The sequence below is a fragment of the Bacillus sp. MUM 116 genome (assembly GCF_001866655.1).
Taxonomy (GTDB): domain Bacteria; phylum Bacillota; class Bacilli; order Bacillales; family Cytobacillaceae; genus Neobacillus.
This window is the reverse complement of sequence record NZ_MLYR01000005.1, coordinates 1-115,343: the sequence shown is the minus strand read 5'-3', so window position 1 is coordinate 115,343 and position 115,343 is coordinate 1. Positions and strand designations below refer to the sequence as shown.

Genomic DNA, 115,343 nt, shown 5'->3' with positions numbered 1-115,343 from the left:
CGTGCAGTCATATGGTTACTTAACGTACAACGCCCGGAATAGGCAATACACATGGCACCATGGATAAAGGTTTCAATTTCAATATCAACTTTTTCTTTCATTTCCCGGATTTCTTCAGCACTTGTTTCACGTGCCAATACAACTCGTTCCAGCCCTTCTTCCTTCCAAAATTGGACAGCTTTCCAGTTGGAAAGAGATTGCTGGGTACTAAGGTGAATTTCGATACCTGGCGCCACCCGTTTGCATGTTTCAATAATCAGCGGGTCTGCTACGATAATTCCGGCAACACCAGCTTCTTTTAATCCCATTAAATATTCTTCTAATCCATCTATATTTTCATTGTGAGCGAAAATATTAGTGGTAACATAGATTTTTGCGCCAAATTTTTTAGCGAATTCTACGCCCTCTTTCATTTCCTCAAATGTAAAGTTATCAGCATTCGAGCGGAGACCGTATTCCTGACCACCTATAAATACAGCGTCAGCACCATATTGAACAGCAATTTTTAATTTTTCAAGATTTCCTGCAGGAGCAAGCAGTTCCGGCTTTTTAACAATGACACGCTTCCCATCGATAATCTCTGATATTTTATCTTTAACAATACTCATGTTCTATTTCCCTCCTTTTAATAAACCGTTTCTTTGAAAAAGAACCCTGTATCTAAAGGACGATCTGAAGGTTGAATTTCTTCAATAGCCGCTAATAATTCTTCTTTTTTATCTTCATAAAGCTCTTCATCTTCAAAATATAAATCAATGGCTTCACGATATGCTTTTGTTATAGCAAGAATATATTCAGAAGTTTTAAGAATCCCGTCAATTTTAAAAGAATCTACACCGGCCTCCAGCATATCCTGCAATTCATCAATGATACAAATATCATTTGGACTCATAATGTGTGTACCGTTCTCATCTTCAAAAATTGGATATTTATTTCCTCGTTCTTTGTCATGTAAGAACATGTTCTCTGACATTTTACGATTTTCAACTTCCATTACTTTTCCTTGGTACTCATAATAGTTACCAAGTAAAGAACGCTTTGATTGGAACATGCAACTCATTCCATGAACTAGAACTTCAATTTCCACTTCCGCTTTCTCTTTGATTTCAACAATTGCATCCAAATTAATTTCACGTGCGAGAACAGCCCGTTTGGCGCCCTTTCTCCCCCAGTAATTGCAAGTATACCAGTTCGTTCCGGTAGTCTCAGTGCTCCAATGTAATTTCATGTCCGGAGCAGTTTCCTTAGCTGCCATTAATACAGCGGGATCTCCGAAAATAATCGCATCAGCATTTGCTTCTGCAGCAAAGCGGATATAATCATTTAATTCATCCACTTTTTCATTATGGAAAATGGCGTTCATGGCCACATAAACTTTCTTTCCTTGTGAATGGGCAACTTCAATTGCTTTTATAACTTGTTCCCGGTTAAATTCACCTGCTAGCCGCAAACCATATCGTTGTTCTCCAATGACAAACGCATCTGCACCGGCTTCAGCAAGCGGGAGAATATCCTCAACAGACAAGGGAGTCACTAAAATTTCTGGTTTTTTCATTCTTTTTCACCTCTTCTTTTGCTTATGGCCACACCGTCACCAACTGGGAGAATTACCGTATCATAATCAGGATGGGACATGAGCCAGCGATTAAAATCATCTATTTTCTTAACAAGATTTCTTGTTCGTTTTGATTCGATTTCCTGCTCACATACAAGGCCTTTAAAAAGGACATTATCGGTCACAATCATTCCACTAGAAGTTAGGAATTTCGAATACATTTCAAAAAATCTCTTATATTGACCTTTTGCCGCATCAATAAAAATCGCATCAAAAGGTGCATGTCTAGCCACATTGTCTCCCACTTCAAGCGCATCTCCTTTAATGAGTACGATTTGCTCATTTCTTCCGGAGCGGCTAATATAAGCTTCCGCTAATGAATAACGCACCTCATCACGTTCAATTGTGACAATTTGGGCTTCGGGGAGGGCAAAAGCCATTCGCAATGCTGAATAGCCAATTGCTGTTCCGACCTCGAGGATTTTTTTTGTATTCTGTATTCTTAGAATTTGAAGCATTGCTTCGATTCCTGCAAGTTCCATAATCGGTACTTGGTGTTCTTTTGCAAATTCCTCCATTTCCTGAAGCAATGGATTACGAACCGATATTAAATTTTCTATATAAGAATGTAGCTTTTCATTATCCAAGCTACTCACCTCTATTTCTTATCAAGCATGATGCTTACTTTAGACATGAAAAAATAGCGTTCACAGAAAACGACCTCATCACCTAAAAATTTTATTTTGGTGATGTGTTAAAGCAAAGGGTGGCCAGAACACAATTCTGTGAGTCACGCTATAAGATGCTTATTAAAACACTTGAATTATTTTAACATAAAAAAAAGGGGAATGCTAATTTTCCCCCAAAATTATACCTATTTTTTATTGGAAATATGCTTAGCCTTTTCCTGATTATGCTCGGCAAGCGTTTTTGTAAAAATAACCGAACCATCTGCTGTGGCAAGAAAATAGTAATAATCGGTTTTTTCCGGGCGCAATGCTGCCTCAATTGAGATTTTCCCTGCATTAGAGATCGGTCCTGGAGGTAAACCTGTATTTTTATACGTATTATAAGGAGAACTCACTTCTAAATCAGCATAATAGACTTTCTTCTTATGTTTCCCTTGTGCATAAAGGATGGTAGGGTCTGTTTGCAGCGGCATTCCCTTTTTTAACCGATTATAAAAAACACTAGAAATCTTTTTACGGTCGGCCTTTTCAGTTGCCTCTTCCTCAATTAAAGATGCCATTGTTAAAAGTTGATGAACCGATAGGTGTTTCTTATCACTTTCGGCTGTATATTGAGATAAAACTGTCTTCGTTTTATCTAGCATCAACGATACGATTTCATCAATGGATGGATCTTTCTTATAAAAGGAATAGGTCGCCGGATATAAGTATCCTTCCAGTGGATATTTAATATTGTTATTAAGAATTTCATTTGTTAAAAGCGTTGGGTATTTTTCCATCATTGCTTTAACAAAGGTTTTATCATTTAATTGATTCAACACATCTTGATCCTTTTTATGAACTGCCTTTGCGATGAGATGGGCAATTTCTTTTAATTGCTTTCCTTCTGGTATGGTCAGTTTAATGGCAGCCTGCTGCAGAACCCTTCCTGTTTTCAGTCGGCTTACAATCTCTGGAATATCCATCGAAGGGCTCAATTCGTATTTACCAGCCATAAATCCGCCTTCATTTTTTAATTTCACATAATACTTAAAAACTTTTGCATTTTTAATAATGCCGTTTGACTCTAATCTTTCAGCGATTCCTGTGACAGTTGATCCAATTGGGATATCGACTTTTTTATACAGTTTACTCTTTGGATCAACAGGTTTAAGTGCTGATTGTATGTAAAGATAACCGCCTCCACCAATGACAACAATCAATAAACCAATGATGATCGAGATGGTTAAGACAATGCGTCTGACAATTTTTGCTTCACTTTGATGTTCTAACATTTTTTTTCTGATTTCCTCTTTTTTTGTCCCTTTTTCTCCAGTTGCCAAATAGACTTCCCCCTTGCTGCAGTCAAGCGTTCACAAATCAACCAAAAATAGAAAAAATATTATAAATGACATCGTAGTAATTTCATCATATACTGCGAAAAATGTCAATTTTTCAGTTATTTTGGCTAAAAAGGGCTATTTTTTAAATAAAAAAAATCGGCCAATTTACCCGGCCGACTTTTCTAATTATTATTCTTCTTCGTCTTGTTCTTCTAGGAAGGTATTTAGCATTTCTTCAATCATATCCCATTCTTCATCGGTTTCGATTGGCATTAATTCGCCATCTTCTCCGTCCTCGGTCGGGGAAAATGCAGAAGCGTGAATTTCGATATCCTCTTCCTCATCTTCTTCACCTACCGGGTAATATAAAACATAAGATTTACCGAACTCTTCAGAATCGAAGGTAAATAAAACTTCACATAATTGTTCATTACCGTTATCATCTACAACTGTAATATGGTTTTCTCCGTGATCCATGTTTTCACCTCATTTAATTTTTGCTATCAAGATAGCCTTGTAAGATCATTACTGCAGCCATTTTATCAATTACTTTTTTCCGTTTTTTTCGGCTAACATCCGCTTCCAAAAGCACCCGTTCAGCGGCCATGGTGGAAAGGCGCTCGTCCCATAAAACGGTCGGTACCGAAAAGAGACTTTCAAGCTCCGATGCATATTTTTGACTCGCTTCGCCACGCGGACCAATTGTGCCATTCATATTCTTCGGAAAACCGATGACAACCTGGCTGACCTGATACTCTTTTATTAATTGACCAATTTCCTCAAAACCAAACTGGTTCTTTTCTTCATTGATTTTGAGTGTTTTTAAGCCCTGTGCAGTCCAGCCCAGTTCATCACTTAAGGCAACCCCGACTGTTTTCGAGCCTACATCTAATCCCATGATGCGCATTCATCAACCCTCACGCTGTTTTTTTAAATATGATTTAACCAATTCTTCAATGATTTCATCCCGTTCAAGTTTGCGAATAATGTTGCGGGCATCCCGATGTCGTGGAATATACGCAGGATCTCCGGATAAAAGGTAGCCGACAATTTGATTGATTGGATTGTACCCCTTTTCCTGCAAGGCTTCATATACTTGAAAAAGAACATCGTTTACATCATGTTCGAAAGGCTCTTCAGGAAAACTGAACCTCATCGTTTTGTCAAATGAGCTCATTTTATTGCACCTCGCATTTCTGAATAAAGGAGAAAATTTTCTTGTCTAGCTCCAGCGCCTAGGAAAGGCGCTTCCGCTTTCTAGGTCAGTTACCTACATTTTACACTACTTTGTCCTATTATCAAATGGATTTTACCCATTCCACGACAAATTGTAGGGCAGAATCAAGTTTTTCCGGATCCTTGCCTCCTGCCTGCGCCATATCCGGACGGCCGCCTCCGCCACCGCCGCATCTTGTTGCTACTTCTTTTATCAGTTTCCCGGCATGGTAGCCTTTTTCATTTAAATCTTTTGTTACTGCGGAAATTAAATTTACTTTCCCTTCATGCACACTGCCTAAGACAATGACTGCTGTTCCAAGTTTTTGTTTTAGGTCATCAGCCATATTTCTTAAGTTATTCATATCAGCTGCTTGAACCTTTGCAGTTAATACGTTGACACCATCAATTTCTTTTACGTTGCTAACAAGATTTCCAGCTTCAATGTTGCCAAGCTTCGCTGCTAATGATTCATTTTCACGATGTAACTGTCGGATTTCTGCAGAAAGACCTTCGATACGAGTTACGATATCCTTAGGATTTGTTTTTAATTTTTCAGCTGCTTCCTTTAACAACCCAACCTGTTCATTTAGAAGAAGGTATGCTGCTTCGCCGGTAACGGCTTCAATTCTTCTTGTGCCGGCACCAATACCGCCTTCTGAAACAATTTTAAATAAGCCAATGACAGATGTATTCGGAACATGGCAGCCACCGCAAAGTTCAAGGCTGTAATCGCCAACTTTTACGACGCGGACAATGTCACCATATTTTTCACCAAAAAGGGCCATAGCACCCATTTTCTTTGCTTCAGCGATTGGTTTTAACGTGATATCCACTTCAATGTTTCGCCAAATTTTTTCATTCACGATTTGCTCAACCTGTTCCAGTTCTTCTGGCTTTACTTGACCAAAATGGGAGAAGTCAAATCGAAGACGGTCTGGTTCAACTAAAGATCCCGCTTGGTTAACATGCGTTCCAAGTACATCCTTTAGTGCTTGATGAAGCAAGTGGGTAGCCGTATGGTTCTTTGTGATTTTCACGCGGTTTTCTTGGTTAACCACAGCGGTAACGGTCTGCCCCGTTTTTAAGGTTCCTGCTTCAACAACTGCCCTATGAAGGTTTTGTCCGTTTGGCGCTTTTTGAACATCTTTAATTTTTACAGAAACACCATCCGCTTGAAGAACACCAAGGTCAGCAATCTGTCCGCCGCTTTCTGCATAGAACGGGGTAGCATCCAAAATAAACTGAATTTCGTCACCGCTCGCAGCTTCGTCAACTAATTCACCATCTTTAATAATGGCTGCAACTTTAGCATTTGTGTTTAGATTTCCATAACCAATAAATTGGCTTTCGACCTTAAAGTTTCCAAGCACACTGCCTTGAACCTGCATGGAATCAACATCTTGACGGGCTGCGCGGGCACGTTCACGCTGTTGCTCCATTTCCTCTTCAAATCCATTATGGTCAATTTTCATTCCGTCTTCTAGAGCGTATTCCTCTGTTAATTCAACAGGGAATCCATATGTGTCATAAAGTCGGAAAACATCAACACCAGGAATCGTGTCGCTGCCCTTTTCTTTCTCTTTTTTAATCACACTTGATAAAATCGCTAGTCCTTCATGAAGTGTTTCATGGAAACGCTCTTCCTCATTTTTAATAACCTTTTGAATAAAGTCTGACTTCTCTTTTACTTGTGGGTAAAAGTCGTGCATTACTTCCCCAACAACAGGAACTAGCTCAAACATGAACGGCCGGTTAATATTAATTTGTTTTGCATAGCGAACTGCACGGCGGAGCAGGCGGCGTAATACGTATCCGCGCCCTTCGTTTGAAGGCAGTGCACCGTCACCAACCGCGAAAGCGACCGTCCGAATATGGTCGGCAATGACCTTAAATGCAACATCTTTCTCATTAGCTGAACCATATTTTACGCCTGAAATTTCTTCGGTTGCACGAATAATCGGCATAAATAAATCGGTATCAAAGTTTGTTGGGACATTTTGAACAACAGATGCCATTCTTTCCAAGCCCATGCCAGTATCAATATTTTTCTTTGGCAGCGGGGTGTAGGTACCGTCTGGATTATGGTTAAATTGTGAAAATACTAAATTCCAAACTTCAAGATAGCGTTCATTTTCTCCGCCTGGATAAAGTTCCGGATCTGTCGGGTCATCCCCATACTCTGGACCGCGGTCATAGAAAATCTCCGAGTTTGGACCGCTTGGACCTTCCCCGATATCCCAAAAGTTTCCTTCAAGGCGGATAATCCGTTCCTCAGGAACCCCGATTTTTTTATTCCAAATTTCATATGCTTCATCGTCTTCCGGATGAACGGTAACTGAAAGCAATTCCGGCTCAAAACCAATCCATTTTTTATCGGTTAAAAATTCCCATGCCCATTCAATGGCTTCTTCTTTAAAATAATCACCAATGGAGAAATTTCCAAGCATTTCAAAAAATGTATGGTGGCGGGCTGTTTTTCCGACATTTTCAATATCATTGGTACGAATCGATTTTTGTGCATTCGTAATTCTGGGATTTTCCGGAATGACACGGCCATCGAAATATTTCTTCAATGTTGCAACACCGCTGTTAATCCACAACAGGGATGGATCATCAATCGGTACAAGCGGAGCACTTGGTTCAACTGAGTGACCTTTTTCTTGAAAAAAGTCTAAAAACATTTTTCGAATTTGAGAACCTGTTAAACTTTTCATGCTAAATTAGACCTCCTATGTATTTTTAATACAAAAAAAGCCCTCATCCCTATAGCAGGGACGAGGACTTGACTCGCGGTACCACCCTGATTATGAATACAAAAGCTATATTCATCTCTCAGCTGCCTTAACGCGGCAATACGGCAGGGATTAGCTGCACTCTGGATTAGCTTTCTGTCATCCTTCATTTAGAGCTCCTTTCAGCCTGGGAAGCTCCTCTCTTCACGCACAAAAGCGTTACAAATGGTCTACAACATACTCGATCCTTCAACATATTACACACATATATCATACTCTATGACGAATTATAGCCACTCTAAAATTGTTTGTCAATTAGGATAGGGAATCCTTTGTATTTTTTTGCATAAAATGATTTTTTGCATGAATGGCCCCAACCTTTAAAACGACCAATACCGGGACCGCCAATATGAGCCCAATTACCCCGCCAATCTCCCCTCCTGCTGTGATAGCCAGCATAATCAAGAGCGGATGCATATGAAGACTTCTCCCGACAATATAAGGTGATAGAATATTCCCCTCAAGAAACTGAAGGACAAGGATAATCACAATCGTAATAATCACCAGTTTTACTGAAACCGTGGCAGCTATGATAATAGCGGGAACCGCCCCTAATATAGGCCCAAAATAAGGAATGACATCGGTAATCCCCACAATAAATCCCAAAAGCAGTGGGTATCGCAAATGAAATATCCAAAATAACAAGGATGCGGCACTGCCGATAATCACACAAACAAGGAGCTGCCCTCTTATATAACTCCCAAGTGATTCGTCGACATCCCTTAAAAAACGCTTCCCTTGCCTACGCCATTTTTTCGGAGATAAATACCAGACTACCCGTTTGATTAGAGGAAAATCCTTTAACATATAAAAAGCAATAAACGGAATAATCATGACGATTAAGGCTGAATTAAGAAAGTTTAGGAGAATTTCAACCATAATCGTTAACAAGGAATTTAACTTGGCTTCAAACGCATCTATTCCATCATTCATTTTCCCTTGCAGCCCATCCGGCCATTCCCTGGTATGGGATTGAAGAGTATGAATCCAGCCACGGTATTGCTCTGCTAAAATCGGAGCGCTCTCGGACAAGTCTTTTAACTGATGAATAAAGGCCGGAATCCCTTTGTATAGGGCAAAGCCAAGACCCCCAAAAAATAAACAATAAATTAAAAATATTGAAAGGCCGCGGTGAAGCCCTTTTTCATGAAGCTTTTCGATAATGGGATGGAGCAGATACGTAATAAAACCAGCAATCAAAAACGGTAATAAAATATAAAATACTACCTTAAGTATTGGCAGCCAAACAAAGCGGATTTTAAAAAATAGATAAATAGCAATTAATAAAAGGAGCAAGAATCCTATTCGATAATACCATTTCACGTGAATATCCAACCTCTCGTTCCTCCTTTTTCCATTAGTGTTGGAGAAGTAGGGGGGAATTATGCATGAAAATGCCCCCTCCGCTCAAAGAAGGGGGCTGTAAGTTAAAAAATCGCTCGTTTTACATTTCTTTGCATTTTTTTTAGATTGCGGGCTGACATCATATTGTTTCGCTGCGCCCAATTATAGGCTGCCATTCCTGCACCGAAAGCAACAACACTCGTCATCATTTTATTCATATGATTCACCTCTTCTTTAGAATGGGGAAGCTATGAACAGGTGCTTTCTGAGTAAATTAAATGGTGTAACGACGCTCTTCTTCCTCAAACAAATCGTCTAAGGAACTTAGCGTACCGTCTTCTTCGACTTGATGGGTATTAATAACGCCATTAGAAAGGGACAATTCTATAAAACAGTTCCAGCAATAGTATTGGTTGATACCAATTTTTCCGATATCCTTACTCTGGCAATTGGGACACTTTAACATGAAAAAGACACCTCACGTCTGGTTTACATCTACGATGATGGCATCCTTTCCAATCGCCGGGGGCTTTTCGGATTGTATAACTTGTTTCCCTTCAGTAATGTCTGAAAAGAAGCCATCCGTAATTTCATACCCTACGATTGTGCCCAATTCTTCCAGAAAATATACATCCTTTAATAGACCGATTGAATCGCCGCTCTTTGATACAATCATTTGGCCATTTAAGGGATGTTGATGTGAAAATGTATATTCCGGAGGTGTTTTAAGCTTTTCTAAAAGATCGACATTTTCGATCATAATCCCATCGGTGCCAAATGAAGCAATATTCTGGATGTCCAAAAATGCAGTTTTTTTAAAGAAAATGTCTTTTTTAACCAATATACCTTTTACGACTCCGTCGCTTGTGATAAATAAATCACTTACTTCACCGATTTTCATACCGGATTGCATGTCAAACACCGGCTGATTTTTCAATATAGAAAATGTCCGCAAAAAGTGTCCCACCTTTCCGAACATTTATAGTTTCAGCCATTTACCATAAAATCATAAGGTGAAACGTTTTCCATTCCAATCATCGGATCGACTTGCATCAAAGCTTCTTCTAACGTCAGGCCTTCGGGAATTATTTCGGTCTCTGTTTCCCTTTCCTTTACTGGAATTGATTCTTGAAGCTTTTGACATAAGGTGGTTTGCCTGCTTAATTCGTCAGCTCTTTCAACGCCCATCCTTAAAGCATCCTCTTCCCCGCAAAGAATTAACGATTGTTTACTGCGCGTAATGGCTGTATAAATTAAATTCCTTCGCAGCATTCTATAATAGCTTTTCGTAATCGGGAGAATCACAATTGGAAACTCGCTTCCCTGTGATTTATGGACGGAGCAGCAATAAGCATGAGTGATTTGGGTTAAGTCCTGCTTTGTATATTCTGCTTCATTACCTTCAAAAGAAATATAAATCATATCTTGTTTTTCAGTATTTTCTTTGGCATAAATAATCGAAATAATTTCGCCAATATCACCGTTAAAAACATTATTTTCCGGCTGGTTAATAAGCTGGAGAACTTTGTCGCCGATACGGTATTTTACATCACCAAAAGTAATTTCTTTACGCTTTCCATCCGGGTTGGGATTAAAAATTTCCTGAAGCAAAACATTTAAACGGTCAATCCCAGCTGGCCCGCGGTACATTGGTGCCAACACTTGAATATCCTTTGCTGAATAACCTTTGTTTTTTGCGTTTAATGCCACCTTTTCAACCACCTGCGCCACTTGGGCAGTGGAACAGCGAATAAAGGACCGGTCTGCTTGCTTTGCTGTTACATTTGCCGGTACATATCCTTTTTTAATATCATGAGCCAGTTCAATGATAGAAGATCCTTCTGCCTGACGATAAATATCGGTTAATCTAACTGTCGGAATTCGTTGTGAATTCAACAGGTCTTTTAACACCTGCCCTGGACCGACAGATGGTAATTGATCTTCATCGCCGACCAAAATGACTTGGATATTATCCGGAAGTGCTTTGAACAATTGATTGGCGAGCCAAATATCAAGCATGGACGTTTCGTCTACGATTAAAATTTTTCCTTCAAGCGGGGTTGTTTCATCACGATCAAAACCTTCCATTCCATTAAATCCTAGTAAACGGTGAATCGTCACGGCAGGCAGCCCTGTCGATTCACTCATCCGCTTGGCGGCTCTGCCTGTCGGTGCGGCAAGTAAAAATGGAAAAGGTTCATCTTTTTTATGGTAATCCTTTATTTCTAATGAACAGCCGTGAAGTTCGGCATATAGTTCAACAATTCCTTTAATGACAGTTGTTTTACCAGTACCGGGACCTCCTGTTAAAATAAGCATCGGAGCCATTAATGCTGTTTGAATGGCCTCTCTTTGAGAGGGGGCATATTCAACGCCAAGTCTCTCTTCTAGGTTTCCAAGGGAAAGCAAAAACTCTGATTCTGGAAATTGATCTTTGTACTCTGTCTGCCCTAGGATTCGATTAATACTCGTTACAAGGCCCTTTTCGGCGAAATATAGTGAGGGGAGATAAATGCGCTGTTCTTCGCCAATTATTTTCCCCTCTTCCTCAAGCTTAATAGCTTCATTGGAAATATCCGAAAATTCGATTTGATCCCGTTTATTTTCTTCAAGGAGGGATTTAACTGTCTCCAATAAGTCTTTCGCATGTATGTATACATGACCCGTTTGCATGCTTTCATTTTCAAGCGTATACAAACAGGCCGCTTTAATTCGGTCCGGATGATTTCCGGAGATGCCATTCTGATACCCGAGCTCGTCCGCCCGGCCAAAGCCGATTCCTTCAATATCTTCTACCAATTTATATGGATTTTTTTGGATGATATCAAGGGTTGTTTCCTTATAAGCTTGATAGATGCGCATGGAAAGCTGCGGACCAAAGCCATATTGATTCAAGGCAACCATGACTTGCTCAAGCCCTTGATGTTCCATTAACGTGTCGTAAAGCAGTTTCGCCTTATCAGGAGGCAGTTTCGGAATAGAATCAAGTAATGACGGCTGATTAAGAATTTTTGAAATTGCATTTTCCCCTAATGTTTTTACAATATTCTCTGCCGTTTTTTTACCAATCCCTTTAAACATTTCACTTGATAAATAAGCAATAACACCCTGTTCTGTTTGAGGAATATCTTTTCTGAAATGATTTGTATGGAATTGCAGACCAAATTTCGGATGCTCCTTAAATTCACCGTAAAAAATATACGTTTCCTGTTCGTGAATTTTCGGGAAATAACCGGTAATGACCGCTTCTTTATCCTCATATTGATCATTGGTTTCTTCCACACGAATTCTTAGGACGGTGTAGAGATTTTGTTCATTATGAAAAATCGTTACAAGATGCTTTCCTTTGACAAACTTCCCTTGTTCTGCAAATAAATCAAGTGAGACCTGCTTTTCCATTTTGCTCCCTCCTTTCCACGGCAAAAAATGAACTAATTTTTTATTTGATCAATTATCGATCTTGCTTGCCCGGCCAACATATGGTCTGGATCTAATTCAAGGGCTTTTTCTAACATACTTATTGATTTTTCAGTACTTCCCTTATATGCAAGGGATGTACCTGTAAAGTAATAGGCATTCGCATAATTCGAATCTATTTCAATACACTTTTCAAACTGTTCTATAGCATGATCAATTAATTCTGCTTGTAAGAGACATAAGCCAAATTGAAAATGTGCTTCCACATCTGACTCATTTAATTCTACACTTCGTTGTAAATAAGGGGTGGCGAGCCTTCCTTGTCCAAGTTGTACGAGACACATCCCAAGTAAAAAATAGTTATCACTTGATTGAAGGCCCTTTTGCATTGCTTTTTCGAACATATTTTTAGCTGCATCATATCTTTGCTGACTATAATGTACATTACCTGCACTATAATAAGCTGCCGCAGCATTCTCATCAAGCTCAATTGCTTTTTCATAAAACTTTAACGCCTTCTCATCATCCCCTACAGCCGAAAGCACATTGCCAAAATTGATATAGGCAACCGGATCCTGCGGACTCTCCGCAATCGCCTCATTAAACGCCTTCGCCGCATCCTCCCAATTACCTTCCTGCATATATTTCACACCCAATTGGTTCTTATCCAAACTTGTCCACTCCATTCTAATGAGAGTATACCATATTTTTTTCTTTGATTCGGTCGAAAAAATCCCCGATTCCGGAGTGGAATCAGGGATTTTTTTACCCAACGTATGTCAGGCGTTCATTATTTTTGTAGACTTCGTCGATGGTCCCGCCGCCGAGGCATTCGTCGCCGTTGTAGAAGACGACGGCTTGTCCTGGTGTGATGGCGCGGATTGGTTCATGAAAGACTACTTTTGCCTTGTTGCCTTCGAGAAGATGGACGGTTACTTTGTGATCTTCTTGACGGTAACGGAATTTTGCGGTGCATTCAAATTCAGCAGGTTTTGCGCAATCAGAAACCCAGCTCACAGCATCCGCGATAATTGAGTCAGAGTACAAGTTTTCGTTATGAAAGCCTTGTCCAACATAAAGGACATTTCGCTTTAAATCTTTTCCGATGGCAAACCACGGCTCACCTGAGCCGCCAATTCCAAGCCCATGGCGCTGGCCAATCGTGTGATACATGAGACCCTCATGTTTACCCATCACTTTGCCATCAAATGTTTCCATATTCCCAGGCTGTGCAGGAAGATATTGGCCAAGAAATTCTTTAAAATTCCTTTCCCCAATAAAGCAAATTCCGGTACTATCCTTTTTCGTTGCCGTCGCAAGACCCGCTTCCTTCGCGATTCCCCTTACTTTTGATTTCTCAAGATTTCCAATCGGGAACATGACCTTGCTTAGCTGTTCCTGGGTCAATTGGTTTAAGAAATAAGTTTGATCCTTATTTTCGTCCAACCCGCGAAGCATTTTGTATTCTCCATCCCGGTACTCCACACGAGCATAATGGCCTGTTGCCAGATAATCAGCACCAAGGTTCACCGCATGCTCAAGAAAGGCTTTAAATTTAATTTCCTTATTGCACATCACATCCGGATTCGGTGTTCGGCCTGCCTTATATTCTTCTAAAAAGTAGGTAAACACTTTATCCCAATATTGTTTTTCAAAATTAACCGCATAATACGGAATGCCAATCTGATTACAAACACGGATTACATCATCATAATCCTCTGTTGCGGTACAAACGCCGAATTCATTCGTATCATCCCAGTTTTTCATAAAAATCCCGATGACATCATACCCCTGCTGTTTAAGAAGCAAAGCGGCAACCGAGGAATCGACCCCGCCAGACATACCGACAACAACCCGGATATCCTTTGGTTCTCTTTTCTCCATCAAATTTCACCTCTCTTTTCAATCAAATCCTTCTTGCATCTATTTTTTCAAGCGCGTTACAATTCTCGCTGTATCTTCAGCCGCCCTGACAATTTCCTCTGTTGTCGTATTATAGCCAAAGCTAAAGCGAATCGAATTAATTAACCGCTCGGATCCTTTTCCAAACATGGCAACCAGCACATGGGAAGGTTCAATGGAACCTGCTGTACATGCGGAACCACTTGAGACAGCTATTCCCGCTAAATCGAGATTCACAAGCATTTGCTCAACATTTGTCCCGGGAAAGCTTAAGTTTAATACATGTGGCAGCGATTGTTCAAGTGTTCCGTTCAAAGCAAATTCAATTTGCTGCTCCCGAAGTGTTTGAATAAATGTCTCTTTAAACCCGATATATCTGTTTCTTTTTTCTGCCAGCTCTCCCGCCGAAACCAAAACAGCTTCGTGAAAACCGGCAATCGATGTAACATTTTCTGTCCCTGCCCGCCTTTTTCGTTCCTGCTCCCCGCCAAATTGACGCGGCACGAGCTTAACATTCTCGCGAGCATATAAAAAACCGATGCCTTTCGGTCCATTGATTTTATGAGCGGTAACGGACAATAAATCTATATTGGTTTGGTTCACATCAATTTTTTCAATCCCATAAGCTTGTACTGCATCGGTATGAAATTTTGCTTGATGGTCTTTTAAAAGCTCACCAATTTCCGCTATCGGCTGGAGGGTTCCTACTTCATTATTTCCATACATGATGGAGACGAGAATGGTATCATCCCTTAAAGCGGCCTTTAGTTCAGCAACAGACACCCTACCTGTTTCATCTACAGGCAAATAGGTGACCTCATACCCCATCTTTTCTAATTTATGACAGGCATGAAGCACAGCATGATGCTCAATTTGCGAGGTAATGATATGCTTACCCTTCGCTTGTTCACTTTCAACCACCCCAAAAAGGGCCATATTATCTGCTTCCGTCCCGCCGCTTGTAAAAATTATCTCTGATTCTTTGGCTCCGATACTTTTCGCCAAGCTTTCACGCGCCAAATCAATTTTGTGCCGTGCTTCCCTACCGAAAGAATGAATACTTGAGGGATTCCCGAATGTTTCATTCATCGTCTCCAGCATTTTCTCCATTACTCTCGGATGCATCGGTGTTGTAGCGGCATGGTCGAGGTAAATTCGTTCCATCATTTCACCTTCATTCAAATGAAATCCATACAATTACTGTTGACATTAAATATAAAACATATAAGCATCCGTTTGGCCATCCTCGCTGTGGCTCGCCAGATCTTCAAGAGTTGTATTGTCCAGTACACCCTTAATTGCATCGCGAATGCGGATCCAAAGCTCACGTTTAGCAGGTTCCTCATCCTCAATCCCTTCTACCGGTGTAATCGGTCCTTCTAGAACACGAATGACATCACCGGAAGTAATTTGGGAAGGAAGATCGGCAAGAATATAGCCGCCATATGCTCCTCTGACACTTTTGACCAATCCGGCATTTCGGAGCGGAGATATTAATTGTTCCAAATAATGTTCTGATAAATCATTCGCTTGGGCAATTGTTTTTAAAGAAATCGGACCTTCCCCATATTTTTTTGCCAATTCAATCATGATGGTCAGACCATATCTGCCCTTCGTCGATATTTTCATCTAATCGCACCTCAATTCAACATTTTTCTATTTTAAAATTATTTTTTATTATGTCAATAGGATTTAAATCCATAGTAACTTGATAGGCATTTATTTATTATATCACATTGTTCTTTAATATGCTTTTTGCAGAAAAAATGATATCGTTATAAGAAAAGCGGAAGCGCCTTGATCAGCCCCGACAAGCGCTGGAAGGCCTGACGGTGAAGTCGTTTTTTGACTTCATCGGCTGGACCGAAGCGACCTCGAGGGGCAGGACGCTTGCGCTAGACAATTTTCAAGGAAAACCCAGAATATAGTTGGAGAGATGATTATGCAGCAAAAACCTCTAGCATTTCGGATGCGTCCAAGAACCATTGAAGAGGTTGTCGGCCAGCAGCATCTTGTGGCTGATGGAAAAATTATTGCCAGAATGGTAAAAGCAAAACAGCTGACCTCAATGATTTTATATGGGCCGCCTGGAATTGGCAAAACCTCAATTGCCAGTGCGATTGCCGGAAGTACAAAATATGCCTTTCGCACCCTTAATGCCGTAACCAATAACAAAAAAGACATGGAAATCGTCGTCGCTGAAGCAAAAATGTCCGGAAAAGTAATACTTCTATTAGATGAGGTCCACCGTCTTGATAAGGGGAAGCAGGATTTCCTTTTACCTTATTTAGAAAATGGACTAATTACCCTAATCGGTGCGACAACGAGCAATCCCTATCATGCGATTAATCCGGCCATCCGCAGCCGATGCCAAATTTTCGAACTGAAACCGCCTGAGACTGAAGAAGTAAAAATAGCCTTGAACAGGGCTTTAGAAGACCAAGAACGAGGACTTGGAAATGTAAAGGTTGTCGTGTCCGATGAAGCATTGAGTCATTTTGCAAACGGCTCAAATGGAGATGTCAGAAGCTCGTTAAATGCTCTAGAATTAGCTGTTCTTTCCAGCGACAAGGACGAGCACGGTGTCATTCACATTGACCTCGCAACAGCGGAAGAATGCCTGCAAAAGAAAAGCTTTGCGGCCGACAAGGATGGGGACGGCCATTATGATGTTTTGTCCGCCTTTCAAAAATCAATTCGTGGTAGTGATGTAGACGCAGCGCTCCATTATCTTGGCCGGTTAATTGAAGCGGGTGACCTTGTAAGTATCAGCAGACGGCTTTTGGTCATTGCCTATGAAGATATCGGTTTAGCCAGTCCACAGGCTGGTGCACGAACCCTTGCTGCGATTGAAACAGCAGAACGAATCGGGTTTCCGGAAGCTAGAATCCCGCTTGCCAATGCGGTCATAGAATTATGTTTGTCGCCAAAATCCAACTCGGCAGTATTGGCGATTCAATCCGCACTTGAGGATATCCAAAAAGGTGTAATCGGCGAAGTACCCGACCATCTGCGTGACGCCCATTATAAAGGAGCAAAAGAGCTTGGCAGAGGGATTGACTATAAATACCCACACGATTACGACAATGGCTGGGTTCCGCAGCAATATTTGCCGAATCGTTTAAAAAATAAGCAATACTATGTACCAAAAAGGACAGGAAAATTTGAACAGGCATTAGCAACGGTCTATGAAAAACTAACAAATAGGAAAAAATAGCCTTCGACTTGGCGAAGGCTATTTCTTTTGATGTGATATCAACACATTTTTAGAGGATATCGACACATTTTCAGCATATATCAACAATATTATGCCGCTACATCCCGCTTTTTAAAAATAAAAAATGCAAGAAATTGGAAAATAACAAAATAAACAATCAGCATAGCAATGGAAAACGACAAAGTCATTCCTGCGACCATCGGCGCTCCCTCAAAATATTGCATTAAATCGGTATTGGCAAACAAAATATATTTTGCCCAATCAAATTTCAACGCTAATAATTGAGTAATGTTTCCTCCGGAGAACATCAAAAAGATGGCAATCCCAATTGCAAGTGAGCTATTCCGAAACACCGACGAAATCATGAACGCCATCGTTGTCAGCATGATCATTCCAATCGAGCTCAAACCATAATAAATCATTAAATGGACCATCATATTCTGCTCGGTAACAGTACCATTATTATAGTTCAAATATGGTACAGCCTGATCCGGCATCCCAAACAGAACAGCACCAATAACCGTTGAGTAGACAAAAAGGACAGCCAGCAGGAATAAAGCGAAAAGTAATACCGTTAAATATTTAGAAAGTAAGATTTTCGTTCGATTAATCGGCCTGATTAACAGGAGCTTAATGGTCCCCCAATTAAATTCGCTCGCAACGATTCCTGCCGAAATAATGATTGTAAACAGCCCGGCTAATGAAATTAGTTGGGAGGCATCCTTCACAAATGTCCAGACATCGTAGCTTTCCTGCGGGGGAATATGATGCTGAATCCGGTAATCATTGGTAACAATCTCCTTTTTAAGAAATTGTTTTTCTATTTTAGAACCGCTTCGCTCATATTGCTTTTTTAATGCATCATTCTCCTGCTTTAAGTTTTGCTCCCACTTTTGATTAACGGCAGCTTTACTCCCTGACTGCTGGTATTTAAAAAACCCGGCCACAATCGACGCCGCGACAAGGAGAATTGCAATCATGACGAACGTTCCCGGGCGCTTAAATATTTTCATCCATTCATTTTTAATTAAATTAATCATGCTTTAACCTCCTCCTTTTCACCTGTTACTTCAAGGAAGCGGTCCTCCAATGTTTTTGCCACTTCTTTTACTCCGAACACTTGAACGTCACCCTCAACCAATAATTTTATCAGGTTCGGTATTTCTTCTTTTGCCAATTCTACGGATAAACCATTTCTTGAATGAGATATTTTCACATTTGCATAATGGTTTTGAATGATGGAACGGGCCGTTTCACTTGGAATGACCTCCAGATCATACATAACTTCGTTTCCTTGAACAAATTCCTGGACATGCTGAACATCAATCAACCGGCCGTTTTGAATAATTCCAATGCGGTCACACATCATTTCCATTTCGGATAAAAGATGGCTTGAAACAATTACAGCCATATTTTTTTCCCTGGCAAGCAGACGCAAATAATCACGAATTTCTCTGATCCCCGCCGGGTCCAACCCGTTTGTCGGTTCATCGAGAATTAATACCTCAGGGTCATGTAAAAGGCATTGTGCCAATCCTAATCTTTGGCGCATTCCTAAAGAATAGGTTTTTACCTTGTCGTGAATTCTGTCCGTTAACCCGACCAGCTTCACCACATCATCAATTTTTTCTTTTGTAATACTCTTTGACATCCTTGCATAATGGACAAGGTTTTTGTATCCGCTTAAGAATTTATACATCTCCGGGTTTTCAACAATTGCCCCGATATGACCTACTGCCTCTTCAAAATTACTTTTAATGCTTGCCCCGCCAATCGTAATATCACCGGATGTTATGCCCATTAGGCCCACAATCATTCGGATGGTTGTTGTTTTTCCGGCTCCATTCGGCCCTAAAAAGCCAAAAACCTCACCCTTATTCACTTGGAAACTAATCTGATCGATGATGGTTCTTCCTTTAATCACTTTTGTTACATTCTTTAATTCAACAATGGATTCCAATTCATCTTCTCCTCTCTATCTATGTTGAAAAATGTCACCATCCCATCTTAACCTATATTTGGGAATTTTTCCTGTGTTTTGATGTCATTCTTTCCAATTTTTATTATAATTTGCCCCTTTTCTCGAATAAAACGGCTCAAGAATGAGTTATTTCTAGGACTTGAGACGTATGAAAACTTATCCTATTCTATGTAGAATACATAAGCAGCTGAAAATAATGGAGGTACAATTGCTGTGAAATAATCCAAAGATATACCATAACAATTCCTTCAGAAAAGTAGTCTTATCTGAAAAAGAAGAGTGTGCCCAAAAGTCAATTGGCACCCTCTTCCTTTTATTAGCTAATAGATTCTACCTTGTCGAATCCAATTCGTGGCCACCCATTTTTCTCCCTCTAATACCGGAATACTGGTATGTAACGACATTCGGTCTACTTGTCCTTTACTATTTCCATAATGGAAATAAACGGCCGTACCTTTTCTTGGCACAATGGATACTCCTGCTTTTGGAAAAACGGTTTCGCCGCCTGATGGCACATCATTTAAATAGATTAATAATGTACCAATCCGTTGACCCCCTCTATGGGTACTAATACTGGCAGGAGGGAAATAGTCAAAATGCGGCTTATACTCCTCTCCAACCTGATAATTCAAAACCTGGAGTCCCTCACCATTTTCAATCGGAATATTGGTTAATTCAGAGATTCTATTTTCAATGGTTTCGATCAGACGATTTTCTCCAAGTTTAAAATACATACCTTTGCTGGTTCTTCCAGGTACAGATTTTACTAACCCTGTCTTTGAATATATGATTTGTGAAGGCAGCAATCTGCCCTTAGAAAGGTGTATAAGCTCATCACATTCATCAAAGCTTAATAAATTTTCAAACTGTAAAATAAATGGTTGATTGATTCTGGAGAGTAAATGAATTATGCGGTCATTTGTTTGAATTTCATTTCCCTTCCGCCCAATTTCGGGAATCTCATAAATATAGGGGCTCTCGCTAAGAGTAGAAGTTTTTATCGTTTGATTTCCAACAATTCGTAGAATGGTACGGTAAGAAAAAGTTGGATCAAATCCTTTTTTAATCATTGCATCAACGATTGATTCTGGATTTACACCACTTCTTAATGTTTGAACAATCCAATCCCGCAAGTCACTGGAGATATGCATGATTTTTTCCATTCAATCCTTCTCCCTATAAATGCCAATATTAGACTTTCTTTAAGAATAAACTATTTTTATTAATAATTCCTAAGATTTTATTAGAGATTTTGAAAAAAAATACCCTGAACCAAAAGTTCAGGGCTTCAAATTATTTTTCATCCGCAACGCGTTGAATTTTGATGTCTTTTAATAGTTCTCTAACGACATAGCTCGCCATAATCAAACCGCAGGCAGATGGGACAAAGGCATTGGAAGCTGGAGGCATTTTCGCTTTACGAATCTCCGCTTTGTCATTTCCAACAATCTGGCGCACATCTTCACGAATAACGATTGGACTCTCATCGGAAAAAACGACAGGAATCCCCTTGCGAATACCTTCCTTACGAAGTTTAGTCCGAATAACCTTGGCAATTGGGTCGGTGTGTGTTTTAGAAATATCAGCAATTTGGAAACGTGTTGGGTCCATTTTATTTGCTGCACCCATACTTGAAATGATTGGGATGTTCCGTTTTAAACATTCCTTCATTAAATGGATTTTATAGATAATCGTATCAGAGGCATCCACAAAAAAGTCAATATTGTGGTTGAAAATTTCTTCATAGGTTTCTTCTGTGTAGAATATTTTTAATGAAATTACTTCACAATCCGGATTAATATCCTTAATCCTCTCTTCCATGATTTCCACCTTTGGACGGCCAATCGTTGATAACAAAGCAACTAGCTGACGATTGACATTGGTGATATCCACATCGTCTTTATCGATTAAAATTAAACGGCCGACTCCGGAACGTGCAAGCGCTTCGGCGGCAAATGAACCAACACCGCCAATTCCCAAAACAGCAACCGTGCTGTTTTTCATGATATCCATTCCTTCTTTACCAACCGCAAGCTCATTACGAGAAAATTGATGCAGCATGTATTTCACTCCAATATATTAATTTCATCCTTATGTATCTTTTTCCCGAATAAGAATATATCATACCAGTGTATAAAAACAAGTATTCAGATAAGATTTATTAAAATACGGGAAAATAAAAACCTCCTGCATAGGAGGTTAATGACAACAAATGGAAAAGAGTCCCAATCGTGCCGTCACTTTTGGGTTCCTTCATATTGATCCCGCATTTAGCAGGTGGGTGTCCTGCTTCCAGATTTGTAAGTCCCCTTACCGCTCGGGCCGGGGCATTTACGCTGCCAGAAAACTCCAGACTCCCGAAGAAATAATGTTCGGTCAATATTTAGGTAATGTAACGTACACTTCAGGACTCTTTTGATTGGTTTTATAATAGCATATATCAAAACCGCATTCAAGGGTTCGTGAAAGCGTTTTATTTCTTTTTATTTACCATTGTTGATAAATAAAGCTCTTTTAATTGCGCCTCGGAAACCTCGCCTGGTGCATCGGTTAACAAGTCGCTTGCACTTGCCGTTTTCGGGAAAGCAATCGTGTCACGCAAATTCGTGCTGCCTGCCAAAAGCATGACTAAACGGTCTAACCCAAGGGCAATTCCACCATGCGGCGGTGTTCCATATTCAAAGGCATTTAAAAGGAACCCGAATTGCTCATTCGCCTGTTCAGCGGTAAAACCAAGCACCTTGAACATTTTTTCTTGGATTGGGCGTTCGAAAATTCTTAAAGAACCTCCGCCAAGTTCATATCCATTAAGAACAATGTCATACGCTTGGGCACGCACTCTTCCTGGGTCAGTATCTAAATATTCAAGGTCTTCCCTGAATGGCATTGTGAATGGATGATGAGCAGCAAAGTAACGGCCTTCCTCTTCGTCATACTCAAGTAATGGCCAGTCTGTTACCCATAGGAAATTAAACTTGCTTTGATCAATCAAATCTAATTCCTTGCCAAGCTTGATTCTAAGCGCACCTAGTGCATCCGCGACAACGCTCTTTTTATCAGCAACAAACAGAATTAAATCTCCCTCGCTTGCTTCAAGCGTCGCCTTCATCGCATTAACTTCCTCTTCAGAGAAGAATTTTGCAATTGGACCATTTATTCCCTCTGCTTCAACCTTAAACCAGGCAAGGCCTTTAGCCCCGTAAATGGCAACAAATTCTGTAAGTGCATCAATATCTTTACGCGAATATTTTTCCGCAGCACCTTTTACATTTATGGCTTTTACTTGACCGCCATTTGCCACAGCAGCGGAGAAGACTTTGAAACCGGAACCCTTGACAATTTCGGAAAGTTCGACAAGCTCTAAACCAAAACGGGTATCCGGTTTATCAGACCCAAAGCGGCTCATCGCTTCATCATAGGTCATACGCGGGAAAGGAGCAGGAATCTCAATTCCTTTAACTTCTTCCATGATCTGCGTCATCATTTTTTCCATTAAGCCCATGATATCTTCTTGGCTTAAAAAGCTTGTTTCGATATCGACCTGAGTAAATTCAGGCTGACGATCTGCACGAAGGTCTTCGTCACGGAAGCAGCGGGCAATTTGATAATAACGCTCAATTCCGCCAACCATTAACAATTGCTTAAACAACTGTGGTGATTGTGGAAGTGCGTAGAATTCACCAGGATGTACCCGGCTTGGCACTAAATAATCACGAGCCCCTTCAGGTGTGCTTTTTGTTAATATCGGTGTTTCAATATCTAAAAACCCTTCAGAATCCAAGAAGTTTCTAATTTGTTTAGTCACCTGATGGCGCATTTTTAATGTTTCGAAAATAACCGGACGGCGGAAATCTAAATAGCGATATTTCAATCGGATATCTTCTGAGACATCTATATTATCAGTAATCATAAATGGAGGTGTTTTTGCCTCATTAATGATGGTAACTTTTTCAGCTTGAACTTCAATTTTCCCCGTTTTAATTTTTTCATTAATAGTCGAAGATTCACGCGAAACAACTGTTCCTTGAATAGCTAAAACATATTCACTACGGATTTTTTCTGCGACTTCAAGAGCTTCTTTTGATAAATCCGGGTTAAACACAACCTGTACTATTCCTGAACGGTCACGAAGATCGATAAAAATGACACCGCCCAAATCACGGCGTGTTTGCACCCATCCTTTTAACGTTACTTTTTCTCCTACTGCTATTTCCGGAACTTCTCCACAAAAATACGATCTGCCAAACATTGTTTTTCCCCCTTATTGATGCAACTCTTGAAAGTGTTGAATAAATGAATCTAAACCAATCTCTGTTTGTTCACCAGTTGCCATATTTTTCACTGTAATTTTGTTATTTTTTAACTCATCGTCACCCAGTATGGCAACAAAACGGGCATTTAAGCGGTCAGCTGCCTTAAATTGCGCTTTGATTTTTCGATCCAAGTAATCTCTTTCAGCCGAAAAACCAGCTAGTCTCAATTGTTGTAAGAGTCCGACCGTATAGTCTTTAGCCTCTTCACCAAGTGCTGCAATATAACAGTCAATGCCTTGATTAATTTCAAGGTCGACACCTTCTGCATTTAATGCAGCGATGAATCGTTCAATACTTAGAGCAAAACCGATTCCTGGTGTTTCCGGTCCGCCAATTTCCTCAGCCAAACCGTTGTATCGTCCGCCGCCGCACAATGTGGTAATCGCTCCAAAGCCCTCGGCATTGCTCATAATTTCAAAAGCAGTGTGATTGTAATAATCCAAACCGCGAACAAGGTTTGCATCCACCTCAAACGGAATATCCAATTGAGTAAGATATTGCTGCAGCTTTTCAAAGTATGTTTTTGAATAATCATTTAAATAATCAAGGATGGATGGAGCTGTTTTCATTAATTCATGATCGCGGTCTTGCTTACAGTCAAGAATCCGTAATGGGTTTTTTTCAAGACGGTTTTGACAGTCATGACAAAACTCGCCAATTCTTGGCTTGAAGTGATTCACTAAAGCATTCCGGTGTGCAATCCGGCTTTCTTTATCACCAAGACTGTTAATTATAAGCTTTAGTTTCTTTAAGCCCAACTCTTTATATAAGTTCATGGCCAACGAAATCACTTCCGCATCAATCGCTGGGTCATTACTTCCCAAGGCTTCGATGCCAAATTGTACAAATTGACGGAAACGTCCGGCTTGCGGGCGTTCATAGCGGAACATAGGGCCCATGTAATAAAGCTTTACCGGCTGATGTGCATAACCGAACATTTTTTTCTCAACAAAAGATCTAACAACTGCAGCAGTTCCTTCCGGTCTAAGAGTGATGCTGCGCCCGCCCCGGTCTTCAAATGTGTACATTTCTTTTTGAACGATATCGGTCGTATCACCTACACCTCTCGAAAAAAGATCGGTATGTTCAAAAATTGGTGTGCGAATTTCATGGTATTGGTATTTCTCACAAAGCTCGCGGGCTTTGGCTTCAATGATTTGCCACTTTTCAATTTCGCCTGGCAAAATATCCTGCGTTCCCCTTGGAATGCTAATCGACATTTCTATTTCCTCCCAGCAAATATGTATAAATAAAAAACTCCCATCCCTTGTATAAAATACAAGGGACGAGAGTTGTAGTTCCCGTGGTGCCACCCTAGTTGAAAAGCCCAATTATTAGACTCTTCCGCTCTTACAGTTAACGCCTGTTAACGTTCTTCTCCTACTAGAGTTTACCTTTTTCAGAGAGAAACCTACGGAGTGTTCCTTCATTAAGTGTCATGCAGAAATGCTTTCAGCCCAGGGCATTTCTTCTCTTTTCATGCTTTATGCTTAATTACTGTGCTCCATCATAAGTTATGACCAAATATGACATTTTATTTATATAATAATACGGAGCATCAGGAAGATTGTCAAGTGAGTTTTAGGACCTTCCAAGATGTTTTTTTAACCTTCTGACATCTCTCATATTCAATCCAAATTCGGAAGCAAGTTCAATTGTATTGGTATGCTGTTCTTTTTGAATATTATCATGAAAATCAACGCCAAAAATCCTGCCATCCATTGATTGGATATTCATTCCTTTTTCACTTGCTCTCATAAACCAATCACCTCATATCATTCTTCTATAATCTCTATTATTTCCAACCAATAGAAAAAATTGCAGGAATAAAGAAAGAATTTTCGGCTTTCAATAAAAGGATATTGGTCTTTTTTTACAAGAAAGGAATGATTTTCACATATCTTTACGATAAAATAATAGAAAAGTGCATAAATGAGAGAGGAGACAGGATGACTCAAAAATTAATCATACTCGTATTCTGTTTGACTTTACTGGCAGGTTTTCTACCTGGTGGAAATAGTATTGCTGCAAGCGGAACCATTACCATTTCCACTAAAGTAGCAAACATTAGGGAAGGACCAGGTTTAAGCTATCCTTTGGTGAAAGAGGCTAGTAAAGGGGAACAATTTACATTTATTCAGGAAAAGAGCGATTGGATTGAAATCAAAATAGCGGCCGGTCAATCCGGCTGGGTGGCAAATTGGGTAGTTTCCAAAAATGATAACGGCACTGACGTTACAACCTTAAATACAAATATCGGTGTTGTCACCGTACCGTCCTTATACGTTCGTACCTCCCCTTCATCAGTAAGTTCGTCTGTCGGGAAGCTTTCAAATGGAATGACGGTAACGGTCTACGGCACCAAAAATAATTGGGCGCAAATTCAATTTAATGGACAAATTGCCTGGGTTAGCAGTCAATATCTTGATATGCAAAATTCTTCCCAAAAGACCCATGAGGAGACCACAAACACGGAGGGGACAATGGGAACGGTAACAGCAGGAAATCTTAGTGTTCGAAGTCGGGCAACGTTAAATGCAACCATTGTCGGTTCCGTTCACAGCGGCCAGCGCTTTTCCCTTTTAGAGGAGAAAAATGATTGGGTAAAAATCGAATATGAGCCAAATCAATATGGATGGATTGCCGGCTGGTATCTTGATATCACGACACCCAATGTCAGTTCCGGGCTAAAAGTGAAAGCAAACACGGTGACAATTGTAAACAGTGGAACCAATATCCGCAAGGGACCGAATGTCCAATCAGATGTTCTTCAGCGGGCAAATAAAGGGGATTCATTTGCTGTAAAAAGGGTAGAAAATGATTGGTATGCGATTAAGCTTACAAACGGCTCGATCGGATATGTAGCAGGATGGCTCGTCTCGATTAACGGCTCTTCTCCTTCGGTTGAGAAAAAAGGGGCTGGATCGTATTTAAATAATAAAACAATTGTTATTGACCCAGGGCATGGTGGTGTAGACACAGGTACAACCGGACCTGGTGGAACGCTTGAAAAGAACTTAACCATTCGAACTGCAAGACTTTTATATGATAAATTAAGAGCAAGCGGTGCGAATGTCATCCTAACAAGAAACAGTGATACATATATCTCCCTTCCTGAAAGAGTCAGTATTGCCCGTTCCTATCAGGCTGAAGCTTTTGTCAGTATTCATTATGATGCAAATGGAAATCGAAGTATCCGGGGCATGACTGGATATTATTATCATTCCTATCAAAAATCACTTGCCCAGTATTTGGACTCTTCTACCCTTCATCAAACAAACCTGAGGAATCGGGGAGTTCGATTTGGTAACTATCATGTGATTCGTGAAAATAATCAAAATGCCGCATTAATGGAGCTGGGTTACTTAAGCAATCCGGAAGAAGAAATGACCTTAGACTCGGAACAATATCAGGAAATGGCTGCAACAGGCCTCTATAACGGGCTCGCAAGATATTTTAAAGATAACTAATTAGAAAAGCGCAAGCGCCTTGGTCAGCCTCAGGCATAGCATAAGACAAGCCGGCGAGAACGTTGCTCTTTAACCTTCTTGACGGATTGGCTGTAGACCATCGAGGGGCAGGACGCTTGCGCTGGACAATTCTCAAAGACAAAAATTTTATACTTTCTTTACTAATAAAAAAACTTGGCAGGTGGCTGCCAAGTTTTTTTATGCCTTTTTATCCTTGCTATCGATAATTAAGGTGACAGGGCCATCATTCGTTAGTGCGACATCCATCATGGCCCCAAAACGGCCGGTTTCTACTTGAATTCCTTTCTCCCGCAAAAAACGATTAAAGGTTTCATATAGCTCAATCGCCTGTTCAGGCCGGGCAGCATCAATGAAGCTTGGCCTTCTTCCATTTCGGCAATCCCCATATAATGTAAACTGGGAAACAGAGAGAATTTGTCCACCGACATCTAATAAAGATAAATTCATTTTTCCGGCCGCATCCTCAAAAATACGCAAGTTCGCGATTTTATCGGATAGATAAGCCGCATCCGCTTCTTTGTCATCATGGGTAACACCCACAAGTATTACAAGTCCACTGTTAATTTGGCCCGTAATTTCCCCGTCAACTGTCACACTAGCTTTCTTACTGCGCTGTACAACTACTCGCATCACATTTGCTCCTTAATTCATCATCCTGCGAACGGAATAAATATCAGGAATTTGTTTGATCCGCTCAACCACTTTATGCAGATGGGCCACATTGTGAATCGCAATCGACATATTAATCGTCGCCATTTTATTGCGGTCAGTCCTGCCGGAAACAGCGGAAATATTTGTTTTCGTTTCATTTACTGCCTGCAATACCTCGTTTAAGAGGCCACGGCGGTCGTAGCCGTTTATTTCGATATCGACATTATACTCTTTGCGGTCATTCAAAGACGATTCCCATTCAACCGGAATCAATCTTGATTGGGCATCAGTCGAGTCAATGTTCGTACAATCTGAACGATGGACGGAAACCCCGCGCCCTTTTGTGATAAATCCGACAATTTCATCGCCAGGAACAGGATTACAGCATCTGGATAAGCGGATTAACAGATTATCAATCCCTTGAACCCTTACACCGGACTCGCGCTTTTTAGAAGAAGGGAACGATTTCAAATCGGAAATCGCATTGGCGACGCTCGCTGATTGCTCTTGATCACGTTTCTTCCGCCATTTTTCCGTTAAACGGTTGGCAACCTGAAGGGCAGTAACCCCATTATAGCCTACAGCTGCATACATATCATCTTCATTCATGAAGTTGAACTTTTCGGCAACCTTTTTTAGGTTCTCGGGAGTTAAGATTTCCTTTGTATCAAAGTCCATCGATCGAATTTCTTTTTCAACAAGCTCTTTTCCTTTGTCGACATTCTCATCACGGCGTTGTTTCTTAAAGAATGCACGAATTTTATTTTTAGCCTGTGAGGTTTGCGCAAGCTTTAACCAATCCTGGCTTGGTCCATAAGAATGCTTTGATGTTAATATTTCGACAATATCGCCTGTCTTAAGGGTATAATCGAGCGTCACCATTTTGCCGTTTACTTTTGCACCAATCGTCTTATTACCGATTTCCGAATGAATTCGGTAAGCAAAATCAATCGGGACGGAGCCCGATGGCAGCTCAATCACATCGCCTTTTGGTGTAAATATGAAAACCATATCCGAGAAAAGATCAATTTTTAACGATTCCATAAATTCTTCCGCATTCGCGGTATCATTTTGAAATTCGAGAATTTCCCTGAACCAAGTTAACTTTTGTTCAAATGAAGCACTATCAATTAACGTCTTACCTTCTTTATATGCCCAGTGGGCCGCAATCCCAAATTCTGCAATACGATGCATTTCCGTCGTTCGAATTTGCACCTCAAGCGGGTCCCCTTTTGGTCCAATTACCGTTGTATGAAGGGACTGATACATATTCGGCTTAGGCATGGCAATATAGTCCTTGAAACGGCCAGGCATCGGTTTCCAGCATGTATGAATGATTCCTAATACGGCATAACAGTCTTTAATGCTGTTTACCACAATCCGTACAGCCAGTAAATCATAAATTTCACTGAACTGTTTATTTTGGAGCACCATTTTACGATAGATGCTGTAAATATGCTTTGGCCTTCCTGAAAGGTCTGCTTTAATGGATACTTCGTCCAAACGCCCTTTGACTTCCTCAATGACATCTTCGAGATATTGCTCGCGTTCGGCTCGCTTCTTTTTCATTAAGTTAACAATCCGGTAATACTGTTGCGGATTTAAATATCGTAATGCCGTATCCTCAAGCTCCCACTTAATCTTGGAGATCCCAAGACGATGTGCCAGAGGGGCAAAAATTTCTAATGTTTCATTTGAAATCCGGCGCTGCTTTTCAGCAGGAAGATGTTTTAACGTCCTCATATTATGCAAACGGTCTGCAAGCTTGATTAAAATCACCCGGATATCCTGAGCCATGGCCACAAACATTTTTCGATGATTTTCAGCCTGCTGCTCTTCATGCGATTTATATTTAATTTTCCCCAACTTTGTTACACCATCGACAAGCATGGCCACTTCTTCATTGAATTCCTGCTCCAAATCTTTTAATGTTACAGGAGTATCTTCAACAACATCGTGGAGAAAACCAGCAGCGACCGTTGCAGGGTCCATCTCAAGGTCAGCTAAAATGCCAGCCACCTGTATGGGATGAATAATGTATGGTTCGCCAGATTTTCGATATTGATCACGATGAGCATGTTTGGCATATTCATATGCCCTTTTGACTAAATCCACATTCTCATCATTTAAATATGCCCTTGTTTTGTCGATGACTTGTTCGGCGGTCAACACTTGATCATTCGCCATGAAATCACCTTTTTTTTCTTCTCATTTATTATAAAAATGTCATTCATAGATTGGTTCCTAAATTAGAATGATTGTTACTATTATCGAAAAAAAACACGAAGATGTAAAGAGATTGACGTAATTTTTACGTAAAAGTCGAAACATTTTGGTAAACAGGTTCCAAAGTCCTTTTAAAATTATGAGAAAAAGCACTCATTTTACTGAGTGCCCTTTATACCAATTAATACACAAGTAACGTTAAAACGTCGTATCCATCAAGCTTTTTACGACCATCCAGATAAGTTAATTCAACTAAAAAGGCAATTCCTGCCACAACACCGCCAAGCTGCTCCACTAATTTAATGGTTGCATCAATGGTTCCGCCTGTTGCTAATAAATCATCGGTAATCAGTACGCGCTGTCCCGGTTTAATCGCATCTTTATGAATGGTTAGAACATCTTTTCCATATTCCAATCCATAGCTTACCTTAATGGTTTCCCGTGGAAGTTTCCCATCCTTACGAACAGGTGCAAAACCTACTCCAAGCGAATAAGCTACCGGGCAGCCAATAATAAACCCACGCGCCTCAGGTCCTACAATCAAATCTATTTCTCTGTCTTTTGCATATGCAACAATTTGGTTGGTTGCATATCTATAGGCTTCTCCATTATTCATTAAAGGAGTGATATCTTTAAATTTAATTCCTGGTTTTGGATAATCTTGGACAATACTAATAAATGGTTTTAAATCCATTCTTTAATTCCTCCTCAGTTTAATCCGACTCCTGCATGACCTTGTCGAACCAGTCCTTCAATTCCTGAAAAGATGAAAATAATAAATCTCTTTCTAGTGAAAGTTGTGCCTGTTTCATTTGATAGGTAGTGGAGTCAGTTAAATCACGCTTTTGCGCTTGTTTATTCAATGTAATCAATCCATCTTTTATTGTAACAAAATCCAAATCGGAAAACACCTTTGCCATAAAAGTGACCGTTTGCTGTGACCATCCACGATGTTTCGCGATTTCATCACCATAGCGTCTCAAATCAATCGGTGCTTTTTTTAACAGAAAGGCATAAAACCACTTAAAGTGATCCCTGGTTGGAATCGTACTTAAAAAATCGCTGGATTCTTTATAAAGATAGGCATATATCCTTGACGGATGTTTTCCCTTAAATAAATCATAGAGAATATCTTTTGAAGTCGGGAAATCAACTAAAACCGTATCGGTTTCGGAAAGATCTAAATCCTTTGCTGCATCGGAATTATCTATAATGACAACATCGTCAATTAGTTGAGATTCGATTTTTTCATAGAGATCCTTCTTAAATAAAATAAACTTTCTATTTTCCTTCGGTACATGATCGACAAGATGGCTAAACCGCTTTCCACCGCGATGGTCAAATAGCTGCCATGTACGGACGGTGATATCCTGGATAAAAATTTGTGGTTTTCGTATATTGTTCCACTCATTAATGGATAATTCACCAATTAATGAAATTTTGGAAGAAGGGGAAATATGATCCGCTAAAGTTCCTAATCCAAATCCAACCCCATCAAGATTTGCTCCATTTTCATTCACAAGAATCTTCAAATGGTTTTGATTGCTGCCGATTTTTCGCATCGTCGATACTTGTACTTCGTTAATTAACACCTTTGGCTTTGGATTGTCCATTCCGAAAGGGGATAATAAGTTTAATTCATCTAAAGCCGATAGATTGATGTCCTCCAACCTGACTTCATGATCTAGGTAAGTAACCGGAATAAAATCTTCATCAGAAAGCTGCTCCTTCGCCAGTGAATTAAGCCTTGTGCGAAGTTCTGCCACGTCCTCAATTGAAAGTGTCATCCCTGCTGCCATTGGATGTCCGCCGAAATGGGGCAAAATTTCACGGCAGGTCGAAAGATTTTTAAATAAATCAAATCCGGCAATACTCCGTGCTGAGCCCTTTGCCAGTCCCTTTTCTAGATCAAAACTTAAAACAATCGTCGGACGGTAATATTTTTCGACCAGTCTGGATGCAACAATTCCGATTACTCCGGCATTCCATCCTTCTTTGCCAATGACAAGAACATGGTTAGAATCAATGGGGTAATTTTTCTCAACTTCCTCAATGGCTTCTGCTGTAATTTCATTGACAATAGACTGTCTGGATTTATTTAAGGCATCCATTTCTTCTGCTAATAATTCTGCTTCTTCTGGATTTTGTGAAAGCAAAAGTTCAACGGCCAAATCGGCATTTTCTAAGCGCCCGACCGCGTTAATTCTGGGGGCAAGGGTAAAACCAATGGTTTCCTCGTTAATCGATTTAGGATCAACCCCCGCTAATTTAAAAATTGCTTTTAAACCTAAATTATTTGTCACTTTCAGTTTTTCTAAACCTTTTTTGGCAATAAGGCGATTTTCATCCTTAAGTGATACTAAGTCAGCAATCGTTCCGATTACAGCAATTTCAAATAAATGTTCAGGAAGCTTACCATAAAGAGCGTGGGCCAGTTTAAAAGCCACCCCAACACCCGCGAGCTCACGGAAAGGATAAATGCTATCAGGCAGCTTGGGGTGGATTATTGCAAGCGCCTCCGGCAGTACTGGACCTGGTTCATGGTGATCGGTGATGATGAGGTCAAGTCCAAGCTCTTTCGCTATGTTTGCTTCATGTATCGCAGAGATTCCTGTATCGACGGTTATAATTAATTTAATGCCATTTTCAGCTGCATGTCGGAAGGCATTTTCGTTAGGACCATAGCCTTCGGAAAAACGATTAGGAATATAAAATTGAACATTGGCCCCTAATTCACGAAGGGTAATCATTAATACTGTCGTACTGCTTACACCATCCGCATCATAATCCCCAAAAATCAGAATAGGTTCCTGCTTTTCAATAGACTCATTAATTCTTTTTACAGCAAGGTCCATACCTTTTAAAAGATATGGGTCATGAAACTGTTCCTTGCCAAATAAAAAAAACCGTGCAGAATCGACGGTATCTAATCCGCGGTTAACAAGCATTGATGCTACAAGAGGTGTAACTTTCAATTCAGCTGCAATTTCTTGTGTTTTAGCGTGATCGGATTGACGGACAACCCATCTCGTTTTTGACTTTAACATGCTTTATCGTCACCTCTCAGACTATAATATTATACAAGAGCATCGAATAGCTTTCAATCAGAAATGCACAAGCGCACTTACCAGGTATCCATTAAACAACAAAAAATAAAAAACCGCAGGATTCCTGCGGTTTTTTCACAATTATTACACTTGTGGTTGATCAGAGTACTTTTTCTTTTCTTTTTCTGTTTTAATAACACCCTTTTTCTTTAGCTCTCTACATTTCATTACAAACCATAGTGAACTAGCAATAAAAAGCGAAGAGTATACCCCAACAATTAGGCCAACGAACAATGCGATTGAGAAATTTCGGATCGATTGGCTACCAAAAACCATTAAACTGGCTGTAGTAATTAATACAGTTAAAACAGTGTTAATGGAACGTGTTAATGTTTGTCGAATACTTACGTTCACTACTTCCGCAATCTCCTGAACGGTTTTGAGACGCTTTTTCTTATGGAGGTTTTCACGAATCCGGTCGAAGGTTACAATTGTATCGTGATTTGAATAACCAACAATCGTCAAGACTGCAGCAATAAAGGTTAAATCGACTTCAAGTCTAGCGATACTAAAGAATGCAACCATTATGAACGCATCGTGAAGCAAGGAAATAACGGCCGCAATTGCCATGTACATTTCAAATCGGATTGTAACATATAGAATAATTCCGATGGATGCAATCAAAACGGAGATAAAGGCGTTTTTCGCCAGCTCTTTTCCAATTATTGAAGAAACGGTGCTGACATTTGGCTCAGAGCCAAATTCCTTTTTAAACTCGTCTTTTAATTTGGCAATTTCATTTTTCGATAAAACACCTACCAATCGTACCCCAGCAATTTGTTTTTTATCGCCAGAAATGACAACATCATCTGTTTTTAAATGAAGTTTACTAAAGGCATTTTCAACCTGTTGAGTTGTCAAAGGCGTATTTGATCGAATATCAACACGGGTACCGCTAGTAAAGTCAATACCTAGGTTCAATCTAAAAACAGCAAGAAAGATTATACCTGCAACAATTACTATTCCTGATAAAATGAAGAATTTCTTTCTCATTTTTACGAAATCTAATTTATCAAATCTAGTTGGGAGATCTACTGTATCATAGTTTTCAGCAATATTCTTAATTTTAGATGGATGTACACCAAACCAGCTTGTTTTCTTTTTAAGTACTCCACTATGGACCCAAAGAGCTAATAATAGACGAGATCCATATACTGCAGTTAAGAAGCTCATAAAAATACTCACGAGTAACATCGTAGCAAACCCTTTTACTGAGCTTGTCCCATAGAAAAATAAAACACCTGCTGTCAACATCGTTGTCAAGTTGGCATCAAGAATGGTCCTAAATGCATGATTTTCACCAGCCTTAAATGCTGATTTAATGGATTTACCAACTTTAAGCTCATCCTTTATCCGTTCATAGGTAATGATATTTGCATCAACGGCCATACCAACCCCGAGTATCATTGCAGCAATTCCCGGCAGCGTCAGAACCCCATTCATCCAATTAAAAATTAAAAGGACTAGGTATATATAGATGCTGAGTGAAAGGATAGCAATAAAGCCTGGGAACCGATAATATACAAGCATAAATAAGTAGATCAGAGCGACACCAATGATACCCGCTAAAATTGTATCATGTAATGCCTGTTCTCCGAATTTGGCTCCTACTGAAGTGGAATAGACTTCTTTCAATTTAACCGGAAGTGCCCCGGCATTTAAAAGTTTTGCGAGTGTTTGCGCTTCCTCTACTTTAAAATTACCTACAATCGAAACCGTATCTTGGTTAAATACCTGACTTACCCTTGGTGCAGATAAGTAGGCAGGATTTTTCTTTGTCACTTCATTTTTAAAGGAATCTCCTTTTTGATAATCAAGCCAAATGACTAGAAAATTATTCGGTGCCATATCGAGGACTTCTTTAGTAACCTTTGCAAACTTAGAAGCACTCTTTAATGTTAAGGAAACACTCGGATTTCCATTTTCATCAAAGGTTTGTTTCGCACCGCCCTGTTTCAGGTCCGTTCCATCCATCATTAAGCGATCATTGGCATCACGGAAGGATAAATTAGCCTGTGTGGATAAAATTTCACGAGCCTTATTTTGGTCGGTTACACCGGCAAGCTGGACGCGAATCCGATCCGTTCCCTCAGTTTGAATACTCGGTTCACTGACACCGAGGACATTGATGCGCCGATCAAGTGCTTCAGCTGTATCTGCGAGAACCTTTTTGTCAATTTTTTGTCCTGGCTTAGCAGGCTCAACCTGATACAAAACCTCAAAACCGCCCTGAAGGTCCAGGCCAAGCTTAATTTTGTTTAAAATATTTTTCGTGGTGACTCCCATTGTGCTTCCCAACAGAACAATTATGAGCAGGAAAGCGAGGATTCTACTGCGTTTTACCATTATGTATTTCTTCCTCCTTAGGCATAAGACAAAGCACTATAACGTACAAGCCTAAAACATTAATGAAAAATCCATTGCCTTCATTATGAGATAATATGGAAGGACTGTCAATTTACAATAATATGAAGACTTTGTAAAGATGGAGCTCTATTTCAGCAGTTCCTTCCACGCATTTTCATCCTCTAAAGAGAAATCAGCTGACTTATAGGCTTCGATTGTTGCAAAACTCATGTAATCACTTACTTTAACAGCGAGAATATCCTGAATGATTTCATGTAAATAGATTTCATCCTTTACCTTTTTCCATTTTTTCTTTTGCAAAAATTCCCACAATCCGTTTTCCGTAACCGAATTATAGCCGAGTATTTGAAATTCGGTAAGTTTGCTTGTTAATGCCGGCTTCACCTGAGAACGAAAATGATCGTATGCATGGCGATTCTCCATCCCAACTTGCCCCCCATATATGTCATCCTATCTGTTTTTCTAAAAAACACATCAGCTTGTCATGCTTTGTCCACCATGGTGCATATAGTTAATTGTATATGAATTCTTCTTTTTTGAGAAGGTGGGAAGTTGAATGTCGAAGTTTTTAAAAGGGACTTTTATCCTATTAATCGCAGGCCTGATTACAAGAGTTTTAGGCTTCATTAATCGGATCGTAATAGCTAGAAGTATAGGGGAAGAAGGCGTTGGCCTCTATATGATGGCCTTTCCGACTTTCATCCTGGTTGTTACCATCACGCAATTCGGACTCCCTGTTGCTATTTCGAAAAATATTGCGGAAGCGGAAGCAAGGGGTGACCATAAGGAAATTAAAAAAATACTGGTTGTTTCATTGGCGACAACCCTTTCATTATCACTCATTTTTACTCCAGCATTAATTTTATTGGCGCCGATTCTTTCAACTACCCTTTTCACTGATCCGAGGACCTACTATCCTCTTGTTGCGATAGCTCCAGTGGTACCGGTCATTGCCGTCTCTTCCGTTTTACGAGGATATTTCCAAGGTAGACAAAACATGCGCCCATCTGCAAACTCACAAATATTAGAACAACTTGTGAGAATTACATTGATTGCAGTGATGACAAAAGCGTTTATCCCTTATGGAGTTGAATATGCTGCAGCAGCCGCAATGGTTTCAGCAGTCATCGGTGAACTTTTCTCCCTTGTCTATTTAATGACCTCATTTAAGCTTAAAAAACGATTCCGCCTTCGGAAAAACTTTTTTAAATTTGCTTATACCGGAAAAAAAACCTTCAAAGATTTAATGGAGATTGCTGTTCCGACGATGGGAAGCAGGATGATTGGTTCGGTTGCATGGTTTTTTGAACCAATTGTTGTTGCCAATAGCTTAGCAATCGCGGGAGTGGCAGCAGTGGAAGCGACCAAGCAATATGGTGCCTTAACGGGATATGCATTGCCATTGTTAATGCTCCCATCCTTTATTACATTTTCCTTGGCAACTTCTTTGGTTCCGGCTATTAGTGAAGCCAATTCTCAAAACAACCATAAATTAATTGAATATCGTCTTCAGCAGGCATTACGGCTGGCATTTCTATCCGGCGGCCTTGCGGTGATTATCCTTTATGTACTTGCTGATCCATTAATGAAAATTATGTATGGTTCATCAAATGGTTCTTATTTTATTCGTTTAATGGCACCGTTTTTCTTGTTTTATTACTATCAGGGTCCGCTACAAGCGGTTTTGCAGGCATTAAATTTGGCAAGGGCTGCGATGATTAACAGTCTGATCGGAGCGGTTGTCAAAACCGCTGTTATCTTTTTGCTTGCCTCCCAGCCATCCTTCGGCATCACTGGGGCAGCATTAGGAATAATCGTCGGATTTGTTTTGGTCACCATCCTTCATTTTGCCACTGTTTTAAAGAAAATTGCCTTTTCCTTTTATATTCGTGATTACGTAAAAGCATTTATCGCCATGGGAATATCCGGCTGGGTTGGGTACTTCCTGTTTGACCATTTTTTAAACGGTCAATTTTTAGTTATTCGTGTTATAAGCTCAACAGCTGGAATGTCAATCATCTATATCGTCCTATTGTTTATTCTTAAGCTGTTAAATAAAGAGGACCTAAAGAGAATTCCGATTATTGGAAAGTTATTTGCTTTTAGGTAGACCATTGAAGACACGCACTTGGCTATCTATAGGAATAAAGACTTTTTCGTCTTCAAGAATTGTCCAGCTCTAGCGCCTAGCCCCTCGAGGTCACTTCGGTCCTGCCGATGAAGTCAAAAAACGACTTCACCGGCAGGACCTCCAGCGCTTGTCGGGGCTGAACAGGCGCTTCCGCTTTTCTATTCATCCTGCATATCGATAAAGAACTTCCCATTTTCATAACTGCAAAAGGAGATTTTTTTTATGTCTTTGTAGCCCTTCTTTTTTAATTCTTGCCGCAGCCAAAGGTTTGTTTTGTTTATTCTTTGCAAATTTTCTTCATCAATTTGACCATCCATGATTAATGGAATCGTAATATCACCATTTTTAGAACTCTTCTTTTGCTGATCTTTTACTTTTTCAATTACGGATAATGTACCGGATGACTCCAAAATTGCAAATTCAACATCACCAATACTGCGAATGTCCTTTTCTCGCAATTGGGACATTAAATCATCAAAATTGTAGCGCTGCTTTCTCATGGCTACTTCATCAATTTTTCCTCTGTTGATGATAATTGTTGGTTGGCCATCAACAAGATTACGAAATTTTTTGCTTTTTAATGAAACAATGGCCAATAAAATTTGAATAAGCATTAATAAAGCCATGGGTAAAGCGGTATGAAACAGAGGTTCATCCGTATTATCGATGGAAATTACTGCCATTTCGCCTATCATAACAAATACAACTAAATCAAGTATGCTTAACTCACCAATTTCCCGTTTACCCATTAGCCGGAAAATAACCAAGATAAGCAAATAGAAAAAAAAGGTCCGAAATATAATAGTCCAGTATACTCCCACAGTATGTCGCCCCTTTTGATGCATTCTATTTTATTGTTTACAATCTTTCAGGAATAACAAGTGGAATAATTCCCCAACAACAAAAGGTGACCAATTTTTTTTATTCTACATTATATCTGTCATGAATATGCTTGTACTAAGGAACTTTCTGTATATCCTCACTAAGTATGGAGCTATACAGGAATGATATAGACTGCCTAAAGACATTGAAGGGGGAGAGTTAAAATCGAATCAAAAAGCTTTGGTACATCAGTTTTATACGGGCTTATTTTTATTTTCGTTTTTGCAGCAATTAGCAGCCTGATTGTTTCGTTAATTCTTAAATTTACCTACACTCGGGAAGCGTCGCTCCAATATATTATTACTGCCTTATCCTTTATCGCATTATTTGGCGGAGGTTTTCTATCTGGAGGGAAAAGAAAAGAAAAAGGATGGTTAATTGGGGGAGTAACAGGTTTGATTTATTCACTCATAGTCTTCTTATTTCAATACTTAGGATATGACAAGCTCTTTACTTTCGACCAGATTATTTATCATACCTGCTATACACTGATTGCCATGATGGGCGGTATCCTTGGAGTGAATATCGCTACGAACAATAATTCTAGAACAGCTTAAAATGTAAAAAGGAAGCCTAGTATGGATAGGCTCCCTTTTTTGCTTTTTATTTTTTTTCAAGACTAACATCTTTTGAAGTTTCAGTGCTGGCCGCTTTGCTTTGTTCCGTTACTTCACGGATCGCTGAACGGTCATAAGTTAGACGGCTGCCGTCTCCACATTTGATAACAGCTTTGTTATCGTCAATGGAATCAATAAAGCCGTGAAGGCCGCCAATCGTGACAACCTTATCACCCTTTTTTAAACTGCTTTGCATATTCTGCGTGTTTTTTTGGCGCTTTTGCTGCGGGCGAATTAATAAGAAATAAAACAACACAAACATCAAAATTAATGGTAAAAGTGTACCAATTCCTTGCATCTACATTTCCCTCCTTTCAAAAAACATCTATTAGAAATTTTTCGCGTCCGGTTTATTAAAACCATAACGTTCAAAAAATTCTTCTCGGAAATCACCAAGCCGGTCTTCCATAATGGCTTGTCTGACCTTCTCCATTAATCTTAACAGAAAATAGAGATTATGGTAAGAAGTTAATCGAATTCCAAATGTTTCTTCACAACGAATTAAGTGACGTATGTAGGCTCTCGAGTAATTTCGACAGGTATAACAATCGCAATTTGGATCAAGAGGACCAAAATCCCTCGCATATTTGGCATTTTTCACTACCAAACGGCCTTCACTGGTCATTAATGTCCCATTTCTAGCAATTCTAGTCGGCAGGACACAATCAAACATATCAATCCCGCGAATGGCCCCATCAATTAATGAGTCTGGGGAACCGACTCCCATCAAATAGCGCGGTTTGTTCGTTGGCAATAACGGAGTCGTGAACTCTAATACCCGGTTCATAACATCTTTCGGTTCACCAACTGACAGGCCGCCGACAGCATAACCCGGGAAATCAAGGGAAACAAGGTCCTTCGCACTTAACTTCCGCAATTCTTCGTATTCTCCCCCTTGCACAATCCCAAACAAGCCCTGATCTTCGGGGCGCTGATGGGCGTTTAAGCAGCGCTCTGCCCATCTTGAAGTTCTTTCCACCGATTTTTTCATGTATTCAAAGGTTGCCGGATATGGCGGGCATTCATCAAATGCCATCATGATATCAGAACCAAGGGCATTTTGGATTTCCATTGCTTTTTCAGGCGATAAAAATAATTTATCTCCATTCAAATGGTTACGGAAATGAACCCCTTCTTCTTCAATTTTGCGGAATTCACTTAAACTGAAGACCTGGAAGCCGCCCGAGTCGGTTAAAATCGCCCGGTCCCAATTCATAAATTTATGAAGACCGCCAGCTTCCTTGACAATTTCATGGCCAGGGCGAAGCCATAAATGATAAGTATTACTTAAAATAATCCCCGCGCCCATTTCCTTTAAATCCTCAGGTGACATCGTCTTTACGGTCGCAAGCGTTCCAACCGGCATAAAAGCAGGTGTATCAAAGGAACCGTGTGGTGTATGGACGCGGCCAAGCCGTGCCCCTGTTTGTTTACATGTTTTAATTAATTCATAGCGAATCGCTGTCAAAATTCTTTTCTCCTTCCTGATTCACTGACTAGATAATCAGCATTGCATCGCCGAAGCTAAAGAAACGATAACGTTCTTTTACAGCTGTATTATAGGCATGCAAAACATTTTCTCTTCCAGCTAAAGCACTGACAAGCATGATTAAGGTTGATTTGGGCAAATGGAAATTCGTTATTAAACCGTCAATCGCCTTATATTCATATCCCGGGTAAATAAAGATACTTGTCCAACCGCTGCCTGCAACAAATTGTCCGTCATTCTGTGATGCGATGGTTTCAAGCGTACGGGTCGAGGTTGTCCCAACGGAAATAATTCTTCCCCCGCTCTTTTTAACATCATTCAATAATTGGGCCGTTTCTCCTGTCATCATATAGTATTCGGAATGCATGTCATGTTCTAAAATATCGTCAGCACTTACAGGACGAAATGTCCCAAGTCCGACATGCAGGGTAATAAACGCAATATGAACCCCTTTTTCCTTGATTTCTTTCAATAATTCCTCGGTAAAGTGAAGACCTGCTGTCGGGGCAGCAGCAGATCCCGGCTCGCGGGCATACACGGTTTGGTAACGATCACGATCCTCTAACTGCTCCTTAATGTATGGAGGAAGAGGCATTTCCCCTAATCGATCCAATACTTCATAAAAAATCCCCTCAAACTTGAAGTCAAATACACGGCCGCCATGCTCAGAGGTTTCCGTACAAACAGCCGTAAGCAGTCCGTCTCCAAAATCAATTTCTGTTCCCTCTTTTACTCTTTTTGCAGGTTTTACAAGTGTTTCCCACTTGTTGCCTTCAAGCTGTTTTAACAGAAGCACTTCAATTTTAGCACCTGTGTCCTTTTTTACGCCAAAAAGGCGTGCAGGCAATACCTTGGTGTCATTTAATATAAGGCAATCCCCTTCACGCAAATATTCGGTCACATTTTTAAAAATCTCATGCTTAATTTCGCCTGATTCTTTATTTAACACCATCAATCTGCTGTCTGTTCGATTTTTCAATGGGACTTGTGCAATCAATTCTTCAGGCAACTCAAAATCAAATAAGTCTATTTTCATGTTATTACATCCTTACTTTATCGAAATCTTCCTATGAAGTAAAAAATTAAAGATAAAACAATGCTAACGATGATGGATGAAACGATTGGGAAAAAGAATGTCGCATTCCCTTTCTTGATGACAATGTCGCCCGGAAGCTTACCCAGATGCAAATATGGCATTAGGAAACCAATAATAAAAATAATGGCACCGATAATCATTAATGCTTTGGATAGTCCGGTCACTGTTCAGGCACCTCCATGCCAAAATGATGATACACAGCCTGGGTTACAACTCTCCCTCTTGGTGTTCTTTGCAAAAAGCCAATCTGCAGGAGATAAGGCTCATACACATCTTCAATTGTTTCAGCTTCTTCCCCAATCGATGCTGCAATGGTATCAAGTCCAACGGGCCCGCCGCGGAATTTTTCGATAATTCCTTTTAGCAGTTTATGATCGATATGGTCCAAACCAAGCCGGTCAACCTGCAAGAGGTCCAATGCATCCTTTGCAAGCAGCAGATGAATGGTGCCGTTTCCCTTGACCTGTGCAAAATCGCGGATCCTTCTCAGCAGGCGGTTGGCAATCCTCGGGGTCCCCCGCGCCCTTCTTGCAATTTCCATCGCTGATTGCTCGTCAATTTCCGTTTCGAATAGTTCAGCTGTGCGAAGGACAATATTCTTTAATTGGTCTTCCTTATAATACTCGAGACGGCTTAAAACTCCAAATCTGTCCCTGAGTGGCGCAGATAACGAACCAGCCCTTGTTGTCGCCCCAACAAGGGTAAACGGCGGCAAATCAAGGCGGACGGAACGAGCACTAGGACCTTTTCCAATCACGATATCCAGACAAAAATCCTCCATTGCCGGATAGAGCACTTCCTCAATGGAACGGGGTAGACGATGGATTTCATCAATAAAGAGAACATCACCCGGTTCAAGAGCCGTGAGGATGGCAGCCAAATCGCCGGGGCGTTCGATCGCCGGCCCAGAAGTGGTACGAATATTTACTCCCATTTCATTGGCAATAATGACCGCAAGTGTAGTTTTCCCCAATCCCGGCGGTCCATATAAGAGAACATGATCAAGTGATTCTTTCCTTTGTCTTGCTGCCTCAATAAAAACCTCGAGATTTTCTTTTACTTGGGTTTGGCCGATATATTGTTTTAAGTTCTGCGGTCGGAGACTTTGTTCCATACTTATTTCGTTCTGATTCGCTTCACTCGAAATAATTCTTTCCTCCATGAATCATCACCTTATTTTAAAAGCCGCTGCAAGGCTTTTTTAATGTATTGGTCGGTTGAAAGTGTTTCTTTTTGCAGTTCCGGAGAAATCTTTTTGATTTCCTTTTCGGAGTAGCCGAGGGCTTTAAGGGCGAGTATGGCCTCTTCCAATGCGGTGTTTTCTTGTTTCATTTGTTTTGCTGCAAATTGGTCGGCATTAAATAGATTTGGAAAATAATCGGGAACAATGTCCTGTAATTTCCCTTTTAAATCAAGAATCATTTGTCTCGCTGTTTTTTTACCTACTCCCGGAAATTTGACTAGAAAGCCTTCATCTTCATTTTCGATAGCTGAAACAACCTGCTGCACTTCACCGGAGGCAAGAATGGCAAGCGCACCTTTAGGTCCAATCCCGGAAACATTTAATAATTTGGTGAAAAGTCTTTTCTCTTCTCTTGTAGTAAATCCGTACAAGGCCATCATATCTTCTCGGACATAATGGTAGGTATAGACCGTGACCATCGTATCCATTTTACCAGAGTATATAAACGGGTTAGGAGTTGAGATTTGATACCCGATTCCGCCGTTTTCAATGACAATATATTCAGGCCCGACAAATTCAACGGTCCCTTTAATAAATTCAAACAATGCTCTTCTCTCCCCAAGTTGGACTAAATTTCATTTTATCATAAAAATTCAGGGGTTTTGAAGAAAATTACCTAAGTTTGCTCTGAACGCACATAAATTGCTTCGGTACGCAAATAAACTGTTTTTTAGCGAAAAAAAACAGGCTGATTTACGGCATCAGTCTGATTTTCACATTGAAATATTAATTTTTTGACGTTACCTTTGTCGAGTAATGCTTGAAAGTTTCCAATACTTCTACATATCGATCCTTTGTTTTGATGGGAATTCCTTGCAGAAGTTCTTCCTGTTTTTTACTTTCAAGTTTCTTAATATCTATTTGAAAAAATGATTGGATAATTCTTGAGAGTCCCGGTCTGCCGTTAAAGATGGTCAACACCCCTTCATTCGTGATACCGAAATAACCATTTGCTTTTAGCAAAGGAGAAATATCATCTACTTTTTTACGAAAAACGAATTTTTCTCCATCTCGTTCAACGAGTTGCCATTGATCATATTTTGCCCAAAAATTTTCAGGTGACCAGCTTGTTTCTTGAACCACTACTTCACTTATTTCCCCGTCCAAATATACCCTTTGTAAAATAACCGTTAATTGCAGAGGCTCCGTCGATTGCTGTTCAAGATGGTTCTCTTGAGTTGCAGCGGATCCAGTCATGTACACACCAGGGACCATTTCAAAAACAATAGCTAGCAAACAAGCTATTACCATCCATTTGAACTTCATACAAAATCACCTCTTTATTATAAGTCTTTCACTCATAGTTTAGCCTTTTTTTCCCTTTTTATCCTTACTAACAAATAAAAAGGGTAAAGCGCCTGGCTTTACCCTTTTTCATTAGATAAGAAAGAAATTCGGCTTCGAGAATTGTCTTCTCTTTTTAAGGTATTTGTTTACCTTCAAGAAGCTCATTGGTTGTATTGCGATCACGACTGAAGGTTCCTTCATCTGTGATGACCGATACCTTTTTACCATTCACGTATGGTTTTACCGCTTTTTGGACCGCTCTTTTTGTTTCAGCCGCACGGCTATGGTCAACTAAATCAATCGTAATCAATACCGAATTGCCATATATAACGGAATGAACATTTTGGACGTTGTTCACTGATTCTGCTTTTTGCTTAATCTGATTCGTAATTCTTCCAAGCGTTGCCGAATCATGCGCAGCTTCATTGCCTGTATACCTCACATTTAGGTGATTGTGATAATTGACATCCCCTGTACTAAATCGATTGTCCCTCATGAAAAAATTATGGTCATGGTTTGCAAGAGGTTTCGTTGGATTCGGAGGGTTACCATTCTCATCCCTCGTTTGAAGCACCTGTCTCCGTTGATCCCTTTGAAACTTCCCCTCACCCCCAAGCGTATGATCCATCATTTCTGTCAGTGGTCCATCGTTATCTATAAGAAACCCATTAGTATTATTTGGATGTTTTTCATTTGAGTAATACCCCATCGGACGTGCTACATTGTTAATGTTATTGTTATTATTAACCCCAGCGCGATTTGAATTCGCACAACCTGCCAGCCCCATGATGCACAGGGCAGAAAGAGGAATCATCCACGGTTTCTTGTTCAAGCGAAAAACCCCCTCGAAGAACATCATGAGCATTTAAAATGCTCATTCTTAGGTTGTTCCTCAAAGGGATTTTCATTCTCCCAGTATGCGGAACCTTTTCGGAAGTTAGACCATTTTTTGCAGATGATTGAAAAACTCCTTACGCAAGAAAAACTGATTCATCGTTAAATCCATCACATACTTCGTTTTGGAAGGCTGTGCATGAAGATTTTCTCTAATCAATCGATTCCATTCACGAAAAATATCGGATGGGTATGCTAACGCATATAAAAAAGCTTTTTCCTGTAAAAACTTTTGCATTGGTTCAAACTCGGCAAGCTGTTCAAACGACCAGTCTAGATATGGCAAAATTCGATTTGCATATTGTAAATAGTCCAAGACATTAGGTCCAATTTGAATTAAATCAAAATCAATTAAATGTAATGTTCCGGAAACTTCCCGCAAGAAATTATGGTGTGCAACATCACCATGAAGAATCACAAAAGGTTCTTTTTCAAAAAAGCAGCTGTTAGCTTTAATTCCGTCTAATGACCATTTTGCCCAATCCAACAATTCTGTAAGAAATGTTGGATTGATGAAATTCTCTAAAACAGGGAGATTATTTATAAAGATGGCCGAACGCTCCTGCCATTTTCCAATAATATCACCTTTTGGAATTAATGTTCGGTACCGTGTCTCGAATGCTGCGGTAACCTTGTGAAATTCTTCTAAAAGCTTCAAGCCCTCAGATATGTTTTCTTTTGTATGATATGAAAATGAAGTTTTATGTGGTTCAAGATACTCAATCACACCATAATGGGTGCCTTCAAAAAAAAGTGCTTCTTTAGCAGGCTGAACAAACTGATAGGTTTTGCTAAAGCCTTCATTTTTTAAGGTCGTTGTAAAGGTTTCCTGCAGCTTAAGTTTTTTATTGGAGCGATAACCTTTAATGATATAGGTATTTTTTCTTGTTTTAACATAAAAAACTTTCTTTCGAATGGGAACAAATTGCTTTATTTTTTCATTGAATTTGGATTGAAAATAAGAGAGGAGACGATCCAAATAAGCATCGTCTCCTTTTTTGTTAATTTTCGTCATTGCTCTCATCAACAAATCGGGGCATCCCGTAGGCTCCTTCCAGTCCAATCCCGTAAGGATTCATATACGGAGGTTGAGCGACATTGACTGGTCCGGTATATGGCGGGCTGTAGATTGGTGGAGTTGTTGGGACAAAATTTGTTGCAGCCCCTTTAGCGGGTCCGCCACATCCACAATCCCCCATTGCTCCTGTTCCAACAGGCAATCCCTGGGCCGGACTGCCAACAGTTCCCGTCATTTCCGTTACTTCAAAAGATCCCCCCATTGGCGGGTATCCATAAGGAGTTTGCCCATATGATGCGCCCGCTCCATATGGAACTCCACCTGAGGCAGGGTTTACCCCACCAGGTGCTACCGGATATTCTCCAGGATTCCCCAGCTGTTGACCAACAGGGTATCCTGCTTGTGGGTATCCCGCTTGTGGGTATCCTGCTTGTGGGTATCCCGCTTGTGAGTATCCTGCTTGTGGGTATCCCGCTTGTGAGTATCCCTCCGGCATGCCTTCAGGGTACCTTTCCGGATATCCTACGGGTGCTGACGGGTATCCTGCAGGTGCTGACCGATATCCCGCAGGTGCTGCCCCTGGATAGCCAGCAGGTGCTGACGGGTATCCCGCAGGTGCTGCCCCTGGATAGCCACCGGGTGCTGACGGATATCCCGCAGGTGCTGCCCCTGGATAGCCACCGGGTGCTGCGCCGGGATTGACCTCAGGGTAACCTGTTGGTGCTGCCGGTCCTGCAAGCATTTGCGGATATCCTCCTGCCGGATATTGCGCAGGATTTTGTACTCCCATTACAGCACCGGGATTGTATCCCGGATTCATTACCGGCATTTGCGGCATAAAAGATGATGATTCATCATCAAAATGTGGTACAAACGGTGCTCCTGCAACGGTTGGTGCAACACCATGCACAGGATAGGTTCCAGGATAGGCTCCTCCCACGGGTGTTCCTGGATTTCCTGGATAACCGGCTATTTCTCCCGGATATCCTCCAGGCATTGCTCCCGGATATCCTCCAGGCATTGCTCCCGGATAACCTGGATAACCAGCTATTTCTCCTGGATATCCTCCAGGCATTGCTCCCGGATAACCTGGATAACCAGCCATTTCTCCAGGATAACCACCCCCTTGTGCGTATGGCATGCATGGCTGCGGGTAAAATTCCAATGGCGGGCAGAATCCAGGTCCGGGCATTACCGGTGTAATCGGAACACATGGTTGTTGGATCGGTACTTCCACTGGAGGCAGTGGTATAGGTACTTCTTTTTTCGGAACTTCTTTCACTTCTGGTAAAATATTTGCCGGTTTTGGCGGAAGTTCCGGCTTAACCGTCATATTTGTCATGTTTGACATATAATAATTATTAATATCGATTTCTGGGACAACTGGGAGAGGCATTTTTGGAGTATAAGGTGTTTTGGGTGCTTCTTTTAAAATTGGCTGTTCTTTGATTGGCACTTCTTTAATCGGCGCTTCTTTGATTGGCACTTCTTTGATTGGCATTTCTTTAATCGGTGCTTCTTTGATTGGCATTTCTTTTACAATAGGCTTTTCCTTGGCAAATGGGTGCTCGACAATCGGCATTTCCTTCTTAGCTCCTAAATTGATGGCAGCTTCCGGTTTCCCTACAGGTGCTTCTTTCTTTACCAATCCCCCTGTTGTCGGGACTTTTACTTTCATACCGGGCATTATCATATCAGGGTTGCTGAGCTGGGAATTCATTTTTTTCAGCTCTTCAAAATTCACGCCGTACTTCTTGGCGATCTTCCAAAGAGTATCCCCTTTCTGTACGATATGGATCTTCACTCTGATTTCCCTCCTATGGCATAAGTCCATATAGTCTATGTGAAACTGGGCAAAGTGGAACAATCTTCACAAAAACTTATGCTTTTTTTGGGGAAAATATGAATTGGACCATTTATGAATTATTTTATATGTGCTGATGCGGTGAATTTTCAATTCGCGGATAAAATGCCTTGATTCGCGGATAAAGTATGCAAATTCGCGGATAAATTTAAAAAATTTGCGGATAAAACATTCCGTATTAAAAAAAGGGATACATTCTATAAAAATGCACCCCTTTTTAATACTTATTTATGAATTTGCCAGCATTTTATCTAAAGCTAATTTCGCATTTAGGGCAATTTCTGCATCAACCTTAATAATATTATGATTTGAAGCATCCTCTAAAGTGTCTAAACTCCAAACTAAATGCGGTAAATCAATCCGGTTCATGGTAAGACATGGACACATATGTGGATTTAACGAAATAATCTTTTTATCCGGATGGGTTTGAATAATCCGGTTAACAAGGTTCATTTCCGTTCCAATCGCCCATTCAGATCCAGGTTCTGCGTTTTCAATTGCATTGATAATATAACTTGTTGATCCGGCCAAATCTGCCAATTCGACAACTTCCCGGCGGCATTCCGGATGAACAATAATCTTCATATTAGGATGTTGATCCCTTACGTCAATAACATTTTGAATTGTGAAATTTTCATGTACGGAGCAATGCCCTTTCCAGAGAATGACCTTAATTTTTGAAACATCATCTTCAAACTCTAGTGTGTTTGTGATAGGGTTCCAAATCGCCATTTCATCCAAACCTACCCCTAAATCGAAAGCCGTATTTCTCCCTAAATGCTGATCGGGAAGGAAAAGAATCCGTTCCTTCTGGGTAAACGCCCATTTTACCATCGTATGGGCATTTGAAGAGGTAACAGTTGCACCGCCATGTGCTCCTACAAAAGATTTAATGGCTGCAGTTGAATTCACATAGGTTAATGGGAGAATCGTGTCTCCAAATATCTCACGAAGCTTTTCCCAAGCCTGTTCCGTTTGCTGGATATCGGCCATATCCGCCATTGAGCAGCCCGCCCGCATATCCGGTAAAAAAACTTTTTGCTGCTCACTTGTCAAAATATCAGCAGTTTCGGCCATAAAATGAACACCACAGAAAACAATAAACTCCGCTTCCTTGTTTTCTGCTGAAAGCTGTGCCAGCTTTAAGGAATCACCGGTAGCGTCAGCAAACTGAATGACCTCATCTTTTTGGTAATGATGTCCCGGTATAAACAACTTTGACCCGAGTTTATTTTTCACTTCTCGTACTCGTTCTTCCAATACTTCTCTGGACATCTGTTTATAAATTTCCGGTATCATTCGATTTTTTTGTAAGGTTGCTAGAATGCTCATCATATTTCACCCCTTAGTTCCATTTCACTTTTACACTAATATCAAGTGCTTTATACGAATGGGTTAAAAAGCCCAGCGAGATATAATCCACACCTGTGTCCTGATAGGAAGCTAGATTGCTTAATTGAATTCCGCCGGATGCTTCTGTAATAATCCCGGCAGGTACTAATTTGATCATTTCCTTAATTTCATCCGGTGTGCGGTTATCAAACATAATCACATCCGCTTTCGCGTTTACTGCTTCGATTACCTGTTCTTCCGTTTCTACCTCGACCTCTGCCTTTACCATATGCCCTGCTTTCGCCCTTACGGCTTCAACTGCCTTTGTAATGGAACCTGCAAAAGAAATATGATTATCTTTAATCATGATTCCATCATACAACCCATAACGGTGATTAAAGCCTCCCCCACAGCGAACAGCATATTTTTCAAGCATTCTTAGTCCCGGTGTAGTTTTTCTTGTATCGCAAATTTTTGTGTGTTGGCTATTTAAGGTTGTTACCGCCTTGTTTGTTAAGGTTGCGATCCCGCTCATCCGCTGCACCAGGTTTAGAACGACCCGCTCTCCTTTTAATAGGTCAGCAATTTTTCCGGTCGCTGTTGCGAGCTGCTGGCCTTTTTCAATCGCCTCGCCGTCTTTTACAAAAACTTGTGTCGTTATTTCAGGGTTTAGGACCTGAAAACCTGTTCTAATGATTTCTTCTCCGCAAAAAATCCCATTATCTTTAGACAAGAAGACTATTTCCCCATTGGTATCATCCGAAAAAATTAAATCGGTTGTGATATCCTGTTCTCCGATATCTTCAATAAAAAATTGTTCAAGTTGCGAGCGCAGTTTCAATGTGTTCATTCTTCTTCTCCACTTCCCGTTTTTGAATGATTGATATTTTTAGCCAATTGTTATCATCCTCAAAAGGATAATCACTTCGATAATGGCCACCGCGGCTTTCCGTTCTTTTTAGGGCTGAGTATGTGATTAGTTTCGCAATTGTCAGCATAAACATTTTGTTAATTTCATCAATACTGTATGAGTCAAAGCTCTCAAGGGCATCCCATTGATTCAGCCATTCTTTTTGTTTTTTCAAATCCAGTTCATTGCGAACAATACCAACCCGTTCCATCATTAATTCTTTTAAAATCTGGACGTCAGGCAGGTTTAACATCTTTGGATTCGTTGAAAAATACGTAATGGTTGTTTCGTTTAGCTCCATCTTCGACGCATTTAGCCATTCTGACAGTTTTTCACCTTGAAATAAACCTTCTAACAAGGAATTGCTGGCTAACCGGTTCGCTCCATGAAGACCGGTGCAGGCTGACTCGCCTATGGCATATAGTCCGTCAATGGAGGTACGCCCAATTAAATCCGTTTTGATGCCCCCCATTAAAAAATGACATCCGGGAGCAACCGGAATTCTTCCCTCCGAAATCGCGACTCCATTCCCCTCACAATTAGCAGTAATAGTAGGAAATCTTTTTGCAAAATCATTAATTTTACTTATATCCAAATAAATTTTGATTCCTTTTTTTAAATAGCTATAAATGGTTTGTGAAACAACATGCCGTGGAGCCAAGTCTTTTAATGGATGGATTCCTTCCATAATAGGGGTTCCATTTTCTGTCACCAGGATGGCACCCTCGCCGCGAACGGCTTCAGAAATTAATCCTTTTGTTTCACCGTTTATATATAAGAGTGTTGGATGAAACTGGATAAATTCCATATCAACTATTTCAGCACCAGCTAAATACGCCATTGCAATTCCATCACCGCTGACAGTTTGAGCGTTAGATGTATACTGATAAAGTTGACCGCAGCCTCCCGTTGCCAGAATGACATGGTTTGAGTAGTAATACTCAATCGTCCCATTTAATTTTTTCGCTTTGATACCTGTACATCGGTTATTTTTTATGATTAATTCATAGGCGAAAGTGTTCTCTTCGATTTGGATGTTGTCTTCTATCTGGCTAATGAGATATTCCATAACGTTTTTACCAGTTGCATCTCCGCCCCCGTGAACGATTCTTTTTTCACTATGGGCCCCTTCCATTCCAAGCAGTAACCCACCATTTTGATCCTTGTCAAAAACATTATTTTGGTTTGAGAGATTCTTAATGAGCTTTGGTGCCGCATTAATGATTTCCTGAACATTTTCCGGATGATTGTGGTATCTCCCCGCCTCGAGTGTATCTATAAAATGCTTGTCGGGATGATCCTGAGCACCAAGCGCAGCAGCAATCCCCCCTTGAGCCAGGTATGAATTTGCAGTGCGCAATTTTGACTTTGTGATAATTCTCACATTTAATTCCTTATTTAATCGGACAGCCAGCTGTAAAGCAGCTACTCCGCTTCCAATAATTAACACATCAGTACTTGTCATGTTTTGACCCTCCTGGTTTTACAGGTGTCTTGACATATATATTTACACAGAATTACACTAATAGCAAGTATTTTTTACTAGGAAAGCGGAAGCGCCCGTTTAGCGACGTATGGGCTGGAGCGAGGCGACTGAGATAAAGGAAACACGAAGAGCGTTAGCGCATTCGTGCTTGACTTATCGTAGGGAGGCGAGTGAAGTACACTAGTCGCTGGGCGCTGGAGCTAGACAGTAATCAAAATTCGAAGATATATTCTAAAATAAAAAACTTAGGAGATTGTGATAATGATATATTTTGATTTCGCAGCTACGACTCCATTAGATAAGGATGCTGCTGAGGTTTACCTACAGGCAGCCACAGAGTTTTTCGGGAACTCAAGTAGTCTCCACGATATTGGCGGGAGTGCTTCAGCACTGCTGGAAAATTGTCGTGAAGAGTTAGCTGGTTTGGCGAATGTGAACAAAAATGGGTTATTTTTTACGAGCGGTGGATCTGAGAGCAATTTTTTAGCTATTGAAGCATTATTGTCCGCTCCGAAAAAACAAGGAAATCATATCATTTCAGGTATGGCAGAGCATTCGTCGATTCATAGTGCTTTAAATCGGTTCAAAGGTTTGGGATATGAAATTACGTTTCTTCCTTTAAACTCATTTGGGTTGATCAATATAGAAGATTTGATGGAGGCTATCAGACCTGAAACGATTTTAATCACAATACAACATGTTAATTCGGAGATTGGAGCGATCCAGCCAATTGAAAAAATCGCGCAAATTTGCCTGGAAAATAACATTCATTTTCATAGTGACTTTGTTCAGTCTTTTGGAAAAATGAATCTTTCCAAGGTTGCTCCGTTAGTCAGCAGCTTTTCTTTTTCGGGCCATAAAATCTATGGTCCAAAAGGGGTTGGCGGTGTTTATCTTGATCCAAGCATTTCATGGCGGCCCTTTTTCCCAGGAGGTTCGCATGAGAAAGGATTCCGGCCTGGAACGGTTAATGTTCCTGGCATTGCTGCAATGACCGCGGCTGCTCAAAAAATATTTCATTCAGTTTCGGGGGATTTTAATCATTATGTGAAGCTTCGTAAAGCATTTTTAGAAACTCTTGGAACGATTGAGCAATCGGTTCAGGTTTTTGAGGCGAAGGAAAATGATGCTCAGCTTCCATCCATTGTTGGTCTGCGAGTTGCGGGGATTGAGGGGCAGTGGATGATGCTGGAAAGCAATCGCAAGGGATTTGCGATATCGACCGGAAGTGCCTGCCAAGTTGGGATGCAGACTCCTTCGAAGATTATGAAGGCAATGGGGGTTAAGGATGAGCAGGCAAAGGAATTTATTCGGATATCATTTGGGCGGTCCACGACGGATAACGATGTTTTAAGGCTTGGGGATGCACTCGTTGGGATTGTTAAAGAATATAAAGGCACATCAGTTATTTAATGCCGCAAAATTATGTTATGCTAAAATAAAAACGATAGATATTTAGTGACGGAGTGAAACACCAAAACCATAGGAGGATTATATGGAACAAAAGAAAATTCTGGGAGAGGAACGGCGAACCTTGATTCTTCAGCTGCTTAAAGATAGTGCAGTGCCGTTGACAGGCAGTGACCTGGCAAACCGGACAAATGTCAGCAGGCAGGTCATTGTCGGAGATATTACCCTTCTCAAGGCAAAAAACGAACCAATTATCGCCACAAGTCAAGGCTACCTTTATTTACATCAAAATGCCGGTGCCCCTTCATTTGAAAGAACAATTGCCTCATTTCATAAACCGGAAGATACGGAAAAGGAACTAAACCTGCTGGTGGACCATGGGGTTTTAGTGAAGGACGTTAAAATCGAACATGCCATATACGGAGATCTAACGGCATCCATCATGGTGGCAAACCGGAAAGAAGTCAAACAATTTATGGAAAACTTGAAATCTACAAAAGCGGCATTATTATCGGAATTAACAGACGGCATCCATCTGCATACGATTTCCGCTCCAACGGAAAAAGCACTCGACGATGCAAAGGCAGCCTTAAAAAAAGAAGGATTTTTAATGGAATCGTAAAAAGATCCGGAATCAATTTCCCGGATCTTTTTTTAAAACTCTGAAAATTTAAGAGCAGCGACATCCAACTTAATCCAAATCCACAAGCAACGAAGGATAGCTTCCTAAAACCGTTACCCCGCATCCAAGCGCCTCTAACTCAGCGATCGCTCCCGGGATCAATACCTCATCAAGCTTCATTTCAATATCAATGATGAAAAAGTAATTACCGATACCTGTCTTCATCGGTCTTGATTCAATTTTTGAAAGATTAATTTTTCTCCAGGCGAAAGCAGATAACACCTGATGAAGCGCTCCGGCATGGTCGGCCGGTAAAGTCACCATGATGGTCGTTTTATACGAAGCATTAACTGCCTCCATCAAAGGGATATCCACTTCTTTGTTAGAAAGAATAAAAAAGCTGGTTTGATTAAAGTCAAAATCATGGATATTTTTTTGAACAATCTCCAGCCCGTATTCCTTAGCGGCTAATTCATTGGCAATCGCCGCTGCCTGCCATTCCGGATGGTCCATCACCATTTTCGCCGCTGCAGCGGTGGAATTAACACTTTCAAACGGTACGCCTTTAAACTGCGTATGTAAAAACTTATGGCATTGGGCAATGGCATGCGAATGGCTGTAAATATGCTTCACATCCTGCCAATGATTTTGATTTGAAGGATGTACCATCAAATGCTGCTTAATGGGAATCGTAATTTCTCCAACAATCGGGATATCCACTACCCTCGTTAAATAATCCAGGGTAATATTTACAGACCCCTCTAGGGCATTTTCAATCGGAACAACCGCCAACTCCACTCTTCCATCGGCAACCGCATCCATGCATTCAGGAATTGTCCGGAACGGTTCAAGTTCATCTCCTGAAAAAACACTCATCACCGCAATCTCGGTAAACGTTGCCTTTGGTCCTAAGAAACCTACCTTCACTTTTCTCCACTCCCTTGTTGTCATATCTTCTAAAAAAAGAAAGCTGAGAGCAGCTTTCACAAGGAACAATCCTGCCCCTTATGCACCTGTTCCCAGCACTTCAACATTCTCTACAAATTCGAGTTTTTTTAATTCAGTTAATAACTCATCTATTTCCATGGTCATATTCCCAGTATTCATGGAAAGTGTCACATTCGCCCGTCCCTGCAACGGAATAGTTTGGTGAATCGTTAAAATATTACAACCTGACGAAGCAACAACACTTAGCAGATTCGACAGGGTACCGGAGCGATCTTCCAAATGAAAAAAGAGCGAAACCAATTTTTCTTTTTTAATTGAGGAAAAAGGAAATACAGTATCCCTGTATTTATAAAACGCGCTGCGGCTTAAATCGGTTTGCTGAACCGCTTCCTGAACGGATTCCACCTTACCGCGTTCGAGCAATTCCTTTGCTTCTATCGTTTTTTTCATTGCCTCCGGGAGAACATCCTCACGAACCAAATAGAATTTTTTCTCAGCTCTGTTCCTCTTCATCTCTATACCTCCACCCACCAGGAAGCCTACTCTATAAATTCAAATTCAAACTCCAACAATTTGACGATATCCCCATCTTTTGCTCCTCTTTGCCTTAGGGCATCATCCACCCCAAGACCGCGAAGTTGCCGTGCGAAACGACGGACGGATTCATCCCGGGAAAAGTCGGTCATTTTAAAGAGCTTTTCAACCTTTTCACCAGTAACAACAAATGAACCATCCGGCTCTCTTGTGATTTTAAAGTTATCAGGATCCTTCTCATGCTTATATAATACACGATGAACGCCAGTATCCTCCTCTTCATGCTCAAGAGGGAATTCCGGTGTCTCCTCTATTTTATCGGCAATCGCAAATAGTAAATCACGAAGCCCTTTTTTCGTTAAAGCTGATATTGGAAAAATTGGATAATCTTCCTTCAAACACTCTTTAAACTTCTGCAGATTTTCTTCGGCTTCTGGCATGTCCATCTTATTGGCCACAATAATTTGCGGTCGCTCCGTAAGCCTTAAATTATATTCCTGCAATTCTTTATTAATCGTCAAATAATCCTCGTACGGGTCCCTGCCTTCCATCGCTGCCATATCGATGACATGAACAATGACACGGGTCCGTTCAATATGACGTAAAAATTGATGGCCGAGACCGACACCTTGGTGGGCACCTTCGATTAGACCAGGCAAATCGGCCATTACGAAGCTGCGGCTATCTTCTGTTTCCACCATGCCAAGGTTAGGAACAATCGTCGTAAAATGATACTCGGCAATTTTTGGTCTTGCCGCAGAAACAACTGATAATAAGGTGGATTTCCCAACACTTGGAAACCCAACAAGCCCGACATCAGCGAGCAATTTTAATTCAAGAATAACATCGCGCTCCTGCCCAGGCTCACCGTTCTCGGCAATTTCCGGAGCCGGATTAGCTGGTGTCGCGAAGCGGATATTCCCCCTGCCGCCGCGGCCGCCTTTCGCAATAATGGCCCGCTGCCCATGCTCAACAAGGTCAGCAATGACTTCTTTCGTTTCTGCATCCGTTACAACGGTTCCCGGTGGTACTTTAACTACCATATCCTTGGAGTTTTTACCATGCATGCTTTTCGACATGCCATGCTCCCCGCGCGTCGCCTTGAAGTGACGCTGATAGCGGAAATCCATTAATGTGCGCAAACCTTCTTCGACGACGAATACGACGTTCGCACCCTTTCCACCGTCCCCGCCTGCAGGACCGCCATTCGGAACATATTTTTCACGGCGGAAGGCGACCATTCCATTACCGCCATCCCCGCCTTTAACATACACTTTCACTTGATCGACAAACATTTGTTGTAGACCTCCCGTCTGTATTTAACAAACTGATACACTGACGAGAATCGCAAAGCTCTAGCCTTTTTTTAAAAAAGGCATGGAAACTTCTAATGCGAGTTCGTTATCTGTAAATTCCTTTATCTCATGGACCAATTCAGGTCCTTTCGAATCTGCAAGGAATTGTTCAATCAGTTCTCTTTTTATTATTATCCCGCTAAAATCGAAAAAGAAACGAGTCTCATTGATTTGCGGATCGATGGTAATCGATAAATGGTTTTCAGCAAATACTTCAATCGCTTTATTTAAACTCAAAAACAATGACTTTGTCCAATTTGTAAGCAAGTCGTCATTAATTTTTTTAGAATCCGTATCGGAAAGAACCTCAAATTCTAACTGAAAATTGTGGTTATCCCAATTGGATTTTAAAAGCAGCGATGCAAACATCGGCATCTTTAAATTGGAGAGCTTTGATTCTTGCTGAGACTCAATTACGATTTCATTGATGATTTCTTTAACCCGATCAATTTTATTTAAATCTAAATTTCCTTTTATCAATTGCAGCCGGTTTAACCAATCGTGCCGCGTATGCCGAAGCACTTCAACAATATCTAAATCCTTCATTCCCTGCACTCCCACATAAATTGTCCGATATCCGTTTTCTGATAGTATATCAAAAAAGTAAGCATGAGTAAGCTATTTTTGCGAATTATGTCCATATGAGGAAAAAAAGCGGCCTTTTTGAAGAAGTACTCAAGGAGTTCGGATGCATTTCACATCGATAACGGTAAATGACCAATTGGTAATTTTTTCTGACATCTGCAAAAATAAAACTCTAACCAATCCGGTTAGAGTTTTATTAAAGGCTTAAGCTTCTTGAGCTACTGGATAAACGCTCACTTTTTTGCGGTCGCGACCTAAACGTTCGAATTTAACAACGCCGTCAACTTTTGCAAAAAGAGTGTCATCTCCGCCACGGCCTACGTTTTCACCTGGATAAATCTTTGTACCGCGTTGACGGTAAAGGATTGAACCACCAGTTACGAATTGGCCATCAGCACGCTTAGCACCAAGGCGCTTTGCGATAGAGTCACGTCCGTTCTTTGTAGAACCTACTCCCTTTTTAGATGCAAACAACTGAAGATCTAATTTTAATAACATTTATTCCACCTCCTGCTTTTTGAAGGTAATTTTTATGTGCGTTCCGTACTCTTCTTCAATCGTTCGTAATGAAACGACCATACCTTCGAGAAGAATTTGGATTTTCTCATGAATGTCAGCTGATAAATGATCAGGAATGACACAGCGGAGAAAACCATCTCCTTGTTCAATCACCGGTGTCACGCCCGTTAAAGCATGAACCGCATTGATTGCCCCAACAGATACAGCAGATACGCCTGCACAGACGATATCCTTGCCGCGGTCAGCAAAAAAAGCATGTCCGCTTATTTCGAATGATTGAATTTCACCGGAATAATTACGATCAATCGTAATTCCAATCATCTATAGCTCAACACCTTACGCGTTGATTTTTTCGATGACTACTTTAGTGTAAGGTTGACGATGACCTTGTTTCTTACGGTTGTTTTTCTTTGCTTTGTACTTGAAAACAATGATTTTCTTCGCACGGCCTTGTTTTTCAACTTTAGCTGTAACAGTAGCGCCTGCAACAACAGGGCTTCCTACTTTTACATTTTCACCGCCAACGAAAAGAACCTTGTCAAAAGTAACCGTTTCGCCAGCTTCTGCATTTAATTTTTCAATGTAGATTGCTTGGCCTTCTTCAACTTTCAATTGCTTACCGCCAGTTTCGATAATTGCGTACATGAACTGCACCTCCTTATAAACTCAGACTCGCCATACACAGGCGCTTATGCTAAAGCATAAAACTTACTACCTGCTCTGTGCGGTTGTAGCACGGGTGCTACAAACATAACATTAAAATATTAACATATTCGAAACAAAAGTGTCAATATAAATCGCCAGCTTTTTGGGCAATTTCACTTTCATCTCCAAATTGTTTTAACAAATAATAATGGCTTTGTTTTGGCTGGATAGAAAAGTAAACTTTAAAATGTAACGATTCCATTAAAAATTCAAGATGATCTTCTAATGCTTCTTTTACCCTTTTTGTTGTTTCTACTAGGACTGCCTCAAAATCCCCAAGGCGGTGTTCGAATAATTCCCGCTCCAGTCGGAATGCTACTGTTTCCGGACTTAAAATCTGCCCAGTCCCCTCACAAACCGGACATTTTACTGTTAATGCTTCTGATAAGGAAACCTTTGTTTTTTTCCGTGTCAGCTGTAAAATACCAAGCGGAGTATAGCCGATCAATTTAATGCGGTTTTCGTCTTTATTTTTTTCAAAAACATCCAGTATCGATTGCTTCTCCCACTCCCGATGCATATCAATAAAATCAATTAGGACAATGCCTCCTATATCGCGAAGTCGGAGCTGCCGGCATATTTCCTGTGCTGCCAGCTGGTTTGTTTTTAACACTGTTTCCTGATAGTCGCTTTTACCGGAAAACTTGCCGGTATTCACATCAATAATCGTTAATGCTTCAGTTTCATCAAAAATAAGGTATGCCCCATTTTCGAGCCATACGACCCTCTTGAGTGCTTTCTCGATTTCACGCTCGACCCTGTTTACCGAGAAAATATTTTCTTTCCCGCCATAATAGCTTATCGTAACGTTTTCTTTGTGATTGTGTTCATCTAATTTCTTTTTCAATAAAAGATCGTCCGTGATGACTTCGCCGTCCTTCATTTTGACCATCATATCGAATAGCATTTCAACAAAGGAATCTTTTTGAAAAATCAGTCCGGGCTTTTTTAACGCTTCTGCCTGCTTTACTAATTCAATATTTTGAAGTCGTAGCTTTTCAAGTTCTTGATGAATTTCTGCTTCGGTCACATATAAGCTTGAGGTTCGAAAAATGATTCCTTCTTCCTCTGTCTTAAGGTGTTGGCCAATACGACGGAGTCTGGATTTCTCATTTTCATCGGCAATTTTTTTCGATACCGCTACATAGCGCCCTTGCGGAATGAAGATGAGGTGATTCCCTTGGATTTCAATAATGCCTGTCACCCTTGGTCCTTTTGTACCGGTAGCATCTTTGTTGACCTGAACAAGGAATTTTTCGCCTTGATGTACAAAGGAGGACACCGTCCTTTTTTCCTTGTTTTTGTCCTGTGATAACACATAGGAAGGCAATAGATCCCGATGCAAATAAGCATTTTTTTCTCCGCCGATATCAATAAATACGGCATTCATTCCAGGCAGTACTTTTGAAACGGTCCCATAATAAATATTACCGACCAAAGAACGCTGCTCTGGCCGGTCAAATACCATTTTTTCAACCCGATGGTTCCGGATGTAAGCAAATCTTTTTTCTCTTGATTGATAGTTGATGATTAATTGATCCAATCGAGCGGCCCCACTTTATTTATGATGCATTTATTATACTCTTTTTGGAGGGCGAGGGCCAACTGAGGGGTGGAATTGCTCTTAATACTGGCTCCAACTAGCGTTTAACTAACCTTCACCAGCGACAAACCTTCCCCAACTAGCGCTAAACCGACTATCATTGGCGGAAAACAGGCTCTAACTAGCGGAACGACCCTTTGTCCGAGTCTCAAAACAAAAACAGCAAATCGCTGACTTTGTCGGTTAAGCGTTTTTCGGTGAAATAGGCGTGCAGCAGCTCATTTTCATCTAACATCCCTTTTTCCTTGCCATTACCCTCAACAATAATTGGATGCTTACAGCCGCGCTGGAATTTTTCAAGCACATGAATTAACAAGTCATGTTCATTCGCTTGAATCGGTTTTAATGCCTGCAAATCACTTTTCTTGCCGTAATAACGTTCAAGCAGAAAGCGCATGAAAATAAAGCGACGCTGCTTCCATTCATGATAAAGCGAGAAATAAAGAAAGGCGATGACCACCCAGACATTTAGATGGTAGGGTGCCGTAAAAAAAATCAGAAGCGAAAAGATGGTGAGACTGATACACGAAATCTGGATTGTGACCCGGTGAGCGGAAGGAAATGAATTTTTGAGTGACATCAACAAAAAAACAAACTTTCCCCCATCAAGCGGCCATACCGGAAATAGGTTAAAAATAAATATCATCAAATTGTATTGAAAAAATAAATAGAATAAGTCCGCAGGGACCAATGAAAAGGAGTATAACAAGAAGCCGAGACCGACCATCCAAACATGCTGGATCGGGCCGGCGAGGACGACAATGGCCTCTTCCTTTAACGGCCGGTTGCCGTGCTCATCCATTTCTGCGACACCGCCAAACGGCAAGAGGGTGATTTTTTTTATTCTCCATGAAAAAAATGAAGCTGCTGCTGCATGCCCCATTTCATGTATAAAAATAATCGCTAACAAGAGACAAACCTCTTGAAAATGTGCTGTTGCAATCGAAAGTGCGATGACGATCCATAACAGCGGGTGAATATAAACATGTTGAAGTAAATCTTTCACTTTACTCAAAGCGGATCACCTGTACCGGGTCGATAAACTCATCCCCTTTTTTAATGGCAAAATAGTACTTACCCTTTGATTTCTCTTCACTCGATGAAACATTTCCAACCACTTTTCTTTTTTCCACATAATCCCATAGTTTGACCTTAATATCCGCTAGATTTCCATACCAGGTTTCCGTACCATCTGCGTGTTGGATGATGACCGTTTTTCCTAAGCCGGCCTTTACACCTGCGAAACTGACATTTCCTCCATTTATCGCTTCGACCGACGCACCATTTGCTGTTTCAATCATGATTCCTTGTCCATTTTTCTGAAAGTTTTCAAGAACCTTTCCTGTTGCCGGAATATCAAATGGTTTTTCTGCGCTTGCCGTCTTGGATTGCTTTTCTTTTTTCGGCTCATTAAACGGCAGCAAGGCAAGCGGTTTTCCAAACTTTTCTTCATACCACTGGGATACAAAAGCGAATTTGAAGTCCTTGTCCATTGATGTCCGGACTAAATTCCTCGCTTGATCAAAGGTTGCGGTTTGATTTCGAAACAAAATCGCAACCACTAAAAAAAGGCATGCCGAAGCGAGGATTTTAAAAATAAATACTTCCATCCTAAACAGCGGGTGTCCTCCGTCATCCGGCCCGCTTCCATTGGAGGTTATGCTATTGAATCCATACTTTTCCTCGTCCCCAGGCCAAGCCAGCTGGCGGTCTGGATTTCCCCCTTGACTTCCAAGCTCTTTCTTCCGTTTATTGATTCTTTTCCGTATTTCATCCGGTGTCGACCGCGCCATATCCATCAACCCTTTTCCCACTTTTTTGTACAAGTTTATGAAAAAAATTTATGGAGTATGACTCTTCAAAAAAAATGGCGAAAGAGAAAAATATTCAACCAACAAAAAAGTCTGTCCACAACACGTGAACAGACTACATCATTATAACTTATTTTACCCCGAAAAACTTTTTAAGCTTTGAAAACATACCTTTATTTGGTTCTTCCAAAGACTGAAGCGGAATCGATTCGCCAAGGATTCTTCTTGCAATATTCCGGTAAGCAAGCGCTGCCTTGCTGTTTGGATTCAGCGCAATCGGTTCACCATGGTTGCTCGCTTTGATGACTTCATCATCATCCGCCACAATGCCAAAAAGCTCAATCGACAAATGCTGAGTGACTTCATCAACATCGAGCATATCACCGTTTTTCATCATATGATTTCGAATCCGGTTAATCACGAGTTTTGGCGGCACCATATGACTTTCTTTTTCAATAAGACCGATGATACGGTCCGCATCCCGAACAGCGGAAACCTCAGGTGTTGTGATGACAATCGCTGCATCAGCCCCTGCTACGGCATTCTGAAATCCTACCTCAATTCCGGCAGGGCAATCAATAATAATATAATCATAGTCTTGTTTTAATTCGGTAATCAGTTCCTTCATTTGCTCCGGTTTTACCGCAGACTTATCAACCGTCTGCGCGGCAGGCAGCAAATACAATAAACCATCAAATCGTTTATCCTTCACCAGTGCTTGATGGATTTTACATCTTTTTTCGATGACATCGACAAGATCATAGATAATGCGATTTTCAAGTCCCATCACAACATCCAAGTTACGAAGACCAATATCTGTATCTACCAAGCAAACCTTTTTTCCTTGAAGGGCCAATGCTGTACCAATGTTAGCAGAAGTCGTTGTTTTGCCGACGCCACCCTTACCAGATGTAATTACTATCGCTTCTCCCACTTTATTGTCCCCCTTCTAATCTAGTTAAATTAGGTCTTAAATGTATTAAAGCTTGTAATCTATCTACGCTGATTTTTCGGTCCTCATCTATGTAGGCACATTCCATTTCATGTTTTTCTTTTTCTTGAACGATGTCGGGTGCTCGATTTAAGCATTCACTAATCCTTAACTGTGTTGGTTTCATACTGGATGCGGCAATAATCGCCTCATCATTTCCTGAGCAGCCTGCATGGGCAATTCCTTTTAAAGCTCCCATGATAAAAATATTGCCCCCAGCAATAACTGTTCCTCCAGGGTTTACATCACCGATTAACAGTAAATCCCCGGGAACCTCTAAGACTTGGCCTGATCGAATAATTCTTGAAACGGTTACCACTTCATCTTCAGCTTTTAACCGTTTTGCTTCCTCTTTTGTAATTACATTTGATTCAATATCGTCAACAACCAAATTCTTTTTTTGCCGAATAAGGTTTTCTAAGTCTTCTCTTTGGTCATCACTTAAAAATCGGTTCCCTACATTTACTTTCACCGCAAGCAATTGGCTTTCTTCCTGCGTTCTAAGGTTCGTGGAAAGTTTTTCATCCAGTTCTTTTTTCAATTCTTCGTAGGAACAGCGGTCATCCAGTTGAAGGACCAATCCTTCCTTTGTTCCCTTTATAGTTACATTTTGTCGTTTTTTCATGGAGAATTTTCACCTCAAGTTTAAAGAAAAGGGCTGCGCCCGATTTAAACAAACCCTGAAGGATTCAAAAAATGCATGAAAATCATGCATTCAATCAAATCAGAGTACACGCATTATATAAATTCGACACGCCCTGTCTATTCTCCTCTTTTTTAATTCATTATTCATCCCGTAATACATGAAAATATTTTTCAAAATACTTTTTGAAGGGATAGGCGGCTATAAGTAAAAAGATTGCATTAAAGATTAAAGTCGGGTAAAGACGCATTTCGACAAAACTCATAAAACTAAGCTGTGTCACACCGATTAATGTATCCATTTCGTAAACACCAATCTCTAATAGGGCTATACCGAATAATGAAACGATATAAGAAACAATGATATTGTTTTGCAATACATGCATAATTTTTGAGACGATATAAGCTACAAACGCATATAGAAAGAGATTAATTCCAAGGATTTCTGTATAAACAATATCAAATAACAGACCGTAAACAGCACCGTAAATAATCCCATATTTTCTGCCACCATAAATGGTCAAAAACAGGACGGCAGAAAATAAAAGATGCGGAACCCATATTTTATGAGATCCAAAAAGATTTTCAGGGATTAGTTGCACAAATAAGCTTTCTAATATAAATAAAAACAAAAATAAAAGAGGGAGAAGGAATTTTTTCACAATCCCAACCCCTTACTATCAACCAAGCCTACATCCGGCTGCGTCATCGTCCTAGTGATGACGATAACATTTTGAATATCATAAAAATCCGCGCCAGGCTTCACTAATGCTGTTTGATTCAGACCATATTGGTCTGGTTTCACATCAACCACTTTCCCAATCGGCAAATCTTTTGGGAACACACCGCCGAGTCCGGAGGTCACAACGGTTTGTCCTTTCTCTATTTTTGCCCCTGAAGGGATGGTTTTTATTTGAAGTAATTTCTTCTCACTGTCAAAGCCTTCAACGAATCCATAAGAGTTTTTATTCCCTTGGACGACAGCTGATATTCGATTCTTCGGATCCGCTGCACTTAATAATTGTATAGTGGAACTAAATTGATTTACGTTCTTTACTTTTCCAATCAGGCCATTTGCCGTCACAACGGCCATATTTTGCTTTATTCCATTAATTTTACCTTTGTCGATTATAATCATTTCGTGCCAGCGATCAGGATTTCTGCCAATAACGGTAGCTGGCAGCGGTTTAAAATCTCTCAGGGTCTTAGTCTCACCAAGAATACTACGTAAATCTGCGTTGTCTTTTTTCAAGTCTTGAACTTGCGCTTCAAGACTGACAATCTCTTCGACACGTGATTTTAATTCTTTATTTTCTTGATATGTATTTTCCAAATCCTTGAGATTTTCAAAAAAGCCTGCAACACCATACGCAGGCTTTGAAACCAGGGATTGAACCCAGCCGACCGAGTCTTTGACAAACTGTTCCGGCCAGGTCAGTTTACTCCTCTCCCTTAAAGAAAACCCAATCAATGCCACGAGAATAATTATGCTGAGAAGCAAAACAATCAGTCGTTTATTCAAAAAGAACTGTGGCATGATTAATACACCTCTATTTTTTTATCGTGAGTCTTTTGCTTTATTTTTAAATATCTGAATTTGCTCTAATGCTTTACCGGTTCCAATTGCAACACAGTCAAGCGGATTTTCAGCAATAAGGACGGGCATTTTTGTTTCTTCACTGATGACCTTGTCCAAATTTCTGAGCAGCGCACCTCCGCCTGTTAATACAATCCCGCGGTCCATAATATCTGCTGCAAGTTCTGGCGGAGTTTTTTCTAATGTATTTTTTACTGCATCAACAATTGCAAATACAGTGTCTTTTAAGGCAGCCGCAATTTCTTTTGCGGTAATTTCAATCGTTTTTGGAAGTCCGGTTAATAAATCACGGCCGCGGATTTCCATGTTTTCAATTCCATCCGGATCACCGGCTGAACCAATTTCCATCTTAATTGTCTCAGCAGTACGATCCCCAATCATTAGATTGTAATTCTTGCGAATAAAGGAAATAATTGAGTCATCCATATCATTGCCGGCAATGCGGATGGACTGGCTGGTAACAATACCACCAAGGGAAATAATTGCGACCTCAGTAGTTCCGCCCCCGATATCTACTACCATACTTCCGGTTGGTTCCCAAACCGGGAGATTTGCACCAATCGCAGCTGCAAACGGTTCTTCAATTGTATAGGCATCTTTTGCACCAGCTTGACGTGTTGCATCAATTACTGCTCTTTCTTCAACTGCAGTGATTCCAGATGGTACACAAACCATGACATATGGCTTACCTACGAAGACACCCTTGTTCTTTTGTGCTTGATTAATATAATGCTTCATCATTTTGGCCGTCGTTTCAAAATCGGCGATGACGCCGTCCTTCATCGGCCTTAGGGCCACAACATTCCCCGGTGTACGGCCAATCATATTCTTTGCATCATTTCCGACAGCGATAATCGATTTTGTATCGGTTTGCATAGCCACTACGGATGGCTCGCGTAAAACAATTCCTTTTCCTTTTACAAATACAAGTGTATTTGCTGTACCTAAATCAATCCCTAGGTCTCTTGAACCAATTCCAAACATACGTTGTATCTCCCTTTCTGATACGAAAATGCAATTATTCTTAAAGGTAAAGTGATTACCATTTAATTGAACTTTTTTGTTTCTTATTAACCGTTAAATTCCAAAACAGTCCTAAAAAATCATAACTAATATTATATGCTACAGTCAAATAAAAACCTATTGTTATATATAACCTTTTTCTTTAAGTGAAACAAATTTGTTTTCGCCGATGATCAAATGGTCCAGGACTTCAATCCCAATCATTTTTCCGCACTCCACCAAACGCTTTGTGACCTCAATGTCCTCTCGGCTCGGAGTGGGATCTCCCGAGGGGTGATTATGGAGGGCAATGATAGAAGCCGCCGAGCGTTTTAAGGCTTCGCGGAAGACTTCCCGGGGATGTACAATCGAAGCATTTAAGCTGCCGATAAAAATCGTTTGTTTATGCAGCACCTGATTTTTCGTATTTAAATACAAACAGACAAAGTGCTCCTGTGACAAAAAGCGCATATCAAACATGACAAAATTGGCCCCATCCTCTGGTGACCGAATCACATAACGATCATTATAGTTTAAATTGGCAATCCTTCTGCCGATTTCAACAGCAGCAAGAATTTGAATCGCCTTTGCTGAGCCGATCCCCTTAATTTCGGTAATTTCTTCTAGTGTGGCCGACTTTAACAAGCGCAATCCTTCAAAATGAGTTAAGAGACGATTGGATAATTGAAGGACGGATTCATCCTTTGTACCGGTTCTTAATAAAATAGCGATTAGCTCATGATTGGACAAGCTCTGTGGACCATGTTGAATAAACCGTTCCCTTGGACGTTCATCTTGTGGGAAATCCCGAATCATTAATGAATTTGTGGACATTATTTTTCCTCCCTTTTGATTGGGAGTTAATGAACACTTAATACGGCAATGGGTAGCCTAACCGTTTTAATTCCCGAACCGTCCTAGCAACCGGCAGGCCGACAACCGCAAAATAGTCCCCATTGATTTTTTTGACAAGCATGCTCCCTAATCCTTGGATGCCATATGCCCCTGCTTTATCAAGCGGTTCCCCACTTTGCACATACAAGTTAATTTCCTCATCCGTTAACTCCCAAAACCAAACTTCAGTTTTTTCATAAAATTGGGTCGTGCTTTTTGAAGAAATAATGGCAACTCCTGTGTATACTTCATGCTGTGTTCCTGAAAGTTTTCTCAACATACTTCTAGCTTCTGCTTCATTCGCTGGCTTTCCTAAGATTTGGCCATTCGCAACCACAATGGTATCGGCACCAATCACAAAAGCTTCTGGATTTTCTTGAAAAACAACCTTAGCTTTCCGGATGGCAAGCTCCATCACAACTTCTTCTGGAGAAAGTTTTGGATCAAAGCTTTCATCAACATCACTGCTTGAAATTGCGAAAGATAGGCGGAGGTTTTCTAGAAGTTCTTTTCGCCGTGGAGAAGAAGAGGCTAAAATGAGGTTTTGCATTTCATCACCTTACCTTTTTGCTTTTTCGTATAGGGAGATACAAATCAATCGTATCAAATTATACCTGTGCAAACAATTTATATATCATTAAATTTTGAAGAATATTGTAAAATTATACTATTAAAATGTTCTTCATGATAAAGTGAAACTTCAATCAGTGGGGGGTTTTTCATCCCCCACTGATTGTTAGTTGAACCAATCGGGCTTTTACGGGCAGTTGATCCCCCACTTACTCTTCCTGTTTACGCTAAGCCCTGAAGTGGGGGTCTTACTGCCCGTTAATGCGGGATAAATAGCCTGTCCAATAATTGAACAGGCTTTAGCATATGTTTTTATTTCCCGGAAAATAGCGATTTTTGTTTACTATGTCGAAATATCGATTACATAGAGTAGTATAAGGATAGAAAATTTAAAAGGGTTTGCTGAGCATCTACTAAATTTTTCTGATCCTTCGATGACTGATAGGCTTCTACCTTTCCAACTGCTGCTGCAAGTAAGGTTTGCAGACTTTTTACCTTGTTATTTTTCAATTCCTTAGTATCTATTTTTCCGATTAAAGCGGAAATGGATTTAAACGATTCCTCCGGGATACTTTCAGTCAGCATAGCGGCAGCTGTTATTTCGGAAAGGTCCTGGTAGATGGCCCCTGCCGTTTCGAGGAATGTTTTATCAGCGGCATTTACCCCAGTGATTTCTTTCTGATCGACGGAAAGCGACTTTGCCCAGACATCGGCGATTCCAGCGTCTTTATAATTACTCCCAAGCTTTTTTGCATCATCAATCGTGCTTGCTACTCCTAAAAATAAATACTCTTTGCCATCGATATTTATCGACTGTGAAGGTGCTCCTTTTTCAGCAAGTTGATTTGATGTTGCTTGTGTCCCATCTTTTGAAGAAAAAACACCGCCTTGAATGACAAATGTCGTCAGTGGTTTCACGACAGCCGTTGCACCTGATGCTGCTGGTATTGCTGCCTTCCCTGTTCCTTCCCCTTCGGTTAAAATCTGCCCTGTTGTTGGTTTGTTGCTATGTTGGTCGTTTACGAGCTTAAGCATTAGGAAGCCAAATCCAGTTCCTAGGACAATAGCAAAGACAGCCGAAATAAAAATGGATTTAAGGCCTTTTCCATCTATCTTTTTTGTGTTCGTGTTAAAGGAAGTGATTTTAGGAAATGTGGATTTCTTTTTTGTTTGATGGTTGATAATTTTATACTCTTCGATTTCATGATCCGATGATTCCGGAATAATCCAATCAAAACTTTCATCCATTGATTCTTGGGCAGCTGCGGTTTCTAAAAAGACATCGGGTTCTTCCTTATTCGGTACCATATCGATTACGTCAGGTTTTGATTGGTTTCTTTCATTCTCCTTCTCTTTTATTTCTTCTTGAAACGTATGTGGTTCACCATTTAATTTTATTGTGATCGTACTGTTATTTTTTTTGGGCTTGTCCACGCTTCGTCCCCCCTCTACCAAACTGCTAATTTGTTCCATCCTATCATATTGACAAAAAAAAATAACAAGACTTTTGTCGTCTTGTTATCGTAGACTTTCGTCAAATTTTTTAACCTTTAATTAGACTTTTTGGTAGGATCCGCAAAAGTGCTTAATGGATTGTCTTTATGTGCAGGTGCCGGTGCATCGATTTTTGGTACTTGTGATGCAAGGTTGGCTAGGCCTGGCATATAGAAGGCTGAAACAGTAAGCGAAAACGTTAACGGCTGGTTTTCTTGATCCAATGAGGTAATTTCTTGTCCCCCGGAATAATTGATGGTTTCAACCACAACGATACGCTCTAATGACTCTAATGTCTGGACAAACTTTTCAAAATCTTTATAGCTAGGTGATTCTACGCTTAAGGAGACAGTTAGTTTCTTCATTCCACTTGGTACTGCAAGAGCCGTCTGCTGATTAGTTGATGTGACTTGATTGGCTTGTGCAGAATTGGTACCGTTTGAATTTGGTGTTGTGATTTGAGTTGTACTAGCGTTTCCTGCATTTGCTTGATCCATTCCTGTACTTACATCAGCATCCTTTGAAAAACCATAGGATTTAATTTCACTATTTGAAATCGTTTCTGCTTTTTCTAAGTCCAGGATTAACTGATCTTGGAGCGGCTTAACAGGAATCTTTTTCTGGAGCTCGCGTGTATCTTCGGCAACACCAGCCGCTGCTTCTTGTGTCTTTTGACTAGCGATTTCCAGCAACTTTTGCTCATTTTGCAATTGCTGCTGGTTCATGGTTAAGTCTGATTTTAATGGTGATAATAAATTGAATTGGGCAAAAACGATAAGTAAAACTAGTAAAAGTATGCCGATTAGAACCATAAATTTACGTTTCTTCAGGAATGATAATGTCATGAACCAGTCACTCCTTCCTTACCCTTTTTGCTCTTCTTAAGAATTTCTTTGATATTGTCTTTATTTAATTTGATTTCAAATTGGCCGGTATAACGAGGTAAATACTTATTATCTTTTTTATCACTTAAAGCACTTGAACTACTAGTTGAAGAATTTGAAGTAGTACTATTTTGATTTGTTTGAATGTTAGAATTCGAAGTTGTTTGAGTCGAACTGCCAGTGCTCGAAGAATTAACAATTTGGTTGTTATCATTTACCGTAGTACTTGTTGAATTGTTCGTACTTGTGTTTGTACTAGTTGTGCTCTGGGTATTTGTCCCTGAGCTTGTACTTGAACCATTAGACTGACTATTTGTGCTTGAACCCGTACTATTAGTATTTGTTTGATTATTTGAAACAGCCGTCGAATTAGCTGTATTGGTTTCAGTAGTTGATAATGAATTCAAACTGGCTTCCTCAATCCACTTTGATTCATTAAGGCTATCCAAGAAATAGGCAGCTTCTCTGGCACTGTCAAATTGGACAGTGAGCGTAACCGTTCCAACGTCTGTATAACCAAAGGATTGAATAAAGCCGCGTTCCGGTAATAGCGATGTCAAATGTTTCATGACAGGAATCGTTGGAATTGAGTAACTGTTCGCCCATTCTATTGCACTTTTTAATTGGCTAACGGAGCTAGATGACACAACTGTGTCCGTTTTCTGTTGTTCTTTTTCAGCAATTTTCCGCGTCATCGAGATTTGTCTATCTACTTCAGTAACTTTGCTTTTTGTTGAATTGATTTGCCAAAAATAGAAACCACCAATAAGCAAAAATAATGCTAGTGCACTGCCAACTGCAATAATCATGTTGATTTTTTTCGGTTCTTTCGGAGGAAGCAGATTAATTTCAACTAGCATTATTTCACCTCTTTTAAAGCGAGACCCAATGTCAATAAAAGGTTTTCGGGTACAATTTCTGTTTTCCCTATAGAATCATTCTCTAAAGAAATTCGGTCAATAGGCATATCAAATCTCTCGAGCAGTTCATCATAGATTGCTTCCCACATCGGATGGTCACCATTTAATAAAAAATTGGTAACTTCTTGCTTATCATTTCTTAGTGAATATCTGTAAAAATCATGGAGCATATTGATTTCTCTAAAAATATCTTCAATTTGAATCGTTAGTTCTTCTGATTCACCAATAAATTTATAGTCCATTGCACCTAGTATATTACGTTTAATTTCCCATTGCTCCATATTGAAAGGTAAAGGAAATTGACGCATGACAAGAGGAACAGATTCTTCAAAAATACAAAGATTTACGCTCGTTAAATCAAACTGAATCGTAAAAAGGACTTCATTTGGCTTGTTCATTTCAAGCTTATGATATAAACGGTATAACGCCAGCGGAGAGATATCCGCTGCAATCGGATCTAACTTAAGTTTTGAAAAAAGATCTGTATATTCAGTAACATGCTGTTCTGGTGCTGCAAATAACAATAACTCTTTTGTCTTCCCATTCCCCTCAAAGAGGTAATAGTCAAAAATCGGTTCTTCAAATGGCAGATGAATACTTGAACCAAGTTCCAAATAAAGATATCCCTTCAGTTCATCATCCTGAATTTCTGCCGGAATCGAGACCTTCCGGATAATCACCAGCTGATCTGGTACGATAAAGCGGATGGAGCGGCGCTGAATTTTCCATTCATCTATACATTCTTCAAGAATGCTAGATAAGGCATCACGATCAACAATCTTCCCATCACTGATGATTCCAGGTGGCAGAAAGCGTTCGTTCCATCTCTGAACTATCGGCGGATCCGCTTGCTTTAATTCAACAAGACGAACCGAATGGTCATTCAATACCAGATTAATGATTCGATTTTTTGGTGTAAAAAGGGAAAAAGCCATTTTAAAAACCCCTTATTTATAATCCTTGATTGAGAAATTGAAAATACATGTTGATTAAGTCTGTTCCCCAAAAATAAGCAGATAAAGTTCCAGCTGCAATAAATGGTCCAAACGGAATCGGCTGACGTCTTTTTACGATTTTTAATACTAGTGCAAGTCCACCAATAACTGCACCGTATAATGTCGATAAAAAGAAGGATAAAAGTACTAGCTTAATTCCCAAAACAAAACCAAGTAATGCGTAAAGTTTCACATCTCCAAAACCCATGCCGCCCTTGCTGACAAGGGCAATGATGAGGAGGAGCAGAAAACCTGTAACCATGCCTAAAAGGCTGTCCCACCATGGAGTTAATGGTATAAAGACTCGTTCCAATAAAAAAATCCCTGCAAACCAAAGTAAAATTTTATCAGGGATGATCATATAGTGAATATCTGACACAATTATTATCATAAACAGTGAGATAAGTGTTAAGGCAATCACTAATTCACAAGACCATCCTACTAAAGATGGTGCAGCTGCAAATAAGATTCCAGTTAGCAGTTCGAAAACAGGATAGATAGGAGAAATCCGCGACTTACAGCCGCGGCATTTTCCCCCTTGAATTAAATATGATAGTACTGGTATTAGTTCGTGTGCTTTTAATTGATGCCCGCAGGTTGAACAAGCCGAACGTGGACGAATGATTGATTTTTTTAGTGGCACCCTTAAGCCAACGACATTGAAAAATGAACCAAGACATAAACCAACTATAAAAAGATATGAAACAAAAAGAATAATGATTTTATTTTGTATCATGAACATCATTGCGAGTGATATTATCAACACCTATAGCTTTTCCGGTATCATCTTGTACTCCTCTTTTTGTAGAAAACAACCTAATTTCCATAACTTTTCCATCTACTACTTTAACATATGATGTAGCTGGTGCTGCATTCAGAGCAACGACGGCATCAATACCAGTAACATTTCCTCTTGAATAACCCACACTATCGGGATCTTTAACTTTGTCAAGAACACCTGTAGCTTCTAAATACTCTAGTGGAATATATTTTGTGCCTAATTGTAATTTAGGTTCATTTGTAACAGCTAACTGGGTAGAACTTATTACTTGTGAAGCATTTGCAACGTGAGCATCAAGCTTTGAATTATCAATAAGTTTCCCTATACTTGGTATAGCAATCGCTGCAATTATTCCCAAAATAACAATAACAGCAAGCAATTCAACTAATGTCATACCTTGTTGTTCTTTAAGCTTTTTCTTTAATTTTTGAATCATAATTTCTTCTCCCTTTTAGTTCTATGAACCTAGTAATTTAGTCGTTTTTATTATAATTTAATTGACTGTTGAAGAAAAGAAGAAAATTGTGCTTTTTGCAGTATTTTGTCCTATTTGTGACTAAATTGTCAGTTACTGATTCATCTGTTGGAATTGGTCGAACATGGCAAATTGAGGCATCATAATAGCAGTAACTATCGTCCCAACTACCCCTGCTAAAAATACTATCATTAACGGCTCAATTAAAGATTTTAATTGATCTGTTCCTGTTTCAACTTCTTTTTCGTAAAAGTCTGCGATTTTTGACAGCATTGCGTCCAAAGCCCCAGTTTCCTCCCCAATTGCAATCATCTGGGTAACCAGCGGCGGAAAAGCCCAATGTTTCTCCATTGGTTCTGTCATTGATCGACCTTTTTCAAGAGTATTTCGCGACTCGCGAATAACCTTTGCAAGAACTTCATTTTCAACTACTTTTTCAACGATGGACATTGCTTGAAGAATCGGAACAGAACTAGAAAATAATGAACTCAGTGTTCTCATCATTCTAGCAAGTGCAGCTTTCTGAACCAGTTTTCCGAATATCGGCATTCTTAACATTATCACATCTAAGTAATATTTTGATTTACTATTTTTCTTCAAGAAGAATACTAGGAAAGCGATAAAAAAGATTAATATGGCTAATATCCACCAACTTTTTTCCACAAAATTACTTGCTCCAACAACAAATAAAGTAATCGCAGGAAGTTTTCCACCCATTTGATTGAACATAGTCACAAAAGTTGGGACAACAGATACTAGTAAAAAAATCACAACAGCTAGAGCAACTATTCCTACAACCATTGGATAGGATAGTGCTGACTTTATTTTTTGCCGTGTATAATGTTGCTTCTCGAAATGCTCCGCTAATCGGTCAAGTGTTTCGTCTAAATTACCACTGACTTCCCCGGCAATTACCATATTAATAAACATTGGTGTGAAAATTTTCTTATGTTTTGAAACCGCTTCTGAAAGGGGATTACCTTCCCTTAATTCCTGTTCAACATCAAGTAATGCTTTTTTTAATCCTTTACTTTCTGTTTGTTGAGCTAGAATAGCTGTTGCATCGACAACTGTCACCCCAGCCTTTAGTAAGGTTGAGAACTGCCTTAAATAGATAACAAAATGTTGTAACTTTACTGGGTTGCCAAAAGTAAGATCCTTTGTCAAAAGAGTTTCTGGGACTTCATTGATTTCAATTACACGTATCCCCTCTTCTTTAAGCTTTACCATCGCTTCCCTTCTAGAAGCTGCATGCACTGTGCCCTGCCGTTTCCCTTTTCGGTCACGACCTGAATATTTAAATCTAGCCATTTAACATCTTCTCATGTAAATATTGGGTTACCGCTTCCTTTTGGATAAGGTTGCGGTCAAGTAATTCTTTGATACTCATTTCAAGCGTATGCATTCCCTGGGCACGGGAGGTTTGCATTGTACTTTGAATTTGGTGAATTTTTTCACTTCTGATTAAGTTAGCGATCGCTGGGTTATTTACCATTATTTCCGTAGCTGCTCTCCTGCCCTTTTTATCTGGCGTTGGGAAAAGCCGCTGGGAGATGACTCCTACCAAAACAGATGCTAGCTGTATCCGAATTTGAGGCTGTTGCGCAGGCGGAAAAACGTCAATAATCCTGTTGATAGTAGTTGGAGCACTCGATGTGTGGAGTGTGCCAAGTACCAAATGACCTGTTTCAGCTGCTGTAATTGCGATACCAATGGTTTCTAAATCACGCATCTCACCAACAAGAATGACATCCGGGTCTTGACGAAGAGCACCCTTTAACCCGCTTGCAAAGGTTTGTGTATCAAACCCGACTTCCCGCTGGTCAATAATTGAATTTCCATGTTTATGAAGATACTCGATTGGATCTTCAAGCGTAATAATATGCTTTCGCATTGTGCGGTTCATATAATCGATCATCGATGCAAGTGTTGTAGATTTACCGCTGCCAGTAGGACCTGTTACAAGAATTAGCCCTTGTGGTTTTTCGACTAATTTTGCTATTACTTCTGGTAAGTCTAGTTCCTCAATGGTCGGGGTTTTGGAAGCGACGGTCCTTAGGGCAAGCGAAACGCTTTTACGCTGATGAAAGGCGTTAACACGGAATCGGGAGGTCCTTGGTACGCCATAAGAAAAATCCAATTCCCCTTTTTCTTTAAATACATTCCATAAATGTTCCGGAATAATTTCTTTTGCCATTCCTTCTGTTTCATCAGGAAGCAGTTTATCAGGACCAAACCTTTTTAGGTCCCCGTGGATTCGAAAAACCGGTGGAACTCCTACAGTTAAATGAACATCGGATGCCTTATAATCAATTGCAGCTCTTAGTATTTGGTCAATTTTTTCTTTCATTTTTTCTTTCCCCTATTCCAGAGTTGCTACTCGTAATACTTCTTCAGTCGTTGTTAGCCCTTGCTTGACCTTTAATAAGCCATCGTCAATTAGAAAGATCGTTTTGCTTTTTTTTGCTAATTCTTTTAACCTTTGAAAAGATTCACCATTCATAATACTCCGTTGCATCTCATCATTAATGACTAGTACTTCATGAAGGGCAATTCTTCCCTTATAACCTGTCATATTACAGAAAGAACAGCCTTTACCACGATGAATTTTTTCAATCTTTATTCCACGTTTGGCAAAAATCTCAATTTCACGCCTAGATGGTTCCTGAACCTCCATGCAATCCCGACAAACCTTTCGCACAAGACGTTGGGCTACGACACCTGATAATGAAGATGCTAACAAAAATGGTTCAACACCCATGTCTATCAATCTAGTAACTGTACCAATTGAATCATTCGTATGAAGGGTACTTAAGACTAAGTGTCCTGTCAAAGATGCCCTAATGGCCACTTCAGCAGTTTCCTTATCACGTATTTCCCCTACCATAATAATATTTGGATCTTGTCGAAGGATAGAACGTAATCCTGCAGCAAATGTCATTCCAACATTCTGGTTTACTTGGATTTGATTTATTCCCTCAAGTTGGTATTCAACAGGGTCCTCAATTGTAATGATATTGACTTCTTCATTGTTCATTTTATTGAGTGCGGCATACAAAGTAGATGATTTCCCTGAACCAGTTGGTCCGGTGATTAGGACGATACCAGTTGGATTTTCAATTAATTCACCAAACCTTTTCAAGTTCAGAGCGTTAAAACCCAGTTTGTTAATATCATTTAACGCAGAACTCATATCAAGCAGCCGCATAACAATTTTCTCACCATAAACCGTGGGAAGAGTTGAGACACGGAGGTCAATTGGGTGAACATCGAGGTTCAATTTAATCCTTCCATCTTGTGGAATTCGATGTTCAGTAATATCAAGATTTGACATAATTTTAATCCTTGCTGTTAATACACTTTGCATATGTCGTGGTAATACACGATCCGTTCGTAACACTCCGTCAATTCGATATCGAACTGTTATTTTGGTTTCCTGTGGGTCAATGTGGATGTCACTAGCTTTTTGAATCACAGCATTGGTAAGAATCTGATTCACCAGCTTAACTATGGGAGAATTCAGATCTGTTACATCATCATTTCGCCTTTTTTCATTTTGTGGCAGTTCATCAAGGAGCTCATTAAAACCGTCATCAACATCATAGTATTTATTAATTGCCTTTAAAATATCATCCTTCGTCGCAATTGCAGGCTCAATTTGAAAGCCTGTAGAAAGGCGTAAATCATCCATAATGATGAAATCCATTGGATCCGCCATCGCGATATAAAGCTTATTTCCATCTTTTTTAATTGGAATTATTAAATTACGTCGTGCTGTCTCTTTTGATACAAGTGAAAAAATATTGGTGTCAAACGGATATTGAAAAAGGCTGATGTGTGGTACTCCCAGCTGATATTCCAATACCTCAATTAATTGTTGTTCCGTAATATAACCTCTTTGAACTAATGCCTCACCAAGCTTTTGATTTGTACTTTTTTCCTTTAATGTGGTATACAGCAGCTCAGCAGTAATTAACCCTTCTTCGATTAATAAATCGCCAAGTCGTTTTCTTACTTGCTTCATTGCACATCCCTGCTTTGTCTACATTATTTTGGTTGCTCATTTGGTTTTCCCCAAAGATTTCTATCATTTGAGCTGTTCTGTGTTGAATCGGTCACAGTTGATTGGTTCCCATTAGAGTCATCATTCGCACTACCATTTCCAGTTTGGTTAGCGTCACTGGTTGATGGTTGATTTTTTGCATTTCCAATGGTTTGTGCAGTATCCTGTGTACTGCCTGATAACCCGTGTATTTCCACACGATAGATTGGTGGATAGTAGTCATCGGAAATTAGATTCGATTTAATTAACTGGTTTCCTTCATATACATCCCGATAGACTTTTACCATAAGTCCATTTTTACCTTCTGCTTGAATCTTAGTTTGGCCGGACAGAAGAAGCGGACTATATTGGAGAATCGTTTTAGGCTGTAATTCCTTTTTACTTTTTTTATTAATTTTATAGGAATACATAAACTTTTCGCCTTTTAATGTAACAACCAAACGATTATCGTCCAATTTAAATTCTAGTGTGTACTTTCCTTCATTTGGATTTTCAATCATTAAATCAGAATTGGTCTTGTCATTTACTCTTGCCTCATAGCCTAAGCTTGCATAGCGAGGAAGTTTGTTACTGATATTTCTTTCTACAATCGAAAAATTAGTAGGTAAAATAGCTTGATAAAATCCAGTTACAATTATATTTAGAGAAGAAAAATCTTCAAGATGTTTTTTCTTGGCAAATTCTAAAAAGGAAAAAGTTGATTGTCCATTTATATCAATTTTTGAAATTTGATATACTAATTCTGACAAATCAATTGGTATATCCCTTAATTTTATTATTGCTTGGCTTATAACGGCATCTTTATCATTGGCTTTAGCTAACAAGAAATCACTGTATATATTGAAATTAAATGTACCTGTTTCTAATTTTGATGCTGTCTCCGATAAACCCATGGTAAGTTTGTTTACATCAATATTCTTGCTATTAATTTGCGGAAAGAGAATTTGGACTTGCTCTTCCACCTTATTTTTATCAATCGTCACAAATATTGAATTTGCTTGGCCATCCTTTATTGAATTAATCGTTGTAGCAGAATCATAATTGAAATCCTTTAAATCAAATTGAGCAGTTTTTTCGATATACTGAAGATTTATTTTTGAATTTTTCACCCAGTTAATATAGCGAGTATTTAATAGATTAATAACTTCACTTTGGGATTTTCCCGAAATATCTATTCCTCCAATAGTTGTACCATTCAAATATTTCCCATCTGAGTTTGTCAATTTATCAAATGCTTTTGCACCAAAATGGGAAAAACTAAAAATAAAAGCGGTACTCAAAAAAAGTACAACAAATAATTTGATCATTTGCTGATTCTTACCCACATTTTCCGCCTTCCTTTCTACCTTTACATTTTATTTTGGTAGAAAATTTTACTTTCACTGTAATTTGACTTTCTCAATACTTTCTATTTTTTATCCAATCCAATTGCTACTTCTTTAGCACCCAAAAGATCGTCTAGTTTAGAATCATCTTCTAAAGGTTCTTTTTTATCAGAATTAAGTTTACTAATTTCCACTTTTTCGTCTTCAATAAAAGACTCTTCTAAATTCGCAATCAATAATCTTTCTAATTCTGATAAATAACCATCTTCACTTTTTGGAGGTTCCTTTTTATCTTTTTCCATAAACAATTCATTCTCAATATCCGAAATATTGTTTTCATCAGTATCAAGTTCAACTTCATGTAAATCCGATTCTTGCTTTGGATCCTCTCCAAGCAATAAAGAAATATCCACAGGTGATATTTTGGGTACTTCCAAATGACCTTCTTCCATTGTTTGAGTAGAATCCAAAGCCTCTTCATTTGTTGGTTCTGTAAATTTGTTATTAGGTTCAATACTTTTTAACTCAGATAGTTCCTGAAACTTAGTAGCTTTTGGGGTTTCAATATATTCTTCTTCTAAAACATTCATTTTTTCATAAATATCTATATAATTTTCCTCAAGTGATTGATTTGGATCATATAAAATGCGGCTAGCTCGTTGATTCAAAATATAAGCTGTAATAAAGATGAGTAAAATCAGCAAGATTGCAGTTAATGGGAGTGAAAAGGTGTTGCTTGCAGCTAGTCCCCCTAAAGAAATAATTAAACTTGATAAGACAATAAAAAGCTTTCCTTTTAACGTAAAGCCTAGTGGTAAAAAGAGTAGGACCAATAATAGAACAATCATAGAACAAAAGGCCCAAATAATTGTTTGCATCCAATCACTCCGATCGATATAACACTTATGTACTATTAAACTACAAAATATTTCAAATAATATATTTTTATGTCGTTTTCTTCAAAAATTAGACAAAATTCGACTCCTGCATATTGTATAATATTTTTAGTTAGATTAAAAGAATCTGGAAAATAATTATAATTTCATTCAAAGTTGTATTTTATTTTCAGTTGATTATACTAGTCTATTTGAACTATTATATTGAAGACCAAATAAACAGTATGTTTTCTGTAGATTTTGTTCCTGAAGGGAATGAATAAAAGATGTGTCTTGAAAAAAATCAAAAAGGATTAACTTTGGTTGAGGTTTTAGTTTCTATTGTCATTTTATCGATTATCTTTTTATCCGTTATAAAGTTTTTTCCACAAATGGGATACGTGAATAGTCAAAACTTAAATAAATCTCAAGCCATTAATACAGCTAAACAAGTTCTTGTAAAATGGAAAAATTCGACTGTTGTTAAAAATTATCTTGATGATAGTACAACGGGGAGTTTACCTGGTTTGTATAAAGAGGACGGTACCTTTTACTATTGTAAAACTAGTGAAGGGAATTTTTCCGTGAATATAAAAATTAAGAAAGCATCTGATCTTTCTACAGGGCCTATTGAACAACATTTTATTCAAGTTAGCCTAATAAATGATAAAGGTATAATAGTTTCGGAAACATTTGGTTATATCAAAGTTGATTAGGTTAGGGGTGATGATTTTTTTGATTCGTGATGAACGTGGGTTAACACTTGTTGAACTTTTAGCTACCATTACCATCCTCTCTATTATTGGAATAGTAATTTGGAATGTCTTTATTCAAGGAAATAAAGTCTCCCAAAAATCTATGTCAAAAAATTCAATGGAGCAAGAAGCAAATCTAGTGATTACCAATCTAACAAGTATATTCCAAACATCTAAACAATTTCAATTAGCCTCCTCAAACTGTCAAATAAGTGTGACTTTTACTAAACAAGACAATACCGTACAAACACAAGTGTTTACAAATGCACAATTATGTTATTCAGCAACCAACATCAGTTCAATAAATCCAGGGGAGACAGATGTTAATTTAAGTATTACAGTATCGGACCGAAAGGACATAAATAACCAAGTAACAATTTCATCATTACTCTATCGACTAAAGGATGGTGATATTTAGGTGAAGAAAGAAAATGGATATGCACTCGTTACTGTACTTCTGATTATTTCTATTTTCATGGTTCTTTTTCTATCATTTATGGGCCAATCTTTAAATACAGTAAAACAAACACAAATAGTTGAGAAGAAATCTAAATCAGTTGCATTAGCTGAAATGGGTATTTCCTATTATCAAACGGCTGTTCAAAATATTTATGATGCGAATAAACAAAATGTTAACAATCAAGTAAAGGAACAAATTGATGCGGATCGCCAAAATAATCAATTACAATCTTATGATTCCTATGTTATGCAAGGTGTCAATTTGATGAAAACAACAATTAGTTCCGGATTAAATACTTTACAAAATTCCGTACCAATTGATGGAAATCCTAATGATTCATTTACTTTGACTAATAAGAATTTCTATACAAAAACAACAAATAAAAAAATCCAACTTACTGTAATTGGAAATGATAATGGTAAAATTACAACACTTAGTACCGAATTGAGTTTTGAACCAACGATAAGTGGATTAAATTCTACAGGCAGCGGGACAACAAACACATATACACTTCCCACTTTTAACTCAATTCCACAGCCAACTAATATTTCAACTACTTGTAATAATCCTGTTTCTATCGTCTCAATTAAAGATTCTTGTTCTCAAATATTAATTGATACAGCTAAAACTTTTAATGAAAATATCAATGGAATTTCAAATAATACGATTTTTTCATCAGCTACAACTGGTACATTATTTATAGATGGAAATGCGAATAACATGAATAAAATGAAAATCCATACCGAAAAGGACTTTCGATTAGGAAAAAATGCAAATAATGCTTCTGCTTTAACCTTGGAGTCAAAAGGTTCGGCCACTTTTGATAGCCAGTATCGAGTAGATACAGGATCAAATATCTATGTTCAAGGGAACTTTACTGTAAACGGACATTTCGAGCTCGCCGGTAACTCTATTGCTTATATTGGAGGAAATACTTATATTGGGGGAAAACTCACTGTCAATAGCGGCTCTACATTATGTGTTGTAGGAAGTTTAACGGTTGAAAAAAAACAGACTATTACCGGAGAATTAATTGAAAAAAGTAAAGTTTCAGATGATGTATTTAAACAAAAATGTGGAATCTCTTCAATCCCTCCCGTCACTATTACATGGGGAGATAAACTTGTAAATAATGTAAATTATAATTATTAATACTGGAAAAGGATCCTTCATAAATCTGTAAGAAGGATCCTTTTTTTGTCTTTAAGATTTCAATTGTTGTCACAATTTAATCGTCATATTTTTCAAATAATTGTACAATAAAGGCTTTGCTTCTGAAATAAAGTACAATGAACCTGTTACCACCAACATACCATCAGGTTGTATAGCTTGAATCGCCTCTTTTAAAAACTCCTGCCAATTCACTACCATTTCCTTATTTTCCGATTTGCTGCTTTCATATAAATCCTGTGCAGTTGCTGCACGCGGATAATCAAAGGAAACGAAAGATAGCTGATTTGCAACTTGATCTAATTGTTCAATCATTTTATCAAATTTTTTGTCCTTTAATGCTGCAAAAACAATATGGATATTTCGATCTGCATAACGATTTTTAAGTTCGTTAACGAGAGTAGCAATTCCCTCATCATTATGCGCACCATCAATAATGACCATCGGCTTCTCCGAGAGGATTTCAAATCTGCCTGGCCAGTAGGCATTTTTTAACCCTTCCCTAATGGATTGTTCAGAGATTGATACAGATCCAGTTTGATTTAAATATTGAATGGCTGTAATTGCAACTGCCGCATTTTCAGTTTGATGTCTGCCAATCAAACTAATTTCAAGCTCCTCTAATGAATCAATACCGTTTTTTAATGAAAAAATTTCTCCGCTTGTGATTGACTCGTGACCACTGATAGTAAACTCCTGACCGAGCCGGTAAATCGGTGCATCCTTTTGTTCGGCCTGTTCTTCAATTACCTTTAATGCACCGGGCTGTTGGACAGCTGTAAAAATAGGCGTTTGCTTTTTAATAATACCGGCCTTTTCAAAAGCGATTTCCTCGTAAGTATCACCTAAAATATTCGTATGGTCGAGCCCGATATTTGTTATGATCGATGCGATTGGCATGAAGATATTTGTAGAGTCAAAACGGCCGCCTAACCCTACTTCATAAAGAACAATATCCACAGGATTTATTTCAGCAAAATAATAGAAAGACATGGCCGTAATCACTTCAAACTCTGTTGGACCGCCGAGCTCGGTTCCTTCTAATTCATCAGCAAGCGGGCGGATTACATTGGCAAGCTGCAATATTTCATCATCTCGGATTGGTTTTCCATTAATGCTGATGCGTTCATTAAACTGCTCAATATAAGGAGAGGTAAAAGTTCCAACATTATACCCTTGGGCTTGCAGCATGGAACGTAAAAAAGTGACTGTCGAGCCTTTACCGTTTGTCCCGCCAACATGAATCGCTTTTAATTTTGCTTCCGGATTCCCAAGCTTGTCCATCATCCATTCCATTCGTTTTAAGCCAGGTTTGATTCCAAGTCTTAACCTTGCATGAATCCAGTCAAGGGCTTCTTGATAGGTTGCAAACATATTTGACACCCCGTTTATTGTTATGTAAAAGACGAATCCAATGAGGATTCGTCTTTTCTTATTATAGTACTTTTAGCTCTTTCAATCTTGCTTCAACAACCGCTCTCTTTTCTAGATAATCCTTCTCTTTTGCTCGTTCTTCAGCAATGACATTTTCAGGAGCTTTCTTGATAAAGCCTTCATTGCTTAATTTCTTTTGAACCCGCTCTACTTCTTTTGTGAATTTGTCGTATTCCTTTTGTAGACGGGCAATTTCTTCTTCAATATTGATTAAACCTTCGAGCGGAAGGATGATTTCTAAACCAGTGATAACAGCAGTCATTGCTTTATCCGGTATTTCGATTTCAATTCCCATTTGAAGTTCTTCAGGATTACAGAAACGTTCAATATAAGCACGATTCTTTTCAAGCGCTTTAAGAACCGATTCGTCCTTCGCTTTTACAAGCATTTTAATCTTTTTGCTCATTGGTGTATTTACTTCAGCGCGGATATTCCGTACAGAACGAATCATTTCCACTAACATTTTCATTTCTTGTGCTGCTTCCTCGTCTGTAAACGAAGAATTTACCTCCGGCCACTGAGCAGTGGTAATGGAATCGCCATTGTGAGGTAGGTTTTGCCAAATTTCTTCGGTGATAAATGGCATAAACGGATGAAGCAAGCGCATTGTTTGATCCAATACATAAGCAAGGATCGAGCGAGTTGTTAACTTCGCCGCCTCATCTTCGCCATATAAAGGAAGCTTCGCCATTTCAATATACCAATCACAGAAGTCATCCCAAATGAAGTTGTAAAGAGCACGGCCTACTTCACCGAATTCATAACGGGCAGAAAGTCTTGTTACGGTTTCAATCGTTTCATTTAATCTTGTTAAAATCCACTTGTCGGCGACTGATTTTTCTCCGCTAAAATCAATTTCCTCATATTTAAGGCCATCCATATTCATTAAGGCAAAGCGGGATGCATTCCAAATTTTATTCGCAAAGTTCCAGGTTGCTTCAACCTTTTCGGTGCTATAACGCAAGTCCTGACCTGGTGAACTTCCTGTTGATAGGAAATAACGAAGTGAGTCGGCACCATATTGGTCGATCACATCCATTGGGTCAACGCCATTTCCTAATGACTTACTCATCTTACGACCCTGTGCATCGCGAACAAGGCCATGGATGAGAACATCTTTAAATGGACGCTCGCCTGTGAACTCAATACTTTGGAAAATCATTCTTGATACCCAGAAGAAAATGATATCATAGCCGGTTACCAATACATCCGTTGGGAAGTAACGCTTGTAATCCGCCGCTTCTTGATCAGGCCAGCCCATGGTTGAGAATGGCCATAGTGCTGAACTGAACCATGTATCTAGAACATCGGTGTCCTGTTCCCAATTTTCGATATCTGCAGGCGGTTCATGGTCTACATAAACCTCGCCTGTTTCCTTGTGGTACCAAGCCGGAATTCGGTGGCCCCACCAAAGCTGTCTGGAAATACACCAGTCACGAATGTTTTCCATCCAGTTCAAATACGTTTTTTCAAAGCGATCTGGAACAAAGTTTACTTTGTTTTCTTTGCTCTGAAGGGCAATAGCTTCATCCGCAAGCGGCTGCATTTTTACAAACCATTGCGTTGAAAGATATGGTTCAACAACGGCACCGCTTCGCTCTGAATGGCCAACAGAATGGAGGTGATCTTCAATTTTGAATAGAACGTCTTGTTCTTGAAGATCTTTTACAATTTGCTTGCGGCATTCAAAGCGGTCAAGGCCTTGATATTTGCCCGCATTGGCATTCATTGTGCCATCTTCGTTCATAACGAGAATTCTTTCTAGATTATGACGATTACCGATTTCAAAGTCATTCGGGTCGTGTGCCGGGGTAATTTTAACAGCTCCTGAACCAAATTCCATATCAACATAATCATCGCTGACAATTGGAATTTCACGGCCTGTAATTGGCAGAATAACGGTTTTTCCAATTAAATGCTTGTAACGGCCATCTTCCGGATGTACAGCTACCGCGGTATCGCCAAGCATTGTTTCCGGACGGGTTGTTGCGATTTCGATATGTCCTGAGCCATCTGCTAGTGGATATCGCATATGATAAAATGCACCTTGAACATCCTTATAAATAACTTCAATATCAGAAAGAGCCGTTTTTGTGGATGGGTCCCAGTTGATAATGTATTCGCCACGATAAATTAGGCCTTTTTTATATAGGGTAACGAAAACTTCGCGAACCGCAGCTGATAAGCCTTCATCAAGGGTAAAGCGTTCGCGGCTGTAATCCAAGCCTAAACCTAATTTAGCCCATTGCTGGCGGATATGGGAAGCATATTCTTCCTTCCACTTCCAGGTTTCCTCTACAAATTTTTCACGGCCTAAGTCATACCTGCTCTTGCCTTCTTCACGCAATTTTGCTTCTACCTTTGCTTGCGTTGCGATTCCTGCATGGTCCATCCCCGGTAACCAAAGAACATCGTAGCCCTGCATCCGTTTCATTCTGGTAATGATATCTTGAAGGGTTGTATCCCAAGCATGACCTAAATGAAGCTTTCCTGTTACATTCGGAGGAGGAATAACAATCGTATAAGGTTGTTTCTCTTCATCATCCTTTGCTTCAAAAAATTTGCCTTTTAGCCACCAATCATAACGACCTTGTTCAATTGATTGTGGATCGTATTTGGTTGGCATTGTAATTTCTTTTGTTTCCATCTAAATTTGCCTCCTTTGTATCTTTTGAATCACTGTACCGAAAAAATAAAAAAACTCCATTCGTCATAAAAGGACGAATGGAGTTGCTTCGCGGTACCACCTTTTTTCCAATCAAAATGCGACTGGCTCTTCATCGGATAACGGATTTCATCCGTCTTCCACTAATCGGATATGGACATCCTTTCGCAGAAGAAGCTCAAGGGCGACCTTCCAATGTTTTGCTTAGGAAATCTTTCAGCTGTTGATTTCCCTCTCTAAAAGCAAATTGCATCGTACTCTTCCCTGTCATTGCTTAACTAATTAAATTATATTGTTATACTACCCAAAATAGGGGGATGACGTCAATAATGATTGCCTATTTTTTAAAATTTTATACTACCTTGGACTTTTTTTTAGAGGTTGGAAGTATTTTAGTATTTTTTTGGGGAATTTGCAGGGGGTCAAGAATATACATAAAGAAATGCCATTTAAAAAGGGAGGACCTTTTCAGTGCGAGGGAGAAAATTCAACAAATTTACCTACCATCCCTGGTTTAGAACCTGCCGCAGAATTTGTGCGCAATTTATTGTTCCGTTCATCATTTTTCAGTTTATTCGTACCCTGTTTTTACCGACGGTCTTTGATGTGTTATTATTGACCTTTTTTATCATTATCGGCATTTCACTTCTGTTTGAAATAGTTTAAGGAGCCCTTGTAGCATGATTATTGCTGCTGGGCTCCTTCTTTTGTCTGCTGCTGCCTATCCATTTCGACCATTCTGGAAACGACATACTCAGAGTTTTTCAAATGCCAATAACGTCGCTGCAGTTGTTTGACAAATTTTAATTCATTTTTCGCACCCTGCTTTCGATAATACCCTTCCACACACTGGATCATTGGAAACGGATAGGCTAAATAGCTGTAAAATAATAATTTCTCATCCTGTTTAAACGGAAAATATTTAAAATAATGAAGAACCAGATCAATGGAATCATCGCTTTTCCTAAACTGGGTATCCAAAGATCTTGACAGGTACGGCAGCATGTCATGGATAGGCGACCCGTACCGGGCATTTTCAAAATTTATAAAGTGCCCATAGCCCCTCTCATCATACAAAAAATGCTGGGATGATAATTTTCCGTGGGTAATAACCATTCTGGCTTTTTCATTGTCCTTTGTATTTTCATACCATTCCTCAAATCTGTCTTTTGAAAAACGAAGCGCCATACGGATGTCGTTGTTATACAAGCAATATAATAATTCAAATGGTGACATATACGTCTTATTTTCACATTCTTCAATGAAGCCCTCAAGAAATTCCTGATGTTTTTCCAGTTGATCAAGGGTCTTTTCGTAATGCTCTGTTCTTTCTTCCTTGCTTACTTCTGTTTCTTTTGCCGATAAAGTATGAAGCCTCGCCAGTTCGCGGAATAATTGTTGATTTCGATGTTCACGGTCTTCCTTCACTTCATTTGGCATCCATGGCATTAAATAATAAAGCTCATTTTCATGTAGGACTGCATACCTGCCATCCATGGTGGGATAGATTGGGACGATGCGGTTAAAGCCTTTTTGGTATAAAAGATGGACATGGCGGATAAAATCAGTCCCTGTTGTGGGAGAAATTTTTTTGAGGGCAAAGGTTCCCTTATTTGAATATACTTTCAGGACACTGCCGAAATCTTCTACAAAATAAGGCTTTACCTGATAATTTTCAAGAATGGGAGAAAGCCTTATAAGCCAATTCGTGTCATTCATGTTACTCAACTCTCTTTCAAAGAAAGCAAGTTTTACGGAATTTACAACAAGGTGAGCGGGTATAACACCCGCTCATCCATAGGATTTTCTAATATTTTTTCGCTAAACCAACCGGAATATATAAGACTTGACCTTCGTATACCTCCTGATTCAGTTCAAGGTTGTTGACACGGAGGAGATTTTGTACGGTTACATCATAACGATCCGCAAGGCTTTCGACGGTTTCCCCTTTTTGGACAATGCAAACCTTGAGCTTTGCTTGTTCCGCACCATCCTCTTTGCGCGCAAAAAACTCGGTTAAGGTCATGCTTTTCTTTTTAGCTGCTTTTTTCTTCTTCCCTTGCTTTGGTGCTTGCTCAGAGGAAGATGAGCTTTCCTCGGCAATCGTTACATCTTCTTCAAAATGGTCATTTTCTGCATGGATTTCAGCGATTTCAGCGATTTCTTCGACCACTTCAAACGGATGATTCCCTTCACTTCGAGACTCTTGGAAATTCCAGGAAGGCTGGTATGGCTCCACCGGCTCATAATCCTGTGACTGATAGGAAAAATTCGGGAACTGCAGAAATGCTTCTTTTTTCTCTTCTTCACGAGGCTTTCTTGCTTCTGCTTCAAACAAGAAGGGTTCTGCAAATGGATTTGCCTGCACCGGCTGTTGGAATATCTCTTCATCCTCATCGTTTTCATATTGAGAACGATGAAGAACTTCCAATTCAGGCTCTTGTTCTTCCATTTGCGCTTCAAGTTGTTCTTCATTACCATATAGCCCGCTAATGGTCAGCTCGGCGGATAATTTTAGACAGCTGCGCTCCGGCAAGGAATAGTCAAAGGATTCTACAAGAACGTCAATGTCGTAGATGCTTTGAATTCGATTGTTTGGAATGGTGATGTCGACCGGAAAGCGATGCGAAAATTGGCATACGCCTTCGTCCTGTTCATTGACTCTCTCCACATATTTTTGACTGGCAGCTTGTTCTTGTTCACTTGTGTCAATTTCTTCGAAGCTTTTATATTCGCCGGTTAATTCCAACGAACCACGGATGGTTACGTATTGATCATTTTCCTGGATGGTGATATCCGGGTCTAGGGAAATCGATACAAGTTCTTCGACTTCCTGTCCCTTTCTAAACCACAACGATTCCTCCAAGGAAAAACGTAGGCTCGATTGATTCTCCTGAGACAAAGCGACTCCTCCTTTCGTTTCCTTCACGCAAAATCACTATGTCACTTACACTCTATGAGGTTTCGTTTTTAAATATGATAAAAAGCTGTTGGTGTGGGGGGGAAAAGTTTGTGTTTTTTTGATTCGCAGATAAATGTGTTTGATTCTCGGATAAAACATATTAAATCGCGGATAAAATTCAAAAGTTCATTTAAAAAGTGTTAATTTTATATTGCAAAATGACTTTTTTCACGATTAGTTTATTAAATAACAATCATAATTTATGAAAATTGAAAAACACCCACCTAAAAGGGTGAGTGTCCTAAACAAAATATTATTTTCTAAGCTTCGAAAAAGCATTTTCCGCTGCCTGGATTGTTTTTGCAATATCCTCATCAGAATGCTGTGTGGATAGGAATAATCCTTCAAACTGGGACGGAGGGACAAAGATCCCTTGATCAGCCATTTGACGGAAATATTCCGCAAAGAATTCAAGATTTGATGTTTTTGCTGTTTCATAATTGATGACATCTTCATTTGTAAAGAAGAAACCAATCATGGAACCGGCGCGGTTAAAGGTAATTGGAATATCATATTTTTCCGCAGCAGCTTTAAAGCCTTTTTCAAGCAGATCGCCTTTACGGATAAATTCTTCATAATGTTCCGGTGTCAACTGGCTCAAAGTTTCATAGCCAGCAGTCATTGCAAGCGGATTACCTGACAATGTTCCAGCTTGATAAATCGAACCGCTCGGCGCAATCTTTTCCATGATTTCCGCTTTACCACCGTATGCACCAACAGGAAGCCCGCCGCCAATTACTTTCCCAAGAGTCGTTAAGTCAGGCGTAATATTAAAGTAGCCTTGAGCGCAATTATAACCCACACGGAAGCCTGTCATCACTTCATCAAAAATTAATAGTGCACCGTATTGAGTGGTAATCTCACGAAGCCCTTCCAAGAACCCTGGCTGTGGCGGAACTAGTCCCATATTTCCAGCAACAGGCTCGACAATAATACAGGCAATGTCATCTCCAAATTGTTCAAATGCATAGCGTACGCCTTCAAGGTCATTGTATTGAACGGTAACCGTATTTTTCGCAATTCCTTCAGGTACCCCCGGGCTGTCTGGTAAACCTAGTGTAGCAACACCGGAACCTGCTTTAATCAATAATGAATCGCCATGGCCGTGGTAACAGCCTTCAAATTTTAAAATCTTGTTACGGCCGGTATAGCCCCGTGCCAAGCGCAGCGCACTCATGGTTGCTTCCGTACCGGAGTTTACCATCCGAATAATTTCTATCGAAGGCACACGTTCTTTCACAAGCTGGGCTAATTGATTTTCCAGCAACGTTGGTGAACCAAAGCTAGTCCCTAATTCCGCTTGTTTTTTTAGTTCTTCGACCACTTGGTCATTTGAATGGCCGAGAATGAGCGGTCCCCATGACAATACATAATCAATGTACTCATTTCCATCAATATCATAAACTTTAGAGCCTTTACCCCGCTCCATAAAAATCGGATCCATATTGACCGATTTAAAGGCGCGAACCGGACTGTTTACGCCTCCGGGCATGAGCGTTTGGGCTTCTTTAAATGCTTCAATCGATTTTGTATAAGAACGCATTGCAATCCCTCATTTCAAGTGATTATTCTTCTTCTTTTAACCAGCGAATCGCATCTTTTGCTGCATAAGTGATAATTAAATCAGCTCCTGCGCGCTTCATGCCGTATAACATTTCTAAAACCGTCTTTTTCTCATCAATCCAGCCGTTTAAGGCAGCGGCTTTAATCATGGAGTATTCACCGCTAACGTTATAAACAACAACAGGTAAATTAAAATTATTTTTAATATCACGGACAATATCAAGGTATGGCATACCCGGTTTTATAATTAAGAAATCTGCACCTTCAGCAACATCGGATTCTGCCTCTCTAAATGCTTCCAAGCGGTTAGCCGGATCCATTTGGTAGGTTTTGCGATCGCCAAATTGTGGCGCACCTTCTGCTGCCTCACGGAATGGTCCGTAAAATGCTGAGGCGTATTTAACGGCATAAGACATAATTGGTATTTCTGTGAATCCAGCTTCATCTAACCCGGCACGAATGGCAGCGACAAATCCATCCATCATATTAGAAGGAGCAATAATGTCCGCTCCCGCCTTAGCTTGTGCTACCGCTGTTTTCACAAGCAAGTCTAGCGATTCATCGTTTACAATTTTTTCCCCTTCCACTACGCCGCAGTGACCATGGCTGGTGTATTCGCACAAGCATGTATCGGCAACAACGAGTACATCAGGATATTTCTCTTTAATAAAGCGGGTTGCTTCTTGAACGATCCCATGATCATGGAATGCCTGTGTTCCACACTCATCTTTTTCATTTGGTATGCCGAACAATAAAACGGCTTTAATTCCATGAGCAACAATATCATCCATCTCTGCCTGAAGATGATCCAATGAAACCTGAAATACCCCCGGCATCGAAGAAACCTCATTACGGATGTTTTCCCCTTCATAAATAAACAGCGGGTAAATGAAGTCTTCCGCTTTTAAATGATTTTCTCTTACTAGTGCCCGCATACTCGCGCTTGAGCGCAGGCGGCGGTGGCGTGAAAATTGTAAATCCATTTATAATTCCTCCCTCTCTAAATATGTAATTGTACTCTTTATCATATCCTCTACCGTGTACTCCTTGGGTGAGATGTGAACCTTTAATCCATAGGAAAGCAATTTTTTCTCGGTAACTGGCCCAATGCAGCCGATTAAGTATTCTGAGATCTTCTTACTAAATCCAAAGTCATTGACCACACCCATAAAATGATCTACGGTGGAAGGACTGGTAAACAATAAAATATCGAGCATTTTTTCGGAAAACATTTTAGCTAATCGATCCCGGCTCGATTCCGGCATATACGTTTCATAAATCACTACTTCATCGACAATTGCACCGGCATCACTCAAGGAAGCAGCAATATAATCCCTTGCCAGACTCCCTTTAGGAATCAGGATCTTCACTCCGGGTCGGACTAGCGGTAAAAATTCCTCGACAAATGATTCCGCAACAAAAGCCGACGGAACAAACTCGGCCTCTAAGCCTCTTTCCGCCAGACCCTCAGCCGTCTTTTTCCCAATCACCGCAATTTTCGGCAGACTTTTTCGATCTTCATGGACCGAAAAAAAGGTTTCCACGGTCACATTGCTCGTAAAAATAATCCAGTCATATGTATCAAGAGCCTTCAAGCTGTCTTGAAGGCGTTGATTCCCTTCAATCGGACGAAAGGCAATCAGAGGGATTTCAACTGGAATCCCTCCATAGGTTTTAACAAGCTGCGAAAAGGATTTTGCTTGATTTTCTCCCCTTGGAACAAGGACCTTCTTATTAAGCAAAGGGGATGATTTTAACATTGTCCCTCAAGCTCTCGTTTTACTCGGTCAATCAAGTCCTTCGCCCCTTTTTGCGTTAACAGGTCAGCAGCTTGAACACCAAGCTCTTCCGGATTTTTCCCGCGAAGTTCTTCCTTAAACACTTCTCTTCCTTCAGGGGAAGCTACTAAAACGTTAAGGACGATTTCATCATTATCTTCAACAGTCGCAAAGCCGGCAATCGGTACCTGACAGCCGCCTTCCATTTTTTGCAGGAAGGCACGTTCAGCACGGACAGCAAGCTCTGTTTTTTTGCAGGTGAATTTCTCAAATAATTCGAGAAGCTCACGGTCATCCTCACGGCATTCAATCGATAAAGCTCCCTGTCCAACTGCCGGGATACAGATATCAGCAGCCAAAAATTCTGTTACGGTTTCCTTCGCCCAGCCAAGACGGGAAAGACCTGCTGCCGCTAAAATAATTGCGTCATATTCTTCTTCTTTCAATTTGTTTAATCTTGTATCAACATTGCCGCGAATCCATTTAATTTCTAAATCAGGGCGCTTCATTAACAGTTGGGCGCTGCGTCTTAGGCTGCTCGTCCCAATAATCGCACCTGGCTTTAGGTCATTCAACTTAATATGATCTCTGGAAATAAGTGCATCACGGTGGTCTTCACGAAAAGGAATGCAGCCAATCATAAGACCTTCCGGCAATACGGCAGGCATGTCCTTCATGCTGTGCACGGCCATATCAATGTCTTTGTTCAGCATGGCCTGTTCGATTTCCTTTACAAATAGCCCTTTTCCGCCCACTTTGGAAAGGGTCACATCTTGAATTTTGTCACCCTTGGTCACGATTTCTTTTACTTCAAATTCAAATGGCACTCCCAGCTTTTTAAGCTGATCGATGACCCAATTGGTTTGAGTTAATGCAAGTTTGCTTCGTCTGGAACCTACGATAATTTTTCTCATGATTGCCTCCTAAATTACGAGTACCACAAATGAAATGATGATAATCGACCAAATAAGAAAAAATTAATTAACACAATTAAAAAAGATGCGACATTCCATAGGGCTAAATTTTTCCCATGGATGTTTTTTACAGTCCGTAAATATAAAAAAATGCTATAAGCTGTCAGCAATAAAAACGATCCGATGATTTTCATATCATACCATTCCATCCCCGGAAGCTTTAAAAATGCCCATTGCAGCCCTAAAATCAAGCCTAGTAAAAGCATTGGAACCCCAATAATCGCAAATATGTATGACAGTCTTTCCAGTTTTTCCAAATCTGCGAGCCTTAATAATCGCTTGCCCCATTTCTTTCGTTTCAATAAATCATATTGAAGCAAATACAATAAGGAAAAAACAAATGATAATGAAAAAGCTGCATATGAAAGAATCGCCATCGTGATATGAATCAACAGCAATTCGGAAACAAGCTGTTTAGCCATGACATGTGAATGGTATTGCATCGGGGCAAAGGTATGAATCGCCATAACGATAAATCCAAGAATATTCGTAAAAAAGACGATAAAGTCACTCCGTAAAAAACGATTTATTCCAAGTGATAATGTGACTAACACCCAGGCATAAAAATAAAGCCCCTCAAAAATCGTAAGTACAGGGAACCTTCCTGTTTTAACCATATAGAAAAATAAAAAGGCGGTTTGCAAAACCCATACAAACGCAAGTAACCAGAAGGCAATCCGGTTTGCCTTCCGGTTATGGTAAATAAAGTCGAAAAAATATAACAACACACTGAAGGCATAAAGAACAACGGTAAGTTCGTGCAGCCTTGTCATAAAGACGCTAAACATCGAACGGCCCCTTAGACTTCAAAGGCAGCCCGCACTTTAGAAACAGGTGTAGGATTCGACTCGGCTGCTTTTAATTGTTGTTCCTTTGCAAGCTCTTCAATATTAAAGATTTGTTTAAATAACGCCATCGCTTGTTCCGCATCTGGTCTTGCAGCCAATTCTTTTGCTTGTAATATCGGATCTTTCAACAGCTGGTTAATAATACTCTTGGTATGCTTATTTAATACTTTGATATCGCGGTCAGTTAAATTTGGAAGCTTTCGCTCCAGGCTGACCATTGTTTCTGCTTGAATCGCAAGAGCTTTTTCTCTAAGTGCGGAAATGACAGGTATAACCCCAAGTGTGCCAAGCCATTGGTTGAATTCGACAATTTCTTTTTCAATCATCAGCATGATTTTTTCAGCTTCTTTCTTGCGTTCCTGCAAGTTTGCTTCCACAATGCCTTCTAAATCATCGATATCGTATAAAAAGATATTTTCAAGTTCAGCAATTTGCGGATCCAAATCACGTGGGACAGCAATATCGACCATGAATAATGGTTTGCCCTTCCGCGCTTTTTCAACCCTGGCCATCACGGGTTTTGTGATGACAAAATCCTTGGCTCCCGTTGAACTGATTAAAATATCTGCTTCGATTAATGCTTTTTGAAGCTCTTCAAGTCCTCTTGCTTCACCGCCAAAGCGTGAGGCAAGCTCTTCTGCTTTTTCAAATGTACGGTTAATCACTGTTACTTTCTTCACACCATTGCCATGAAGATTCTGGGCAGCTAATTCACCCATTTTTCCTGCGCCAAAGATTAAAATATGCTTTCCAGATAAGGAACCGAAGATTTTCTTCGCCAATTCTACCGCTGCATAGCTTACCGATACGGCGTTTGCTCCAATATCCGTTTCAGAATGCCCCCGTTTTCCCAAAGTCACCGCTTGTTTAAATAATTGGTTCAACACAGTGCCGGTAATGCTTTCTTCTTGTGCGAGCATAAAGCTTGTGCGAACCTGTCCAAGAATCTGGGTCTCGCCTAAAACCATGGAATTTAGTCCACACGTTACATTGAACAAGTGCTCCACTGCTCCATCTTCTTCATACACAAATAAATACGGAGAAAACTCCGTTTGATCAAGTCCGAACCATTCTGACAGAAATTCCTTTATATAATAGCGGCCTGTATGTAATTGATCGACAACCGCGTAAATTTCCGTACGATTACATGTCGAAAGAATGATGTTTTCAAGGATGCTTTTCTTTGTATTTAATTTTTTCATGGCATCCACAAGGTCGGATTGATTAAATGTCAACCGCTCACGGATTTCTACAGGGGCAGTTTTATAGTTTACACCGATCACTAATATATGCATTGATTTTTACACCCCCATGTTAGATTGCAAAATTGAACTAATTTGATTATAACACGGGTAATTTGTTAATTTACCCGAAAAATGTGAACAGAAAATGAAACATATGTTATGATAATGAATTGATAAGGATTCTTTTCGACAAATTCCTTCCTTATGTACAGTAACAAAAAAACGAACGATATTCAAGTGAACCTTTCTGGAAGTGGTGGTTTTAATGAAAAATCAACGAATTTTTCCCGGAATTATTTTGATTGGCTTCGGCGCTTATTTTTTATTGCAGCAATCAAATATCACTCTTTTTAAACAATTCTACACATGGCCTACATTATTACTGATCGTTGGCACAGCGTTTCTGGGTCAGGGATATGCCGCTAAAGACCATGAAGGCATTCTTCCCGGGGTGATTATGTTTGGATTTGGCTTGCATTTTCATCTTGTCGGGCATGTAGCCTTTTGGCCTCACAACACAATTGGAATGTTAATGCTCATCATTTCCTTAGGATTTTTTCTTCGTTTTCAAAAAGCGAATACAGGCTTATTTCAAGCCTTCTTATTTTTAATTTTAGCTGTCTTGCTATTGTTTTATGATAAAATTGCTGGATATTTTGGTGTCCTGCAAAACGGTTTATCCTTTGTGTGGAAATTTTGGCCCGTCCTCTTAATTCTTATTGGTATTTATTTTATACCTAAACGCAAAAAATAAACGCCTGGCATCGCCGGGCGTTTATTTTTTAGTATAAGAACTTATAAATTGCTTTGAGAATTGTCCAGCTCCAGCGCCTAGCCCCTCGAGGGGAAAAATGAACTGCTTTTTTCCTAGGTTGCTTCGGCCCTGCCAATGAAGTCAAAGAACGACTTCACTGGCAGGGCCTCCAGCACTTGTCGGGGCTGAACAAGGCGCTTCCGCTTTTCTTTTTACATATAACTTTCTAATAGCTGCCAAACCTGATCTTTTCCCAACCCTGTTTCCGATGAAAAAAGAACAATATGGTCATTTGGATCAAGGTCCAAAGTCTCACGGGTTACCTTTAAATGCTTTTGCCATTTCCCTTTTGGGATTTTATCGGCTTTCGTGGCGATTATAATGCAAGGGATTTCGTAGTGCTTTAAAAAATCATACATCATTATATCATCCTGTGTGGGCGGATGCCTTAAATCAACAATTAACACCACGGCTTTTAATTGCTCCCGCCTGGTTAAATAGGTTTCAATCATTTTCCCCCAGGCAGCCCGTTCACTTTTTGAAACCTTCGCATAGCCGTAACCAGGGACATCGACGAAATGCAGTATTTCATTAATTAAGTAAAAGTTTAAGGTTTGCGTTTTTCCCGGCTTGGATGAAATTCTTGCCAAAGCTTTACGATTGAGCATTCGATTGATAAAAGATGATTTGCCAACATTTGACCGCCCCGCTAAAGCGAATTCCGGTATCTCCGTTTCAGGATATTGCTCTGGTCTAACAGCACTGATGACAATATCTGCACTCGTTACCTTCATTTTAAAACTCCTTCTAGAAGAGCGTGTTTCAATACCTCATCCACATGCGAGACAAGCACAAACTCAATATCATTTCGTATACTTTCAGGAATATCATCAATATCTTTTTCATTGTCTTTTGGAAGAATCACCTTGGTTAAACCGGCTCTGTGAGCGCTGAGTGTTTTCTCCTTTAATCCGCCAATTGGTAAAACTCGTCCCCGTAACGTAATTTCTCCGGTCATCCCCACTTCACGGCGAATCGGTCTGCCGGATAAGGCAGAAACAAGTGCCGTCGCAATCGTGATCCCTGCTGATGGCCCGTCCTTCGGGACAGCACCTTCTGGAACATGGATATGGATATCATATTTTTCATAGAAATTTTCCTCGATGCCAAGCTCCTTCGCTTTCGAACGAATATAGCTGAACGCTGCCTGCGCCGATTCCTTCATGACATCACCTAGTTTACCTGTTAAAACAAGCTTTCCTTTTCCAGGTGCCAAGGAAACTTCGATTTGAAGTGTATCCCCGCCGACAGTGGTATAAGCTAAGCCGGTTGCCACACCAACTTGATCTTCAGCTTCCGCCTGTCCATAGCGAAATCTTGGTTTCCCCAAAAATTCCTCAACATTTTTTTCCGTAATAACGACGCGTTTCTTCTCACCTGAAACAACGATTTTTGCTGTTTTCCGGCAAAGGGTCGCCATTTGCCGTTCGAGACTCCGAACCCCGGCTTCACGTGTATAGTAACGGACGACTTTTAAAATCGCATCATCACGAACTTGGAGAACTCCTTTGGAAAGCCCATTTTCTTTAATTTGTTTTGGCAGAAGATGGTCTCTTGTAATATGAACCTTTTCAATTTCGGTATAGCCAGCAATCGTAATGATTTCCATCCTGTCCAGCAGCGGCCCTGGAATCGTCGATAGATTATTGGCAGTAGCAATAAACATGACTTTTGATAAATTATAAGGCTCTTCAATATAATGGTCGCTAAAATTATGGTTTTGCTCTGGATCCAGTACTTCAAGCATCGCCGCAGAAGGGTCACCGCGGAAATCACTTGACATTTTATCAATCTCATCCAGTAAAAATACCGGATTAATTGTACCGGCCTTTTTCATTCCTTGAATGATTCTTCCCGGCATCGCCCCGACATACGTTCTTCTATGACCGCGGATTTCCGATTCATCACGGACACCGCCAAGCGAAATCCGAACAAAATTACGATTTAGTGAAGTCGCAATCGATTTTGCCAGACTAGTTTTCCCTACTCCAGGAGGCCCAGCCAAACAGAGAATTGGACCTTTTAATGAATTGGTCAGTTTTTGAACGGCCAAATATTCTAACACCCGTTCTTTTACTTTTTCAAGGCCATAATGATCTTCATTTAAAATTCTTTCCGCCCGATTGATATTGATATCATCATCCGTCTTCTTTGACCATGGAAGAGAAATTAGCCAATCAATATAATTGCGGATTACAGCACTTTCAGCAGAGCTGGACGGAACTTTTTCGTAGCGGTCCAATTCTTTTAATGCCGTTTGTTTTACATGATCAGGCATTCCCGCTTTTTCAATTTTTTCGGTAAGCTCAGCAACCTCTCCGGTTTTACCTTCTTTATCGCCTAATTCTTTTTGAATTGCCTTCATCTGTTCACGCAAATAATATTCTTTTTGCGTTCTCTCCATCGAGCGTTTTACCCGCTGGCCAATTTTCTTTTCAAGATTTAAAACTTCTTTTTCATTATGGATAATATCAATGACAAGATTCATCCGTTGTTTTACATCAATCGTTTCAAGGATGGTCTGCTTATCCTTCAATTTAATTGGCAAATGAGAGGCGATAATATCTGCCATTCTTCCCGGTTCTTCAATATCGGTAACCGATGCAAAGGTTTCAGCAGAGATTTTCTTCGACAATTTTATGTATTGCTCGAAATAATCAAGCATTGTTCTCATTAAGGCTTGATCTTCTACATCTTTTGTTTCCTGATCATCGTATGTTTGAATGCTGACAGAGTAATAATCATCTTCATCATGAAATGTGATGATTTCAGCCCTGCTCAAACCTTCCACCAATACGCGAATGGTCCCATTTGGGAGCTTCAGCATTTGCTTCACCTTTGTCAAAGTCCCCAGCTTATATATGTCCTCTTCCAAAGGTTCATCTATCGACACATCTTTTTGGGTTGTTAAAAAAATTAAGTGGTCATCTACCATCGCTTTTTCAAGGGCTTGAACCGATCTTTCCCGCCCTACATCTAAATGAAGGACCATTGTCGGATAGACAAGCAGCCCCCGAAGCGGCAGGAGGGGGACGATTATTTCATTGTTTTTCGCCAAAACACTGCACCTCCAAATAAAAATCAATATAGTGAATTTGAATTCATCTTTGTACAATTCTATCTTATTTGCAAAAATGTGTCTATTTATTAAGAAAAGCGGAAGCGCCTTGGTCAGGCCCGCAAGCAGCTGTCGGGGCTAGGCGCTGGAACTAGACACTAAAAAATGCGGATTAGATTAGTTCTATTTTCCCCAAACACTTCATTTTCTTCCTTACCAATAAAAAACTCCGGTTTGTTTTTTCTTCACAAACCGAAGTTCATTTTTCAAATAGATTCTTTCTTAGAGAGTTCTATTGAAGCCGGAATGACTTTGTTTCGGGCAATCCCATTTACTAAGGCAATCTCAAATACTTCATGTAAATGTGTAACCGGCACAATATTAATTCCATCAATTTCATTTAAAATCGATTGCATATTTTCTTCCGGTATAATGACGGTTTCGGCTCCGGCCTTTTTCGCCGCCTTTACCTTCGGATATACACCGCCAATTGGCTTGACGTTCCCGTGAATGCTGATTTCCCCGGTCATCGCAACTTTGTTGTCAATTGGAATTTTATAAATCGCCGAATAAATCCCGGTCGCCATCGCAATTCCCGCTGATGGACCGTCGATCGGAACCCCGCCTGGGAAATTCACATGAATGTCGTAGTCATCTGCCGGAACACCCATTGAGCGTAATACGGTAATCACATTTTCAATCGAGCCGCGGGCCATACTTTTACGGCGAATCGATTTCCCTTGACCGCCAATACTTTCTTCTTCGACAATTCCGGTAATATTAATCGAACCCTTTTCTTTTGCCGGAATCACGGTAACTTCAATTTCCAGCAGTGCACCTGAATTAGGTCCGTAAACAGCGAGTCCATTTACAAGACCAACATGGGAATCATCATTAATTTTTCTTTCCATCCGCGGTGACATTTGGCTAGAATGAATTACCCATTCAATATCCTCATCCTTGAGAAATTCGCGATCCTCTTGTATTGCAAGTCCTGCAGCAATTTGAACTAAATTAACGGCTTCACGCCCATTTCTAGCATAATTGGAAAGAGTCTCCACACCCGTATCACTGATCGAAAGTTTCACTTTGTCCGCTGCTTTTCTTGACACTAAACTGATTTCCTCTTGACTTAATTCACGGAAGAACACTTCCATACAGCGCGAACGAATTGCTGGCGGAATTTCATTCGGTGTCCGCGTTGTTGCTCCAATCAAGCGGAAATCGGCAGGGAGCCCATTTTTAAAAATATCATGAATATGAGTCGGAATTTGTGTATTTTCCTCATGGTAATAAGCACTTTCAAGGAAAACCTTGCGATCCTCCAGCACCTTTAACAATTTATTCATTTGGATTGGATGTAATTCACCAATTTCATCAATAAACAATACACCGCCATGGGCATTGGTTACAGCCCCTTGCTTTGGCTGTGGAATTCCAGCCTGTCCCATCGCCCCCGCCCCCTGATAAATCGGATCGTGAACAGAACCAATTAACGGGTCGGCGATTCCCCGCTCGTCAAAACGGGCGGTTGTCGCATCAAGTTCAATAAAGACGGATGATGGCTTAAATGGTGATTTATTATTTTTCTTCGCTTCCTCCAGCACTAAACGGGCAGCAGCTGTTTTCCCTACACCCGGCGGTCCATAAATGATGACATGCTGTGGATTTGGGCCGCATAATGCCGCTTTTAAAGATTTAATTCCATCCTCCTGACCAACGATATCTTTAAAGCTCGTGGGACGTACTTTTTCCGATAATGGTTCCGTTAGCGAAATGGACCTCATTTTCCGAAGCTGTTCCATTTCCTTTCGTGATTCTCTATCGATGGAAACTTTTTGTGTTCGCTGATTTCTAAGCAAATTCCAAAAATATAGTCCAATAATGATTCCAAAAAAGAGCTGTATAAATAAGGCAATCCCCGTCCAACTCATATGATCCCCTCCTGCAGATTAATTCTGATAGATACCTTCAGTATTTCCTGCGAATGAGCGGAATAAACCACATTTTGTTAGGTTTGGGAAGAAAAAAAGAACCTGACATACGCCAGGTCCTTTGTTTTTCTAATTATGCTGATTTTTCGTTCGCTACCGTTCCATCCTCAAGAATGAGTTTCGGTTCGCTGTTGTTTAAAACCGTTTCTTTTGTAATGATACACTTGCTAATATCATCCCTTGAAGGAAGATCAAACATCACATCAAGCATGATCCCTTCAATGATGGAACGTAAGCCGCGGGCTCCTGTTTTTCGTTCAATCGCTTTTTTCGCAATTTCCACTAGAGCACCTTCTTCAAATTCTAAAGCAACATCGTCAATTTCAAGCATTTTTTGATATTGCTTAACTAAAGCATTCTTCGGCTTAGTCAAGATTTCAATTAAAGCATTTTCGTCTAATTGCTCAAGGCTTGCAATTACAGGCAGACGTCCGATAAATTCAGGAATTAAGCCAAAGCGAAGCAAGTCCTCAGGCAATACTTTTGATAAAAGCTCTTTTTGTCCAATTTCTTGGGTCTTTACTTCTGAACCGAAGCCAATTACTTTTTGCCCTAAACGGCGTTTAATAATTGGTTCGATACCGTCAAATGCACCACCGCAAATAAATAGAATATTCGTTGTATCAATTTGGATAAATTCTTGGTGCGGATGTTTTCTGCCGCCTTGTGGTGGAACACTTGCAACCGTACCTTCAAGAATTTTTAATAATGCCTGCTGAACACCTTCACCGGATACATCTCTTGTAATCGATGGGTTTTCCGATTTACGGGCAATTTTATCAATTTCGTCGATATAAATAATGCCTTTTTCTGCTTTTTCCACATCATAATCAGCGGCTTGGATTAATTTAAGCAAAATATTTTCAACATCTTCACCAACATACCCAGCCTCTGTTAAAGAAGTCGCATCGGCAATGGCAAAAGGAACGTTGAGAATGCGTGCCAATGTTTGTGCCAGAAGCGTTTTCCCGCTTCCAGTTGGTCCAATCATACAAATATTACTTTTTGAAAGCTCAACATCATCGATTTTACTATTGGAATTAATCCGCTTATAGTGGTTATAAACAGCTACCGATAGTGATTTCTTAGCCTGATCCTGGCCGATGACATATTCATCAAGAATTTCACAAATCTCTTTTGGTTTTGGAACATCCTTGAATTCTACCTCTTCTTCTGTTCCAAGCTCTTCCTCTACAATCTCTGTGCAAAGTTCAATACACTCATCACAAATATAAACTCCCGGACCCGCAACCAGCTTACGAACTTGATCCTGCGTTTTACCGCAGAAGGAACACTTTAATTGTCCTTTTTCATCATTAAATTTAAACAATCTTTTCACCCCTTGATACTTGTTGTCACACATTTTTTTGCTTGCGAATCCCAAATAAATCCGAATCTTTTTTCTTCTATTTTTAGTGGTATGTATTGCATTGTATCACATGAAGCCGATGGACTAGAAATAAAAAGCTTTATGTTTTCTACAGTTAAATTTATTGGGATTCGCTCTTTAAACAGAAACTTATGTACCCATTAAGCATAACCATAATTTTAAAGAATCAACCTTACAACCGTTTGGATTAATTTAATTCGCTATGTAATTCCGTTTTTCCTGCCCATCTGTAAAAATGTTTTCATGCTCTTATGGGGGATTAATAAAAAGGTTTCCCTCACCTTATTATAATATGTAATTTAAAAATTGTATAAAACAAGGCACGATGGAATCGTGCCTTGCATTAACATTTTTTATTTTTTGTTAGCAACAAGGAAATCTACAGCTTTTTGAAGTTGAAGATCTGCTTTAATACCTTCAACGCCGCCTAGTGCAGCTTTGATGCTGTCAGCTGTCATGTTGTACATACCAGCCATTTTTTCAAGCTCAGCATTTACATCTTCATCAGTTGCTTCAAGATTTTCTGCCTTCGCAATTGCTTCAAGTGTTAAGTTGATACGAACACGTTTTTCAGCATCACCCTTCATTTGGGCGCGTAAAGCATTTTCATCTTGACCTGAGAATTGGAAGTAAAGTTCAAGGTTCATCCCTTGCATTTGCAGACGTTGTTCAAATTCTTGAAACATACGGTTTACTTCGTTATCAACCATAACTGCTGGAATTTCCACTTCAGCATTTTCAGCTGCTTTTTCAACTACAGTATCACGAAGGTGATGTTCTGCTTCGTGCTTTTTGCTGTCAGCTAAACGGTTTTGGATTTTTTCTTTTAATGCATCGAATGTTTCAACTTCATCATCCACATCTTTTGCAAACTCGTCATCTAATGCAGGAAGTTCTTTTCCTTTAATTTCGTGAATTGTTACTTTGAATACCGCTGGCTTATCCGCAAGCTCTGCTGCATGGTATTCTTCTGGGAACGTTACTTCAACGTCTTTTGATTCGCCTGCTTTAACACCTACAAGCTGATCTTCAAAGCCAGGAATGAATGAACTTGAACCTAACTCAAGTGAGAAGTTTTCAGCTTTTCCGCCTTCAAATGCTTCGCCATCAACGAAACCTTCGAAATCGATCACAACTGTATCACCGTTCACAGCAGCACCCTCTTCTTTTACAACAAGTTCTGCTTGACGGTTTTGAAGTGTTTCTAATTCTTTTTGAACGTCTTCATCTGTAACATTTGCATCAAGCTCTTCTACTTCTAAGCCTTTGTACTCGCCTAATTTTACTTCAGGCTTAACTGTAACAGTTGCTTTGAAGATAAGCTCTTTGCCTTTTTCCATTTGCTCGATATCGATTTCAGGACGATCAACCGGCTCAATACCTGTTTCATCGATTGCATTTCCATATGCATCAGGAAGAATAATATCTAATGCATCTTGATATAATGATTCAACACCAAAACGCTTTTCAAACATTCCACGAGGCATTTTCCCTTTACGGAATCCTGGAACATTTACTTGTTTAACCACTTTTTGGAAAGCTGCGTCTAATCCTTTGCTTACTTCTTCGGCACTTACTTCAACTGTAAGGACACCGCGGTTACCTTCTAATTTTTCCCACTTAGCTGTCATACCGTTTTTTCCCTCCAACATCTATTCTCATTTCATTCTTGACGAATTGTATGAATATGTCTTGTTCTATCAAGTCATTATCCACTTATTGATGTAAAATATCAATTTTAACAGAATGCGACCCCTACATTATATCATAGGATTATTTTCTTTCAACTGCACAGCCTAAAAATTGGGGTAAGAATTTTCTTCTATTTCCCGTATTTTTACGATTGCTAGATTGATTTCCTTGCTGGAAACACGATATTCTTCCGCACTATCAAATAATTCAGGTCCATTTCCCATATATTCCTCGGCCAGATAATGAAAGGCTGCCGCCCAAGCACTAGGGTTTTCCGGCTCCAGTTCAAAAGGATAGCCGATAAAAAAGATCCGTTCTACCATTCCAATTATTTCTGCTAATAAAACTGGATTGCTATTTTCTAAATTTTCTTCTAAATGTTTGATAATTTTTTGCATTTTCGGTTGCGTATGGACTTCCGGCAAGTTCGTTGGAATAACTTTTATTATTTGATGAAACTTTTGAATTTCGATTTCTTTTTCATATTCCTGCTCTTTTAAAAGAGTTAATAGAGTGGTTTTAAAGAAAGGCTGCCCCGCTTCGGAGATTAAATAATCTTGGATTTCTTGTATATATGGTCGAATGTTCTTCTCTGCCAGTTTTGATAGAAGCAGCATTTGCTCGGTTGTGTTATGTAATGAAAAAAGATCCAGGCTTTTATGAATTGGACTATTTTTTTCCTGATGGGCTTCTTCTTTATCTGCTTGTTTTTGTTCGGCCATCCTTCTGCTAAATTGCAGGATGGTGAGAAAATGATCATGTTTTTCTGGTGGTATTTCTTTTTCATCCATTAAGACTTCAATCGTTGAAACAATTTCTTGATATTCGTGCAGCTGGATGAGAATGGTCAAATATAGGTCAACCATTTGAAAATAATCGCCAATGCCCTTTAATAATAGTTCGTTTGCAAGTTTTTTTGCTTTTCGAAAGCCACCTGATTCAAAATATGCTAAAACTAATCCCATTAATACGTCGCCATTCTCCGAATCAAGTTCCTTGGCATCTTCTAAAAAGCTGATCGCTTCTTCATATTTTTTCATTTGCAGGCTTTCTATGCCCTTTTCCGTTAATCGCTGTTCAAGCCCGGGAAAGAAGATTACATTTTCTTTTCTTTTAACTCGTTCCCGTTTTTTCATAAATACTCCGCCCTTATTTGTTGTTGAAAACAAGTTTAGCATGAATTAGATAAAAAACAAAAAAACTCACCTTCGTCCAGGTGAGTAAGATTCATATGGTATGTAGATGGCGTCCCAGGAGAGATTCGAACTCCCGACCGTACGCTTAGAAGGCGTATGCTCTATCCGGCTGAGCTACTGGGACATAGTCAATTATCAAAGACAAGATTTATTATATAGCCCTAAAATATAAATGTCAATAACATATTTGCTATTTTAAAAAACAAGAAACGGGGAGATCAAACTCCCCTTTCATCTCTTTGGTATGAAAAATTCAAAGGCTAAATCCTTTAGTTCCCGGCCGTTTAATTCAAAAACGGACATCTTTATTTTTTCATCCAGCAATTCAAGAATGACATATGTTTTTTCAAAGCGCTCACGCGGGAGACGAAGGCTGCCTGGGTTTATAAACAGCATTCCCCCAACAACTTCTGCTCCTAATACATGTGAATGCCCAAAACAAACAATATCGGCATTTACCTCTTGCGCCTTATACTTTAAATTCATCAAGGATGATTTAACCGAATATTTATGGCCATGGGTCACGAAAATCTTACGGCCATTTACCTCTTCAATCACTTCTTGTGGATAACCGCCGAAATCACAATTCCCAAGCACAGTAACAAACCCAGAAATCGCTTGGTCGTCCGGCATCAACTGCGAATCCCCGCAATGAATCATTAAATCGACTTTTTCTCTATGTCTGTCGCGAATGATTGCGAGATCCTTCGTCATTCCGTGGCTATCGCTGACAATCAAAATTTTACTCACGATTGATCTGCTCTTCTTAAAATTGAATCTAATACAGAATCTAACCTCTTTAATGCGTTAGCGCGGTGGCTGATCTTATTTTTTTCCTCTGAAGGCAGCTCGGCCATGGCAAGTCCCAAATCCGGTACATAAAAAATCGGATCGTAGCCAAAGCCGTGGGTCCCTCTTTTCTCCGTTAAAATCCGGCCTTCACATGTGCCATAAACCGTTATTGTCGCTTGGTTCGGCACGGCTACCGCCAAAGCACAATAAAATCTTGCTGTCCGCTCTTCCTCAGGGACACCTTCTAACTCGGAAAGAACTTTATCAATATTGTCCTGATCATTTTTATGTTCTCCTGCATATCGGGCGGAATAGATTCCCGGTCTGCCATCAAGCATATCGATAATTAAACCAGAATCATCACCGATGACCATTTTATTCAGCGCTTTGGAAACGGCTTCTGCCTTTAAGGTGGCATTTTCTTCGAAGGTAACCCCCGTTTCTTCTACATCGGGGATTTCAGGAAAATCTAATAGTGTTTTTACTTCGATTCCCCTTTTTCCAAAAATACTCTCAAACTCCCTCGCTTTTCCTGGGTTTTTAGTAGCAATTATGACTTCTCTCATTTTTTCATTCTTCTTTCTTCAATTTTTTCGGTAATGTCTGCGCCAAGGGCGATTCTTTGATGCTCAAAAAGTTCACTCAATCCTGCTTGAGCCGCATTTAGTAATTCATGAAGCTGATTGTAGGAAAAAGTAGATTCCTCACCTGTTCCTTGCAGCTCCACAAACTCGCCGCCACCGGTCATGACGACATTCATATCAACCTTTGCACTAGAGTCCTCCGGATAATTCAAATCCAAAATTGTTGTGTTATCTTCTAAAATTCCAACACTCGTAGCCGCCAGGAAATCGGTAATCGGAAATTTCATTGCTCTTTTTTCCGCCAATTCATTTAAGGCCAGAGTCATCGCGACAAACGCTCCGGTAATCGAAGCGGTACGAGTGCCGCCATCAGCCTGAATGACATCACAATCAATCCAAACCGTTTTTTCTCCTAGAGCATGTAAATCTACGATTGCTCTTAAAGCACGTCCAATCAACCGCTGAATTTCCATTGTCCTTCCCGAAACTTTTCCTTTGGAGGATTCTCTTACATTTCTCGATTCAGTGGCCCTTGGAAGCATTGAATATTCCGCAGTAATCCAGCCCTTGCCTTCCCCTCTCATAAAGTGCGGAACCCTGTCTTCGATTGTTGCAGTACAAATTACTTTTGTATCACCGACAGAAATGAGCACCGAGCCCTCTGGATGCTTTAAATAGTTTGTTTCAATATGTATCGGTCTTAGCTGTAATGGTTCGCGTCCATCAATTCGTACCATATTATCCTCCTTCCTAATCAAGCTCTAAAATAAACATAAGCCTGATGCCTGGCAAATAAAGAAGAGGCGGCAGGAAGCCAACCTCTTTCATGTTCACTATATAGTATAACAAAAAAATTTTTTTAAAAACTACCTGTATTTACTTTTTCCGGACGGGATACCGGCGCCGATAATTTTTTTCCCTGGTCATTTTTAAGATCTGATTTTCCTTTTACTTCAATCGCAACTTTTTCAATCCCCGGCTGCTCTGTTAACGTTAACACAATAGAGTTTAATAACGACTGTGAAATTTCCTTATCTTCAAAGCTTCCGTATATATTCTCATTAAAGTTCAATGTCACTTGTCCATTTTCCATCTTCGGAGCTTCAAGAAGTTTTGCATCGGACATAAATTCTGATAGTAAGTTAGACTTCTGACTCGGTCCTTGGATTAATTCCTTAACAGCTGCAGTTATATTGTCTTTTTCAGAATTGCTAACACGACGTGTGACCGGTACATAGTAGTAAGAGCCCTTTTTTTCACCGCCGATATAGTATACGGTTACCGGTTTTGTATTGGTAATGTCCGCTATATCCGTTGTATCAATATTAATTCCAATAGATCTTGTTAAGTGGTCGCTGATCGGTGTTCCGTTCACCGGCATTTCCGTTAATGGATGCCCGTTCATGGATAACTGTACAGACTTAACGGAATCAAATTGGGTTAGAGTCCAAGTGATGGATTGTAAAATTTTTAGTTCATCCCCAGGCTGATAGTTTTTAAATTCCTTTGAAAAATCAACATGGGCAACTCCGTCTGTAATCTTCATAGACATGGTTGTTTCTGCCGGAATGACTCCTCTAAAGCCGTTTGGCAGCATATCAGTAACCGGCCCATTATCGACCAGGTATTCTAAAGCCTGTGTAGCAGTTGAAGTTTTCTTCGGCAACGCTAATGTTTGTGGTACTACATAACCATTTTTATCGATGAGATATAGTTCTGTATTAACGGTGTTTTGTGCATTTTCTGTTTTTGCCACCGCTTCCTTGCTATCCTTTTTGGTACTGTTGGTGTTGTCCATAGAAACGGTTTTCGGCGGATCAATTTTCTTTTCTGCTTCGGTACTAAACAAGCCACATCCAGATAATAGAACGCTTGAAGCAAACATAGCCGAAACAAGGATGACAGCTTTATTTTTATTTATAGACATACAAATTCCCTCCCAAGACAGTTTGTACTACCATATATACGAGCCTTCCGGAAATTTAGACCGTCTTGAAAAAAAAATTTGGACATTCATAAAAAATCTTTAAAAATACAAAAGAGCCCCTAAAGGAGCTCCATTTTATAATTTAATTTTTTGTACATTGTCCACCGGCATATCCAGCCATTCAGAGGCAATTTTTGAAAAGATGCCTCTGGACCCGGTTGTAAAGAATTCATGTTCCGGATCGTCTTCAGTCTCTTCGAGCAAGTTATTGTATTGTAGAATGGCACTTATTTCTCTGGCCGTTTCATCTCCAGAGCTAATTACGTTGACCTCGGGCCCCATCACTTTTTTGATTAGCGGTCCGAGCAGTGGATAATGGGTACATCCTAAAATTAAGGTATCTAAATTTAAATTTAACATTGGCTGTAAGGATTGTGTAACAATTTTTTCAGCAAGTTCCCCATCATATTCTCCGCTCTCAACAAGTGGTACAAATTTTGGACAGGCACAAGCTTTTACAAACAGTCTGCTGTTTAACGCTTTTAATGCCTTTTCATAGGCCCCACTTTCTACCGTTACCTGGGTTCCAATAATCCCAACACGATAGTTCTTCGTTCGTTTAATCGCGGCCCGTGCTCCAGGATAAATGACCCCAAGCACCGGAACCTTTAATTCCCGCCGTATTTCATCAAGGGCAACAGCTGTCGCTGTGTTGCAAGCGATTACCAACATCTTAATCTGCTTTTCTAATAAAAAGGTTGTTAATTCCCAAGTGAATTTTTTAACTTCCCTTGTTGGTCTTGGCCCATAAGGACAACGTGCCGTATCACCCAAATAAATGATTTTTTCATTTGGAAGCTGGCGAATGATTTCTTTAGCCACCGTTAAACCGCCAACGCCGGAATCAATTACACCTATTGGTTGTTTCAAACTTCTCGCCTCATTTTTAACGCATTTCCTGATGCAATTTACCTAAATTGTTTTGGAGCAGAAGAATCTCATCTGTTGTGAAATTTTTTAAGATTTCCTCCAAATACACTTGTCGCTTTTTGATTACTTCATCAATGATTCTTTCGCCTTCCTCGAGCAAATGGATTCTTACTACCCGGCGATCATTGGGGTCCTTTACCCGGACAAGGAGCTGATTTTTCTCCATGCGGTCGACTAAATCAGTCGTGGTGCTGCAGGCAAGGAACATTTTATTTGATAACTCACCAATTGTCATATCGCCATCTTCAAATAGCCATTGCAAGGCAACAAACTGGGGAGGAGTAATTTTATAATTACTTAACATTTCTCTTCCTTTTTGTTTAATGATTCCGGATATGTACCGTAGTTCCTTTTCAATTGCCGCCACCATTTCCCCGTTCACTTTTTGTGAATTTTCGAGTTCCATGTATCATACACTCCTATAATATGCTTTCCCCTCAACTTAAAGCGCCGCTTAATGATTTGCTTTTTCTTTAAAAAAGCTGTGTTAAACTTGACTGTTGATTTCCGCTCCAATCAATAGGGTTAAAAAATAAACAATTTCTTTTAACACAGCCTTAAAAAAATTCATTAAGCTTGTATTTATTTTCTACTTTTTTCGCTTAAATTTCAAGCCGTAACATGAACGCAAATTTTTCCCTTTCAAAATATGAACCGGCCTCCCCAAAAGGAAGCCGGTCATGATTAAAGTTCTAGCTCTCCCATTCGAAGGAGCTCTACAACTGCTTGTGAACGCCCCTTAACACCAAGCTTTTGCATGGCATTGGAAATATGATTCCGAACCGTTTTTTCGCTTATAAATAATTCACCAGCGATTTCCTTCGTTGTTTTGTCTTGTACTAACAGTTCGAATACTTCTCTTTCGCGTTTGGTGAGTAATGGCTTGTGAGTATAATCATTCTCCTTCAAGTATTGTGACCCTCCTTGCCTTCGCCAGTTATGAACCGTGGGGTGGGTATATATTTAGTCACCATATCATATGTGAACTGCACAAATGTAGTGACTACAATACTATCTGAAAAATGATTTTGTTTCGTTAAACTTTCACATCGATTTGTTTTTGAAGCAGACTTCTCATTTTTTCTGACCATGAAAGCCCTTTGCCAGTCCTTTTCGAAATTTGGACAAGCGTCCCTCTCCCTACAAATCCAACTGAACCATCTTCTTTTTTACCCATGTAATGAAGATCGACTGAAGAATTGCCGACTGATGCTGCTTTTACATATACCTTTAAATTCTCCCCGAAAAAAATTTGCTCTAAAAAATCACATTGAAGATCGGCAACAACCGGGAATGTAACACTTTCAGGCTTTACCCATTCATCCATTAATCCAATTGATTTTAAATATTCCGTCCGTACTTCCTCAAAATAGACGAATGGAACTGTATTGTTCATATGACCGAACATATCTGTCTCGGAAAATCTAACACGGATGGGAAGAAAATAGGAGAATCCCTGCTCCCATTTATGGAAATCGTCAATGTATTTTGCTTTTGCCATGTTGTTTTCACACCTCCTTTTTACAAAAATGAATAGTCATTCATTTCACTTTATTCTCATTATAATTCAAAAAATAAAAAGTTCCAATACTCTGGAACTTTTCTACGATTTTGGCTTAGCATAAATAATATATCGTTTTGGCGCATTTCCTACATATCTGAAAGGATAACAGGTGGTTAAAATCAATTCCTCTTGTTTATTTTGCAAGGTAATAACACGGGTATCATTGGCTTTTACAATTTTCATAAAGGTAATTTCATATTCATTGTTGCCCGTTGAATCTTTTACCATTAATGAATCACCTTTTTTTAATTCACCAAGGTGACGTTTTTGGGTTGAATCAGCCTGCTGCTGTTCTGAGACAATTTCTTTTGCTTCATTTAAAGATGCCTTTGTTTGCACTTTCACATCGATAAACTGCCAAACCCCAATCCCTATTAATATAAGTCCTGCTAAAACAAGCAGAAGTGGAATCTTTGATTTCACTTTCACCATACCATCCTTTTTCAAATTACTTTCATTATAACAAAAGGGTCACAAGAAAACTTATATTAAAAAAAACCTTCTTTTCCGGAACAGAAAAGAAGGTTTTTCTTGATTAATCGTTGTCGCTTCCAAAGAAGTTTCTGAATGATTGGAAGGTAGCATCACGGTTAACAGCTGCGATGGAGGTTGTAATTGGAATTCCTTTCGGACAAGATTGCACACAGTTTTGTGAGTTCCCACAGCCTTGCATTCCGCCATCTTCCATAAAGGCATTTAAACGTTCCGCTTTATTCATTTCACCAGTTGGGTGAGCATTGAACAAACGAACTTGGTTAAATGCAGCTGGTCCCATAAAGTTTGTTTTGTCGTTCACATTTGGACATGCTTCTAAACAAACACCACATGTCATACATTTAGAAAGCTCGTAAGCCCATTGACGTTTTTTCTCAGGCATACGTGGTCCAGGACCTAAATCGTAGGTACCATCGATTGGAATCCATGCTTTTACTTTCTTTAAAGCATTAAACATTCTGCTACGGTCAATTTGCAAGTCGCGGACAACCGGGAATGTTTTCATTGGCGCCAAGCGAATTGGCTGCTCTAATTTATCGACAAGTGCCGAACAAGATTGGCGAGGCTTACCATTGATAACCATTGAACAAGCACCGCAAACTTCTTCAAGACAGTTCATTTCCCAAGTAATTGGGGTTGTAGCCTGTCCTTTTGTGTTAACAGGATTTCTGCGAATTTCCATTAACGCCGAGATTACGTTCATATTCGGACGGTATGGAACCTCGAATTCTTCCTCGAAAGGAGCAGAATCTGGGGTATCCTGACGGGTTATAATAAATTTTACTGTTTTTGTTTCAGCCATTTCTTCCTACTCCCCTTTCATTAATGCTTTTTAGTATAGTCACGCTTGCGTGGCTTAAGAAGTGAAATATCAATATCCTCGTAATGTAAAGCTGGAGCAGAACTTGCATCAACAAATTTAGCCATTGTTGTTTTCATAAATTCCTCATCATTCCGCTCTGGGAAATCAGGCTTATAGTGAGCACCGCGGCTCTCGTTACGATTATATGCACCAAGTGTAATAACACGTGCAAGCTGAAGCATGTTTTGCAATTGACGTGTGAACGCTGCTCCTTGGTTGCTCCACTTAGCTGTATCATTGATATTGATTTTCTTATAGCGCTCTATAAGCTCTTGAATTTTTTCATCAGTCTTTAACAAGCGATCATTGTAACGAACAACGGTTACGTTATCTGTCATCCATTCGCCAAGCTCTTTATGAAGAATATATGCATTTTCGTTGCCATCCAAAGACATAATTGAATTCCATTTTTGTTCTTCTTCTTTCACTTTACGATCAAAAATGGAAGAAGGAATAGCATCCGAACTCTTTTCAAGTCCTTCAATATACCGAACCGCATTTGGACCTGCAACAGAACCACCATAAATGGCTGATAATAATGAATTCGCTCCTAAACGGTTCGCACCATGTTGTGAATAATCACATTCACCAGCGGCAAACAAGCCAGGGATGTTCGTCATTTGATCATAGTCAACCCACATTCCGCCCATAGAATAGTGGACAGCAGGGAAAATTTTCATTGGAACTTTACGTGGATCATCGCCAACGAATTTTTCATAAATCTCGATAATTCCACCTAATTTAACATCTAATTCATGTGGATCCTTGTGTGAAAGATCAAGGAATACCATATTTTCACCATTAACACCAAGTTTATCATCCACACACACATGGAAAATTTCACGTGTTGCAATATCACGTGGTACGAGGTTACCATATGCAGGATATTTTTCCTCTAAGAAATACCAAGGTTTACCGTCTTTATATGTCCAAATACGACCGCCTTCCCCACGAGCTGATTCACTCATAAGACGCAGCTTATCATCACCAGGAATCGCAGTTGGGTGAATTTGAATCATTTCACCATTTGCATAATAAACACCTTGTTGATATAAAATTGACGCAGCAGAACCTGTATTAATAACAGAGTTAGTTGATTTACCAAAGATAATCCCAGGGCCGCCTGTTGCCATAATGACCGCATCGGCAACGAAAGATTTAATCTCCATTGTTCTTAAATCTTGAGCAACAACACCGCGGCATACACCTTCATCATCAAGTACTGCGCCAAGGAATTCCCAGCCTTCGTACTTTGTAACTAAACCTTCTACTTCATGACGACGAACTTGTTCATCTAATGCATAAAGAAGCTGCTGTCCAGTCGTTGCACCGGCAAATGCGGTACGGTGATGTTGTGTTCCGCCAAAGCGACGGAAATCAAGTAATCCTTCAGGGGTACGGTTAAACATAACTCCCATCCGGTCAAATAAGTGAATAATACCAGGTGCTGCATCACACATCGCCTTAACCGGAGGCTGATTTGCTAAGAAGTCCCCGCCATAAATTGTATCGTCAAAGTGAATCCAAGGAGAGTCGCCTTCCCCTTTTGTATTTACTGCTCCATTAATACCACCTTGGGCACAAACAGAGTGAGAACGTTTAACCGGAACAAGAGAAAATAACTCTACCGGTGTCCCTGATTCTGCCACCTTGACGGTTGCCATCAAGCCAGCTAAACCGCCGCCGACTACGATCACCTTACCTTTACTCATCGTGACTCACTCCCTAATCCTAAATCCAATATTTTCCGTTCAAAATTACCTTGATCACACAAATGCTAGAAGCGCTTGAATTCCAATAATGGAAAGCAACACGAAAATAATTAAAGTCACATATGTAGAAATGACTTGTGAACGTGGTGAAATGGTAATTCCCCAGCTAACCATGAATGACCATAAACCATTTGAGAAGTGGAAAATAACTGAAATAACTCCCACTAAATAAAACCCGAACATGAATGGTGAAGATAAAATATCCGCCATCATTTGGAAGTTAAGCTCTGTTCCAAATGCCATCGCAATACGTGTTTCCCAAACATGCCATGCAATAAAGATCAGGGCAATTACTCCAGTAATACGCTGAAGGATGTACATCCAGTTTCTGAAAAAGCCCATTCTGCCAACATTGCTTTTTGATGTAAATGCAATATAAAGCCCGTAGATTGCATGAAATAATAATGGCAAATAAATTAATACCCATTCTAACACGTTTAGGAATGGAAGACCTTCCATGAAATTTACTGCTTTTTGAAAGGATTCTGCTCCCCCTGTTGCAGCATGGTTGACTACAAGGTGCACGATTAGGAACAATCCAATAGGAATGACTCCCAGCAGCGAGTGCACTCTTCGCGAAATAAATTCTCGATTTCCCGCCATAATTTACCCCCCTTAAATAATAAGAATGATGTTAAGTTTCTTTCCTTTTTTTTATAGACTTTTTAAAAAGAAATTTCAACCTAGCATCACTATGACAAATTTGTGACATGTCCATTTTACTCCTGTCGACAAATAGCGTCAAGAAACCGTATACAGAATTATTTTCTAAAAATACATTTTTTTATTGAATTTAATAGTAAAAGAGAGTGCTAAGCGCTTACATTTTTAGAGGTTGATTTTGGAAGCGTTTCCATCAAAACAACACTTTATTTATCATGATATTAAGGATAGAAATTAAAGCAAAAAGGTAATATAT

At 39.8% G+C, this 115,343-nt stretch carries 109 protein-coding genes, 1 tRNA gene, 1 other RNA gene, 2 pseudogenes and 3 other annotated features (1 of these 116 running past the window's edge); of the genes and pseudogenes, 11 read left to right on the top strand and 102 right to left on the bottom strand.

Going from position 1 to position 115,343, the window contains the following annotated elements:
- The 17 genes from BIV60_RS01790 to cymR all read right to left on the bottom strand — a co-directional run.
- Positions 1–608, bottom strand: partial view of a peptidase U32 family protein gene (locus tag BIV60_RS01790; RefSeq protein WP_071354033.1) — the start only. Its footprint begins 664 nt before the window's first position; 608 of the gene's 1,272 nt are visible here — the first part of the coding sequence; its start codon is at positions 606–608; its stop codon lies off the left edge, out of view.
- Between the two features lie 17 nt (positions 609–625).
- Positions 626–1,555: a peptidase U32 family protein gene (locus tag BIV60_RS01785; protein WP_071354032.1), complete on the bottom strand. Its 930-nt coding sequence runs from the start codon at positions 1,553–1,555 to the stop codon at positions 626–628.
- Positions 1,552–2,202, bottom strand: coding sequence for an O-methyltransferase (locus BIV60_RS01780; protein ID WP_071354031.1), 651 nt, complete (start codon positions 2,200–2,202; stop codon positions 1,552–1,554). The genes BIV60_RS01785 and BIV60_RS01780 overlap by 4 nt, the downstream gene beginning before the upstream one ends.
- Positions 2,203–2,429: 227 nt before the next feature.
- Complete coding sequence (mltG, locus tag BIV60_RS01775; RefSeq protein WP_083402057.1) at positions 2,430–3,566, bottom strand: endolytic transglycosylase MltG; 1,137 nt, start codon at positions 3,564–3,566, stop codon at positions 2,430–2,432.
- A gap of 189 nt (positions 3,567–3,755) precedes the next feature.
- Entirely contained in the window at positions 3,756–4,043 is a 288-nt protein-coding gene (locus tag BIV60_RS01770) for a DUF1292 domain-containing protein (RefSeq protein WP_071354030.1), read from the bottom strand.
- A 13-nt stretch (positions 4,044–4,056) separates the two neighbouring features.
- Complete coding sequence (gene ruvX, locus BIV60_RS01765) at positions 4,057–4,473, bottom strand: Holliday junction resolvase RuvX (protein ID WP_071354029.1); 417 nt, start codon at positions 4,471–4,473, stop codon at positions 4,057–4,059.
- Positions 4,474–4,476: 3 nt separating this feature from the next.
- Positions 4,477–4,743 (bottom strand): IreB family regulatory phosphoprotein, encoded by a 267-nt coding sequence (locus BIV60_RS01760; RefSeq protein ID WP_071354028.1) that lies wholly within the window; start codon positions 4,741–4,743, stop codon positions 4,477–4,479.
- A gap of 121 nt (positions 4,744–4,864) precedes the next feature.
- On the bottom strand, positions 4,865–7,498 hold the full coding sequence (alaS, locus tag BIV60_RS01755) for an alanine--tRNA ligase (RefSeq protein WP_071354027.1): 2,634 nt from the start codon (positions 7,496–7,498) through the stop codon (positions 4,865–4,867).
- A gap of 333 nt (positions 7,499–7,831) precedes the next feature.
- Positions 7,832–8,911 carry an AI-2E family transporter gene (locus tag BIV60_RS01745; RefSeq protein ID WP_071354025.1) on the bottom strand — a complete coding sequence of 360 codons (1,080 nt, stop codon included), beginning with the start codon at positions 8,909–8,911 and terminating at the stop codon, positions 7,832–7,834.
- 92 nt (positions 8,912–9,003) lie between these two features.
- The gene (locus tag BIV60_RS28065; RefSeq protein ID WP_083402056.1) at positions 9,004–9,138 is read right to left on the bottom strand and encodes a YrzQ family protein; all 135 of its coding nucleotides are present in this window, start codon (positions 9,136–9,138) and stop codon (positions 9,004–9,006) included.
- 56 nt (positions 9,139–9,194) lie between these two features.
- Complete coding sequence (locus BIV60_RS01740; RefSeq protein ID WP_071354024.1) at positions 9,195–9,386, bottom strand: hypothetical protein; 192 nt, start codon at positions 9,384–9,386, stop codon at positions 9,195–9,197.
- A gap of 12 nt (positions 9,387–9,398) precedes the next feature.
- Positions 9,399–9,875 carry a PRC-barrel domain-containing protein gene (locus BIV60_RS01735; protein WP_071354023.1) on the bottom strand — a complete coding sequence of 159 codons (477 nt, stop codon included), beginning with the start codon at positions 9,873–9,875 and terminating at the stop codon, positions 9,399–9,401.
- Positions 9,876–9,907: 32 nt separating this feature from the next.
- Positions 9,908–12,319 carry an SF1B family DNA helicase RecD2 gene (gene recD2, locus BIV60_RS01730; RefSeq protein WP_071354022.1) on the bottom strand — a complete coding sequence of 804 codons (2,412 nt, stop codon included), beginning with the start codon at positions 12,317–12,319 and terminating at the stop codon, positions 9,908–9,910.
- A 32-nt stretch (positions 12,320–12,351) separates the two neighbouring features.
- Positions 12,352–13,008: a tetratricopeptide repeat protein gene (locus BIV60_RS01725; protein ID WP_071354021.1), complete on the bottom strand. Its 657-nt coding sequence runs from the start codon at positions 13,006–13,008 to the stop codon at positions 12,352–12,354.
- Positions 13,009–13,102: 94 nt separating this feature from the next.
- A complete protein-coding gene (gene mnmA / locus BIV60_RS01720) occupies positions 13,103–14,221 on the bottom strand; it encodes a tRNA 2-thiouridine(34) synthase MnmA (RefSeq protein ID WP_071354020.1) in 1,119 nt (372 codons plus the stop codon).
- Positions 14,222–14,260: 39 nt separating this feature from the next.
- Complete coding sequence (locus tag BIV60_RS01715) at positions 14,261–15,403, bottom strand: cysteine desulfurase family protein (protein WP_071354019.1); 1,143 nt, start codon at positions 15,401–15,403, stop codon at positions 14,261–14,263.
- 45 nt (positions 15,404–15,448) lie between these two features.
- Positions 15,449–15,868: a cysteine metabolism transcriptional regulator CymR gene (gene cymR / locus BIV60_RS01710; protein ID WP_071354018.1), complete on the bottom strand. Its 420-nt coding sequence runs from the start codon at positions 15,866–15,868 to the stop codon at positions 15,449–15,451.
- Positions 15,869–16,181: 313 nt separating this feature from the next.
- On the opposite strand from cymR, the gene BIV60_RS01705 reads away from it, so the two are divergent.
- Positions 16,182–17,456 (top strand): replication-associated recombination protein A, encoded by a 1,275-nt coding sequence (locus BIV60_RS01705; protein WP_071354017.1) that lies wholly within the window; start codon positions 16,182–16,184, stop codon positions 17,454–17,456.
- An 89-nt stretch (positions 17,457–17,545) separates the two neighbouring features.
- Here the strand turns inward: BIV60_RS01705 and BIV60_RS01700 are convergent, their stop codons facing one another.
- The 8 genes from BIV60_RS01700 to BIV60_RS29405 form a co-directional block, all read right to left on the bottom strand.
- Positions 17,546–18,496 (bottom strand): ABC transporter permease, encoded by a 951-nt coding sequence (locus BIV60_RS01700; RefSeq protein ID WP_071354016.1) that lies wholly within the window; start codon positions 18,494–18,496, stop codon positions 17,546–17,548.
- On the bottom strand, positions 18,493–19,416 hold the full coding sequence (locus tag BIV60_RS01695; protein WP_071354015.1) for an ABC transporter ATP-binding protein: 924 nt from the start codon (positions 19,414–19,416) through the stop codon (positions 18,493–18,495). The genes BIV60_RS01700 and BIV60_RS01695 overlap by 4 nt, the downstream gene beginning before the upstream one ends.
- 341 nt (positions 19,417–19,757) lie before the next feature.
- On the bottom strand, positions 19,758–20,600 hold the full coding sequence (locus BIV60_RS01690) for a 2OG-Fe(II) oxygenase (protein WP_071354014.1): 843 nt from the start codon (positions 20,598–20,600) through the stop codon (positions 19,758–19,760).
- Positions 20,601–20,730: 130 nt separating this feature from the next.
- The gene (locus BIV60_RS01685) at positions 20,731–21,498 is read right to left on the bottom strand and encodes a tRNA threonylcarbamoyladenosine dehydratase (RefSeq protein WP_071354013.1); all 768 of its coding nucleotides are present in this window, start codon (positions 21,496–21,498) and stop codon (positions 20,731–20,733) included.
- Positions 21,499–21,655: 157 nt separating this feature from the next.
- Positions 21,656–21,851, bottom strand: a non-coding RNA gene (ssrS, locus tag BIV60_RS01680) — 6S RNA.
- 59 nt (positions 21,852–21,910) lie between these two features.
- Positions 21,911–23,686, bottom strand: a complete 1,776-nt coding sequence (aspS, locus tag BIV60_RS01675) for an aspartate--tRNA ligase (RefSeq protein ID WP_071354012.1) — start codon at positions 23,684–23,686, stop codon at positions 21,911–21,913.
- Positions 23,687–23,698: 12 nt separating this feature from the next.
- Positions 23,699–24,970, bottom strand: coding sequence for a histidine--tRNA ligase (gene hisS / locus BIV60_RS01670; RefSeq protein ID WP_071354011.1), 1,272 nt, complete (start codon positions 24,968–24,970; stop codon positions 23,699–23,701).
- Positions 24,971–25,028: 58 nt separating this feature from the next.
- Positions 25,029–25,270, bottom strand: a binding site (T-box leader).
- Between the two features lie 61 nt (positions 25,271–25,331).
- Positions 25,332–25,508, bottom strand: a complete 177-nt coding sequence (locus BIV60_RS29405) for a hypothetical protein (RefSeq protein WP_177177199.1) — start codon at positions 25,506–25,508, stop codon at positions 25,332–25,334.
- Positions 25,509–25,699: 191 nt separating this feature from the next.
- On the opposite strand from BIV60_RS29405, the gene BIV60_RS01665 reads away from it, so the two are divergent.
- Positions 25,700–27,220, top strand: a complete 1,521-nt coding sequence (locus tag BIV60_RS01665; RefSeq protein WP_071354010.1) for an N-acetylmuramoyl-L-alanine amidase family protein — start codon at positions 25,700–25,702, stop codon at positions 27,218–27,220.
- Positions 27,221–27,418: 198 nt separating this feature from the next.
- Here the strand turns inward: BIV60_RS01665 and dtd are convergent, their stop codons facing one another.
- The 6 genes from dtd to BIV60_RS01635 form a co-directional block, all read right to left on the bottom strand.
- Positions 27,419–27,871 (bottom strand): D-aminoacyl-tRNA deacylase, encoded by a 453-nt coding sequence (dtd, locus tag BIV60_RS01660; protein ID WP_071354009.1) that lies wholly within the window; start codon positions 27,869–27,871, stop codon positions 27,419–27,421.
- Between the two features lie 12 nt (positions 27,872–27,883).
- Positions 27,884–30,079, bottom strand: a complete 2,196-nt coding sequence (locus BIV60_RS01655) for a RelA/SpoT family protein (protein ID WP_071354008.1) — start codon at positions 30,077–30,079, stop codon at positions 27,884–27,886.
- 220 nt (positions 30,080–30,299) lie between these two features.
- Entirely contained in the window at positions 30,300–30,812 is a 513-nt protein-coding gene (locus tag BIV60_RS01650) for an adenine phosphoribosyltransferase (protein WP_071354007.1), read from the bottom strand.
- 19 nt (positions 30,813–30,831) lie between these two features.
- On the bottom strand, positions 30,832–33,165 hold the full coding sequence (recJ, locus tag BIV60_RS01645; protein ID WP_071354006.1) for a single-stranded-DNA-specific exonuclease RecJ: 2,334 nt from the start codon (positions 33,163–33,165) through the stop codon (positions 30,832–30,834).
- 144 nt (positions 33,166–33,309) lie between these two features.
- Positions 33,310–35,571 (bottom strand): protein translocase subunit SecDF, encoded by a 2,262-nt coding sequence (secDF, locus tag BIV60_RS01640; protein WP_071354005.1) that lies wholly within the window; start codon positions 35,569–35,571, stop codon positions 33,310–33,312.
- Between the two features lie 147 nt (positions 35,572–35,718).
- Positions 35,719–36,015, bottom strand: coding sequence for a post-transcriptional regulator (locus BIV60_RS01635; RefSeq protein ID WP_071354004.1), 297 nt, complete (start codon positions 36,013–36,015; stop codon positions 35,719–35,721).
- Between the two features lie 133 nt (positions 36,016–36,148).
- Between BIV60_RS01635 and spoVB the strand changes: the two genes are divergently transcribed.
- The gene (gene spoVB, locus BIV60_RS01630; RefSeq protein ID WP_071354003.1) at positions 36,149–37,702 is read left to right on the top strand and encodes a stage V sporulation protein B; all 1,554 of its coding nucleotides are present in this window, start codon (positions 36,149–36,151) and stop codon (positions 37,700–37,702) included.
- Between the two features lie 179 nt (positions 37,703–37,881).
- Here spoVB and BIV60_RS01625 read toward each other — a convergent pair whose 3' ends face one another.
- Positions 37,882–38,568, bottom strand: a complete 687-nt coding sequence (locus BIV60_RS01625; RefSeq protein WP_071354002.1) for a DUF421 domain-containing protein — start codon at positions 38,566–38,568, stop codon at positions 37,882–37,884.
- 201 nt (positions 38,569–38,769) lie between these two features.
- Here BIV60_RS01625 and BIV60_RS28060 point away from each other — a divergent pair, with 201 nt between their 5' ends.
- On the top strand, positions 38,770–39,162 hold the full coding sequence (locus BIV60_RS28060; RefSeq protein ID WP_083402055.1) for a TIGR04086 family membrane protein: 393 nt from the start codon (positions 38,770–38,772) through the stop codon (positions 39,160–39,162).
- Positions 39,163–39,208: 46 nt separating this feature from the next.
- Here BIV60_RS28060 and yajC read toward each other — a convergent pair whose 3' ends face one another.
- The 9 genes from yajC to BIV60_RS01580 all read right to left on the bottom strand — a co-directional run bounded on the left by yajC (position 39,209) and on the right by BIV60_RS01580 (position 46,255).
- Positions 39,209–39,520, bottom strand: a complete 312-nt coding sequence (yajC, locus tag BIV60_RS01620) for a preprotein translocase subunit YajC (RefSeq protein ID WP_071354001.1) — start codon at positions 39,518–39,520, stop codon at positions 39,209–39,211.
- Between the two features lie 30 nt (positions 39,521–39,550).
- The gene (gene tgt, locus BIV60_RS01615; RefSeq protein ID WP_071354000.1) at positions 39,551–40,690 is read right to left on the bottom strand and encodes a tRNA guanosine(34) transglycosylase Tgt; all 1,140 of its coding nucleotides are present in this window, start codon (positions 40,688–40,690) and stop codon (positions 39,551–39,553) included.
- 28 nt (positions 40,691–40,718) lie between these two features.
- A complete protein-coding gene (gene queA, locus BIV60_RS01610; RefSeq protein WP_071353999.1) occupies positions 40,719–41,747 on the bottom strand; it encodes a tRNA preQ1(34) S-adenosylmethionine ribosyltransferase-isomerase QueA in 1,029 nt (342 codons plus the stop codon).
- A gap of 17 nt (positions 41,748–41,764) precedes the next feature.
- The gene (locus BIV60_RS01605) at positions 41,765–41,971 is read right to left on the bottom strand and encodes a DUF2905 family protein (RefSeq protein ID WP_071353998.1); all 207 of its coding nucleotides are present in this window, start codon (positions 41,969–41,971) and stop codon (positions 41,765–41,767) included.
- Positions 41,968–42,969: a Holliday junction branch migration DNA helicase RuvB gene (gene ruvB / locus BIV60_RS01600; RefSeq protein ID WP_071353997.1), complete on the bottom strand. Its 1,002-nt coding sequence runs from the start codon at positions 42,967–42,969 to the stop codon at positions 41,968–41,970. The genes BIV60_RS01605 and ruvB overlap by 4 nt, the downstream gene beginning before the upstream one ends.
- A gap of 11 nt (positions 42,970–42,980) precedes the next feature.
- On the bottom strand, positions 42,981–43,595 hold the full coding sequence (ruvA, locus tag BIV60_RS01595) for a Holliday junction branch migration protein RuvA (RefSeq protein ID WP_071353996.1): 615 nt from the start codon (positions 43,593–43,595) through the stop codon (positions 42,981–42,983).
- Positions 43,596–43,776: 181 nt separating this feature from the next.
- Complete coding sequence (locus BIV60_RS01590) at positions 43,777–44,316, bottom strand: BofC C-terminal domain-containing protein (RefSeq protein WP_071353995.1); 540 nt, start codon at positions 44,314–44,316, stop codon at positions 43,777–43,779.
- 154 nt (positions 44,317–44,470) lie between these two features.
- Positions 44,471–45,169 (bottom strand): YhcN/YlaJ family sporulation lipoprotein, encoded by a 699-nt coding sequence (locus BIV60_RS01585; protein ID WP_071353994.1) that lies wholly within the window; start codon positions 45,167–45,169, stop codon positions 44,471–44,473.
- Between the two features lie 105 nt (positions 45,170–45,274).
- Entirely contained in the window at positions 45,275–46,255 is a 981-nt protein-coding gene (locus tag BIV60_RS01580; protein WP_071354050.1) for a phosphotransferase, read from the bottom strand.
- Positions 46,256–47,664: 1,409 nt separating this feature from the next.
- Here BIV60_RS01580 and BIV60_RS30805 point away from each other — a divergent pair.
- Positions 47,665–47,742: pseudogene (locus tag BIV60_RS30805) on the top strand (hypothetical protein); the annotation flags it as partial.
- Between the two features lie 176 nt (positions 47,743–47,918).
- Here the strand turns inward: BIV60_RS30805 and safA are convergent.
- The 4 genes and pseudogenes from safA to nadB all read right to left on the bottom strand — a co-directional run.
- Positions 47,919–48,083, bottom strand: a pseudogene (safA, locus tag BIV60_RS30800) (SafA/ExsA family spore coat assembly protein); the annotation flags it as partial.
- A gap of 258 nt (positions 48,084–48,341) precedes the next feature.
- Positions 48,342–49,445 carry a quinolinate synthase NadA gene (gene nadA / locus BIV60_RS01570; RefSeq protein ID WP_071353992.1) on the bottom strand — a complete coding sequence of 368 codons (1,104 nt, stop codon included), beginning with the start codon at positions 49,443–49,445 and terminating at the stop codon, positions 48,342–48,344.
- Between the two features lie 13 nt (positions 49,446–49,458).
- A complete protein-coding gene (gene nadC, locus BIV60_RS01565) occupies positions 49,459–50,295 on the bottom strand; it encodes a carboxylating nicotinate-nucleotide diphosphorylase (protein WP_071353991.1) in 837 nt (278 codons plus the stop codon).
- Positions 50,264–51,820 carry an L-aspartate oxidase gene (nadB, locus tag BIV60_RS01560; RefSeq protein ID WP_071353990.1) on the bottom strand — a complete coding sequence of 519 codons (1,557 nt, stop codon included), beginning with the start codon at positions 51,818–51,820 and terminating at the stop codon, positions 50,264–50,266. Before nadB ends, nadC begins: the two co-directional genes overlap by 32 nt.
- A gap of 282 nt (positions 51,821–52,102) precedes the next feature.
- Between nadB and BIV60_RS01555 the strand changes: the two genes are divergently transcribed.
- Together BIV60_RS01555 and BIV60_RS01550 are read left to right on the top strand one after the other, a co-directional pair.
- Positions 52,103–53,254: an IscS subfamily cysteine desulfurase gene (locus BIV60_RS01555; protein ID WP_071353989.1), complete on the top strand. Its 1,152-nt coding sequence runs from the start codon at positions 52,103–52,105 to the stop codon at positions 53,252–53,254.
- Between the two features lie 82 nt (positions 53,255–53,336).
- Positions 53,337–53,873, top strand: coding sequence for a transcription repressor NadR (locus BIV60_RS01550; RefSeq protein WP_071353988.1), 537 nt, complete (start codon positions 53,337–53,339; stop codon positions 53,871–53,873).
- A gap of 69 nt (positions 53,874–53,942) precedes the next feature.
- Here the strand turns inward: BIV60_RS01550 and pheA are convergent, their stop codons facing one another.
- The 28 genes from pheA to BIV60_RS01410 all read right to left on the bottom strand — a co-directional run bounded on the left by pheA (position 53,943) and on the right by BIV60_RS01410 (position 79,444).
- A complete protein-coding gene (gene pheA / locus BIV60_RS01545; RefSeq protein WP_071354049.1) occupies positions 53,943–54,800 on the bottom strand; it encodes a prephenate dehydratase in 858 nt (285 codons plus the stop codon).
- A 78-nt stretch (positions 54,801–54,878) separates the two neighbouring features.
- Entirely contained in the window at positions 54,879–55,334 is a 456-nt protein-coding gene (locus BIV60_RS01540; RefSeq protein ID WP_071353987.1) for an ACT domain-containing protein, read from the bottom strand.
- 26 nt (positions 55,335–55,360) lie between these two features.
- On the bottom strand, positions 55,361–56,650 hold the full coding sequence (gene obgE, locus BIV60_RS01535) for a GTPase ObgE (protein WP_071353986.1): 1,290 nt from the start codon (positions 56,648–56,650) through the stop codon (positions 55,361–55,363).
- A gap of 60 nt (positions 56,651–56,710) precedes the next feature.
- Entirely contained in the window at positions 56,711–57,256 is a 546-nt protein-coding gene (locus BIV60_RS01530; protein WP_071353985.1) for a Spo0B C-terminal domain-containing protein, read from the bottom strand.
- Positions 57,257–57,499: 243 nt separating this feature from the next.
- Positions 57,500–57,793, bottom strand: coding sequence for a 50S ribosomal protein L27 (gene rpmA / locus BIV60_RS01525; RefSeq protein ID WP_071353984.1), 294 nt, complete (start codon positions 57,791–57,793; stop codon positions 57,500–57,502).
- Complete coding sequence (locus tag BIV60_RS01520) at positions 57,794–58,135, bottom strand: ribosomal-processing cysteine protease Prp (protein ID WP_071353983.1); 342 nt, start codon at positions 58,133–58,135, stop codon at positions 57,794–57,796.
- 15 nt (positions 58,136–58,150) lie between these two features.
- Complete coding sequence (gene rplU, locus BIV60_RS01515; RefSeq protein ID WP_071353982.1) at positions 58,151–58,459, bottom strand: 50S ribosomal protein L21; 309 nt, start codon at positions 58,457–58,459, stop codon at positions 58,151–58,153.
- A gap of 13 nt (positions 58,460–58,472) precedes the next feature.
- Positions 58,473–58,554 (bottom strand) — a sequence feature (ribosomal protein L21 leader region).
- A 47-nt stretch (positions 58,555–58,601) separates the two neighbouring features.
- Positions 58,602–60,062, bottom strand: coding sequence for an Rne/Rng family ribonuclease (locus tag BIV60_RS01510; RefSeq protein WP_071353981.1), 1,461 nt, complete (start codon positions 60,060–60,062; stop codon positions 58,602–58,604).
- Between the two features lie 208 nt (positions 60,063–60,270).
- Positions 60,271–61,137 (bottom strand): M50 family metallopeptidase, encoded by an 867-nt coding sequence (locus BIV60_RS01505; RefSeq protein WP_071353980.1) that lies wholly within the window; start codon positions 61,135–61,137, stop codon positions 60,271–60,273.
- On the bottom strand, positions 61,130–61,915 hold the full coding sequence (locus BIV60_RS01500; RefSeq protein WP_071354048.1) for a M23 family metallopeptidase: 786 nt from the start codon (positions 61,913–61,915) through the stop codon (positions 61,130–61,132). Before BIV60_RS01500 ends, BIV60_RS01505 begins: the two co-directional genes overlap by 8 nt.
- Positions 61,916–62,063: 148 nt before the next feature.
- Positions 62,064–62,867: a septum site-determining protein MinD gene (minD, locus tag BIV60_RS01495; RefSeq protein ID WP_071353979.1), complete on the bottom strand. Its 804-nt coding sequence runs from the start codon at positions 62,865–62,867 to the stop codon at positions 62,064–62,066.
- Position 62,868: 1 nt separating this feature from the next.
- A complete protein-coding gene (gene minC / locus BIV60_RS01490; protein WP_071353978.1) occupies positions 62,869–63,549 on the bottom strand; it encodes a septum site-determining protein MinC in 681 nt (226 codons plus the stop codon).
- 160 nt (positions 63,550–63,709) lie between these two features.
- Positions 63,710–64,228, bottom strand: coding sequence for a rod shape-determining protein MreD (gene mreD, locus BIV60_RS01485; protein WP_071353977.1), 519 nt, complete (start codon positions 64,226–64,228; stop codon positions 63,710–63,712).
- On the bottom strand, positions 64,225–65,103 hold the full coding sequence (gene mreC / locus BIV60_RS01480) for a rod shape-determining protein MreC (protein WP_071353976.1): 879 nt from the start codon (positions 65,101–65,103) through the stop codon (positions 64,225–64,227). The genes mreD and mreC overlap by 4 nt, the downstream gene beginning before the upstream one ends.
- Positions 65,104–65,124: 21 nt before the next feature.
- Positions 65,125–66,147: a rod shape-determining protein gene (locus tag BIV60_RS01475; protein ID WP_071353975.1), complete on the bottom strand. Its 1,023-nt coding sequence runs from the start codon at positions 66,145–66,147 to the stop codon at positions 65,125–65,127.
- 162 nt (positions 66,148–66,309) lie between these two features.
- Positions 66,310–66,999 carry a RadC family protein gene (gene radC / locus BIV60_RS01470; protein ID WP_071353974.1) on the bottom strand — a complete coding sequence of 230 codons (690 nt, stop codon included), beginning with the start codon at positions 66,997–66,999 and terminating at the stop codon, positions 66,310–66,312.
- Positions 67,000–67,036: 37 nt separating this feature from the next.
- Positions 67,037–67,609 carry a Maf family protein gene (locus tag BIV60_RS01465; protein WP_071353973.1) on the bottom strand — a complete coding sequence of 191 codons (573 nt, stop codon included), beginning with the start codon at positions 67,607–67,609 and terminating at the stop codon, positions 67,037–67,039.
- 380 nt (positions 67,610–67,989) lie between these two features.
- Positions 67,990–69,063 carry a hypothetical protein gene (locus BIV60_RS01460; RefSeq protein WP_071353972.1) on the bottom strand — a complete coding sequence of 358 codons (1,074 nt, stop codon included), beginning with the start codon at positions 69,061–69,063 and terminating at the stop codon, positions 67,990–67,992.
- A gap of 116 nt (positions 69,064–69,179) precedes the next feature.
- Complete coding sequence (locus BIV60_RS01455) at positions 69,180–69,968, bottom strand: hypothetical protein (RefSeq protein WP_071353971.1); 789 nt, start codon at positions 69,966–69,968, stop codon at positions 69,180–69,182.
- Positions 69,965–70,867: a PilN domain-containing protein gene (locus BIV60_RS01450; RefSeq protein ID WP_071353970.1), complete on the bottom strand. Its 903-nt coding sequence runs from the start codon at positions 70,865–70,867 to the stop codon at positions 69,965–69,967. The genes BIV60_RS01455 and BIV60_RS01450 overlap by 4 nt, the downstream gene beginning before the upstream one ends.
- Entirely contained in the window at positions 70,867–71,862 is a 996-nt protein-coding gene (gene pilM / locus BIV60_RS01445; RefSeq protein WP_071353969.1) for a type IV pilus biogenesis protein PilM, read from the bottom strand. Before pilM ends, BIV60_RS01450 begins: the two co-directional genes overlap by 1 nt.
- A gap of 16 nt (positions 71,863–71,878) precedes the next feature.
- Positions 71,879–72,658: a prepilin peptidase gene (locus tag BIV60_RS01440; protein ID WP_071353968.1), complete on the bottom strand. Its 780-nt coding sequence runs from the start codon at positions 72,656–72,658 to the stop codon at positions 71,879–71,881.
- Positions 72,645–73,139: a prepilin-type N-terminal cleavage/methylation domain-containing protein gene (locus tag BIV60_RS01435; protein WP_071353967.1), complete on the bottom strand. Its 495-nt coding sequence runs from the start codon at positions 73,137–73,139 to the stop codon at positions 72,645–72,647. The genes BIV60_RS01440 and BIV60_RS01435 overlap by 14 nt, the downstream gene beginning before the upstream one ends.
- Positions 73,140–73,271: 132 nt before the next feature.
- Positions 73,272–74,489 (bottom strand): type II secretion system F family protein, encoded by a 1,218-nt coding sequence (locus BIV60_RS01430; RefSeq protein WP_071353966.1) that lies wholly within the window; start codon positions 74,487–74,489, stop codon positions 73,272–73,274.
- A complete protein-coding gene (locus BIV60_RS01425) occupies positions 74,482–75,528 on the bottom strand; it encodes a type IV pilus twitching motility protein PilT (protein ID WP_071353965.1) in 1,047 nt (348 codons plus the stop codon). The genes BIV60_RS01430 and BIV60_RS01425 overlap by 8 nt, the downstream gene beginning before the upstream one ends.
- 12 nt (positions 75,529–75,540) lie before the next feature.
- The gene (locus BIV60_RS01420; RefSeq protein WP_071353964.1) at positions 75,541–77,202 is read right to left on the bottom strand and encodes a GspE/PulE family protein; all 1,662 of its coding nucleotides are present in this window, start codon (positions 77,200–77,202) and stop codon (positions 75,541–75,543) included.
- A 23-nt stretch (positions 77,203–77,225) separates the two neighbouring features.
- Positions 77,226–78,566, bottom strand: a complete 1,341-nt coding sequence (locus tag BIV60_RS01415; protein ID WP_071353963.1) for a G5 domain-containing protein — start codon at positions 78,564–78,566, stop codon at positions 77,226–77,228.
- 83 nt (positions 78,567–78,649) lie between these two features.
- Entirely contained in the window at positions 78,650–79,444 is a 795-nt protein-coding gene (locus BIV60_RS01410) for a hypothetical protein (protein ID WP_071353962.1), read from the bottom strand.
- A 284-nt stretch (positions 79,445–79,728) separates the two neighbouring features.
- Here BIV60_RS01410 and BIV60_RS01405 point away from each other — a divergent pair, with 284 nt between their 5' ends.
- Genes BIV60_RS01405 through BIV60_RS01395 form a run of 3 tightly spaced genes read left to right on the top strand, consistent with a single transcriptional unit; the run spans position 79,729 to position 81,808 of the window.
- The gene (locus BIV60_RS01405) at positions 79,729–80,157 is read left to right on the top strand and encodes a type IV pilus modification PilV family protein (protein WP_071353961.1); all 429 of its coding nucleotides are present in this window, start codon (positions 79,729–79,731) and stop codon (positions 80,155–80,157) included.
- Positions 80,150–80,614 carry a prepilin-type N-terminal cleavage/methylation domain-containing protein gene (locus tag BIV60_RS01400; protein WP_141770384.1) on the top strand — a complete coding sequence of 155 codons (465 nt, stop codon included), beginning with the start codon at positions 80,150–80,152 and terminating at the stop codon, positions 80,612–80,614. The genes BIV60_RS01405 and BIV60_RS01400 overlap by 8 nt, the downstream gene beginning before the upstream one ends.
- Positions 80,615–81,808, top strand: a complete 1,194-nt coding sequence (locus BIV60_RS01395) for a hypothetical protein (RefSeq protein WP_071353959.1) — start codon at positions 80,615–80,617, stop codon at positions 81,806–81,808. It begins immediately after the preceding gene.
- Between the two features lie 69 nt (positions 81,809–81,877).
- Here the strand turns inward: BIV60_RS01395 and BIV60_RS01390 are convergent, their stop codons facing one another.
- From BIV60_RS01390 to hemA, 10 genes are all read right to left on the bottom strand, one after another.
- On the bottom strand, positions 81,878–83,200 hold the full coding sequence (locus tag BIV60_RS01390; protein WP_071353958.1) for a bifunctional folylpolyglutamate synthase/dihydrofolate synthase: 1,323 nt from the start codon (positions 83,198–83,200) through the stop codon (positions 81,878–81,880).
- A gap of 61 nt (positions 83,201–83,261) precedes the next feature.
- Positions 83,262–85,907 (bottom strand): valine--tRNA ligase, encoded by a 2,646-nt coding sequence (locus BIV60_RS01385; RefSeq protein ID WP_071353957.1) that lies wholly within the window; start codon positions 85,905–85,907, stop codon positions 83,262–83,264.
- 66 nt (positions 85,908–85,973) lie between these two features.
- Positions 85,974–86,205 (bottom strand) — a binding site (T-box leader).
- Between the two features lie 404 nt (positions 86,206–86,609).
- Positions 86,610–87,644: a spore coat protein YsxE gene (gene ysxE, locus BIV60_RS01375; protein WP_071353955.1), complete on the bottom strand. Its 1,035-nt coding sequence runs from the start codon at positions 87,642–87,644 to the stop codon at positions 86,610–86,612.
- Positions 87,645–87,732: 88 nt separating this feature from the next.
- Positions 87,733–88,827: a stage VI sporulation protein D gene (gene spoVID / locus BIV60_RS01370; protein ID WP_071353954.1), complete on the bottom strand. Its 1,095-nt coding sequence runs from the start codon at positions 88,825–88,827 to the stop codon at positions 87,733–87,735.
- Positions 88,828–89,140: 313 nt separating this feature from the next.
- A complete protein-coding gene (gene hemL / locus BIV60_RS01365; protein WP_071353953.1) occupies positions 89,141–90,430 on the bottom strand; it encodes a glutamate-1-semialdehyde 2,1-aminomutase in 1,290 nt (429 codons plus the stop codon).
- Between the two features lie 22 nt (positions 90,431–90,452).
- Positions 90,453–91,433: a porphobilinogen synthase gene (hemB, locus tag BIV60_RS01360; protein ID WP_071353952.1), complete on the bottom strand. Its 981-nt coding sequence runs from the start codon at positions 91,431–91,433 to the stop codon at positions 90,453–90,455.
- Positions 91,434–92,210, bottom strand: coding sequence for a uroporphyrinogen-III synthase (locus BIV60_RS01355; protein ID WP_071353951.1), 777 nt, complete (start codon positions 92,208–92,210; stop codon positions 91,434–91,436).
- Positions 92,204–93,142 (bottom strand): hydroxymethylbilane synthase, encoded by a 939-nt coding sequence (gene hemC / locus BIV60_RS01350; RefSeq protein ID WP_071353950.1) that lies wholly within the window; start codon positions 93,140–93,142, stop codon positions 92,204–92,206. The genes BIV60_RS01355 and hemC overlap by 7 nt, the downstream gene beginning before the upstream one ends.
- Positions 93,143–93,156: 14 nt before the next feature.
- A complete protein-coding gene (gene ccsA / locus BIV60_RS01345) occupies positions 93,157–93,990 on the bottom strand; it encodes a cytochrome c biogenesis protein CcsA (RefSeq protein WP_071353949.1) in 834 nt (277 codons plus the stop codon).
- Positions 93,991–94,001: 11 nt separating this feature from the next.
- On the bottom strand, positions 94,002–95,345 hold the full coding sequence (gene hemA / locus BIV60_RS01340) for a glutamyl-tRNA reductase (protein ID WP_071353948.1): 1,344 nt from the start codon (positions 95,343–95,345) through the stop codon (positions 94,002–94,004).
- Positions 95,346–95,559: 214 nt separating this feature from the next.
- Here hemA and BIV60_RS01335 point away from each other — a divergent pair, with 214 nt between their 5' ends.
- Positions 95,560–96,048, top strand: coding sequence for a LiaI-LiaF-like domain-containing protein (locus BIV60_RS01335; RefSeq protein WP_071353947.1), 489 nt, complete (start codon positions 95,560–95,562; stop codon positions 96,046–96,048).
- A 212-nt stretch (positions 96,049–96,260) separates the two neighbouring features.
- Here the strand turns inward: BIV60_RS01335 and yihA are convergent, their stop codons facing one another.
- From yihA to BIV60_RS01240, 19 genes are all read right to left on the bottom strand, one after another.
- Entirely contained in the window at positions 96,261–96,842 is a 582-nt protein-coding gene (gene yihA, locus BIV60_RS01330; RefSeq protein WP_071353946.1) for a ribosome biogenesis GTP-binding protein YihA/YsxC, read from the bottom strand.
- A complete protein-coding gene (lon, locus tag BIV60_RS01325) occupies positions 96,839–99,166 on the bottom strand; it encodes an endopeptidase La (protein WP_071353945.1) in 2,328 nt (775 codons plus the stop codon). The genes yihA and lon overlap by 4 nt, the downstream gene beginning before the upstream one ends.
- Positions 99,167–99,432: 266 nt before the next feature.
- Positions 99,433–101,100 (bottom strand): ATP-dependent protease LonB, encoded by a 1,668-nt coding sequence (gene lonB, locus BIV60_RS01320; RefSeq protein WP_071353944.1) that lies wholly within the window; start codon positions 101,098–101,100, stop codon positions 99,433–99,435.
- A 133-nt stretch (positions 101,101–101,233) separates the two neighbouring features.
- Positions 101,234–102,490: an ATP-dependent protease ATP-binding subunit ClpX gene (gene clpX, locus BIV60_RS01315; RefSeq protein WP_071353943.1), complete on the bottom strand. Its 1,257-nt coding sequence runs from the start codon at positions 102,488–102,490 to the stop codon at positions 101,234–101,236.
- A 413-nt stretch (positions 102,491–102,903) separates the two neighbouring features.
- A complete protein-coding gene (gene tig, locus BIV60_RS01310) occupies positions 102,904–104,181 on the bottom strand; it encodes a trigger factor (RefSeq protein WP_071353942.1) in 1,278 nt (425 codons plus the stop codon).
- Between the two features lie 165 nt (positions 104,182–104,346).
- Positions 104,347–105,378 carry a tetratricopeptide repeat protein gene (locus tag BIV60_RS01305; protein ID WP_071353941.1) on the bottom strand — a complete coding sequence of 344 codons (1,032 nt, stop codon included), beginning with the start codon at positions 105,376–105,378 and terminating at the stop codon, positions 104,347–104,349.
- A gap of 107 nt (positions 105,379–105,485) precedes the next feature.
- A tRNA-Arg gene (locus tag BIV60_RS01300) sits at positions 105,486–105,562 on the bottom strand.
- A gap of 107 nt (positions 105,563–105,669) precedes the next feature.
- Positions 105,670–106,188 carry a metallophosphoesterase family protein gene (locus BIV60_RS01295; protein WP_083402052.1) on the bottom strand — a complete coding sequence of 173 codons (519 nt, stop codon included), beginning with the start codon at positions 106,186–106,188 and terminating at the stop codon, positions 105,670–105,672.
- Positions 106,185–106,796 (bottom strand): XTP/dITP diphosphatase, encoded by a 612-nt coding sequence (locus tag BIV60_RS01290; protein WP_071353940.1) that lies wholly within the window; start codon positions 106,794–106,796, stop codon positions 106,185–106,187. Before BIV60_RS01290 ends, BIV60_RS01295 begins: the two co-directional genes overlap by 4 nt.
- The gene (rph, locus tag BIV60_RS01285) at positions 106,793–107,551 is read right to left on the bottom strand and encodes a ribonuclease PH (RefSeq protein ID WP_071353939.1); all 759 of its coding nucleotides are present in this window, start codon (positions 107,549–107,551) and stop codon (positions 106,793–106,795) included. Before rph ends, BIV60_RS01290 begins: the two co-directional genes overlap by 4 nt.
- Positions 107,552–107,673: 122 nt before the next feature.
- The gene (locus BIV60_RS01280; RefSeq protein WP_071353938.1) at positions 107,674–108,741 is read right to left on the bottom strand and encodes a GerMN domain-containing protein; all 1,068 of its coding nucleotides are present in this window, start codon (positions 108,739–108,741) and stop codon (positions 107,674–107,676) included.
- A 135-nt stretch (positions 108,742–108,876) separates the two neighbouring features.
- A complete protein-coding gene (gene racE, locus BIV60_RS01275) occupies positions 108,877–109,671 on the bottom strand; it encodes a glutamate racemase (RefSeq protein WP_071353937.1) in 795 nt (264 codons plus the stop codon).
- Positions 109,672–109,687: 16 nt separating this feature from the next.
- Positions 109,688–110,137, bottom strand: coding sequence for a MarR family winged helix-turn-helix transcriptional regulator (locus BIV60_RS01270; RefSeq protein ID WP_071353936.1), 450 nt, complete (start codon positions 110,135–110,137; stop codon positions 109,688–109,690).
- 278 nt (positions 110,138–110,415) lie between these two features.
- A complete protein-coding gene (gerE, locus tag BIV60_RS01265) occupies positions 110,416–110,640 on the bottom strand; it encodes a spore germination transcription factor GerE (protein ID WP_026572264.1) in 225 nt (74 codons plus the stop codon).
- A gap of 127 nt (positions 110,641–110,767) precedes the next feature.
- Entirely contained in the window at positions 110,768–111,232 is a 465-nt protein-coding gene (locus tag BIV60_RS01260) for an acyl-CoA thioesterase (RefSeq protein WP_071353935.1), read from the bottom strand.
- Between the two features lie 102 nt (positions 111,233–111,334).
- The gene (locus BIV60_RS01255; protein WP_083402051.1) at positions 111,335–111,727 is read right to left on the bottom strand and encodes a sortase; all 393 of its coding nucleotides are present in this window, start codon (positions 111,725–111,727) and stop codon (positions 111,335–111,337) included.
- 103 nt (positions 111,728–111,830) lie between these two features.
- Entirely contained in the window at positions 111,831–112,592 is a 762-nt protein-coding gene (sdhB, locus tag BIV60_RS01250) for a succinate dehydrogenase iron-sulfur subunit (protein ID WP_071353934.1), read from the bottom strand.
- Between the two features lie 20 nt (positions 112,593–112,612).
- Complete coding sequence (sdhA, locus tag BIV60_RS01245; RefSeq protein WP_071353933.1) at positions 112,613–114,364, bottom strand: succinate dehydrogenase flavoprotein subunit; 1,752 nt, start codon at positions 114,362–114,364, stop codon at positions 112,613–112,615.
- A gap of 54 nt (positions 114,365–114,418) precedes the next feature.
- The gene (locus tag BIV60_RS01240; RefSeq protein WP_071353932.1) at positions 114,419–115,027 is read right to left on the bottom strand and encodes a succinate dehydrogenase cytochrome b558 subunit; all 609 of its coding nucleotides are present in this window, start codon (positions 115,025–115,027) and stop codon (positions 114,419–114,421) included.
- Positions 115,028–115,343: the final 316 nt, after the last annotated feature.

Bases quoted from the DNA above. Each gene is read 5' to 3' on its own strand.
- BIV60_RS01555 (WP_071353989.1), top strand. From the start codon at position 52,103: ATGATATATTTTGATTTCGCAGCTACGACTCCATTAGATAAGGATGCT.
- BIV60_RS01705 (WP_071354017.1), top strand. From the start codon at position 16,182: ATGCAGCAAAAACCTCTAGCATTTCGGATGCGTCCAAGAACCATTGAA.
- recD2 (WP_071354022.1), bottom strand. From the start codon at position 12,319: ATGGAAAAGCAGGTCTCACTTGATTTATTTGCAGAACAAGGGAAGTTT.
- hemC (WP_071353950.1), bottom strand. From the start codon at position 93,142: ATGAGAAAAATTATCGTAGGTTCCAGACGAAGCAAACTTGCATTAACT.
- BIV60_RS01635 (WP_071354004.1), bottom strand. From the start codon at position 36,015: ATGGAGAATCGCCATGCATACGATCATTTTCGTTCTCAGGTGAAGCCG.
- obgE (WP_071353986.1), bottom strand. From the start codon at position 56,650: ATGTTTGTCGATCAAGTGAAAGTGTATGTTAAAGGCGGGGATGGCGGT.
- hemL (WP_071353953.1), bottom strand. From the start codon at position 90,430: ATGCGTTCTTATACAAAATCGATTGAAGCATTTAAAGAAGCCCAAACG.
- BIV60_RS28065 (WP_083402056.1), bottom strand. From the start codon at position 9,138: ATGAATAAAATGATGACGAGTGTTGTTGCTTTCGGTGCAGGAATGGCA.
- BIV60_RS01785 (WP_071354032.1), bottom strand. From the start codon at position 1,555: ATGAAAAAACCAGAAATTTTAGTGACTCCCTTGTCTGTTGAGGATATT.
- BIV60_RS01260 (WP_071353935.1), bottom strand. From the start codon at position 111,232: ATGGCAAAAGCAAAATACATTGACGATTTCCATAAATGGGAGCAGGGA.
- BIV60_RS01450 (WP_071353970.1), bottom strand. From the start codon at position 70,867: ATGCTAGTTGAAATTAATCTGCTTCCTCCGAAAGAACCGAAAAAAATC.
- BIV60_RS01665 (WP_071354010.1), top strand. From the start codon at position 25,700: ATGACTCAAAAATTAATCATACTCGTATTCTGTTTGACTTTACTGGCA.
- BIV60_RS01390 (WP_071353958.1), bottom strand. From the start codon at position 83,200: ATGTTTGCAACCTATCAAGAAGCCCTTGACTGGATTCATGCAAGGTTA.
- BIV60_RS01740 (WP_071354024.1), bottom strand. From the start codon at position 9,386: ATGTTAAAGTGTCCCAATTGCCAGAGTAAGGATATCGGAAAAATTGGT.
- BIV60_RS01410 (WP_071353962.1), bottom strand. From the start codon at position 79,444: ATGCAAACAATTATTTGGGCCTTTTGTTCTATGATTGTTCTATTATTG.
- dtd (WP_071354009.1), bottom strand. From the start codon at position 27,871: ATGCGAGTAGTTGTACAGCGCAGTAAGAAAGCTAGTGTGACAGTTGAC.
- aspS (WP_071354012.1), bottom strand. From the start codon at position 23,686: ATGTTTGGCAGATCGTATTTTTGTGGAGAAGTTCCGGAAATAGCAGTA.
- BIV60_RS01690 (WP_071354014.1), bottom strand. From the start codon at position 20,600: ATGGAAAAAATCATGCATATCTCCAGTGACTTGCGGGATTGGATTGTT.
- mreC (WP_071353976.1), bottom strand. From the start codon at position 65,103: ATGCCACAGTTCTTTTTGAATAAACGACTGATTGTTTTGCTTCTCAGC.
- BIV60_RS01650 (WP_071354007.1), bottom strand. From the start codon at position 30,812: ATGGATTTAAAACCATTTATTAGTATTGTCCAAGATTATCCAAAACCA.
- BIV60_RS01550 (WP_071353988.1), top strand. From the start codon at position 53,337: ATGGAACAAAAGAAAATTCTGGGAGAGGAACGGCGAACCTTGATTCTT.
- secDF (WP_071354005.1), bottom strand. From the start codon at position 35,571: ATGGTAAAACGCAGTAGAATCCTCGCTTTCCTGCTCATAATTGTTCTG.
- nadB (WP_071353990.1), bottom strand. From the start codon at position 51,820: ATGACAAGTACTGATGTGTTAATTATTGGAAGCGGAGTAGCTGCTTTA.
- radC (WP_071353974.1), bottom strand. From the start codon at position 66,999: ATGTCCACAAATTCATTAATGATTCGGGATTTCCCACAAGATGAACGT.
- ccsA (WP_071353949.1), bottom strand. From the start codon at position 93,990: ATGTTTAGCGTCTTTATGACAAGGCTGCACGAACTTACCGTTGTTCTT.
- rpmA (WP_071353984.1), bottom strand. From the start codon at position 57,793: ATGTTATTAAAATTAGATCTTCAGTTGTTTGCATCTAAAAAGGGAGTA.
- pilM (WP_071353969.1), bottom strand. From the start codon at position 71,862: ATGGCTTTTTCCCTTTTTACACCAAAAAATCGAATCATTAATCTGGTA.
- hemA (WP_071353948.1), bottom strand. From the start codon at position 95,345: ATGCATATATTAGTGATCGGTGTAAACTATAAAACTGCCCCTGTAGAA.
- BIV60_RS01405 (WP_071353961.1), top strand. From the start codon at position 79,729: ATGTGTCTTGAAAAAAATCAAAAAGGATTAACTTTGGTTGAGGTTTTA.
- recJ (WP_071354006.1), bottom strand. From the start codon at position 33,165: ATGTTAAAGTCAAAAACGAGATGGGTTGTCCGTCAATCCGATCACGCT.
- BIV60_RS01465 (WP_071353973.1), bottom strand. From the start codon at position 67,609: ATGCAAAACCTCATTTTAGCCTCTTCTTCTCCACGGCGAAAAGAACTT.
- BIV60_RS01590 (WP_071353995.1), bottom strand. From the start codon at position 44,316: ATGAAGTTCAAATGGATGGTAATAGCTTGTTTGCTAGCTATTGTTTTT.
- BIV60_RS01425 (WP_071353965.1), bottom strand. From the start codon at position 75,528: ATGAAAGAAAAAATTGACCAAATACTAAGAGCTGCAATTGATTATAAG.
- BIV60_RS01655 (WP_071354008.1), bottom strand. From the start codon at position 30,079: ATGGCGAATGATCAAGTGTTGACCGCCGAACAAGTCATCGACAAAACA.
- BIV60_RS01685 (WP_071354013.1), bottom strand. From the start codon at position 21,498: ATGCTGCATCAATTTTCTCGTAATGAGCTTGCGGTTGGTAAAGAAGGA.
- BIV60_RS01305 (WP_071353941.1), bottom strand. From the start codon at position 105,378: ATGAAAAAACGGGAACGAGTTAAAAGAAAAGAAAATGTAATCTTCTTT.
- queA (WP_071353999.1), bottom strand. From the start codon at position 41,747: ATGAAAATAGACTTATTTGATTTTGAGTTGCCTGAAGAATTGATTGCA.
- BIV60_RS01715 (WP_071354019.1), bottom strand. From the start codon at position 15,403: ATGGAACGAATTTACCTCGACCATGCCGCTACAACACCGATGCATCCG.
- BIV60_RS01240 (WP_071353932.1), bottom strand. From the start codon at position 115,027: ATGGCGGGAAATCGAGAATTTATTTCGCGAAGAGTGCACTCGCTGCTG.
- minC (WP_071353978.1), bottom strand. From the start codon at position 63,549: ATGAAAAAACGACAAAATGTAACTATAAAGGGAACAAAGGAAGGATTG.
- sdhB (WP_071353934.1), bottom strand. From the start codon at position 112,592: ATGGCTGAAACAAAAACAGTAAAATTTATTATAACCCGTCAGGATACC.
- nadC (WP_071353991.1), bottom strand. From the start codon at position 50,295: ATGAACACATTGAAACTGCGCTCGCAACTTGAACAATTTTTTATTGAA.
- yajC (WP_071354001.1), bottom strand. From the start codon at position 39,520: ATGCAAGGAATTGGTACACTTTTACCATTAATTTTGATGTTTGTGTTG.
- BIV60_RS01435 (WP_071353967.1), bottom strand. From the start codon at position 73,139: ATGATTCAAAAATTAAAGAAAAAGCTTAAAGAACAACAAGGTATGACA.
- BIV60_RS01355 (WP_071353951.1), bottom strand. From the start codon at position 92,210: ATGTTAAAATCATCCCCTTTGCTTAATAAGAAGGTCCTTGTTCCAAGG.
- rph (WP_071353939.1), bottom strand. From the start codon at position 107,551: ATGGTACGAATTGATGGACGCGAACCATTACAGCTAAGACCGATACAT.
- BIV60_RS29405 (WP_177177199.1), bottom strand. From the start codon at position 25,508: ATGAGAGCAAGTGAAAAAGGAATGAATATCCAATCAATGGATGGCAGG.
- BIV60_RS01430 (WP_071353966.1), bottom strand. From the start codon at position 74,489: ATGGCTAGATTTAAATATTCAGGTCGTGACCGAAAAGGGAAACGGCAG.
- BIV60_RS01760 (WP_071354028.1), bottom strand. From the start codon at position 4,743: ATGAGCTCATTTGACAAAACGATGAGGTTCAGTTTTCCTGAAGAGCCT.
- ruvX (WP_071354029.1), bottom strand. From the start codon at position 4,473: ATGCGCATCATGGGATTAGATGTAGGCTCGAAAACAGTCGGGGTTGCC.
- BIV60_RS01700 (WP_071354016.1), bottom strand. From the start codon at position 18,496: ATGATTAATTTAATTAAAAATGAATGGATGAAAATATTTAAGCGCCCG.
- rplU (WP_071353982.1), bottom strand. From the start codon at position 58,459: ATGTACGCAATTATCGAAACTGGCGGTAAGCAATTGAAAGTTGAAGAA.
- BIV60_RS01580 (WP_071354050.1), bottom strand. From the start codon at position 46,255: ATGAGAGCAATGACGAAAATTAACAAAAAAGGAGACGATGCTTATTTG.
- mnmA (WP_071354020.1), bottom strand. From the start codon at position 14,221: ATGGAGAAAAGAGAACCAAAGGATATCCGGGTTGTTGTCGGTATGTCT.
- BIV60_RS01420 (WP_071353964.1), bottom strand. From the start codon at position 77,202: ATGAAGCAAGTAAGAAAACGACTTGGCGATTTATTAATCGAAGAAGGG.
- BIV60_RS01385 (WP_071353957.1), bottom strand. From the start codon at position 85,907: ATGGAAACAAAAGAAATTACAATGCCAACCAAATACGATCCACAATCA.
- BIV60_RS01290 (WP_071353940.1), bottom strand. From the start codon at position 106,796: ATGAGAGAAGTCATAATTGCTACTAAAAACCCAGGAAAAGCGAGGGAG.
- BIV60_RS01455 (WP_071353971.1), bottom strand. From the start codon at position 69,968: ATGACATTATCATTCCTGAAGAAACGTAAATTTATGGTTCTAATCGGC.
- sdhA (WP_071353933.1), bottom strand. From the start codon at position 114,364: ATGAGTAAAGGTAAGGTGATCGTAGTCGGCGGCGGTTTAGCTGGCTTG.
- BIV60_RS01540 (WP_071353987.1), bottom strand. From the start codon at position 55,334: ATGAAGAGGAACAGAGCTGAGAAAAAATTCTATTTGGTTCGTGAGGAT.
- nadA (WP_071353992.1), bottom strand. From the start codon at position 49,445: ATGAGCATTCTAGCAACCTTACAAAAAAATCGAATGATACCGGAAATT.
- cymR (WP_071354018.1), bottom strand. From the start codon at position 15,868: ATGAAAATATCGACGAAGGGCAGATATGGTCTGACCATCATGATTGAA.
- BIV60_RS01255 (WP_083402051.1), bottom strand. From the start codon at position 111,727: ATGGTGAAAGTGAAATCAAAGATTCCACTTCTGCTTGTTTTAGCAGGA.
- BIV60_RS01335 (WP_071353947.1), top strand. From the start codon at position 95,560: ATGAAAAATCAACGAATTTTTCCCGGAATTATTTTGATTGGCTTCGGC.
- spoVB (WP_071354003.1), top strand. From the start codon at position 36,149: ATGTCGAAGTTTTTAAAAGGGACTTTTATCCTATTAATCGCAGGCCTG.
- BIV60_RS01440 (WP_071353968.1), bottom strand. From the start codon at position 72,658: ATGATACAAAATAAAATCATTATTCTTTTTGTTTCATATCTTTTTATA.
- ysxE (WP_071353955.1), bottom strand. From the start codon at position 87,644: ATGAATGACACGAATTGGCTTATAAGGCTTTCTCCCATTCTTGAAAAT.
- BIV60_RS01270 (WP_071353936.1), bottom strand. From the start codon at position 110,137: ATGGAACTCGAAAATTCACAAAAAGTGAACGGGGAAATGGTGGCGGCA.
- ruvB (WP_071353997.1), bottom strand. From the start codon at position 42,969: ATGGAGGAAAGAATTATTTCGAGTGAAGCGAATCAGAACGAAATAAGT.
- BIV60_RS01280 (WP_071353938.1), bottom strand. From the start codon at position 108,741: ATGTCTATAAATAAAAATAAAGCTGTCATCCTTGTTTCGGCTATGTTT.
- hisS (WP_071354011.1), bottom strand. From the start codon at position 24,970: ATGTCGATTAGCATTCCAAGGGGAACGCAGGATATTTTGCCAGGCGAA.
- BIV60_RS01625 (WP_071354002.1), bottom strand. From the start codon at position 38,568: ATGCATCAAAAGGGGCGACATACTGTGGGAGTATACTGGACTATTATA.
- lonB (WP_071353944.1), bottom strand. From the start codon at position 101,100: ATGAGTTGGACGGGGATTGCCTTATTTATACAGCTCTTTTTTGGAATC.
- BIV60_RS01500 (WP_071354048.1), bottom strand. From the start codon at position 61,915: ATGGCGCGGTCGACACCGGATGAAATACGGAAAAGAATCAATAAACGG.
- yihA (WP_071353946.1), bottom strand. From the start codon at position 96,842: ATGAAGGTAACGAGTGCAGATATTGTCATCAGTGCTGTTAGACCAGAG.
- BIV60_RS01770 (WP_071354030.1), bottom strand. From the start codon at position 4,043: ATGGATCACGGAGAAAACCATATTACAGTTGTAGATGATAACGGTAAT.
- BIV60_RS01475 (WP_071353975.1), bottom strand. From the start codon at position 66,147: ATGTTTGGAATTGGTTCAAGAGACCTAGGGATTGATTTAGGTACAGCA.
- hemB (WP_071353952.1), bottom strand. From the start codon at position 91,433: ATGGATTTACAATTTTCACGCCACCGCCGCCTGCGCTCAAGCGCGAGT.
- alaS (WP_071354027.1), bottom strand. From the start codon at position 7,498: ATGAAAAGTTTAACAGGTTCTCAAATTCGAAAAATGTTTTTAGACTTT.
- BIV60_RS01530 (WP_071353985.1), bottom strand. From the start codon at position 57,256: ATGAAGGATTTAGATATTGTTGAAGTGCTTCGGCATACGCGGCACGAT.
- tig (WP_071353942.1), bottom strand. From the start codon at position 104,181: ATGACAGCTAAGTGGGAAAAATTAGAAGGTAACCGCGGTGTCCTTACA.
- BIV60_RS01520 (WP_071353983.1), bottom strand. From the start codon at position 58,135: ATGATTGGAATTACGATTGATCGTAATTATTCCGGTGAAATTCAATCA.